This window comes from Paraburkholderia podalyriae (genome assembly GCF_014397785.1).
GTDB classification, from domain to species: Bacteria; Pseudomonadota; Gammaproteobacteria; order Burkholderiales; family Burkholderiaceae; genus Paraburkholderia; species Paraburkholderia podalyriae.
In genome coordinates this window covers 170539-285637 of sequence record NZ_VZQQ01000001.1, presented here as the reverse complement: position 1 = coordinate 285637, position 115099 = coordinate 170539, and the positions used below count along the sequence as shown (strand labels likewise).

Here is a 115099-nt window from a genome sequence, read left to right as displayed (position 1 = left end):
CGACAGCACGACGGTTGCGTCCAGGTGGCCGAAGGTCGTAGCCGGCGACGGGTCGGTCAAGTCGTCCGCAGGGACGTACACGGCCTGCACCGACGTGATCGAGCCAGTCTTGGTCGACGTAATACGCTCCTGGAGCTTACCCATTTCTTCGGCCAGCGTCGGCTGATAGCCCACTGCCGACGGCATACGACCGAGCAGTGCCGACACTTCGGTACCGGCCAGCGTGAAACGGTAGATGTTGTCGACGAAGAACAGCACGTCGAGGCCTTCGTCACGGAAGTGCTCGGCCATCGTCAGGCCGGTCAGCGCGACGCGCAGACGGTTGCCCGGCGGCTCGTTCATCTGGCCGTACACCAGCGCGACCTTGTCGAGAACGTTCGAGTCCTTCATTTCATGATAGAAGTCGTTCCCTTCGCGGGTACGCTCGCCCACACCGGCGAACACGGAGTAACCGCCGTGTTCCTTCGCGATGTTGTTGATCAGTTCCATCATGTTCACGGTCTTGCCCACGCCGGCGCCACCGAACAGACCCACCTTACCGCCCTTTGCGAACGGGCAGATCAGGTCGATAACCTTGATGCCGGTTTCGAGCAGCTCGGTCGACGGCGACAGTTGGTCGAACGCCGGAGCCTTCTGGTGGATCGCACGCGTGGTTTCGCTCGAGATCGGGCCGGCTTCGTCGATCGGACGGCCAAGCACGTCCATGATACGGCCGAGAGTCGGCTTGCCGACCGGCACGCTGATCGGGTTGCCCGTGTTCTTCACGATCGTGCCGCGGCGCAGACCGTCCGAAGCACCCAGACAGATGGTACGGACCACGCCGTCGCCCAGCTGTTGCTGGACTTCGAGCGTCAGCTCCGTACCTTCTAGAATGAGCGCGTCGTAGATCTTCGGCATGGTTTCACGCGGAAATTCCACGTCGATCACCGCGCCGATGCACTGTACGATCTTGCCTTCTACCAAAGCAGTAGTACTCATCGCTTTTCCTTTAGATACTCAATTCTTCACTCGCGCAATGGCGCAGTTTCTCCGATGGGTGCGCCGCTCGGGCGCACACGAACGACCTGCCTGACCGGGGTCAGACCGCCGCCGCTCCACCGACGATTTCCGACAGTTCTTTCGTGATCGCGGCCTGACGGCTCTTGTTGTACACGAGCTGCAGATCGTTGATGACCGTCTTCGCGTTGTCCGAAGCAGCCTTCATCGCGACCATGCGGGCCGACTGCTCCGATCCCATGTTTTCCGCGACGGCCTGATAGACCAGCGCCTCGACATAACGCACCAGCAGTTCGTCCACCACTGCCTGCGCATCCGGCTCGTAGATGTAGTCCCACTGCGTGCTCGGCGTCGTACCGTCTTCTTCCGTGCGCTCGAACTGATCCGCCGACAGCGGCAACAGCTGCTCGATCACCGGCTCCTGCTTCATTGTGTTGACGAAGCGCGTGTAGGCGAGGTACACAGCCGAAATCTTGCCTTCCGAGAACAGGTCGAGTTGCACCTTCACGGCACCGATCAGTTTTTCCAGATGCGGTGTATCGCCCAGTTGCACGACGTTCGACACGACCTTCGCGTGCAGCCGGTTCAGGAAGCCCAGACCCTTGCTGCCGATCGCGGTTGCCTCGATCGTCTTGCCCTGGCCTTCCAGTTCCTTGAACTTCTGCAGCGACGCGCGCAGCACGTTGGTGTTCATCCCGCCGCACAGACCTTTATCAGTCGTGACGAGGATGACGCCGGCCGCCTTCGCGCCTTCGTTCGACACCATGAACGGGTGACGATACTCCGGGTTCGCACGGCTCATGTGCGCAGCGATATCGCGGACCTTGTCGGCATACGGGCGAGCAGCGCGCATGCGCTCCTGAGCGCGGCGCATCTTCGATGCGGCCACCATCTCCATCGCTTTCGTGATCTTGCGCGTGTTTTGCACGCTCTTGATCTTGCCGCGAATTTCCTTCATTCCAGCCATTGCTTGCTCCTTTGTCGGCCCGAGTCAGCGCTTCAGCGCTTACCCGGGTCCCATGCAAAGCGGCTGAAGCAGCTCGGGAGCATTCGCATGCGGCCCGCGCCGCTTCAAGGTCCGTTTATGCCTTGCGGATCATTCGCGGATCAATATGCGCCGGACTTCTTGAAGTCTTTGACGGCCGTGTGCAGCAGGCCTTCGTCGTCCTTCGAGAGTTCCTTGGTATCTTCGATACGCTTGACCAGGTCAGCATGGCTCGACTTCAGGTGGTCGCGCAAGCCCTTTTCGAACGGCAGGACTTGAGCAACTTCGAGGTCGTCGAGATAGCCGTTGTTCGCCGCGAACAGCGACACAGCCAGTTCCCACACTTGCAGCGGCTGATACTGCGGCTGCTTCAGCAGTTCCGTCACGCGGCGGCCGCGCTCGAGCTGCTTGCGGGTCGCTTCGTCGAGGTCCGATGCGAACTGCGCGAACGCAGCGAGTTCACGGTACTGCGCGAGGTCGGTACGGATACCACCCGACAGTTTCTTCACGACCTTCGTCTGAGCGGCGCCACCCACACGCGACACCGACACGCCAGCGTTAATTGCCGGGCGGATACCTGCGTTGAAGAGGTCGGTTTCAAGGAAGATCTGGCCGTCGGTAATCGAGATCACGTTCGTCGGAACGAATGCGGTCACGTCGCCTGCCTGCGTTTCGATGACCGGCAGTGCCGTCAGCGAACCGCTCTTGCCCTTCACCTCACCATTGGTGAACTTCTCGACGTACTCTTCCGACACGCGAGCCGCACGCTCGAGCAGACGAGAGTGCAGATAGAACACGTCGCCCGGGTAAGCTTCACGGCCCGGCGGGCGGCGCAGCAGCAGCGAGATCTGACGATATGCCCAAGCCTGCTTGGTCAAGTCGTCGTAAACGATCAGCGCGTCCTGCCCGCGATCGCGGAAGTATTCGCCCATCGTGCAGCCGGCGTACGGCGCGAGGTATTGCATCGCGGCCGATTCCGAAGCCGAAGCGGACACGACGATCGTGTATTCCAGCGCGCCGGTTTCTTCCAGCTTGCGCACCACGTTCATGATCGACGAAGCCTTCTGGCCGATCGCGACGTAGATACAGAAGAGGTTCTTGCCCTTCTGGTTGATGATCGCGTCGACTGCGACTGCGGTCTTGCCGCACTGGCGGTCGCCGATGATCAGCTCACGCTGGCCACGGCCGATCGGCACCATCGCGTCGATCGACTTCAGACCGGTCTGGACCGGTTCCGAAACCGACTTACGCCAGATCACGCCCGGAGCAATCTTTTCGATTGCATCGGTCTTCTTCGCGTTGATCGGGCCTTTGCCGTCGATCGGGTTGCCGAGTGTGTCGACCACGCGGCCGAGCAGTTCCGGACCCACCGGCACTTCCAGAATGCGGCCCGTCGTCTTGACGATGTCGCCTTCCGAAATGTGTTCGTATTCACCCAGAATCACGGCGCCGACCGAGTCGCGCTCGAGGTTCAGCGCGAGACCGAAGGTGTTGCCCGGGAATTCGAGCATTTCGCCCTGCATCACTTCCGACAGGCCGTGGATGCGCACGATACCGTCGGTCACGGAGATCACGGTGCCTTGGTTGCGAACGTCTGCGCTCGCTTCAAGGCCCTGGATCCGGCTCTTGATCAGCTCGCTGATCTCAGAGGGATTGAGTTGCATTATTCGCTCCTGATAGTCAATTCTGTTGCGTGCCAGCCGCTAAAGCGCGAAGCGCTTCAGGCCGTCAGGGCCGTCTGCATGCTGGCGAGCCGCGCGCGGACCGAGGTATCGAGCACTTCGTCGCCGACCGTCACGCGCACGCCGCCGATCAACGACTGGTCGACTTCGACCGTCGGCTTCAGCTTGCGCTTGAACTTGCGTTCGAGGCTTGCGACGAGTTCGTTCAACTGCGCACCTTCGAGCGGGAATGCGCTGACGATCAGCACATCTGCTGCCCCTTCGCGGGCGTTCTTCAACTCTTCGAACTGCGAGGCGATTTCCGGCAGCAGCTGCAGGCGATGGTTGTCCACCAGCATCTGCACCAGATTCTTCGCTTGCGCGTTGTCCTTGAGTGGCGACTTGACCGCGGCCAGCAGCAGATCGCTTACCTGGGCACGGCTCACTTTCGGGCTCGAGGCGATCGACAGCACTTCGGGCAGACGCGCAACCTGTGCCAGCTCCTGCACGAGCGTGGACCAGGCGGCGATGTCACCAGCTTCGGCCACGCCAAACAGCGCTTCCGCGTACGGACGGGCGATGGTTGCAAGTTCGGCCATGATCAGAGCTCGGCTTTCAGTTGATTCAGCAGGTCAGCGTGAACTGCCTGGTCGACTTCGCGCTGCAGGATCTGTTCAGCGCCCTTCACAGCGAGTGCAGCGATTTCGCCACGCAGCGTTTCGCGCGCCTTCACGACTTGCTGATCCGCGTCGGCCTTCGCCTGCGCGATGATGCGGGCGGCTTCCGCCTGCGCCTGAGCCTTGATTTCGTCGGCGACTGCGACAGCGCGCTTTTCGGCGTCGGCGATTCGTTGCTGGCCGTCGTTGCGAGCCTGTGCCAGTTCCTGGTCGACGCGCTTGTGAGCGGCTTGGAGTTCCTGCTTGCCCTTTTCAGCGGCTGACAAACCGTCGGCGATCTTCTTCGCGCGCTCGTCGATGGCGTTGATCAGCGGCGGCCACACGAATTTCATCGTGAACCACGCGAGGATCAGAAACACGACCATTTGCGCAAACAGGGTTGCGTTGAGATTCACGGTGTTTCCTTAAACGTTGCTAGTTCGGAAAGTGAAACGGCAAGGCGCTCATCGATTCTGCTCGATCAGCGCCCCAGTACCCGTTCCGCCCTGCGCCTTTACCTGTTATAGCTCAGGCGCAAACCTCCGAGGAACCTCAGCCTGCCAGCTTCGAGAGCAGCGGGTTCGCGAACGCAAACAGCATTGCCACACCAACGCCAATCAGGAACGCCGCATCGATCAGACCAGCCAGCAGGAACATCTTGGTTTGCAGCGGGTTCATCAGTTCAGGTTGACGGGCGCATGCTTCGATGTACTTGCCACCCATCAGACCGATACCGATACAGGCGCCGATAGCACCCAGGCCGATGATGATGCCGATACCGATGGCGGTCAGACCCTGGATGTTGGCGATGAAAGCTTGCATGATCACTCCTTTGTGAAAAGTCTTTTAGAACTGGTTGGAACTGGGAATTAAAAAACTACGATTCTTTGCCGACAACGCAGGTTAATGCGTGTCGTGTGCCTGGCCGATGTACACCAGCGTCAGCATCATGAAAATGAACGCCTGCAGCAGAACGATCAGGATGTGGAAGATTGACCACACTGTGCCGGCGACCACGTGGCCGATGAAGCCAAGCACCGTCGTGTCCGCGCCGAAGCTCCAGAGGCTGCCGAGCAGGGCAATCAGCAGGAACAACAGTTCACCCGCGTACATGTTGCCGAACAGCCGCATGCCGAGCGAGACCGTCTTCGCGACGAACTCGATGATGTTCAGTGCCAAGTTGGGGATCCACAGCAGCGGATGCGCGCCGAACGGAGCGGACAGCAGTTCATGCACGAAGCCGCCGGCGCCCTTGATCTTGAAGTTGTAGTAAATCATCAGCACGAATACGCCGAGCGCGATGCCGATCGTGCCGTTCAGGTCGGCCGTCGGCACGATGCGGTGGTGCGGGATGGCTTCGGAGAGACCCAGCCAGCCGATCACACGGCCCGGCAGGTCGACGGGAATGAAGTCGAGCGAGTTCATCAGCGTGACCCAGACGAACACGGTCAGCGCGAGCGGCGCGATGAAGGTGCGCGAGCCGTGGATCATGGCCTTCGATTGATCCTCGACCATTTCGACCAGCATTTCGATCGCGCACTGGAAGCGACCCGGCACGCCGGACGTTGCCTTGCGGGCTGCCAGATGCAGCAAGAAGATCGTGACGAGGCCACACACGATCGACCAGAAAAGGGTGTCGAGATTCCACACATGGATGTCGAAAATCGACGTCTGGTGTGTGGTGGAAAAGTTCTGCAAGTGGTGCGCGATGTACTCGGACGGATCCATTGCGCGCGTGCCTTCGCTAGCTGCCATATCGTTAAAGCCACCCAAATTGTCGAAAATCGTTCGAGGCCGCTCCCGCCGAAAATACTGTATTGCGGGAACGCGCCGGATGCGGGCCCTGTCTCATCCGCACACCCGTACCGGCACTACGCGCCGGCCTTAAATTCTTTTTGCTGCTGTTTTTTGTGCTGCTACCTTAGCGCCACGCCAAGGCGATCCAGTAAGTCTTCAGCGCGATGAGGTAGGTCACGAGCAGCGGAATCCAGCGTACGTCGTGATACCAGAAGGCGATTGCGACAAACATCGCAATCGTTGTCCCCATCTTGAGCGCTTCACCGATCATCCAACTCATCACGGTCTCGGCGCTCTTCTTTTTCAGCCGTGCCGCGAACAACGCGCCCGGCACCCAGCAGATCGCTCCCCCCAGGAAGGCGGACAGCGCAGCACCGCCCGGCGGCTTGTAGAACAGCCACCACAACAACGTCGCAACCAGGGACAAAACCATTTGCGCCGCGACGACCCTGAACGGCGTCACGCGCGATGGACGACCCACGCCGGGACCAAACAGCTTTTCCGCTTCGGCCCGCGTGAGCGGAACGATATTGCTATCTTCCTGCGCGTCATCCCACGCTTCGGCCGGATCGAACTGCCGGCTGGCGGACGCATCGGGTGCGGAGCGTTCAGCGCGGTGTCTGTCGTCACCATTCTCCGGCGACAGATTCGACGTTTTAACCGCCATCGCAGTGTTCCGAAAGTCTCGTTCAGCCCGCGAGTTTACGCAGCGCTTACGGGGTTGCCGTGCAATTAAATCCGGGCGATTGTAAGCGATAGTTGCAGGCAATTCAAGACATTAGGCCAGCCTATAACGGCGTGAAACGTGCCTTCACGATGCGGCAAACTATGCGAACCACGTTTAGTCACGTCAAATATAAGGCGGGCGGGCGGCGGCAAAACCCATGTGGCGAATCGCATGGATCAAAGCTCGTTGACTGGTCGTTTCGACGCTGCGGCGGACGTGTCGAAAATGCAACAAAGCGCCTTTTTTTAAGGGTTGAATGGGACAGTTCATTTATTGACCTGAATCATCCCTGCCCGCAAAAATTCGATGAGGTCGAGCCGCCTTGTGATAGCCGCTCGTAACGATGATTGCGGCTGGGATGTCGAGCGCCCGAAACTAGGATTCCTGATTATTTTGCATCAGTTATTTAGGGATCCACGACAGTCACTCGCACTGCGTTAAACCGGCTCGCGGCGCTAATCCTGCGAATGCCGCCAGCCGTTCGCCACCCGTCCCTGTCGAGCGCCATCTCCGTTCAAACGTTCGCGTTCCCGCGCAGGCGAACCAGAATGCCCTCCAACGCATCCAGATCTCCGAAGTCCACCAGCACCTGGCCGCGACCACGTCGGCCAAGCTTGATTTTCACCGTCGCGGAAAGCAGGTCCGACAGTTCCTCTTCCAGCCGTCGCGTGTCACGGCCGCCATCCGGATTCGCGCGCGCCTTGAGCGCCGGCGTCACCTTCGCGGTCATCGTGACCAGCTTTTCGGTCTCGCGCACGGACAGGCGCTTGTTGACGACCTGGTTGGCCAGCGTGATCTGCGTCGCGGCATCGACGGCGAGCAGCGCGCGAGCGTGCCCCATGTCCAGATCGCCGGCGAGCAGCATCGTCTGTACCGGCGTCGCGAGGTTCAGCAGTCGCAGCAGATTGGACACCGCGCTTCGCGAACGGCCCACCGACTCCGCCGCCTGCTCGTGCGTAAAATTAAATTCGTCGAGCAGGCGCTGGATGCCCTGAGCCTCTTCGAGCGGATTCAGATCCTCGCGCTGAATATTTTCGATCAGCGCCATCGCCGCGGCGGCTTGGTCGGGCACGTCTTTCACGAGCACCGGCACCTCGTCGAGCCCCGCGATGCGCGCCGCGCGAAAACGCCGCTCCCCTGCGATGATCTCGTAGCGGTCCGCCGCGATCGGACGCACGAGAATCGGCTGCATCAAACCTTGCGCACGGATGCTCGCCGCGAGCTCCTGCAGCGCGCCCTCGTCCATACGCGTGCGCGGCTGGTATTTGCCCGCCTGCATCTTGCCGAGCGGCAGCACGCTCGGCGCGCCGTCGATCACCACCGCCTCGGTGATATCCGAGGTGCCACCAAGCAACGCCTCCAGACCACGGCCTAGTCCCTTCTTTCTTGCTACTGCGTTCATTGTGCTTCCTTGATCCGCTTAGGATGCCTGGGGCGCGTCATTCAGCGCGCGCACCCGCTCAATCATTTCGGCGCCGAACTGCACGTACGCCTGCGCGCCACGCGACGCCCTGTCGAACACCACGCCGGGCAGCCCGTAGCTGGGCGCCTCGGCCAATCGCACGTTGCGTGGAATCACCACGTCGAAGACCTTGTCGCCGAAATGCTCTTTCAATTGATCCGAGACTTGCTGTTGCAACGTGATGCGCGGATCGAACATCACGCGCAGCAGACCGATCACCTTGAGGTCACGATTCAGATTCGCATGAACCTGCTTGATCGTGTTGACAAGGTCGGACAACCCTTCGAGCGCGAAGTATTCGCACTGCATCGGAATTACGACACCGTGCGCGGCGCACAGTCCGTTGAGTGTCAGCAGCGACAAGGCCGGCGGGCAATCGATCAGCACAAAATCGTATTCGCCCTCGACCGCCGCGAGCGCCGTCTTCATCTGACGCTCGCGATTCTGCATGCTAACGAGTTCGACCTCGGCCCCCGCGAGCTCCCGGTTCGCGGGCAGTACATCGTAGCCGACTGCTTCGGGCCGCACGCGCGCATCGGCTACCGATACGTTATCCACGAGGACCTCGTAGACCGTGTTCGTACATTCGGCTTTGTCGATCCCGCTGCCCATCGTGGCGTTGCCTTGCGGGTCCAGATCGATGAGAAGGACTCGCTGTCCCTGCGCTGCCAGGCTCGCGGCCAGATTGACTGCGGTGGTCGTCTTGCCGACACCGCCCTTCTGGTTCGCAACGCAGAAGATTTTTGCCATCGTTGGTGTGTCCCTTTTGATGCTTGGATGAAGTGAAAATCGTTGACAGTGCTTCCGGCCGCGGCGGCGGTCAGCTTTCGGCGTCCATCCGCACCTTGATCAGATGTCGCTCGGCGTCGAGAGACGGAACGTCTAGCCGGATAATCTGTTCCACGTGAGCACCCGCCGGCAGACGCCCGATTTCGGCATCCGGTCGCACGCCCTTCATCGCCCAGATAGCGCCCTGTTCCGCAACCAGATGACGGGCCAGTGTAACGAAATCCGCGAGTTCTGCGAATGCGCGTGAGACGATTACGTCGAACTTTGCCGGTACTTCGGCGCCAGGCCGCAGCGTCTCCACCCGGCCGGTCACAACCGACAGGTTCGCGAGGCCCAGTTCGGCCCTTGCCTGCGCCTGAAAAGCCGTCTTTTTATGGACGATGTCGTTCGTCGTGATGTCCCAATCGGGGAGCACGATCGCGAGTACGATGCCCGGCAAACCACCGCCCGAACCGACGTCCAGCACCGACGACGGCCCGCGCGGCGCCAGATGCGGCACGATCGACAGCGAATCGAGAATATGCTGGACCAGCATCTGCCGCGGATCGCGGATCGCCGTCAGGTTGTAGACGCTGTTCCACTTTGCGAGCAGGACGACGTAATCGAGCAGCTTGCGCCGCTGTTCGTCGTTCAGCTCCAGGCCAAGCTCGCGGACACCATCCGATAGCAACAGTGCCAGAGCCTGCTGGTCAACTCCCCTCTGCGCTGCGGTCATTGCACCACCGGCGTGCTGTCGGCGCCGAGTTCGGCGGGTTTCGACGGGCGACGTCCGAGGCCGCGCTTTAAGTGGACCATCAGCAGTGAGATGGCGGCAGGTGTGATGCCCGAAATACGCGACGCCTGTCCGATGGTTTCTGGCCGGAACTGCGTCAGCTTCTGACGAGCCTCGAACGACAGCCCACGCACCTCATCGTAGTCCAGCCCTTCCGGCAGACGCGTGTTCTCGTGCGCCTCGTTGCGTTCGATCTCATCGGCCTGTCGATCGATGTACCCCTGATATTTGACGCCGATTTCAATCTGTTCCTTGATCTGCGCGAGCAACGCCGGGTCCTCCGCGAGTGCCTCGGGCGCGCTACAGGTGCCGCCACGCAGGCCGCATACACCGTCGTAGCTGACGCCCGGACGACGCAGCAGGTCCGCGAGGCTGTATTCATGGTCGATCGGCTTGCCGAGCAAGGAGGTCGCTTCATCGGCGGATAAGGTCTTAGGATTGACCCATGTCGAACGCAGCCGCTGTGTTTCACGTGAAACAGCGTCGCGTTTGCGACTGAAGGCGTCCCAGCGGGCGTCGTCGACAACACCCAACTCGCGGCCGGTCTCGGTCAGCCGCATATCGCCGTTGTCTTCGCGCAAGCTCAGACGATATTCGGCGCGGCTCGTGAACATCCGGTACGGCTCTGACACACCGCGCGTGACCAGGTCGTCGACGAGCACGCCGAGGTAAGCCTGATCGCGGCGCGGGCACCACGCTTCCTTACCTTGCACGAACAGACCGGCGTTGATACCGGCTAGAACGCCCTGCGCCGCTGCCTCTTCATAGCCAGTCGTACCGTTGATCTGCCCAGCGAAGAACAGCCCGCCGATCACCTTCGTCTCCAGCGATGCCTTCAACCCTCGCGGATCAAAATAGTCGTACTCGATCGCATAGCCGGGCCGCAAGATGTGCGCCTGTTCGAGGCCGCGCATCGAGCGCACCAGTTCGAGCTGTACGTCGAACGGCAGGCTCGTCGAGATCCCGTTCGGATAGAACTCGTTGGTCGTCAGCCCTTCCGGCTCGAGATAAATCTGATGCGATTCCTTCGATGCGAATCGATGAATCTTGTCCTCGATCGACGGGCAATAGCGCGGTCCCACTCCTTCGATCACGCCCGTGTACATCGGCGATCGATCGAGACCGCCGCGAATGATGTCGTGCGTCCGCTGATTCGTATGCGTGACCCAGCACGGCACCTGGCGCGGGTGCTGCTCGACGCGTCCGAGGAACGAGAACACTGGCACCGGATCCAGATCGCCCGGCTGCTCTGCGAGCTGCGAATAGTCGATCGTGCGGCCATCGATTCGCGGCGGCGTACCGGTCTTGAGCCGTCCTTGCGGCAGCTTCAGCTCTTTCAACCGTGCCGACAGCGAAACGGCGGCCGGATCGCCCGCGCGGCCACCGGTGTAGTTGTTCAAGCCAACGTGGATCTTGCCGTCGAGGAACGTACCGGCCGTCAGCACCACGGCGCGCGCGCGGAAACGAATGCCCACCTGCGTGACGGCGCCGACGACGCGATCACCCTCGACCATTAGGTCGTCGACCGCCTGCTGAAACAGCCAGAGGTCCGGCTGATTCTCCAGACGATGGCGGATCGCCGCCTTGTACAGCACGCGGTCGGCCTGAGCGCGAGTCGCGCGAACTGCCGGTCCTTTCGACGAATTGAGGATACGAAACTGGATGCCGCTTTCGTCGGTGGCGGCCGCCATGGCGCCGCCGAGCGCGTCGACTTCCTTGACCAGATGGCCTTTGCCAATGCCGCCGATCGACGGATTGCAGCTCATCTGCCCGAGAGTCTCGATGTTATGGGTCAAAAGCAGCGTTTTATTGCCCATGCGCGCCGAGGCCAACGCGGCTTCGGTGCCAGCATGACCGCCGCCGACGACGATTACGTCAAATTCTGTGGGAAAGAGCATCGCGGGATCTCACGCCAGATCATCGCGTGAGCCTTAAAAGGAAAATGTATCGGCGAATTATAACGGGTTCGGTTTCGGCCCGAATTTCACCCGAGCGGTGAAACAATAAAAAAGCGGCGTGTTTCACGTGAAACACGCCGCTTCCACAGACACCGATTAGCAAAAAAGTGCGGATTTACGCGGCTCTTTTGGCGAGGCCAAGATAAGTTTCAATCACCCGAGGATTCTGCGCAAGATCGGTCGCGGGCCCTTCCAGCGCGAGCTCGCCGGTTTCCAGCACATAGCCATAGTCCGAGATCTGCAATGCGGCGCGCGCATTCTGCTCGATCAGCAGCGTTGCGACGCCGGTCTGCCGTAATGCGCTGATGATGTGGAAGATTTCCTTCACGATCAGCGGCGCGAGACCGAGGCTCGGCTCGTCAAGCATCAGCAGATCGGGTTTGCCCATCAACGCCCGGCCGACCGCGAGCATTTGTCGCTCGCCGCCGGAAAGCGTGCCGGCCGCCTGCTTGCGACGCTCCTTCAGCCGCGGAAACAGCTCGAACACCGGCTCGAGTTGATCGAGATAGTCGCGCTCGCCTGCCCGTTTGCGTCGGTAAGCACCAAGCAGCAGATTGTCTTCGACCGTCATCGATGCGAACAGCTCGCGCTTCTCAGGCACCAAACACATGCCGAGCGCGACGCGCTTCTCGACCGGCACCGCGCTGACGTCGTCGCCTTGATAAGTAATCGCGCCTTTCGCATGGCCGGAAGTCGGGAGCGCGCCCATGATCGCATTGAGCAGCGTCGACTTGCCCGCGCCGTTTGGGCCGATCACGGAGACGATCTGCCCCGCCCGGACTTTCATCGCTGCATTGTGCAGCGCCTCGACCTTGCCATAGCGGACCGACAACTGGTCCACTTCGAGAATCGGCCCCGCCGCCGCGACGCCGGTCGTCATCGTGTTCTCCATCATTCCACCCCGCCCAGATACGCTTCAAGTACCGCCGGATCCTGCTGCACTTCCTGCGGCAGACCTTCGGCGATCCGCATGCCGAACTCCATCACCACGAGCCGGTCCGTCAGATTCATCACGAAATCCATATCGTGCTCGACGAGCAGCACGCTCATCCCCTCGGCCTTGAGACGGCGCAGCAGATCGGCGAGTTGCAGCTTTTCTTGATAGCGCAGTCCAGCGGCGGGTTCGTCAAGCAATAGCAGAGTCGGATCGCAGCACAACGCGCGTGCGATTTCGAGAATCCGCTGCTGACCGAGCGCGAGGCTGCCCGCTTCGTCATACATATGCTGTTCGAGGCCGACACGGCGAATCTGCCGTGCGGCTTCGGCCATCAGTCGCCCCTCTTCTGCGTTGTTAAGCCGCACGACGCTGCGCCACACGCCCGCATGGCCGCGCAGATGCGCGCCGATCGCGACGTTCTCGAGCACAGTCATGCCCGGCAGCAGCTTCACATGCTGGAACGTCCGGCCGATGCCCCGCTTGACGATTTCGCGTGAACTCAGCGCATCGATGCGCTCGCCGCGGAAAGTAATCTCGCCGCTCGTCGCCTGCAGCACGCCGGTCACCAGATTGAACGTCGTCGACTTACCTGCGCCGTTCGGCCCGATCAGCCCGATGATCTGCCCCGCTTTGACCTCGAAGCTCACGTCGTTCATCGCGACCAGACCGCCGAAGTGCTTGCGCGCCTTGTTCACCGTCAGCAGGTCCTCGCCCGTCTGTGGCTTGTTGCGCTGCGGCAGAGGCTCCGCATGATCTGCGAGATGCGCACGCGGGCCACGCGGGAAAAAGCGCGCGACGAACGGCCACACGCCCTGCCGCGCGTACTGCAGCAGCAGCACCATGATGATGCCAAACACGATTACTTCGAAGTTGCCGTTCTCGCCGAGCAGTTTCGGCAGCAGCGTCTGCAGATAGTCCTGCAGCACGGTCAGGATCGCGGCGCCGAGCACCGCGCCCCAGACGTGCGAGACGCCGCCCACCACCGCCATGAACAGAAACTCGATGCCGTGATTCAGGCCGAATGGCGTCGGATTCACGGCGCGCTGCAAGTGCGCATACAGAAAGCCCGACACCGACGCGAGCACCGCCGCATAAACGAAGATCACGACGCGCATCCAGCCGGTGTTGACGCCCATCGCCTCAGCCATCTGACCACCGCCGCGCAGCGCGCGAATCGCTCGACCCGGTCGACTATTAAGCAAATTCTGAACAGAGACGACCGCACCGAGCACGACCACCCAGATCAGGTAATAGATATGGCGGCCGGACTCCAGATTGATCCCAAAGACATTCAGCACCGGGATGCCGTTGATGCCGTCGTACTTGCCGAGCATGTCGAGATTGCCGAACAGGTAGAACAGCGCGAGCCCCCAAGCAATCGTGCCGAGCGGCAGGAAGTGGCCGGACAGACGCATCGTGACGAGACCGAGCATCAGCGCGACGAGCGCAGTCACTATCACGCCCGCGATCAGTGCGAGCCACGGCGACACGCCAAAGTTCGTCGTCAGATACGCGGTTGCATAGGCGCCAATGCCGACGAACGCGGCCTGCCCGAAGCTCGTCATTCCGCCGATACCCGTCAACAGCACGAGGCCGATCGCGACGATCGAATACAGGCCGATGTAGTTCAGCAGCGTGACCCAGTACTCGGGCACATGGATCGGATGTGGCAACACCGGCAACGCAAACAGCACCACGAGGAACAACCAGAAGAACTTCTGTTGCATGATCCGTTTCATCGCGTCACTCCTGTTCTTCTTCGGCGTGCGGGCTCGCAAGACTGCGCCACAGCAGCACCGGGATGATTAGCGTGAACACGATCACTTCCTTATAAGCACTGGCCCAGAACGACGAATACGACTCCAGCAGGCCGACGAGAATCGAGCCGGCCGCCGCGAGCGGATAGCTGACCAGACCGCCGATGATCGCGCCCACGAAGCCCTTCAAACCGATCAGGAAGCCCGAGTCGTAGTAGATCGTCGTGAGCGGCGCGACGAGGATGCCGCACAGCACGCCGAGTCCTGCCGCAAGCGTGAATGCGAGGCGTCCCGCCTGCGTCGTGCCGATGCCGACGAGCCGCGCGCCGAGCCGGTTCACCGACGTCGCGCGCAACGCCTTGCCCGAGATCGAGCGATCGAAGTACAGATACAACGCGCCAATCAGCACGACCGCGGTGCCGATCACCCACAGGCTCTGCCCGGAGATCGACAACGTGCCGATGCTGAACGTCGCATCGGAGAACGCGTTGGTGCGCGAACCTTCTGCGCCGAACATCACGAGGCCGAGACCGACCATCGCGAAATGCACGGCCACCGCGACGATCAACAGCAGCAGCGTGGTCGCCTCCGCGATCGGCTCATACGCGAGCCGATAAACGAACGGGCCCATCGGAATCACGATCAGCAGCGTCAGCGCGATCTGCACGACCATCGGCAGCGGCTGCAGGAAGATGCCGCGCGTGAGCGCGTAGACCGCAATCGGAAACAGCAGGTACTTCCCTGCCAGCACAGGCAGCGTGCGCGCCGCGTGACGGCGCCGCTCGGCGTGCCGCACCACGGTCGCCGTCTCGACGACGAAGCAGGCGGCGCCCATCGCCATCAGTAGCCAGCAGGTGGCTGGAAACTTCTGCGTTTGCAGTGCGGCGAGCGTCAACGCGCCGTACGACACGAACTCCCCTTGCGGGATGAAGATCACCCGCGTGACCGAGAACACCAGCACCAGCGCAAGCGCGAGCAGCGCGTAGATCGCGCCGGTCGTGATGCCGTCCTGCGCGAGGATCGCGGCAATTGATAGATCCATACTTCCTCGTCCTGAAGCGTCGAAATCGGAAAACCGGGAAAGAGTCATGACGGCGCGGCTCATAGCCGGCCATCGACCTGCAATGTCTGAAAAGACAACCGCCGCGCCGGGACACGGCGCGGCGGTCGATGCCATTGTCGTCGGACACAATGGCAATGCGGCGTCATGCACCGCAGATTGCGCGAGAGGCGCGTACCGCTAGTTGTCTTTGTAAATGCTCTTAATCGTTCTGCAGCTTCCACTTGCCGTCGACGATCTGCACGATCACGCGCGCGCGCTGGTCGAGGCCGTTGTGGTCGGTCGCCGTGGTGTTCATGATGCCGTGCGACACCGGCAGCTCCTTGATGTTTTCGAGCGCGTTGCGCAGCGCCGCGCGGAACTCGGGCGTGCCCGGCTGCGCGGTCTTCAGCGCGACCGGAATCGCGGCCTGCAGCATCTGGCCGGCATCCCATGCGTGACCGCCGAAGGTCGCGACCGAACCCGCGCCATACGCCTTCTCATACGCATTCTTATAGGCCTCCGACGATTTCTTCACCGGGTTCGAATCCGGCAATTGATCGACGACGAGAATCGGACCGGCCGGCAGCAACTCGCCTTCACAATCCTTGCCGCACACACGCAGGAAATCATTGTTCGCGACACCGTGCGTCTGATAGATCTTGCCCTTGTAGCCACGCTCCTTCAGCGTCTTGGCCGGCAGCGCCGACGGCGTGCCCGAGCCCGCGATCAGCACCGCGTCGGGATTCGCGCCCATCGTCTTCAGCGCCTGGCCCGTCACCGACGCATCCGTCCGGTTGAAGCGCTCGTTCGACACGATCTTCAGGTTGTGCGCTTTCGCCGCGGCGTCGAACGTCGTGTTCCAACTGTCGCCGTATGCGTCCGAAAAGCCGATGAAGCCGACCGTCTTCACGCCGTGGTGCTGCATGTAATCGGCGATCGCATCGGCCATCAAGCTGTCGTTCTGAGGCGGTTTGAACGCCCATGCACGCTTCGCATCCATCGGCTGGATGATCGCGGCCGACGCCGCGAGCGAGATCACCGGCGTCTTGCCTTCAGCGGCCGGATCGAGCATCGCGAGCGAATTCGGCGTGACGGTCGAGCCGATGATCGCGTCGACGCGGTCTTCGTCGATCAACTTATGCGTGTTCTGCACGGCCTTGCCGGTGTCCGACCCGTCGTCGAGAATGATGTACTGCACGCTCTTGCCGCCGATCTCCTTCGGCAGCAACGCGATCGTGTTCTTCTCAGGAATCCCGAGCGATGCGGCCGGCCCCGTCGTCGACAGCGTCACGCCGATCTTCACCTGCGCGAATGCCGCCCCCGTGCCGCACATCAGCGCCATCGCGATGCCGGTGCGTACCCAATGTCTTGTCATTTTCATTGCGAGTCTCCAAACGCCTTGAAAAACGCCCATCTGTAAGCCGGCTTGCTGGGCCGAGTGTCTGAATCTAGTGAGCGGATTCAGGTGTGCCAAGCATGGTTTTCCCTGTTCGGCGCGCATACCTTCCCCGCGATGTTGATTACCGCTCATCTTGCGTCGCACGAGTCGCGCATCCGCGTCATACGCCGCGGTTCTATTTCGCGGTTCTGTTCCCATCAAGCATTGATAAACCACTAATATGTTAGTAGCCTGCGTCCCGCATTATCGACGGTCAACAGAGCTGCGCTCGCGCGATGCAGATGGCTCGCCCAGGTAACAAAAAAGACGCGTCAACTGCACGCGTCTTTTTCGATGAGGTCCCGTGGCGCAGAGCCTTTCGCTCAGTCGCCGGCGAGCTTCCACTTGCCGTCGACGATCTGCACCATCACGCGCGCCCGCTGATCGAGACCGGCGTGGTCGTTCGCGCTCATGTTGAAGATGCCGTGCGACGCGGGCAGATCTTTCGTGCCTTCGAGCGCGGCGCGCAGCGCCTCGCGGAAGGCCGGCGTGCCGGGCTGGCCCTTCTTCAACGCGAGCGGGATCGCATGCTGCAGCAACAGGCCCGCGTCCCATGCGTGACCGCCAAACGTCGACACCGAACCTGCGCCATACGCGATTTCATACGCGCGCTTGTAAGCGAGCGCACTCTTCTTCACCGGATTCGAATCGGGCAGTTGCCCGGCGACCAGCAGCGGGCCGGCGGGCAGCCACGTGGCTTCGCAATCCTTGCCGCACACGCGCAGGAAGTCGTTGTTCGCGACCCCGTGCGTCTGGTAGTACTTGCCCTTGTAGCCGCGTTCCTTCAGCGCTTTCTGCGGCAGCGCGGCCGGCGTGCCCGCACCGGCGATCAGCACCGCGTCCGGATTCTGCGACATCATCTTCAGTACCTGGCCTGTGACCGATGCGTCGTTGCGCGCGAAGCGCTCGTTCGCGACGATCCTGATCTTCGCCAGGTCAGCGGCTTTGCTGAATTCCTTGAACCAGCTCTCGCCGTACGCGTCGGAAAAGCCGATGAACGCGACTGTTTTCACGCCGTGATTGGCCATCTGCTGCGCGATCGCGGTAGCCATCAGGATGTCGTTCTGCGGCGTCTTGAACACCCACGCGCGCTTCGCATCCATCGGCTCGACGATGCCCGCGGCCGCGGCGAGCGAGATCATCGGCGTGGAGGTTTCGGCGGCGACGTCGGTCATGGCGAGCGAGTTCGGCACGACGGTCGAGCCGATCAGTGCATCGACGTGGTCTTCGCTAGTGAGCTTGCGGGCGTTCTTGACCGCCTGGGTCGAATCGGTTGCGTCGTCGAGGACGATGTAGTCGATTTTCTGGCCCGCTACTTCTTTGGGCAGCAGCGCAATCGTGTTCTTTTCCGGAATGCCGAGCGAGGCGGCCGGCCCTGTTGCCGACACAGTGACGCCGATTTTCACGTCCGCGAATGCATGGCCACTCCATGCAGCCGAAACTCCGGTGGCGACCAATGCCGCGCTGATCCAACGCAATGCCGACTTCATCCTGCTCATCCATTAACCCCGTTATTCAATTGCAATTAAATCCATGGATTTAATTGCCAACCCAGTGGTCGGTGAATAGCGAGTTTAGCGGACGCAAGTGCCGTGCTGCAAGCGTTTCGCAGGCTTGTGACGCTGACATGCAGCGATTTGCGAAGATTATCAAATGGCTCGCGAAATAGCCGAAATATTGGCCCGAAGAAGGCCCAAAAATACAAAACAAAAAAGCGCTGTTGGATATCAATCCAACAGCGCTTTCTCGTGGGCACTGAGTGCCTCAATTGTCTCCTCGTTCTCCACCTGCAAATTCGTGGTGCATCAGAACTGGATGAAGATTAAACGACCCCCTTAGTAGTAACAACTAGCAATTACCCTAGTGGTGCAGTGCCGCACCGAATCGGGGCGCGTTCGACCAATTTTGTCACACGGCTTGCCACAGCTTCGCTGAACCGCTGATTCGGCGCACCCTCGGCACGAGAGGCAAGTCAATCGGATGCCGAAGCAATTGCGTATCGCACTGCATCAAGCGCGGCACCTTGCGGGCGGGATCAAGCAGACGCACTCAAGCCCGCAACGGCCGCACTCGCGCGACGATTTCACCGACGATGCCGCGCCGGAACGCCAGCACGCACGCGATAAAAATCAGCCCCGTGACGATCGTCACCGACTCGCCAAGTGAGCGGAACCAGTCGATCCCGGTCATCGACGCGAGCGCCGAGCCGATATCGCCGAGCCGGTCTTCGAGCGACACGATCAGCGCGGCCCCGACCAATGGGCCGAACAGCGTGCCCATGCCGCCCACCAGCGTCATCAGGATCACGAGGCCGGACATCGTCCAATAGGCATCGCTCAGCGTTTCGAAGCCCTGCACCAACACTTTCAGCGAACCGGCGAGACCCGCGATGCCGGCCGACAGAATGAATGCGAGCAGCTTGAAACGGTCGGTGTCATAGCCGAGCGATACCGCGCGCGGCTCGTTTTCCTTGATCGCGACGAGTACCTGCCCGAACGGCGAATGCACGATCCGCACGATCAGCAGGAACGCCGCGACGATCACCGCGAGCACGACGAAATACAGCGCGACGTCCGAAGAGAGATCGAGCACGCCGAACAGCTTGCCGCGCGGCACCCCTTGCAGGCCGTCTTCCCCGTGCGTGAACGGCGTCTGCAGGAACACGAAGTAGACCATCTGCGCGAGCGCGAGCGTCACCATCGCGAAGTAGATACCCTGACGGCGAATCGCGAAGAAGCCGACGACGAGCCCAAGCAGCGTCGCCGCCGCGGTGCCGCTCAGCACGCCGAGCTCCGGCGAAAAGCCGAGCGTCTGTATCGCATAGCCGGTCACGTAACCGGCCGACGCGAGAAACATCGCATGACCGAAGGACAGCAAGCCCGTATAGCCGATCAGCAGATTGAAGGCGCCCGCGAACAGCGCGAAGCACAGCACCTTCATCACGAAGAGCGGGTAGATGCCGAGCAGCGGCACCGCGAGCAGCGCGAGCAGCAGCAGACCGTAGAGCACTTTTCTCTGCATCATTTTTCCCTGCCGAAAAGACCCGCCGGACGCACGAGCAACACGAGCGCCATGATCACGAAGACGACGGTCGCCGACGCTTCGGGGTAGTACACCCGCGTCAGTCCTTCGACCACGCCGAGCATCAGGCCGGTCAGAATCGAGCCCATGATCGAGCCCATGCCACCGATCACGACCACCGCGAACACGGTGATGATCATCGACTGGCCCATCAGCGGCGAAACCTGAATCACCGGCGCGGCGAGCACGCCGGCAAACGCCGCGAGCGCGACGCCGAAGCCGTAGGTCAGCGTAATCATCAGCGGCACGTTGATGCCGAACGCCTCGACGAGCTTCGGGTTTTCGGTGCCCGCGCGCAGATACGCGCCAAGCCGCGTCTTCTCGATCACGAACCAGGTCGCAAAGCACACCACAAGCGACGCGACGACCACCCACGCGCGATAGTTCGGCAGATACATGAAGCCGAGATTGGTCGCGCCCGACAGCACCGACGGCACGTCGTACGGCTGGCCCGACGAGCCGTAGATCGAATGGAACACGCCCTCGATCACGAGCGTGAGGCCAAACGTCAGCAACAGGCCATACAGATGATCGAGCTTGTAAAGCCAGCGCAGCATCGAGCGCTCGATCCCGACGCCGACGAGCCCAACGATCACCGGCGCGAGCACGAGCATCACCCAGTACGGCAGATTGAAATACGACAGCCCCATCCACGCGAGCATCGCCCCGAGCATGAACAGCGCGCCATGCGCGAAGTTGATCACGTTGAGCAGGCCGAAAATAACCGCCAGCCCAAGGCTCAGAATCGCGTAGAACGAGCCGTTCACGAGCCCGAGCAGAAGCTGGCTCAGCATCGCGGGTAGCGGAACGCCAAAGATGTCCATTGAAGCCCTTAGCCCTTCAAGCCATCGTCAAGGTGAGATCGGTGACGCACGATCGGGCCGGCACGCGACAAGCGGCGACGCTGCCCATCGCGTGCGGCATCTGAAACGGTCATCCGCCAGCGCGTGCCCCTGCAGCGCCGGCGGTTCTCTCAGGTCTGCGCGGTCCTCGACCGCTCACTGCGCCCGCGCTTACTTCCACAGCGCGCAGCGGGTCTGCGCCTTGGTCGTGAAGACCTGATCGCCCGGAATCGTCGCAGTGATCTTGTAGTAATCCCACGGCTCCTTCGATTCGGCCGGCGTCTTCACCTGCATCAGGTACATGTCGTGGATCATGCTGCCGTCCTGACGGATGTAGCCCTTCGCGTAGAAGTCGTCGATCTTCGTCTTGTGCAACTGCGCCATCACCTTGTCCGGATCGGTCGAGCCCACCGCCTGCACCGCCTTCAGATAGTTCATCGCCGCCGAGTAGTCGGCAGCCTGCAGGCTCGACGGCATCTTCTTCATCTTGTCGAAGTAGCGCTGCGACCACTTACGCGTGTCGGCGTCCTTGTTCCAGTACCAGCTGTCGGTCAACACGAGACCTTGCGTCGTTTCGAGACCGAGGCTGTGCACGTCGTTGATGAACATCAGCAGCGCGGCGAGCTTCATCGTCTTGGTGATGCCGAATTCCTTCGCGGCCTTGATCGCGTTGATCGTGTCGCCGCCCGCGTTCGCGAGGCCGAGGATCTGTGCCTTCGACGCCTGCGCCTGCAGCAGGAACGACGAGAAGTCCGACGCCGACAGCGGATGACGCACCGCGCCCAGCACCTGGCCGCCGTTCGCCTTCACGACATCCGAGGTCGCTTTTTCGAGCGCCTTGCCGAATGCGTAGTCTGCCGTCAGGAAGTACCAAGTCTTGCCGCCCTGCTTCGTCACGGCCGAGCCCGTGCCGTTCGCGAGCGCGGTCGTGTCGTATGCGTAGTGGATCGTGTACGGCGTGCATTGCTCGTTAGTCAACGTATCGGCGCCGGCGCCGACGCTGATATAGACCTTGTGCTTCTCGCCCGCGACGGTGTTAGTCGACAGCGCGGTCGCCGAGTTCGTGCCGCCGATCACCATGTCCACGCCGTCTCGGTCGAACCACTCGCGAGCGCGCGATGCCGCGATGTCCGCCTTGTTCTGGTGATCCGCGTACAGCACCGTGATCGGTTTGCCGTTGACCTTGCCACCGAAGTCGGCGACCGCCATCCGGATCGCTTCAAGACCGCCCTGCCCGTCGATATCCGCGTACAGCCCCGACATATCCGTAATGAAGCCGATCTTCACGGCATCGTCGGCCGCTTGCGCGCTACCCAGCGTCAGTGCGGTGCCAGCGGCGACCGCGAAACAGAGTGAGGCAAGCCGCGCGAGTGGGTTCCTTTTCATGCGTGTCTCCTGGTTCTTCGCTTGTGGTTATCAGAGGCAGTCGGGCGCGAGTATGTCCGTGTCTATACGCCCAGTAAATCGTGCAGCACCGGCATCTTGCCTTCGAGCTCGCTGGCCCCGAAATGCTCGACGATCATGCCGTGCTCCATCACATAGAAACGATCCGCGAGCGGCGCGGCGAAGCGGAAGTTCTGCTCGACCATCACGATCGTGTAGCCGCGCGCCCTCAGCGTAACGATCATGCGCGCAAGCGCCTGCACGATCACGGGCGCGAGCCCTTCCGAGATTTCGTCGAGCAGCAGCAGATTCGCGCCGGTACGCAGAATCCGCGCGACCGCGAGCATTTGCTGTTCGCCGCCTGAGAGCCGCGTGCCCTGACTCATGCGCCGCTCCTGCAGATTCGGGAACATCGCGTAGATTTCCTCGAGCGACATCATGTGCGCCTTGTCGCCGACGGGCGGCGGCAGCAACAGATTTTCCTCGCACGACAGGCTCGAAAAAATGCCGCGCTCTTCCGGGCAGTAGCCAATGCCGCAATGCGCGATGCGATGCGTGGGCAGGCCGATCGTTTCGCGTCCGTCGATACGGATCGAGCCGGTACGGCGACCCGTGAGGCCCATGATCGCGCGCAGCGTCGTGGTGCGGCCCGCGCCGTTACGGCCGAGCAGCGTCACGACTTCGCCGCGGCCGACCGACAGATCGACGCCGTGCAGAATGTGGGATTCCCCGTACCAGGCTTGCAGTCCCGCGATTTCCAGCGCGGGTGCGCCGCTTTTCGTTTGGTTCGCTTCGAGGCCTTCGCGCTCGACCGTCGTATTCATGCGTGGGCTCCGGCGAGCGCCGCGTCGGCGCTGCCCATGTAGGCTTGCATCACGAGCGGATTCTTCGACACTTCCGCGTAGCTGCCCTCGGCGAGCACTTCACCCCGTTGCAGTACGGTGATCGTGTCGGAGATACCGGCGATCACGTTCATGTTGTGCTCGACCATCAGAATCGTGCGGCCCGCCGATACTTTTTTGATCAGCGCGGTCACGCGATCGACGTCCTCATGACCCATGCCTTGCGTCGGCTCGTCGAGCAACATCAGTTCGGGTTCCATCGCGAGCGTGGTCGCGATTTCGAGCGCGCGCTTGCGGCCGTATGCAAGCTCGACGGTCAATACATCCGCGAAATCGGTCAGGCCGACCTGGGTCAGCAGATCCATCGCGCGATCGTTCAGACGCCGCAACGTACGCTCGCTCTTCCAGAAGTGAAATGCGGTGCCGAGTGAGCGCTGCAACCCGATGCGCACGTTCTGCAATGCCGTCAGATGCGGAAATACCGCGGAAATCTGGAACGAACGGATGATGCCGCGCCGCGCGATCTGCGCGGGACGTTCGCCGGTGATATCGACACCGTTGAAAACGATCTGGCCCGCGGTGGGCTCGAGAAATTTGGTGAGCAGGTTGAAGCAGGTGGTCTTGCCCGCTCCATTGGGGCCGATCAGCGCATGGATCGAGCCACGGCGCACGCGCAGGTTCACGCCGTTCACGGCGACAAAGCCTTTGAACTCACGGGTGAGGCCCCGCGTTTCGAGAATCGTATCGCCGAGAATCATGTTCCCTTCCATACGGAGTAAGGCGAAGCATTACGACCTTTCCGCGCGAAACTCTGCGCGACTTGTTATGTTTGCGGCACCCCTTGCCGCTCCTTGGCGTGCTGCACCAATCCGTACGGTTATCCATGGCGTGGCACGCAGCATGGCTGCCATTGTCGCGCCAATGATGCAGCGCAATCATTGGGATTTGCACTTAGGGAACGAGGCCCGCGCCGTGCGTATATGACGCGCGGTTCACACGTTTCACGTACGCGGCGGAAAACCTGACCGATGCGCTCACCCAGTGATGTCACACAGCTGACATCGACGCGTCGACACCGGTATGCGCGGCCATGCTGCCGCTCACGCGCGCGCGACGATCCTCGCGGATCATGTCGCTCGCGCGCTCGGCGATCATCAACGTCGGCGAATTGGTATTGCCCGAGGTGATGTTGGGCATCACCGAAGCATCGACGACACGTAAGCCCTCGACTCCGAGAACCCGTAGCCGGTTGTCGACGACCGCGGCGGGATCGTCGTTCGTACCCATGCGACAGGTGCCGACCGGATGGAAGATCGTCGTGCCGACCGCGCCCGCGGCCTGCTGCAATTCTTCTTCACTCTGATATTGGAGACCTGGCAGAATCTCGCGCGGCTGATAGCGCGCGAGCGCGGGCGCCGCGACGATGCGACGCGTGACACGTAGCGCGTTCGCGGCTACGTGGCGGTCGTACCCGGTCGACAGATAATTCGGCGCGATCAACGGTGGTGCACAAGCGTCGGCCGACGCTATATGAATGCTGCCGCGCGATGTGGGGCGCAAATGACACACAGAAGCCGTGAACGCATTGAAGCGATGCAGCGGTTCGCCGAAGCGATCGAGCGACAAAGGCTGCACGTGATACTCGAGGTCGGGTCGCGACAGCGAGTGATCGTCGGCGTCGGACTTCGCGAACGCGCCGAGTTGCGACGGCGCCATCGACATCGGTCCGCTCTGAAACAACGCGTACTGCATGCCGATCATCAGCTTGCCCCACCAGTGCGCGGACATCGTGTTCAGCGTGCGCACGCCTTGCACCTGATACGCCATGCGCAATTGCAGATGGTCCTGCAGGTTTTCGCCGACGCCGCGCAGATCCCGAACGACCTCGATGCCGAGATTCCGCAGACGCACACCATCGCCGAGCCCGGACAATTCGAGCAGTTGCGGCGAGTTGACCGCGCCCGCGGAAAGGATCACTTCGCATCGCGCTTTGGCGAGATAGTCGACGTCGCCGCCCCGATATTCGACACCCGTGCAGCGACGGCCATCGAATACGATGCGCTGCGTGTGGGCACCGGTGATGACCGTGAGATTCGCGCGCTTCAACGCGGGCCGCAAAAAAGCCTTCGACGCGTTCCAGCGAATGCCGTGCTTCTGATTGACGTCGAAGTAGCCGACGCCGGTGTTGTCGCCGCGATTGAAATCGTCGGTGGCGGGAATGCCGGTTTGCTGCGCGGCTTGCGCGAACTCTTCGAGAATCTTCCATTTGAGGCGCTGCTTTTCGACCCGCCATGGTCCGCCCGCGCCGTGCGCTTCGTTGGCGCCGCCGTGATGATCTTCGCTGCGCTTGAAGACCGGCAGCACCGCGTTCCATGACCACGTGCTGTCGTTCGTCACGCGCGCCCATTCGTCGTAGTCTTCGCGCTGGCCGCGCATATAGATCATGCCGTTGATCGACGAACTGCCGCCGAGCACGCGCCCACGCGGATACGACAGCGCGCGGCCGTTCAAACCCGGCTCGGCCTGGGTCCGGTACAGCCAGTCCGTGCGCGGGTTGCCAATGCAGTAGAGGTAGCCGACCGGCACGTGAATCCAGTGATAGTCGTCCTTGCCGCCGGCTTCGAGCAGCAGCACCTGGATGTCGGGATCTTCGGTGAGCCGGTTCGCCAGCACGCAGCCCGCGGTGCCCGCGCCGACAATGATGTAGTCGAACTCGCCTTCGAGCCGCGGTGCGGCGCGGGACGTACTGTCGCTATGACTCATCGTTCAGTCTCCTGATCATTTTGCGGCGCGCTTTTGTTTTTTTGCTGGCGCGCGTGCCGACTTGATGTCGCGCAAAGCCCCACGCTATTTGGCGACCGGCATCGTGAATTCGGCACCCTTCGCGATGCTGTCGGGCCAACGCTGCATGATGCTCTTATAGCGCGTGTAGAACCGCACGCCTTCCTCGCCGTACGCATGATGATCGCCGAACAGCGACTTCTTCCAGCCGCCGAACGAATGCCAGGCCATCGGCACCGGAATCGGCACGTTGATGCCGACCATGCCGATCTCGATCTGCCGCGAAAACGCGCGCGCGATGCCGCCGTCGGACGTGAACAACGACACGCCGTTCGCCAACTGATTCGCGTTGATCAGCTCGACCGCAGTTGCAAAATCGGGCACGCGCACGACGCACAGCACCGGCCCGAAAATCTCCTCGCGGTAGATCTTCATGTCGGGTGACACGTCGTCGAACAGCGTACCGCCGAGGAAAAAGCCGTTCTCGTGCCCTGCGACCTGATGACCGCGCCCATCGACGACGAGCTTCGCGCCCGCGGCGACGCCAGCGTCGATATAGCCGAGCACCTTGTCGCGATGCGCGCCTGTGACGAGCGGCCCCATCTCGGCGGCCGCTTCCATGCCGTTGAGGATCTTCAGGCTCTTCACGCGCGGCGCCAGACGCTCGATCAGCTCATCGGCGATATGTCCCACCGCGACCGCCACCGAAATCGCCATGCAGCGCTCGCCGGCCGAGCCGTAGGCGGCGCCGATCAGCGCGTCGACGGCCTGGTCGAGATCGGCGTCGGGCATCACGACGAGGTGATTCTTGGCACCGCCCAATGCCTGCACGCGCTTGCCGTGCCTTGTGCCTTCGGTGTAGATGTATTCGGCGATCGGCGTCGAGCCGACGAACGACAGCGCGCTCACCTCCGGATGCACGAGCAGCGCATCGACCGCGACCTTGTCGCCGTGCACGACGTTGAACACGCCGTCCGGCAGGCCCGCCTCCTTCAGCAATTCGGCGAGCCGGTTCGACGCGGACGGATCACGTTCGGACGGCTTCAGCACGAAGGTGTTGCCGCACGCGAGTGCGACGGGGAACATCCAGCTCGGCACCATCATCGGAAAATTGAACGGCGTGATGCCCGCGACCACGCCGAGCGGCTGCCGCAGATTCCAGTTGTCGATGCCGCCGCCGATCTGATCGGTGAAATCGGTCTTCAGCAGATTCGGGATGCCGCACGCGAATTCGACGACCTCGATGCCGCGCATCACCTCGCCCTTCGCGTCGGAGAACACTTTGCCGTGCTCGCGCGTGATCAGTTCCGCGAGTTCGTCGTGGTGACGGTCGAGCAATTCCTTGAACTTGAACAGCACGCGCGCGCGTTTGATCGGCGCGGTTTCGCTCCATGCTGGAAACGCGGCTTTGGCGGCGGCGACCGCGGCGTCCACCTCGGCGACGCTCGCAAACGGCACGCGCGTGCTGACACTGCCGAGCGCCGGATTGAAGACGTCGCCGAAACGCCCACTCGTGCCTTCGACGGTCTTGCCGTTGATGAAATGGCTCAATGCGCGTGCGCTCGCCGCGCTGCGTGCTGCGTCGCCCTGCGCGGTTGCGTCGTGATATGTCTCGCTCATCTCGTTCCCCTTTGCTGTGAAATCTTCCGCCTTGCGCCTCGATGCCACGCACCCAGGCGTGCTGAACGCCAAGCGTACGGCGCCCCGAGGCGACAAATCCAATGAGAAATGCTCAACTGCCCTATAAGCCGCGCTAATATCAAGGTATGGATCTGACTCTGCTTAGGGCATTCGTCACCGTCGCACGCGAGGGCAACCTCACGCGCGCCGCGGTGCAACTGCATCTGACCCAACCTGCCGTCAGCTTGCAAATCAAGCACTTGCAGGAGACGCTCGGCGTGACGTTGTTCACCCGCGGTTCGCACGGGCTTGCGCTCACGCGCGACGGCCAGGCGCTGCTGCCGCACGCCGAACGCGCGCTCGGCGCGGCTGCCGACGTACAACGCGCGGCGCAATCGCTGTGCCAGGAAATGCGCGGGCGTCTGCGCATCGGCACGATTCTCGACCCGGCGTTTTTGCGCCTCGGCGGTTTCCTGAAGCAGCTCGTCGAAACCTGGCCGCAAATCGAAACCGCCCTGCGTCACGGCATGTCGGGATGGGTGCGCGAACAGATTCGCGCGGGCGAACTCGACGTCGGCTATTACATTGGCCTGCCGTCCGACGACGACACGCGCGACGGCGTCACCTTTCACGCGGTCACGCTGACGCATTTCCAGTACCGCGTGCTTGCACCGGCGGGCTGGAAAGATCGCGTGAAGAATGCGCGCGACTGGCGCTCGCTCGCGGCGCTGCCGTGGATCTGGACGCCGCCGGCGTCCGCGCACAACCGCCTGCTGTCGCGCTGTTTTGGCGAGGCGGGTGTGAAGCCCGTCAAGGTAGCCGAGGTGGATCAGGAGCCGTCGATGCTCGATCTCGTCAAGTCGGGCGTCGGTCTTACGCTCGCGCGCGACGCGACTGCGATCGCCGAGGCGCACGCGCACGCGCTGACGATCGTCGACGGCATTACGGTGCCGACGCAGCTGAGCTTCATCACGCTCGACGAGCGTAAGGACGAGCCGGTGATCGCGGCCGCATTGAAGCTGATCGAACAGCAGTGGGCGATCTGAGCGAGGAGGATCCGCCTCGGTTGCGATATGAGCCGCGCTAATGCCCACCCTTCACTTGCCAGTGCTAAAACCGGGCTGTCACGAAGATTTTGCTAGATTGTCGGTTTGCGCCCACACAGCGGCCTCGCGGCGCTTTCCGTTCACTTAGCCCATCACAGGAGCCTGATATGGCACGCAACATCGAAATCAAAGCCCGCGCCCAGCATTTCGAGCAACTGCGCGAGCGCGCCGCGCAGCTCGCGACGGACGCGCCGCTGATCTTCCGCCAGCAGGACTTTTTCTACGACGTGCCGCGCGGCCGCCTGAAGCTGCGCCAATTCGACGACGGCACGCCGGCCGAACTGATCTTCTACCAGCGCGACGACCGCGACGGCCCGAAGGCGTCGTACTACACGCGCAGTCCGGTCACGAATCCCGAAGCGATGCATGCGCTGCTCGCGACCGCGCTGACCACGCGCGGCATCGTCTCGAAGGAGCGGCACGTGTATCTGAGCGGGCGCACGCGGATTCATCTGGATCGCGTCGACGGTCTCGGCGATTTCGTCGAACTCGAAGTGGTACTCGCGCAGGACGACGACGAAGAAGGCGGCCACGCCGAAGCACATGCGATGTTCAAAAGCCTCGGCGTCCCGGAGGCGGATCTGGTGCCGGTCGCCTATGTCGATCTGCTGAATGCCGAAGACAAGCCGAAGCAGGCGGCGTAAAGATCGCGTCACCACAGGCGCCGCGGCACGACATGCGCGGCTTCCGTTTCCCGCCAGTCGGCATCGCCGGCAATCGCCTCAAACCCTCAACCCGCCACCGCGCCCGGCGTCAGATGCCCCAGTGGCAACGGCCCATTGCGCTTGAACGTGGCCAGCACGATGTTCGAGCGCACGCTATCGACGCCCGGCACGCGCATCAGCTTCTTCATCACGAAGCCCGACAGGTAGTTCAGATCCGGCGCGACGATGCGCAGCAGATAGTCGGCATCGCCGACGACCGCATGGCATTCGAGCACTTCGGGCAGCATGTCGATTTGCTGCTGAAACTGCTCGATGATCGAATCGCCGTGATGTTTCAGCTTCAGGCTTGTGAAAGCAGTGACGCCGAGCCCGAGCTTTTCGGGCCGAAGCACGACGCGATAGCCATCGACCACCCCGACCTGTTCGAGCCGCTGCAAGCGCCGCCCGATCTGCGACGGCGACAGCGGCACCTGCTCGGCCAACTGCTGATGCGTGGCGCGGCCAAAGCGCTGCAGCACGTCGAGCAGCGCGAGATCGAAGTGATCGAGTTCAAGCATCGTTTATTTCCCGCATAGATTGGCCAAACAATGCACGATTATTGCACGCATGTGGCATATTCGAGCGGTGTTTGCGCCCTTCCCGCCCGTCCTCCGCGCGATCTGTTCGGCCATGTGCCGCTGCTGATTCAGCCGGTGTTCGTCGACTACATGCACGCGTACGGCCGCGCCGCGCTCGCCGCCGATGGCGCGGGCGCCCCTGCCGCTGCTCGCGCGGCTCTATGGGTACATCGCGGGAAGGCCGCCGCAAGCCGACCCGGCCCAACGGGCGGCGAGGATTGCGCAACCGTGAAAAAATAACGGATGCGTCCGCCTGCCGGCGAACGCGTTCGACCAGCGAGGTAACACCATGATTCAGAAACTGACTGCCGACGAACGGCCCCAGCAACTGGCGAAACTGAATCGCTGGGAAAGCGTGGCGGAGCGTGACGCGATTCGCCGCACCTTCGAATTCGCCGACTTCAACGAGGCGTTCGGCTTTATGACGCGCGTCGCGATCAAGGCGCAGGAGATGGATCACCATCCAGAGTGGTTCAACGTGTACAACAAGGTCGACATCACGCTGTCGACCCATGAGGCGAACGGCGTGACCGAACGCGATATCGCGCTTGCCACATTCATCGACAGTATTACTGTGTAGTACAAGAATTACCGGTTTTATGCGTGTTTCTACACAACTTGCCGCGTAATTGGGCCGCAATGAAAGGGCAATGCAGGCAATTTCCTGGGCAAACCTTCAGTTCTACAGGCTATTATTAAGTTGAACGTAAGCTTCCCAGGCCTGCTTTGCAATCGGGTCCAAACGATCGAGTGGTAGCGACTGCTGACGCTGTACAATCAGCAGCGCATACGGCTTGGAGAGCGCGCTTGCCTCCTTGCACAGAACGAGTTCGTCGCCGCTCGAAGGTGAGCGGGCGCGCCAGAAGTTGATCGCGGCTTCCAGTTCGTGAATGCTGATCTCGGACATGACTTCGTGATGGCTAGCAGGGCGCTTCGAGGCGGCTCGACAGCGGCTTCGTGGCGCGTTTGCCGCCGCTTCGCACGCCGTCTGTGCAGCAGGCGCCCCGGCGAACCGCTTGCCCAAACGCCTAAACCCATTGTACTTGAGCGAAATCCATGCGACTCCTTCTGATCGAAGATGACCGCCCCATCGCACGCGGCATCCAAAGCAGTCTCGAACAAGCCGGCTTCACCGTCGACATGGTCCATGACGGCATCTTTGCCGAGCAGGCCCTCACGCAAAACCGCCACGAACTCGTGATCCTCGATCTGGGTCTGCCGGGCATCGACGGCATGACGCTGCTGTCGCGTTTCCGTCAGAGCAACCGCCATACGCCGGTGATCATCCTGACCGCGCGCGACGAACTGAACGACCGCGTGCAAGGCCTGAACTCGGGCGCCGACGACTACATGCTGAAGCCGTTCGAACCGGCCGAGCTCGAAGCGCGCATTCGCGCCGTGATGCGCCGCAGTGGCCCCCACGGCGACATGCCGCGCCCGGAAGTGTCGCTGGGTGGCGTGCGGCTGTCCGGCGTTGACCGCCGCATCTTCAACGACGACAAACCGCTCGAACTGTCGCCGCGTGAATTCGCGGTGCTCGAAATGCTGCTGCTGCGTCACGGCCGCGTCGTCAGCAAGGCGCAACTGCAGGATCACCTGACGCACTTCGGCGGCGATCTCGGCGATACCGCGATCGAAGTCTACGTGCACCGCGTGCGCAAGAAGCTCGAGAACTGCCGTGTCGAAATCGTCACCGTGCGTGGCTTTGGCTACCTGTTGCAGGAAATCCGCCAGGCCGCATGATCGTCGTGAAGGCCGCGGGTTACGTTGCGGCCTGACGACGCCGGACCGGCACCGCGCATCGGCTGCGCCCGCCGCGCGTTGTGCCGGCATCCGGACTATCTCAACGCGCTTCGCGCCGTTGCCACCGCAGTTGCCACCGCAGTTGCCATTTTCCCGCGCGTACGATCATGCACCAGCCGGCCGCCAATAGTCTGCGCCGCACGCTGCTGCGGCGCCTCGCTGCTCCCCTGTCGCTGCTCGCGCTGATGAGCGGCCTGATCGCTTACTGGCTCGCCTGGCAGTACACGCAGCACGTGGTCGACCGTTCGCTCGCGGACCTCGCGACCGCGATCTCCAAACAGATCCAGATCGCCGGCCCGGAAGCGCCGATCACGGTGCCGCCGCTCGCGCAGGCGATGTTCTCCGATCCGGTCGAACATCTGGTCTACCGGATCAGCACCGGCGATACCGAAATCGCCGGCGACAACAATCTGCCGCTGCAAGGCACCAACGTGCGCCGCATGCATTATGCGTACGTGTTCGAGACGCAGCACGAGGGCGTGACCGTGCGGGTCGCGCAGGTGCGGGTCGAACAGCCGAGCGGCAATCCGATCGTCGTCGAAGTCGGCCAGCCCGTGCATCACCGCTTCCGCATCGCCGCCGAGTTCCTCGTCGCGATCATGATGCCGCTATTGCTGTTGCTGCTGGCCGGCTGGGTGATCGTGTGGCGCGTCGTCAATCAGCAGCTCAATCCGCTGACCGCGCTCGCCGATTCGCTGAACCGGCAGACGCACACGTCGCTCGAACCCGTCGACGAAACCTATGTGCCGGTCGAAATCCGTCCGCTGACGGGCGCGCTCAACGCGCTGCTCGGTCGCCTGAAGGCCGCCCTCGATGCGCAACGTAAATTCATCGCCGATGCCGCGCATCAGCTGCGCACGCCGCTCACCGCCGTGAAGCTGCATGCGGAGCAGGCGGTCGTCGCGCGCGATCCGCAGCAGACGCTCGCCGCCGTGCGCGAACTGCGCGCCGCGGCCGATCGTGCCGTGCGGCTGTCGAATCAATTGCTGTCGCTCGCGCGCGCCGAGCCGGGCGAACAGGCGGCCCGCTTCGTCAATGTCGACATGGCCGCGCTCGCGTTCGACACCGGCGCCGAATGGGTGCCGCGCGCGCTTCGCGTACACGTCGATCTCGGCTTCCAGCGGCTCGACGATCCGTCGAACGATGACCCGCTGATGGCGCGCGGCAACCCGGTGCTGCTGCATGAAGTGATCGCCAATCTGCTCGATAACGCGCTGAAGTATGTGCCGCCCTCGCGCGCCGACGGCGGCCGTATCACGGTGACGGTCTCCCAGACCCTGATCGACGACCTGCGCATGGCCGAGATCGTCGTAGAAGACAACGGGCCGGGCGTGCCGGGTTCGCAGCAGGCGGATCTGTTCAAGCGATTCTTCCGCGGCGACGGGCAGGCCGAGGCGGGCGTCGACAGCGGCGCGGGTCTGGGCCTCGCGATCGTCCACGACATCATGGTGCTGCATCACGGCAGCGTGCATTACGAGGATGCGCCGGAGGGCGGCGCACGCTTTATCGTGCGGATTCCGTTGCTGCCGCCCGGCGCGTCCGCGGGCGTTGCCAGCGATGCCAACGCGCGGCGCGCCACGAAAAAACCGGCGCACTCGGCGCCGGTCGATTTGTAGGGATGTGAACGCTTGCCGGCTGCCGCGGCCGCGCTCGACAGGGCGCTTCGATCAGCGCAGACAGCTAACGCGGCGCGCCGGGCCGCGCCTCATTTCTAATTCTTCTTCGATTTCTTCGCCGACTTGCTCGACTTTTCCGCCTTGCCGGCGCCTTTGCCCGACTTGCCGCCGCCCTTGCCCTTCTGCGGCGGCGCCAGCATCGTGCCGCGGCACTTGCGCGCGCCGCAGCGGCATTCGTATTCCTTTTTCAGCTTCTTCGTCTGACGCGCGTCGATCACGAGCCCGTAGTCGTAAAAGACTTCCTCGCCCTCCGCGATATCGCGCAGCGCGTGCACGTAAACATGCCCGTCGATTTCCTCGGCTTCGCAGTTCGGCGCGCATGAATGGTTGATCCAGCGCGCGCTATTGCCGTTCACCTTGCCGTCGATGACCTTGCCGTTATCCAGCGCGAAATAAAACGTGTGATTCGGTTCAGCCGGATTATGCGGATGACGGCGCAATGCTTCTTTCCAGGTAATCCGCTCGCCCTTGTATTCGATCAGCCGTTCGCCCGCCGCGATCGGTTCGAGAGCAAACACGCCTTTGCCGTGCACACCCGAACGGCGCACGGCGATCCTGCGTGAATTCATTGAATGAATCCTTGTGAAGAACTGGGGAATGAAGTCTGGCAATCGTCTGGCGCGTCTTGCGCGCGGCTTTTTCTAACGCGAATAGCAAACGCGGCGCCCTGCGAGCGCCGCGTCGACTTGCGACGCGTATCGCGCCACAACCGGCATCCTACACGGTGTGGACGGCTTCCTTCAACCGTCGGCCGATGCGTTTGTTCAACGTGCGACGGGCGTCACCGTTGACCGAACGTAATGTCGCCGAACAGCGCTTTCTGCTCGCGCGGTTGCGAACGCCAGTACTGCGCCGGCGCTTCGACGGTTGCCCCGAGTTGAGCGGCGGCATGCCACGGCCAGCGCGGGTTATAGAGCAGCGCGCGAGCCAGCGCGATCAGATCGGCATCGCCCGCCTCGATCAACTGCTCCGCGTGCAGCGGATCGGTGATGAGCCCGACGCCGATCGTCGTCAGCCCGGTTGCGTGCTTGACCGCTTTCGCAAACGGAATCTGGTAGCCCGGCTCGAGCGGGATTTTCTGCAACGGCGATACACCGCCCGACGACACGTCGATCCAGTCGCAGCCGCGCTTTTCCAGCTCGTGCGCAAATGCGATCGTGTCTTCGAGCGTCCAGCCGCCTTCGACCCAGTCCGTCGCCGACACGCGCACGCCGACCGGTTTATCAGCGGGGAATGCGGCCCGCACGATGTCGAAGATTTCGAGTGGGAAACGCATGCGGTTTTCGCGTGAGCCGCCGTAGTCGTCGGGCCGCTGATTCGCGATCGGCGACAGGAACTGATGCAGCAGATAGCCATGCGCGGCATGCACTTCAAGTGCATTGATGCCGAGACGCGCGGCGCGACGCGCGGATGCGGCGAACGCCTCGCGAATCCGGTTCAGGCCGGCGACATCGAGTGCGAGCGGCGGCTCCTCCCCCGGCTTGTGCGGCAGCGCCGACGGCGCGTGCGGCAACCACCCGCGTTGCGACACCGGAATCAGCTGGCCGCCTTCCCACGGTACCTGGCTCGATGCCTTGCGGCCCGCGTGTGCCAGTTGCATCGTCACGTTGACATGCGAATGCTTGCGGATTGCGGCCAGCACCGGCACGAGCGCCTCTTCGGTCGCGTCGTCCCACAAGCCGAGATCGCCAGGCGTGATACGCCCGTCCGGCTCGACGGCGGTCGCCTCGATGCATAGCATGCCCGCGCCGGACAGTGCGAGACTGCCAAGGTGAATCATGTGCCATGCGGTCGCTTCGCCGCGTTCGGCGGAGTACTGGCACATCGGGGACACGACGATACGATTGGGAAGCGTCACGCTACGCAGCGTGAGCGGAGAGAACAGCGCGCTCATGGATTACGCCCAGTGAAAGCCCGAGAGCGATCGAGCATAGCACTGCACGCGGTTTGCTGCATGAACGTGGCACCCGGTTGGCCGCTTACGCCGCCATTGGGCTAGCCATTCAGGCTCTCGGCTGAACCTGATCGAGCCATTCGCCGAACATGCGGCACGCGGCGGCTTCGAGCGCGGGACCGAATCGAGCGGTGTCCGCGCGCAACCGACGCGCGTCGATGCCGTGGCCGGCCAGTTCGTTCGCATTCCCGATCAGCCAGGGCTCGAACCGATCGGTGCGGATCTCGGGATGACACTGCAACCCTAGCACGTGATCGCCCCATGCGAAGGCCTGATTCTGGCAAGCCGGGGTTGACGCAAGACGGGTCGCGTTGGCGGGCAAATCGAAGGTATCACCGTGCCAATGCAGCATCGACGTATGAGCGACATCGAGATGACGCAGCGGCGAGGCGCGGCCGGCATCGGTCAGCGTGAGCGGCGTCCAGCCGAGTTCGGCCTGAGCCGCGGAATAGACGCGCGCGCCGAGCGCTCGCGCGATCAGCTGTGCGCCAAGGCAGATGCCGAGCGTCGGCAAGCCGGCCGCGATGCGTTTTTCGATCAACGACAGCAGCGGCGTGAGCGTGGGGTACAGCGCGTCGTCGGTGGCGCTGATGGGGCCGCCGAGCACGACCATCAGCGACGCGCCAACCGGATCAGGTGCCTCGATACGGGCGATGCCCACATCGAGATAACGGACCGGACGCCCGCGCTCGCCGAGCACGAGCTCGAGACTGCCCAGATCCTCGAAGTGCACATGGCGGATGGCGAGTACTTCCCGATTCATCGGCCTGCCCTATCTTCAGGTTAACTAACGACGCGCCGCCAACGACTCTACCCGCTGCACGGCACCCGCCGGCAAGCAGGCGGCACATACCGCCCGCCTAAGCCGGCCAGGCCATGTTAGCGGATTGCCCCGGAAGACGCCGCGTTACTGGACGAAGATCTTCCAGGTCTTCTTCTGGGTGGCGACATCCGCGGTTTCGTGCACGGAGCAATCGAGACGCAGATCGGTGTCCGCCATGTTCAGGTCAAGCAGCGCGCAGTGATGCGGCGTCTTCTTCGGATTTTTGCTCGGCTGGAAATGCGTGCAGTTCAGGCACATGCGATGCGACGGGATCGTGTTTTGCGCTTCGAGCTGGTAAATGGTCTTGAGCAGCGTGCGATAGAACACTGCCTGTTCGTCGTCGCGAAGGGTGCCGACCGCCTTCGACAGGAAGTCCGGCCATTGCACGGCGCGTTTGGCAGCGGTGCGGCCACGCGCGGTCAGGCGTACCGCGAGCGCACGACCGTCGTCGAGTGCGCGACGCTTTTCGACGAGGCCCTTGGTCTCGAGCGTGCTGACCGCATCGCTGGTGGTCGCGGCGGTCAGCGCCGTTTCACGCGCGATTTCGCCGAGCCGCATCGGCCCCTTGCGTTGCATCAACAGCACGAGGATTTCACCCTGGGTCGGCGTAAGGCCCGCGCCTTCCGCCCATTCCCAAGCCTGGCTTCGCATCGCCGTGCTCAATCGCAAGAGGCTGTGAGTCACTCGCCCGGTTGCCTGTTCTCCGTATACGCCTTCGCTCATAATCTTCGATTCGTTCATTTACTGCTTTGGTGCGATGCCGGCGGCTGACTGCCGGGATACGCCCGTTGCGTGTGTGGGGTAGCTTCGTCTAACCGCGGATGAAGCCGTTTGTACTATCTCAAAAATATACCGCTGTGGTGGCTGAAGGCGGCGAAAACGACATTCTATGCGAGAGCGGCAAATCGTACAGCTAACCGATCCGACGCGAGCTGTGGATAAGCAGGGGAAAACGTTTGCACAGCCTGTGTACCGTTTTGCAACAAGCACTTGCAGCGTGTTGAACGTTTCCTCGGTTGTGCTTGCCGCGCATGGCCGGGGCCTGTTTGCGAGCCAGTTATCATTTCCCCAGCGCATTGACTTTGCAAGAAATTATTCAGTTGTCCACAGCCATTAGCAATGCCAGCTTACGACTACTACGCTGGTATACGTAAACTTTCGAGAAACCTGAAGGGTTGCGCGCGCGAAAAATCATAAAAATTTTCTTACGAAAAAATACCCGCACGCGGCGGGTTTCGTCGGAAGGTCGCGTGCGCAGCGCACGCGAACGGGTTTTATGGTGCCTTTGCGACTAGGCACGCCACTGCAGACACTGCTGGCGTACCGCTTCATGCAAGGACTTTTCCTGCGCAAACACGCTGCGCAGCCACGTCGCGTCATTGACCTGGCCGCGCGCGATCGCGCCGACTTCGGCCAGCGCGTTGACCGAACCGAGTGCTTTCGCATGCGGTCCGATCTGTTCGAGCGTTTCGAGAATATCTTCGGAAATCGTCTTGCGCTCACCGGTTTGCGGATTGATGCAGGTGCCGCCGAGCCCGAAGCGGCAGGCTTCGAAACGGTTGAACGTGTAGACCAGATAGTCGTCTTCCTTCGGCATGATCGGCTTGTCGAGCAGCAGATGACGCGCCAGCGTCTGGATGTAGCAGGCGATCGCCGCGGCGCGATCCACCGAAAACGGCGTATCCATCACACGGACCTCGATCGTGCCGAACCCCGGCTTCGGGCGGATATCCCAGTAGAAATCCTTCATGCTGTTGACCACGCCCGTGTGGACCATCTTCGAGAAGTACTCCTCGAAGCTGTCCCACGTCAGCACGAACGGCGCGCGGCCCGACAGCGGAAACGCGAACACGGAATTCAGTCGTGCCGAATGGAATCCGGTATCGACGCCCTGTACGAAAGGCGACGACGCGGACAGCGCAATGAAATGCGGAATGAAGCGCGACATCGAATGCAGCAGATAGAGCGCGCTGTTCGGATTCGGGCAACCAATGTGCACGTGCTGGCCGAACACGGTGAACTGCTTCGCGAGATAGCCGTACAGCTCGGAAAGATACTGAAAGCGCGGCGTATCGACGATCTGCCGCTCGCTCCATTGCTGGAAAGCATGGGTGCCGCCGCCGCACAGGCCGACGTTCAGGTGATCGGCTGCGGACACCAGCGTGTCACGAATCTTGCGCAGATCGGCGACCGCCTGTTCGTGCGACGTGCAGATGCCGGTCGACAGCTCGATCATGCTTTCGGTGATTTCCGGCGTGATGTTGCCCGGGATCTTTTCGTCCTTGATGAGGCGCAGCAAATCCGTGCCGGCTTTGGTCAGATCATAGTCGTGCGTATTGACGATCTGCATTTCGAGCTCGATACCGAACGTGAACGGTTTCGAATCGATGAAGGGTTCGAGTGACATGGCGTCCCCTGAGTCAGGTCGTTTGAGGCGAAGGTATTGAAAAGACGGTTCGCAAAACGCGCGTCGCAGCCAACGCGCGTTCCGCGCTTACGCCTCGCGCCGCTCGGCGACGAGCGCGAGGCTGCGATAAACGAGCCACGGCCCGAGAATCTGCAGCGCGAAAATCGAACACATGACGATCGCGCGCAGTTGCGGATCGAAATTCGGATACAGGTTGTACGTGTCGTCGACGAGCAGGTACGCGAGCGCGGACATCGGCGACAACGACAGGCCGAGCGCGACGCCCTGCTTCCAGTTCAGACCGCTCGGCTTCGCGAATGCAAGCACCCCGACCAGCTTCGCGACGAGGCGAGCAACGATCAGACCCAGCGCCGCGACTCCGCCCAACGCGATGTGCTTCCACTCGAACGACGTCAGCGTCAGCACGAACAGGATCACCGTCAGCAGCCAGCCCGCGGTGCCGAAATGCTGCGGCCACAGCTGCGGACGCGCTTCGTGATTCTTCACGATGATGCCCGCGGCGAGTAGCGCGAGAATCGTCGACAGCTTGAACAGATGCGCGATCGCGATCGCAAGCAGCACCAGACCGAACAGTGCCACGAACGAATGCTCGTCGTGCATGTTCAGGCGCCGATAGAAGAATGTGCAGGTGCGCGCGAGCAGATACGCGAGCACGAGCGAGCCGACCAGCAGGTACAACGGCTGCACGATCGTCGCGAACACGTTGCCGTAAAACTCCTGATGTAGCCAGCTCGACACGAGCTTTTCGATCACGACCGCGTACATGCTGTTCAGCGCGGTCAAGGTCAGAAGACGCTGCGTGACCTGGCCTTCGGCGCGCAGTTCGGTTTTGAGCTGGATCACCATCGCGGGCGATGTCGCCATCGCAATCGCGGCGAGTACGGTCGCGACCATCAGCGGCACGTGCAAAAACAACAACACGGGCAGCACCAGCACGAAAGTCAGCGTGGCTTCGGCGACGCTCGATAGGATTAGCCACGGATTACGTCGGATCCAGCGCAGATCGAGCCGGCTGCCGAGTTCGAACAGCAACAGGCCGAGCGCGACGTCGAGCAGCGGCCGGGCGGCGCTCGCGGAATCGGCATCGATCACGCCAAACCCTGCCGCGCCGGCCACGAGTCCGATCACCGCATAGCCGGAAATGCGCGGCAAACGCCACGCGCGATAGCAAAGCTCGCCGCACAGACCGGCGGCAAGCAATGCAAGACCCGCCCAGAAAATGGCGTCGGGTGAAAGCGGCCACGCTGGCAGAAACGAAAACGCCGAATTCATCGTAATGGGTTCTCCTTGGCAGCAACGGCAGACGACACGAACCGGCGCACACGCACGCCGTGGCACGAGCGAACCGGGAGCGCTCGTTGTCGCAAGCGCTTCGCGAAGTCAGCGTTGCGAGGTTTCAATGATCGGATGATCGGAATGCGCCGCGGCAGCAAAAAACCGCACGGAGTCCGGCACATTCACGGGATGCGGCTGTAGCAACAGGCACGGTGAAGGAACGCTGTCGACTTCGAATCAGATTCCGATTGACCGGCACCGTTCCATTGCTGCGCGTGCCGCCAGATGCGGTGGCACGACGCGGAAAAGAACGGGGATTGTGCCATAGCTTGTTCCGCGTTGACGGAAAAGACGTTAACTCGCAGGCAAAACGGTAAAAAAGTACGTTATTTCTAGGGCGAACGGAAAAAGCGACCTTTTTTGGGGTCATCACTTCAGTTTCGACGACGTCGCGAACGGTGAATCCGACCGCTAGGGCGACCGCCTGTGTGTGATTTCGATGTGCGGTTTCGTCTGCTTTCCGGCGTTCTTCCCGTTAGCGCCGGCGTATCGAGAGATCCGTTTACGCGAACTCGAACTGAATTTACTTAACGCGATAGGCGGGGCGTTAGCCCTCGGCTTTGCTGTTTACTGGTTTACTGTATGTATACGTAGTAACAGTTAACAAGGTGCCTCGGTTTCTGTGGATAACCGACGTTTACCGAAACAAATCATCCATTTGCGGACCGCATAACCGGACGCACAGCGTGTGCGGTGGCGGCCGGTATACGCGAGCAACTTTTCGCACTTTTTCGAGACATTCCAGTTACCCCGTTTACGTCCACAACGGTTCCACACGACTTGCGCCGGTTAACTGGGCGGTTATCCACAAGTTGCGGTGGATAAACCGGCGCGGCGGTTAACGTGGTTTACCGGGCGGACGGCGCTCACGTGCCGGGCGCAGCGGCTAACTTCGAAATAGTCGAAGCCGGTTAACCGATCGTCCCCTGCCGCAGCGAACGCAGCAGAAAACGCGCGGGGTCGATGTCTTCGGCGAGATCGCGTTCGAGCGGCCACGGCTCGCCTTCGATCTGCGAGGCGATCAACTCAGCGCCGAGCGCGGCCCACACCAGCCCGCGAGAACCATAGGCGAATGCGCCGTACAGACCGTCGACGCGCGGCAGGTCGAGCGGCCATGCGCCACGCAGGCGTGCGGCATGGCGCGTGGCCTCGGCTTCGTCGGCGAGCTGGCCGATCATCGGCATGCGGTCCGTGGTCACGCAGCGAAACGCGACGCGGCCGGGGAGCGAGCTCAGCGGCGTGACATCGCGCGCGCTTGCGAATGACGGCAGCATCCGCGCGACGCGCTCGATATTCTCGCGATGTCCGTCCGCACGCAGCGACGTGTCGAGGTCGTCGAGTTCATAGGTCGCGCCCGTCAGCGTGACGCCGTTCCCGAGCGGCACAGCGTAGCCCTCGCCGATCACCGGCAACGCGAGCGGTGCGACGGTACCTGCCGGCAGCAAGCTCAACTGACCGCGAATGCTGCGTGTCGGCGCATGATGCAAGCCAGCGATGCGCGCCGCTTCATGCGCGCCCGCGACGATCACGACTGGCGCCCGCGCGACTACCTTGCCCGTGATATCGAACACGGTCCACTGATCGCCGGAACGTTCGAGCCGCGCGACGTCGACGCCGAAGCGTCGTTCGAGCAAGCCGCCTGCCGAGGCGAATTGCGCCGCGCATAGCGAGGCCGGATCGATCCAGCCGCCGCGCGGAAAGAACCAGCCGCCCCGCGCGAGCGGCATGCCGGCGAGTTGCGCGGCATCGGACGCGCAGACCGGCGTCACATAGTCGGACGGATAGCGGAACGTGGCGATAGCCTCGCCGATTGCGCTTGCCTCGTCGTCGTCCGCGGCGATCTGGAGCAGGCCGCGATCGCCGCGCGTGAGTCGGTGCCCTGTCCGTTCGAGCGCGACCCAACGATTCAGCGCGTATAGGAAGCCCGCCCGCGTGACGCGCGACGCGACGCTGTCGTCGCGCGAAATCATCGGGTGGAATACGCCCGCTGGATTGCCGGACGCATCCCGTGCAACCGACGCATGCCGCTCGAGCGAAGTCACGCGCCAGCCGCGCGCCGCAAGCCGCTCGATCACCGCGCAGCCGGCCAGTCCCGCGCCGACCACGACCGCGTGCCGCTCGTCGTGCGCGAACGGCGCGGGCGGCTCATAACGGCGCACACGCCAGCGCGGCGCGAAGCGGCCGACCAGCATCGCGCGTTTCCAGCCGAAGCCGTCGACCTTGCGATACTCGAAGCCGCATTGCGTCAACGCGCGTTTGACATCGCCCGCGCTGCTATAGGTGGAGAAGGTCGCGCCATCGCCGGCGACGCGCGCGAGCGCCTTGAAGATCGCCGGGCTCCACAGCTCGGGATTTTTGGCGGGCGCAAAGCCATCCAGATAGAACGCGTCGGCACGCAGCCGCAACGCGGGCAGGCTGTCGAGCGCATCGGCGAAGACCAGCGTCAGCACGACGCGGCCGTCTTCGAATTCGAGCCGGTGCGTACCGGGCACGAGCATCGGCCATGCGTTCGCGAGCGTTTGCGCGAGCTCGGCGATCAGCGGATCGGAGATCGTTGCCGTGTGGACGCGGCGCAGATCGGCGGCGCTAAACGGATGCTTCTCGGTCGACACGAAATGCAGCCGCTCGCAGCGTGCTGGATCGGCGCGCCACGCAGCCCACGTAACGAGAAAGTTGATGCCGATGCCAAAACCGGTTTCGAGCACGGTGAACGTGCGACGGCTCTGCCATCGTTCGGGCAATTCGTTGCCGCGCAGAAAGACGTAGTGAGCCTGCTCGAGCGCGCCGACGGCGCTGTGATAGATGTCGTCGTAGAGCGGCGAAAAGGGGCTGCCGTTGTCGCGGAAAGCGAGGACGGCGGGGATTAGCGGATCGGTCATGCGCGACGGAAAAACACGCTCAAAAGGTCGCTCGAAAGAGCGGGTTCGATGGTCCGAGTCGGCGCGCGCAGCGCGCGAGTCGCGGTAAAAAACCTTTCAGGACGCTTTTAGACGCTTTGCTGCGTTGGCAAAAACCAACGCTAATCCCCGCCAGGACTGGGTTTCAGCCCTCGTTTAGGGGGTGCTGAGGGGCAAAATTCGATTTCCTTGCAAGAACGGCCCGAAAACCGTGCAATTCCTCGAAACCCTTATCCTGATTGGGTTTGCGCTGCGCTATCATAGCAAGCGCCGCGAAGGGAGCGGCAGCACGGCCGCCGAACGGTGTTTTGTCCGGCGCGAGAGATCTTCAGGATCGGGGCCGCAGCTGCTCGACGGCGCGGTGCGCGCACATATAATCGGCGCGGTCGCGCTGTTCGTATCAACCTAAACTCAGAAAGGAACCTTAATGAACAAACAGGAACTGATCGACGCTGTCGCAGGACAGACGGGCGCCAGCAAGGCTCAAACCGGTGAAACGCTGGACACGTTGCTTGAAGTCATCAAGAAGTCTGTGTCGAAGGGTGAGGCGGTCCAGTTGATCGGCTTCGGCAGTTTTGGTTCGGGCAAGCGCGCAGCGCGTACGGGTCGCAATCCGAAGACCGGCGAATCTATCAAGATTCCGGCTGCCAAGACCGTCAAGTTCACGGCAGGCAAGGCGTTCAAGGACTCGGTCAACAAGCGCTAAGCAGATTACTGCCGGGCAGTTGACACCCGCGAGAAACCCGCCTACGGCGGGTTTTTTTTCGTCCGTGCGTGTGATTCAAACCCGGCGCGTGCTTCGTTCAGTCGTGACGATGCGCGTTCTCATCGTGATCGTGTTCATCGAACTCCCACGCCGGGAACGGATCGGGGAACTGCTGCCAGCCTTGCGGCCCGAGCGCGTATTCGTCGTCGGTGAGCAGGCAGGCGTCGAACTTCGCGCGCCAGATGGCGGGGTCGAGGTCGAAACCGATCAGCACGAACTCCTGACGACGATCGCCGATGCTCATATCGTCCGGCGCGCCGTACCAGTCGGCGGCGATTTCGGTGGCCAGTTCGTCGTCGCCTTCGGGCCATTCGCTGCGAACCTGCGCGGCCCACCACATGCCCGCCGGACCGTGCCGGCAAGCGCCGCCGGCCTGCGATAGCGAGCCGCCGACATCGTTGCGCGTCGCGAGCCAGAAGAATCCCTTGCTACGCAGTACGCCCTTCCACTCCTGATGCAGCAGCTCCCACAGCCGCTGCGGATGAAACGGCCGGCGTGCGCGATAGACGAAATGGCCGACGCCGTATTCGTCGGCTTCGGTGTGGTGCACGTGGCCGTGATGACTGCCGTGCTGGTCCTGATGCGTGTGTTCGAGCGCCGCGAGCCAGCCCGGCGCGTTCGACGTTTCGTCGAAATCGAAGCGTCCGCTGTTCAGCACCTGGTCGAGCGGGACGTCGGCGAAGCGGCTCACGAGCTGCACCGCGCGCGGGTTCAGGCGCGCGAGGACGCGCTGCAAACGCGCGAGCGCGTCGGCGCTGACCAGATCCATCTTGTTCACGACGAGCAGGTCACAAAACTCGATCTGCTCGATCAGCAATTCGACGATCGTGCGGTCATCGTCTTCGTCGAGCGCGATGCCGCGTTCGGCGAGCGCGTCGGCCGACGCGTAGTCGCGCAGAAAGTTGGACGCATCGACGATCGTGACCATCGTATCGAGCCGCGCGACGTCCGCGATCGATCCGCCTTCGTTGTCGTCGACGAACGTGAGGGTCTCGGCAATGGACATCGGCTCGGCGACGCCGGTCGATTCGATCACGAGCGCGTCGAAGCGCTTTTCGCCGGCGAGACGACGGATTCCATTCAGCAGGTCGTCCTGCTGAGTGCAGCAGATGCAGCCGTTCGTGAGTTCGACGACCTGATCATCGACATGCGACGGCTCGGCCACCTTGCGCACGAGCGTCGGGTCGATATTGACGGCGGCGAGATCGTTGACGATCACCGCGACGCGCAAACCGGTGCGATTCGCGAGGATGTGATTCAGGAGTGTGGTCTTGCCGGCGCCCAGAAAACCGGAGAGCACGGTGATGGGCAATAGCGGCTGGTTCATCGCGGTACGGAATACGGGAAGATTGGAAGACGTGCCGGGCGCGGGGCCATAGGGTCGGCGGCGGTGCGACGGCGCATAGACGGCGCGGCGGCAGCATGAAGCCGCATTGTGCATCAAAACGGGCGCGGCCCGCGCGAGCGACAGCGCTGCAAATAGCCACTGCGGCCTACTGCGCAGGCATCAACTTCCAGCTGCGTAGAATCGCCGCGATCTGTTGCGCGTATTTGTCCCGCAACGCCGGCGTCTCCGAGTGGTATGCGCCGACCGCCTGCCAGGTATTGCCGTACTTGTTCATCTGGCGGCGCAGATGCCAGGCCGCGATATAAACGTTCTTGCACGGCTCCATCAGCGTGCCTTGTGAGATTCCGTACTGCGCGAGCACTGGCAAATGCACCGAATTGATCTGCATCACGCCGTAGTCGATCGAGCCGTTCGCGTTCTTGTGCTGCGCACCCGGCCGGTTGTGCGACTCCTGCCAGGCGATCGCCCGTAAAATCAGCGGATTGACCTTCTGGTACTTCGCCGCCTCGTCGAAGCAGTCGGCGCGCGCGGAGCCGGCTGCGGCGAGCAGCGCGAGCGTGGCGGCGACGGTGACGAGCGGACGTTTCATCGGTCAAGACGACTGAATAAACCCGAAGTAAGAATCGGTAAGGGGGTTTGACAACCGCGTTTCGGCCGCAACGGCAAGCTGGCCGGGCGTTTGTCGAGTATCGGGGAAAACCCGCGTCAGCAAACACATTTCTGTGAGTCGAACGGCTCGTATCATACCGGCAGTCCGACCTTCGTCAAGTTGGCTAACCGACATAAGACCGCACCAAAGCCGGGTAATAGCGTGCGCGTATGGTGCTGGTTAGCTTTCAATTGGATGACAACTCAGCGATTCCTTAAGGGATTCGGATGGGGCCCCTTGTTTTGTTTCAAATCCGACATGAAAAGCTGTTACTGTTCGTTTTTTTCGGACGTCGGGACGCAGCAGCTCGAAGCGACAATCGCTTTTAGGGCCGGCATGCAGACCGACCGGGCGGTGGCTTGCTGCCAGGTCCGCATCGCATGACCGTCGGTGGCAGCGGCTGCCGGCATCGATATCACATTCCATGAGAAGAAATTGTATGGGTTTGCGTCGCGTGGCAACGGCGCTGCTGGTGGCTGGACTGATCACCGCGCAGACAGCACGGGCAGAGGTGACACTCAACTTCGTCAACGCTGACATCGACCAGGTCGCCAAGGCGATCGGCGCTGCCACCGGCAAGACGATCATCGTCGATCCGCGGGTGAAGGGGCAACTGAACCTCGTGTCGGAAAACGCGGTGCCCGAGGATCAGGCACTCAAAACCTTACAGTCAGCGCTGCGCATGCAGGGCTTCGCGCTCGTGCAGGATCATGGCGTGCTGAAAGTGGTGCCCGAGGCCGACGCCAAGCTGCAAGGCGTGCCGACCTACGTCGGCAACGCGCCGACGGCGCGCGGCGACCAGATTGTCACGCAGGTCTTCACGCTGAGGAACGAATCGGCCAACAACCTGCTGCCGGTACTGCGTCCGCTGATCTCGCCGAACAACACCGTCGCCGCGTACCCCGCCAACAATACGATCGTCGTCACCGATTACGCCGACAACGTGCGGCGCATTGCCCAGATCATCGCGGGCGTCGATAGCGCGGCGGGCCAGTCGGTCGCAGTCGTGCCGCTGAAGAACGCCAATGCGATCGACATCGCGCAGCAGATGAACAAGATGCTGGACCCGGGCTCGATCGGCAGCACGGATGCGACGCTGAAGGTGTCGATCTCGTCGGATCCGCGCACCAACTCGCTGCTGATGCGCGCGTCGAACACCGCCCGTCTCGCGGCGGCAAGGGAGCTCGCGAAACAGCTCGACGTGCCGACCACGATGCCGGGCAACATTCACGTCGTGCCGCTTCGCAACGCGGACGCGACCAAGCTCGCGCGCACGCTTCGCAACATGCTCGGCAAGGGCGGCGGCGAAGGCTCGTCGGGCGGCACGAACGAGGCGAACTCGTTCAACCAGAACACCAGTGGTGGTGGTGGTGGTGGTGGCGGCGGTCTGTCGAACACCAGCAATGCGACGGGCACGTCGGGCACGCCGCCGTTGCCGTCGGGCGGCCTCGGCGGCAGCTCGATGAACTCACCGATGGGCGGTGGCGCCTCGGGCTCGTACGGTAGTAGTGGCGGCTTTCTCGGCAGCGACAAGGAAAAGAGCGAGGACCAGGGCGGCGGCATGATCACGGCCGATCCCGCCACCAACTCGCTGATCATCACGGCGCCTGAAGCGGTGTACCGCAACTTGCGCGCGGTGATCGACCAGCTCGATGCGCGTCGCGCGCAGGTGTATATCGAGGCACTGATCGTCGAGCTGAACTCGAATACGAGCGGCAACCTCGGCATTCAGTGGCAGGTCGCGAACAACTCGGTGTTTGCGGGCACGAACCTCCAGACGGGCTCGAGCAACAGTATCATCAACCTGACCGCGGCAGCCGCGGCGGCTGGCTCGACCGGCGGCCTCGCGACGGCATTGGCCAGCTCGGGCCTGCAACAGGGCCTCAACGTCGGCTGGATTCACAACATTTTCGGCGTGCAAGGTCTCGGCGCGCTGCTGCAGGCGCTGTCGCAGACCGCCGACGCGAACGTGCTGTCCACGCCGAACCTGATCACGCTCGACAACGAAGAAGCGAAGATCATCGTCGGTACCAACGTGCCGATCCAGACCGGTTCGTACTCGAACCTGACGAGCGGCACGACGAGCGCGGCGTTCAATACGTTCGACCGTGTCGACGTCGGTCTGACGCTGCACGTGAAGCCGCAGATTACCGACGGCGGCATCCTGAAGCTGCAGCTCTACACGGAAGATTCGGCGATCGTGAACGGTACGAACAACGCGGCGACGAACCCGGCGGGCCCGGAATTCACGAAGCGTTCGATCCAGTCGAGCGTGCTGTGCGATAACGGCGAGATCATCGTGCTCGGCGGCCTGATGCAGGACAACTATCAGGTCAACAACAGCAAGGTGCCGCTGCTCGGCGACATTCCGTGGCTGGGCCAGCTGTTCCGCTCCGAGCAGAAGACCCGCAACAAGACTAACCTGATGGTATTTTTGCGCCCGGTCATCCTGAGCGACCACGGCACCACGCAGGCCGTCACCGCGAACCGCTACGACTACATCCAGGGTGTGCAGGGTGCGTACCGTTCGGACAACAACATCATGAAGGATCGCGACGATCCGGTCGTGCCGCCGATGCCGCTCGGCCCGAGCCAGGGCGGGGTGCCGGCGCTGAACCTGTTCGACCTGAACCAGATGCGCCGCCAGCAGATGATGCCGCAGCAGGCGCCCCAACAGGTTCCTCAGCAGGTACCGCCGCAGGCCGTGCCGCAAGCCTCCGTGCAGCCCACGACGCAACCGGTGCCGCAGACGATGCCGCAAACCGCGCCGCAACCGGCGCTCGCAAATCCGGCAAGCGGCGCGATGCCGAGCACGGTGTCGCCGGGAGCGCGTCCGTGACGCAGACGCCCGCGCAAGCCGCGCCATCGCAACGTCTGCTGAACGGTGAGGCCGCCGCCGGAGAGCGCGCGGCGCCCTCGCCGCTCGCCGCCCGGCTCGTGCCATACGGCTTCGCGCGCAGCGGCCAGATTCTGGTCGCGCATCAGCATGCCGATAGCCTTGAAGTCTGGATCAGCGAGCGCACGAGCGAAGCTGCGCTTGCCGAAGTCGCGCGCAATTACGGCACGGTATCGGTCGTGCGGGTGCCCGCCGACGAACTCGCGCAGGCGATCAACCACGCGTATGCGCGCCAGGACGGCAGCGCCGCGCAGGTGGTCGGCGAAGTGGAAGGTGAAGTCGATCTGTCGCGTCTGATGCAGGACATCCCCGAGGTCGAGGATCTGCTCGAATCGGAAGACGACGCGCCGATTATCCGCATGATCAACGCGCTGCTCACGCAAGCGGCTCGCGAGCAGGCATCGGATATTCACATCGAGCCGTTCGAGAATGCGTCTGTGGTGCGCTTTCGCGTCGACGGCACGCTGCGCGACGTCGTGCGGCCGAAAAAAGCGCTGCACGGCGCGCTGATCTCGCGGATCAAGATCATGGCGCAGCTCGACATCGCGGAGAAACGTTTGCCGCAGGACGGCCGCATCACGCTGCGCGTCGGCGGTCGTCCGGTCGACGTGCGCGTGTCGACGCTGCCCACCGGCCACGGCGAGCGCGCGGTGCTACGGCTGCTTGAAAAAGACGCGGCGCGACTGAATCTCGAAGCGCTGGGCATGGCATCCGACACGCTCGGCAAGTTCGACAAGCTGATCGGCAAGCCGCATGGCATCGTGCTCGTGACGGGCCCGACCGGCTCCGGCAAGACCACGACGCTGTATGCGTCGATGTCGCGACTGGAGACGGCGACCACCAACATCATGACGGTGGAAGACCCGATCGAATACGACCTGTCCGGCATCGGCCAGACCCAGGTCAACGAGCGGATCGGCATGAGCTTCGCGCGCGCGTTGCGCTCGATTCTGCGTCAGGACCCGGACGTCATCATGATCGGTGAAATCCGCGACCTCGAAACCGCGCAGATCGCGGTGCAGGCGTCGCTGACCGGCCACCTGGTGCTCGCGACGCTGCACACGAACGACGCGGCATCCGCCGTTACGCGTCTGACCGACATGGGCGTCGAGCCGTATCTGCTCGCTTCGTCGCTGCTTGGCGTGCTCGCGCAGCGGCTCGTGCGGCGCCTGTGCCCGGTGTGCCGCGAAGAGCGCACCGAAGAGGACGGCAGCAAGCGCTGGCATCCGGTCGGCTGCGACCGTTGTGGCCAATCCGGTTACGCGGGACGGCGCGGCGTCTACGAGCTGCTGCTGATCGATGACACGATCCGTGCGCTGATCCACCGCAACGCGGCGGACGCCGAAATTCTCCAGGCGGGCCGCGCGCAGGGCATGCGCACGCTGCGCGACGATTCGGAGCGCTGGCTCGCATCGGGACTGACGTCGCTCGAAGAAGTGATTCGCGTGACGGGCGGAGCATAAGCGCATGCCGGCATTCCGTTTCGAAGCGATCGACGCGGCGGGCAAGGCACAAAAAGGCGTGCTCGACGCCGACAGTGCGCGCGGCGCGCGCACCAACCTGCGCTCGCAGGGACTCACCCCGCTCGTCGTCGAACCGGCGGCGTCGCGTACGCGCGGCGAGCGCAATCAGCGGCTCGCGCTCGGGCGTCGTCTGTCACAGCGCGAGCAGGCCATTCTGACGCGGCAGCTCGCGAGTCTGCTGATCGCGGGCCTGCCGCTCGACGAAGCGCTCGCGGTGCTCACCGAGCAGTCGGAGCGCGACTACATCCGCGAGCTGATGGCGGCGATTCGCGCCGAGGTGCTCGGCGGTCATTCGCTCGCGAATGCGCTGCAGCAGCATCCGAAGGATTTCCCCGAGATCTACCGCGCGCTGGTCGCGGCCGGCGAACACACGGGCAAGCTCGGACTGGTGCTGTCGCGGCTCGCGGACTACATCGAGCAGCGCAATGCGCTGAAGCAAAAGATCGTGCTCGCGTTCACGTATCCGACGATCGTCACGATCATCGCGTTGGGCATCGTCACGTTCCTGCTCAGCTATGTGGTGCCGCAGGTCGTCAACGTGTTCGCGAGCACGAAGCAGCAACTGCCGTTTCTGACGATCGTGATGATGGCGCTGTCCGGCTTCGTCCGGCATTGGTGGTGGGCGGTGCTGATCGGCGTGATCGTGGTCGCCTATCTGGTGCGTGCGACGCTCAGGCAACCGGCGCCGCGTCTCGCCTTCGACCGCTGGCTGCTTACCGCGCCGCTGATGGGCAAGCTCGTGCGCGGCTATAACACCGTGCGCTTTGCGAGCACGCTCGGCATTCTGACCGCGGCGGGCGTGCCGATTCTGCGCGCGTTGCAAGCCGCGGCCGAAACGCTCAGCAACAACGCGATGCGTGAAAACATCGACGACGCGATCGTGCGGGTGCGCGAAGGGACGTCGCTGTCGCGCGCGCTCGGTAACACGAAGACGTTTCCGCCGGTGCTCGTGCACCTGATCCGCTCGGGCGAAGCGACCGGCGACGTGACGACGATGCTCGACCGCGCGGCCGACGGCGAAGCGCGCGAACTGGAGCGTCGCACGATGTTCCTGACGAGCCTGCTCGAGCCGCTGCTGATTCTGGCGATGGGGGGCGTAGTGCTGGTGATCGTGCTCGCGGTGATGCTGCCGATCATCGAGCTGAACAACCTCGTGCAGTAGGCGTAGACGTAGCGCGAGGCGGGAACAGAAAGGATTACGCGGCGTGCGGTATCAGCCGCGCAACCGCTTCGGGTTTCAGCGCACGTAAATGGTGGGGCCGCTGGAGTTGGCGGGTAGGAAGATTTCCGAGTGGGCGCCGTTGCGGTCGATGATGATCGAGCGGGCGCGAACTTCGGAGAGCTTCGTGCCTTGCATCAGCGTGCCGCCGAGCGACACCGCATGCGGCGGCTCGCCGCCGACGCTGACGATCGCCGCGGCGCCTTCGCTCAACGCGAGGATGCCAAAGAGATGGATGTCCTGATTGACGTTGCGTGTGAGTTGCCCGCCGAACAGCGTCGCGGCCTGATCGGTCGAGACCTGCGCATGCGCGGCGGCAGCCGGCAACGGCGCGCCGGACATCGTACTCAGCGTGATGATCCAGTAGGTCAGCGTCGCGCAGAAAGCGGCGAACAGCGCGAGCGACAGGAGGCGGATTTGGATGGCGTTCATGCGCACATTGTACGGACTATTGTGAAAATTGCGGTGGGTTGAAACCCTTCAACTGCATGACATTAAAATGATCGGCCCGGCGTGTTCAATCTGACGGCCCGGACCGAAAAATTCACCTGAAAAGAGGTAGTAATCTATGCAACTGTCGACCATTCGCCGCGCTAACAACGCGGGTTCGCGAAGCCGTCGTCAACGCGGTTTCACGCTGATCGAAATCATGGTCGTGATCGCGATTCTCGGCATTCTCGCCGCGCTGATCGTGCCGAAGATCATGAGCCGTCCGGACGAAGCGCGGCGCGTCGCCGCGAAGCAGGATATCGGCACCGTGATGCAGGCGTTGAAGCTGTATCGCCTCGACAACGGCCGCTATCCGACTCAGGAGCAAGGCCTGCACGCGCTGATCGAAAAGCCGACCACCGACCCGGTGCCGGCCAACTGGAAGGACGGCGGCTATCTCGAGCGCCTGCCGAACGATCCGTGGGGCAATTCGTATCAGTACCTGAATCCGGGCGTGCACGGCGAGATCGATGTGTTCAGCTACGGCGCCGATGGCAAACCGGGCGGCGAAGGCAACGACTCCGACGTCGGGTCCTGGCAATAAACGCGTCGAAACCAGCAACGCGCCAGGCTCGATGATGTTCATGCACGCACCCTCTTTGCCGCCGGTTTGGCCGCGGGTGTCGCCGAACGGCCTGCCCGCCGCGTCGCAAGTTTCGCGGCACGGCGAAGCGTGCGTGCTTCACCGCTGCATTGAAGTTTGAATTTCCGTTGATCGTCGATGGCCGGCACTATGCGCACGTCCGTTTGCAAGTCCCGTGTGGACACTCCGTGTACGGCTTCGCGGCCGCACTCCCGGCAACGCCGCGGCCGCGCGGCCGGCTTCACGCTGCTCGAAATGATGGTCGTGCTCGTGATCGCCGGCCTGCTCGTGTCGCTGACCGCGCTCACGATGAACCGCAATCCGCGCACCGATCTGAACGAGGAAGCGCAGCGTCTCGCGCTGCTGTTCGAATCGGCTGGCGACGAAGCGCAAGTGCGCGCGCGGCCGATCGCGTGGCAGCCATTCGAGGGCGGCTTCCGTTTCGATCAGCGCACCCAGGACGGCTGGCGTCCGCTGCGCGACGATCTGCTCGGACCGCGTCAGTGGGAAGGCGGCGTGACCGGTGTCGCGATCAGTTACCCGGGCTCGGATTCGCACTCCGAGCGCATCGTGTTCGGTACCGAGGCGATCGACGTGCCGGTGCAGGTCACGCTGTTTTCGGCGGCCGGCCAGGCGACCATCGTCGGTACCGGCAATGGCCGCTACGAGGTGCGCTGAGATGCGGATGCGTCGTTATGGCAGGCCCGCCCATGCTCCTTGCGTCTTCAGGAGGCGCGATGTCGGGTGCCGCAAGGCGCGCGGTTTCACGATGATCGAAGTGCTGGTGGCGCTCGCCATCATCGCGGTCGCGCTGGCCGCGTCGCTGCGTGCGGTCGGCGCGCTGGCGAGCGGCGAAGCCGATCTGCACCGGCGTCTGCTCGCCGGCTGGAGCGCGGACAACGCGCTCGCGCAATTGCATCTGAAGCACGCATGGCCGAACATCGGCTCGACGAGCTTCGATTGCTCGCAAGGCAATTTGCAGCTGCGGTGTACTCAGCGTGTGACGGCGACGCCGAATCCGGTGTTTCGCCGCGTCGAGGTGATGGTGACGATGCCAGGGCAGTCCGGCAATCTCGCCCAGATGGTCACGGTGGTCGCGAATGAAAACAACCGCTCGCTGTAAGCGCCGCCGCCGCGACGGCGCGCGCGGCTTTACGCTGATCGAACTGCTTGTCGCGATCGCGATCCTCGCGGTGATCGCGGTGCTGTCGTGGCGCGGGCTCGATCAGATTATCCGCGGCCGCACGACGATCACCAACGCGATGGAAGACGAGCGCGTGTTCGCGCAGCTGTTCGACCAGATGCGCATCGACGCGCGGCAGGCCGCCAGCGACGACGAATCTGGCCAGGCCGCGGTCTCGGTCACCGGCAACAGGCTGCAGATCGTGCGGCATATGGTGCTGCCGGGCACCGCGCCGCGTCTGCAAGTGGTGCGCTATCAGATCTCGAACGGTCGCGTGGTGCGCTACGCGTCGCCGCCGCTTGGCAACGTCGGCGAGTTGCGGCGCGCGTTGCACGACAGCGACGAAGGCTGGAGCGCGGTGCCGCTGATGGGCGGCGTCGGCTCGATCTCGGCGCGGATGTACGTGCCGAAGCTCGGCTGGACCATACAGATGAACGAGGTACAGACCGCGATTACCGAGGCCGACAACAATCTGAAGGTGCCGCAGCTCGGTAACGCGCCAATGCCGCGCTCGGTGACGGGGCTCGAGGTCAGCATCGGTGCGACGTCGCTCGCGCGGCCGGTCACGCGTGTATTTCTGGTCGGAGAATGACATGACGTTCTCGTCGTCGTTGCCGAAAAAGTCCGCATCGGGTTCGCGCGCACGCGGACGCGAGCGCGAACGCGGCGCGGCCATCATCAGCGCGCTGCTCGTCGTCGCGCTGTCGGCGATCCTCGTGTCCGGCATGTTGTGGCGCCAGCAGGTCCAGATCCGGCGCATCGAGAATCAGCGGTTGCTGTCGCAGGCGCAATGGGTCGCGCGTGGGGCGCTCGACTGGACGCGGCTGATCCTGCGCTCCGAAGGCGATACGTCGGCGGGCATCACGTATCTGGGCGGCTTGTGGGGCGTGCCGATCGCGAAAACGCGGCTGTCGGATTTTCTCGGCCAGATCGGCGAAGTGCGCGCTGAGCAAGGCGCGGCGACGTACCTGTCGGGTTCGATCGAGGACGCGCAGTCCAGATTCAATCTGCGCAATCTGGTCGCGAGTCCGGCGCCCGGCGTGACGCAAATAAGCGCCGAGCAGATGGCCGCGTACCAGCGCCTGCTGGTGTCGCTCGGCCTGAGCGGGCAGCTCGCCAAAGTGACCGCGCTGCACATGCGCGCGGGGCTGTCGCAATCGGCGACGCGCTTTCAGACCGGCACGTCGATCAGCAGCACGCCGCAGGTGGGTGGCGGCGGCGGTATGACGGGCGGTAATTTCACGAACCGGCCCGGCATCGAGGACGGCGACGACAACGTGGCGGTCGCGCCGCTGCTGATGACGAGCGTCGATTCGTTGCTCGACATTCCGGGCTACACGCCGGAGATGGTCGCCAAGCTGCGGCCGTTCGTCACCGTGCTGCCTACGACCACCGCGATCAACATGAACACCGCGTCGGCCGAAGTGATCGCGGCGGTGGTGCCGGGCATGACCGTGTCGCAAGCGCAGGCGTTGGTCGCGCGGCGGCAGACCGTGTTTTTCCGCAACGTCGGCGACGTGCAACTCGCGCTGACCGCGGCCGGTGTGCAATCGGTGTCGATCGATCCGAACCAGTTCGACGTCAACTCGAGCTACTTTTTAGTCCACGGCAGCGTGCAGCACGAGCGCGCCGAAGTGGATCGCACGACGCTCGTTTATCGCGATCCGCTGACTCACACCACGCGTATCGTGCGGGTACAAGACCAACTGTGAACAACGCAATCCATAGAGAGAGTGGCCTTTGAGCACGCTGATCGTCCTATTGCCGCCGCGTGATCCGGCGGTGCCCTCGCAGGAATGGCAACTGCCCGAGCTGCCGTTCGTGCTGCTCGACAAGACGGGGCGCACGCAGCGCGCCGGCCGCTCGGCGCTCGCGCTGCTGCCGCGCGCCGGCACGACGGTGCTGATGCTCGCCGCGCGCGACCTGCTGCTGATGCCCGCGACGCTGCCGCCGCTGCGTGGCCCGAAGCTGCGCCAGGCGCTGCCCAATATCGTCGAGGATCAACTGATCCAGGATCCGCAGACATGCCATATCGCGGTCGATCCGCAGGGGCTTGGCGAAGGCCGGCACTTGCTCGCGATCGTCGATCGCGGCTGGTTCCGTTTCATCTACGAGGCGTTCACGGCGGCGGGTCATCGCAGCCTGCGCGCAGTGCCGGTCACGCGTTGCCTGCCGCAGACGCCGGTGGCGGACGTTGCCGCGAGCGTCGATCAAACAGCCGAAGTGCGCGAGCCGGTGATGGCCGGCTCCGCGAGCGTCGCGACGTCGCTGCCGGGCGTGGCGCCGGTGATCGCCGCCGAAGCGCCGACTATCGTGCCGATGGTGGCCGCCGTGCTCGGTGCCGTCGTGCAGACCGCGCCCGCGCTGCTCGTCGAAGGCGCGGTCGAGAACGGCGTGCCGCGCGTTGAGCTAGCCATTGCGCGCGGCGCGCAGGGCGAAGGCTTGGCGGCGCCGGCCAATGCGGTGAACGCGACGCTCGCCGCGCTAGCGGGCGCGGCGCCGGTGTCGCTGTACATGCTGACCGAGGTGCCGGGCAACGAGCCTGGCCACGCCACAACGAACCCCGGGCGGCTCGCCGCGCATATCCACGGCGCGAGTCCGCTGCCGTTCGAGCAGCTCGCGCGGCGCGCGCTCGAATGCCGCTTCGACCTGTGCCAGTTCGAATTCGCGTCGCAGCCGTGGCGCCTCGATCGCGCGACGCTGCGGCGTCTGCGTCTGCCGATCGTGCTCGCGCTCGCCGCGCTCGTCGTCGCGATCATCGGCGCGAACGTGCAGTGGCTGATGCTCGCGCGTCAGCGCGACGCGATCAATACGCAGATGACGGAACTCTTTCTCAATACCTTCCCGAAGACCACCGTCGTGCTCGACGCGCCCGATCAGATGGCGCGTCAGGTGCAACAGCTGCGGGTCGCGGCGGGCGAGCTGTCGCCGGAGGATTTTCTGTCGCTCGCCGACGGCCTGGCGCGCTCGCTGTCGCCGCTGCCGGTCAACGGGATCGCCGCACTCGACTATCACGACCACCGCCTCGACGTGACCTTCAAACCCGCGATCAAGGTCGACCCCGACTTCGCGAAGCGCCTCGCGCGCAACGGCCTTACCGGCGCGATCGACAGTAGTACCGGCAAGTGGACCATCAGGAACGGACAATGAAAGCTGAACTCGCTCAAACATGGGCTGGCTTCTGGGACCAGCGCACGGATCGCGAAAAGGCGCTGCTGACGTGGGGCGGCGCCGCGCTCGCCGTGGTGATTGCGTGGTCGGTGCTGTGGGCGCCCGCGCAGGAAGGCCGCGCGCATCTGCGGGAATCGCTGCCCAGCCTGCAGCGGCAATTCGCGCAGATGACCGCGCAGGCGAATGAGGCGCACTCGCTGTCGGCGGCCGCGCAAGGCGTCGCGCCGACCGGCGCGGCGCTGAAGGACGCGCTGAGCGCATCGCTGGGCGAACATGGCCTGGCCGCGACGCAGGTGCAGTTCGTCGGCAACGCGGTGCAGGTGCAGATGAAAAACGTGGCGTTTCCGGCCTGGACCGTGTGGGTCGATGATGTGCGGAAGCAGTTCAAGGTGCAGGTCTCCGAGGCACACATCACCGCGCTGAAAGCCGACGGCCAGGTAGACCTGACGGTCGCGCTGCAACCGTCGAGCGCGAAATAACGACGCGCCGCTCGCTACAGGATCTCGCATGAATTACTGGATGTGGCGCCTGCGTGGGGCGCTGCCGTGGCTGGTGGTCGCCATTTTGTCGGTCGCGGCCGTGACGCTCGCGTTGCTGCCGGCCGCCTGGGTTACGCCGCAGTTCGCTCGGCAAACGCATGGGCACGTCAATCTCGTCGACGCGGAAGGCTCGCTGTGGCACGGCTCGGCGACGCTGATGCTGGCAGCCGGCTCCGATATGAGCGCGGCGACGCTGCTCCCTGGGCGGATCGAATGGCGCACGGCGTTCTGGCCGCTTTTCACTGGACGCGTGCGGATGCTCATGCGCCAAAGCGAGGCGATGCCGGACCCGATTACGATCGATGCGACGCCGCGCGGCGTCACCGTCACGCCGGGCGTGCTCGCGGTGCCGGCGTCGCTGCTCGCGGGGCTTGGCGCGCCATTCAACACGCTCGATCTGCAGGGCAACGTGCAGCTGTCGTGGTCCGACTGGCGCAGCTTCAACGGTGAGGCGTTCGGACAACTGACCATGATGCTCGACGACGTCAGCTCGCGTGTGTCGCTCGTGAAGCCGCTCGGGTCGTATCGGGTCAGGCTTCAGGCGCAGGGGACCTCGTCGGCGCTCGATCTGAGCACGGTCAAGGGACCGTTGACGCTGAGCGGCAGCGGCACGGTGTCGGCCGCATCGACGTCGTTTCGTGGCACGGCGAGCGCCGCGTCAGAGCAGCACGATAACCTCGCCGGCCTGCTGAATCTGCTTGGCCGGCCGAGCGGCCCGGATACGGTGGCGCTGACGTTCGTGCACTGAGGCGCGCTTCGCGCCTCGCGGCGAGCACGGCGGCCGTTATTTGCTCTGCACCCGCGCCGGCGGTGCTTCCGCGCCTCGCGCAGTGCTTTGTGCGATGGACGTTGCGCCGAGCGAGGCAGCCGCCGCAGCCGATGCCGGCAATGGCGGGGGCGCCGCGACATCGCCGGTCTCCCGATTCATCTGCGTCACGTCCCAGCCGCCGCCGAGCGCCTTCACGAGACCCACCGACGACACCATCCGCTGCCCGCCGATACTCTCGAGCTTCTGCTCGGCCGTGAAGGCGGTGGTCTGCGCGGTCAGCACATTGACGAAGCCGACCGTACCCGCCTTGTACTCGTTCGTCACGATGGCGAGCGCCTGGCGCGCCGAGTCGACCGCCTGGCGCTGCACGACGATTTCCTGCTCGAGGATGCGAAGCGACGCGAGGTTGTCCTCGACGTCCTGGAACGCGGCGAGCACCGTCTGCCGATAGGTCGCGACATCGGCGTCATACGTGGCGCGCGCGGCGTCGGTTTGCGCCTTGCGCAGGCCGGCGTCGAAGATCGTCCCGGCCAGTTGCGGGCCGAGCGTCCAGAAGCGCGACGGCAAGGTCAACAGCTGCGAGAACACCGAGTTCTCGAAGCCCCCGGTCGCCGACAGCGTCAGCGACGGGAAGAACGCGGCGATCGCCACGCCGATCTGCTCGTTCGCTGCGGCGGCCTTGCGTTCCGCTGACGCGATATCCGGCCTGCGTTCGAGCAGCGCGGACGGCATCTGCGCGGGCACGGCGGGCGGCGTCGCGGTGAGCGGCATCGGCGGCAGAGAGAACATCGACGCGGGCACGCCGACCAGCACCGCGATCGCGTGCTCGTCCTGCGCGCGCTGGATGCCGTTGTCGATCGCGGCGGCCTGGGCCGATTGCAGCTGCGTTTGCGCCTGGATCACGTCCGAGCGCGCGGCGGCACCGGCCGCATACTGATTCTGAGTGAGCTGCAGTGAGCGCTGATAGGCGATGACGGTGTCGTCGAGCAGCTTCTGCGTAGAGTCCAGCGCACGCAGCAGGAAGTACGTCTGCGCGAGCGTGGCCTGGGCGGACAGGCGCGCGTTCGCGAGCTCGGCGGCCGCGCCCTGCTGGCCGGCTTTCTGCGCGTTGACCGAGCGCGTGACCGAGCCCCACAAGTCCGGCTCCCAGCTCGCCTGCATCTGGACGTTGAAGCTGTTGCTGATGCCTTCGCGGCTCGTCGCCGTCGTCGCATTGCCGCTGGATTGATTGCCGTTACCCGAGCGCGTCGCGCCCGCCGACGCGCCGATCGTCGGAAAGTACGCGGCCCGCGCTTCGCCGACGAGCGCACGCGCCTGCCGGTAGCTCGCGGCGAATTGCGCGATGGTCTGGTTCGCGGCGTTGAGCTTATCTTCGAGTTCGTTGAGCTTGGGGTCTTCGTAGATCGCCCACCAGTCGCCGCGGTCATGTTGATCGGCGGGTTCGGCGACCTTCCAGCCGGGCGCGGCTTCCTTGAAGGAGGCGGGGATCTCGGTGGCCGGCCGCTGATAGTTCGGGCCGACCGCGCAGGCGGCGACGAGTGTCGCGCAGGCCGCGCTGACGGCGAGGGTCAGGGCGCGCGGCGCAAGCGCCCGCGCGCGCGCGATTCGATCAGACTGCATGCAATGAATTCCTTCTGGACGCCGCGGTGCGGGCGGCAGCGGCGGCACCGGCCGGGCGAGATCGTAGTCTGCCGGAATGTTAGCGTATGAGCCCGCGCGAGCGCGGGAAACTGAAAGCTGAAAGGTTAATGCGAGGCGGTGCGCAGGTGTGTTACTTGCCGTGACGCGATGGTTACGCGTTGTTACCGGCAGGCGCGACGGGCTACGGGTTGGCGGCGATCCCGGTGGCGAGAGGAAACGAAACGGGTGCCTCGAACGCGCGTGGCGAACTGGTGTGCCGTCAAAGCCGCGGTTCCGTGGGTTGGGTCTGCTGGCGTTGATGCTGACGTTTGCACGCGGGTTTGCCAGCCGAGGCTCGGCACGACGCACCGCCGGTCGAAAGACAAGCGGTGCCGCTGTTGGCCGCAACGGCGACCACGTTTCCCGCCTCTATCGCGAAGCTTTCCTTTGGCAGCACACTCTGACTGGCATCCGCGTGCGCGGCGCTGCCCTTCATCGCTCGCTTCGTCCCCCGTCGATGCTCGGCCCACGCGAGCAGTGCGACGCCCAGCGATCCACCCGGCAGCACGAAGAGTCCCGCGAACAGCGCGAGCTTCCACCAGCGGTGCCGGCCCTGGAAGTTATGCAGTGCGGAATCGGTCAGTGAGCGGCTGAGGCCGCCAAGCGTGTCTTTGAGGTACTGCATCGGGGAAATCCTTTGGCGCGCGTCGCGAGCAGGCGATGTGCGGTCGACAGGTCAGAACATGGTCTCGAATGGCGCAGAATGCGCGAAACTGATTGCTTATCATAATATTGACTATGCAATCAAATTTCAAGATACTGTGCGGCGCAAATCGCTCGACTGTTGTTTTATTGATGGCTGATTGCGCACCGCAAAATGTGATTTGACTTGTCTGCTTAGGCAGCTAAACTTCGTCTTGCTTGCGGATGTTGCGGATACCCCATGACTGATGGCCCCTACAAAGCGGACGAGGTCGAGCTGACAAGCAGTCTCGGCTACTACCTGACGAAGGCGCGCAACGTGTTGGTCGAGCGCACGGACCGAGCGGTCAAGCCGCTTGGGCTCACGGCGCAGCAAATCGGCGTGATTCTGATGCTGTCGTCGCGGCGCGCTAGCACGCCATTCGAGCTGTCGCGCGCGATGTCGTACGACAGCGGCTCGATGACGCGTCTGCTCGATCGACTGGAAAAGAAGGGCTTCGTCGTGCGCACGCGCAGCAGCGACGACCGGCGCATGGTGAAGCTGGAGTTGACACCGCAGGGCCAGGAGGCCGCGCGCCAATTGCCGAACCTCGGCGCGACGGTGCTGAACGACCAGTTGCGCGGCTTTACCGCCGAGGAACACGCGACGCTGATTCACCTGCTCGCGCGCTTCATCGCGAACGGTCCCGAGGGTGAAACCGACGTGAATTGCGGACCGGCGCCACCGCCGGACGAGCCGCGGGGATGAGTCGAAGCATCGGCCGAAGCGCGGTCGTCGTCGGATGGCGGCGGCGCTTTATCACGAAGTACTAGCAGGACAATCACGAGGCGCTTTTCCAAGGCGCCATTGTCATAAGATATCTGTCTGGGCAGAGGGTGATCCGGCATGCAAGCATCGTGTCCCAAACGCCCGATAAAGCTGTCGCGACAAGCTTTTGCCGCCTAAGGAGAACACTATGGATGCCACGGCCTCCACCGCTGCGCTGCCCGCAGCCGAACTCGCCCCGCTCAGGGGCGGCACGCTCGCACTGCTGACCGTCGGCCTTGCGCTCGGCACCTTTATGGAGGTGCTCGACACCTCGATTGCGAACGTCGCGGTTCCGACCATTTCGGGCAGCCTCGGCGTCGCGGCAAGCCAAGGCACCTGGGTGATCTCGTCGTACTCCGTCGCCTCGGCGATCGCCGTGCCGCTGACTGGCTGGCTCGCGCGACGCGTCGGCGAGGTGCGACTCTTCACGCTGTCGGTGCTGCTGTTCACGATTGCGTCGGCGGCCTGTGGTTTCGCGCACAACTTCGAATCGCTGATCGGCTTCCGGCTCGCGCAGGGGCTTGTGTCCGGGCCGATGGTGCCGCTGTCGCAGACAATCCTGATGCGCTCCTACCCGCCCGCGAAACGTGGTCTCGCGCTCGGCTTATGGGCGATGACCGTGATCTGCGCGCCGATCTTCGGGCCGGTGATGGGCGGCTATATCACCGATAACTTCACGTGGCCGTGGATCTTCTACATTAACGTGCCGATCGGCCTGTTCTCGGCTTTCTGCGCGTATCTGCTGCTGCGCGGCCGGGAGACGCAGACGACGCGCCAGCGTATCGACGCGGTGGGCCTCGTGCTGCTCGTGACCGGCGTGTCGTGTCTGCAGATGATGCTCGACCTCGGTAAGGACCGCGACTGGTTCAACTCGACGTTCATTGTGACGCTCGCGGTGATCGCGCTAGTGTCGATCGCGTTCCTGCTCGTGTGGGAGTTTACCGAGAAGGAGCCGATCGTCGACCTGTCGCTGTTCAAGGATCGCAACTTCGCGCTCGGCGTCGTGATCGTCTCGTTCGGCTTCATGGCGTTCTTCGGCTCTGTGGTGATCTTCCCGCTGTGGCTGCAAACGGTGATGGGCTACACGGCCGGCCTCGCGGGTCTCGCCACGGCGCCGGTCGGGCTGCTCGCGCTGTTTCTGTCGCCGATGATCGGCACGAACATGCATCGGCTGAATCTGCGCATGGTCGCGAGTTTCGCGTTCATCGTGTTCGCGATCGTATCGTTCTGGAACTCGACGTTCACGCTCGACGTGCCGTTCGGCCACGTGATCCTGCCGCGGCTCGTGCAGGGCATCGGCGTCGCGTGCTTCTTCGTGCCGATGACGACGATCACGCTGTCCAGCGTGTCCGACGAGCGTCTTGCGAGCGCGTCGGGTCTGTCGAACTTTTTCCGCACGTTGTCGGGCGCGATCGGCACCGCGATCAGCACGACGTTCTGGGAAAACGACACGATCTATCACCACGCGATGCTCGCCGATACGGTCAACACGTATTCGGCGAACACTAATGCCTATACGAATGCGCTCGCGGGCGCCGGGCTGTCCGGCGACAGCCTGACCGCGCAGCTGAACCAGGTGGTGACGAGCCAGGCGTACATGATGGCCACCAACGACTTCTTCCGCATCTCGTGCGCGGCGTTTGTCGTGCTGGCCATGCTGGTCTGGATCACGAAGCCGCGCAAGGGTACCGGACCGTCGTTAGGACACTGAAGCACGTGCGCAGCAGCGGCAAGGGCAGCGCCGCTGCCGCCACTGCTTCAGCTATTTCGACATCGCCTCGCCGTTCGGCAGCGTAGTCGTCTTTCCGGGCATCGTCTCCGGATGCGTCGCATCGGGCGCGTTCTGCGACGGCGTCGCGCTGTCTTGCGGCGCTCCGGCGGCTGCGCCGGTGGTGCCTCTCACATACTGCTTGAAATCCGCACCCGCTTGCCACGGATTCGGCTTGCAGCCAAGCGCACTGTCGCAATGCGCGGAAAAGCCGATCGTAACGGTGCGATCGGGACCCGCGGCACGCGTGATCTGAAACGCGAGGGCGCGCTTGCCGCCGTCGGGGCCGGCGGTCTGGATCAGCGAGTCGTTAGCCGTTTCGATGTTGTACTTCGAATGACTGGCGACCCACGTTTGCGCCCGTTGCCACCAGAGGTCGCATTCCGCCTTGCTCGAACACGTCAACGGTGTGGTCGCAATTTGCATGACGTCCGGATCGACCTGACCTTGGGTCGAGCATGCCGCCGTCGCCGCGAGACACAGCGCGGCCACCAGAGCCTTGTTCTTCACGTCGATACCTCCCGTGTGGAGCGTGTCATAACTTTTTGGACCAGCCCACCGGGGCGGTGTTTCATCCAGATCGGAGAATCGCGACAACGCGCGGATAATTTGCCGATTCCCCACGCGCCTGAAGCGCGCAATCCGTAGAGCTTACTTGCGCGTACGCGTGGCCAAGAAAAAGGCGGCACGCAGGCCGCCTGGTTGCTTCTCGAGATGCTGTGACCCAAACGCTCACACGCTGTAGCGATTAAGGGTATAGGCCCGATACGCAGCGACGAACGCGTCGAACGAACCAACTTCTTCACGTTCGAGCTTCGTCTGTTCGTCGAGCGATTGCATCGCGAGGTCCGCAAACGCCTTGGACTGCGCGGCATCGAGCGGACGCGCACGGAAGTACGCTGCGTGCGCTTCGCTTTGCGCGAGGCCAAACGCGAGAAAGCTCTGCTGCTGGTCGCGCATCGTTTGCAGCACGCGCGCCGACGGCGTCAGCGACACATCCGCGAGCTTCGCGCGTTGCGCGGTGACCGCGCGCGCGTGTTCGTCGCCGCCCTTCAGGTTGTCGAGCATGGCGGCCGCGGCGTCGATTTTCACGAGTAATTCGTTGGCCCAGTCGATCATTGCGACCGGTTTGCCGTCGCGAACCAGTTCGAGGCCTGGCTTGCGGCCTTCCATCGTCACGCGGCCGAAGTTCTGGTTCGCTTCGGTGTACGCGAGCGGGGGCAACGGCGCGCTGTCGTCGAGCGCGCACACGAGCAGGTACGCGTCGAGAAAGCGCGATGTTTCGAGCGAAATGCCCGTCGGCTCGAACGGATCGATGTCCATGCAACGCACTTCGACGTATTGCACGCCGCGCGCGGCGAGCGCATGCAGCGGCCGCTCGCCCGGATAGGTGACGCGCTTCGGACGAATCGTCGAATAGAACTCGTTTTCGATCTGCAGCACGTTGGTGTTGATCTGTACCCACTCGCCGTCGCGTTGCGTGCCGATCTGCTCGTAGGCCGGATACGGCTGGCTCACGGCTTTCGTGAGCGCGTCGAGATAGCCGGGCAGCGTGTCGTAGTCGGCGTGCAGCCCGGCTTGCGCGGTCGTGTTCGAATAGCCGAGGTCACTCATGCGCAGGCTCGTCGCGTACGGGCGATACAGCGTGTCGGCGTCGAACGTATCGAGCGAGTGCTTGCGATCGCGGAGGAATCGACGATCGAGCGCCGGCGACGCGCCGAACAGATACATCAGCAGCCAGTTGGTGCGGCGGAAATTGCGGATCAGCGCGAGGTAGCGGGCGGACTGGAAGTCGACGGCGTTCGCGGTGGATTGCTGATCAGCGTGCAGCAGTCGCCACACTTCTTCGCTCAGCGAATAGTTGTAGTGGACGCCCGCGATGCACTGCATCGTGCGGCCGTAGCGCAGCGCGAGGCCGATCCGGTACACGTACTTCAGCTTGCCGATGTTCGACGTGCCGTAGTGCGCGATCGGAATGCCCTCGTCGGTGGCAGGCAACAGGCCCGGCATCGAGTTGTTCCACAGGATCTCGTCACCGAGTTGAGCGTAGACGAAGCGATGCAGCACGTCGAGCTGCGCGAGGGTTTCGGCGGCGTCCTGCTCGGCCGGCGTAATCAGTTCGAGCAGCGCCTCGGAGTAGTCGGTCGTCAGCGACGGATGCGTGAGCGCCGAGCCGAGCGCGCGCGGATGCGGCGTCGTCGCGAGCTGGCCGTCGCGCGTCACGCGCAGGCTTTCCTTTTCGATGCCGCGCAGGCCGCGTATCAGTGCGTCGCGCTGCGGGCTCGAGTCGAGCACGGACAGGCGGTGCGAAAACGCGTCGGTCGTGCAGGAGGGTGTCGTGTTTGGCATTGATGCAAGTCGCGCGTTGCCGGTCGCCGTGTATCGCCAGATGATTCGCAGACGCTACAGCGGCCGACAACGTTCGGCGGAATTTTCGGTAGCGGGCACTTTAACACCTCGCCAGAACGGCTGCTTGCGGCCGCTTCGGGAGGGTTTGGCGCCCAGCTACGGGCGTCGCGCCGAACTACGCGATTCCCTATCGCTACGTCACGACGACGCTTAGCCCCCGCGCGCCGCGCCCGCCCGATCCGCCACCTCGTTCCACAGATGCATCGCGGCATACGCGCGATACGGCCGCCACGCGTCCGTGCGGCTGCGCTGCTGCGCGGGCCGTACGAGCGAAGGATCGCGCGCGCAGATCGATTGCATCAGCACGAGGTCCGACGCGGGCCATGCATCGGCATCGCGCCATGCGCGCATCGCGACGTATTCGACGGTCCATGGGCCGATGCCCGCGAGCGCGAGCAACTCGGCGCGCAGGCTCGCGGCGTCGACGGTATCGCTGCTGTCGAGCGGCACGTCGCCGCTCGCGACCGCGCGCGCGAAGCCCTGCAACGCGGCGACGCGTTTGCCCGGCATGCCGATCCGCGCGAGATCGACCTCGGCGAGCGCGGCCGGCGTCGGAAAACGCCATGCGGTGTTTTCATGCGGATGCCCGTCGATGCGTTCGCCCGCGCGTTGCACGAGCCGTCCGATGATCGTCGTCGCGGCCTTCACGCTGACCTGTTGGCCGACGATCGCGCGCACCACCAGCTCGAAACCGGACCATGCGCCCGGCACGCGCAGACCGGGCACCGCGGCGACGAGCGGCGCGAGCCAGGGGTCCGCGGCGAGCCCGGCGGCGATCTTCTTTGGATCGGCCCGCAGATCGAACATCCTCGCGACTGGCGCGGCGAGCGCATCGGCGTGACGGCTCGCGGGCCCTTCGATGCTCGCGACGATGCAGCGCTTGCGCGGATGCAACCGCACGCTGAGCGTGCCGCTGTCGCCGTTCCAGTCGATCGCGCGACGATACGCGCCGTCCTCGACGGCCTCGACGCCAGGCGTCGCGCGGCCGCTGAAAAAGCGCAGCAGCCGCGGCCAGTCGAACGGTGCCTTGAACGGTAATTCGAGCGTTGCGACGTCGTTAAGCGTGCTCAAGCGGCGTGATCCAGTTGGGAGTCGTGGGAGTCGGCATCGGTGCGGCTTGCGTTGCGGCGCGGCGCGTCGCCGTCTGAAGCGCCGTCTGCGTGCTGTGCCTCATTGTCGAGCAACGCGGCCTTGCGCGGCAGCCCCCAGCGATAGCCGGCGAGCGCCCCGCCTTTCTGCACGACGCGATGACATGGGATCGCGAGCGCGACCGGGTTGGTCGCGCACGCGCTCGCGACGGCCCTGACCGCGCGCGGCGAGCCGACCGCCTCGGCGATCTGGGAATAGCTGCGCGTCTCGCCGTACGGAATGCGTCGCAGCGCATCCCACACGCGCTGCTTGAACGCGGTCGACGCGATGTCGAGCGGTAGGTCGAAGCGTTGGCGTGTGCCGTTCAGATACGCGTCGATCTGCGCGATGAAGGGCTCAAGCCGTCCGGCGTCTTCGCGCAGTTCGGCATTCGCGAACTCGCCGCGTAACTCGTCGATCAGCAGCGCGGTGTCATCGCCGAAACCGATCTTGCAGATGCCCTTGTCGGTTGCGGCGACCAGCACGAAGCCGAGCGAGGTCGGCGCACTCGCATAGCGCACCGTGAGCCCGGCACCCTTGCGACGATAGGCGGACGGCGCCATGCCGAGCTCGGCCGGCGCGCTGTCGTACATTCGCGACGGCGAGCCGAAACCGGCGTCGAGCGTCGCGCGCGTGACGTCGGCGCCGCCCTGCAGCGCGTCACGCAACGCGGCGCCGCGCTGCGCGGCCTGGTACTGACGCGGCGACACGCCGACCACGCGCTTGAACAGACGTTGCAAATGGAACGGGCTCACGTGCACGGCATCGCTTAGTTGCGCGAGCGTGAGACGCTGCTGCGGATCGGCGTCGAGCGCGGCGCACGCCCTGGCGACGATGTCGAGCTCGCGCGGCAGGCCGCCGGGCTGGCAGCGCTTGCAATCGCGATAGCCCGCGGCGCGGGCAGCGGCGGCATCGGTGAAAAAAGCGACGTTTTCGCGGCGCGGCTGACGCGACGCGCACGACGGCCGGCAGAACACGCCGGTCGTCCTGACCGCGTAGAAGAATGCGCCGTCGGCGTCGCGGTCGCGGTGGGTGACGGCGTCCCAGCGTTCGTCGTCGGTGCGCCACCGGGAGGTGTCGATGTCGGCGGCGGCACGCACGGTGGCGGAGTGGTGAGTGATGGCGTTCATGATGTCCTCGGGCCCGATGGGCAGGCAAATGTCGATGCTCATCAATCTAGGCCCGATCGCTATACAGTACGCGCCGGTTCTTGCTCTGTCATTCGGCCGCGCTTGGGTCTTGCCCCAAGTGGGGTCATAAACCGGTGAATCACGGTCTGAAGCGGCTCCCGAACGCGCTGCGGACGGGCGTTTCGCGTCAAAGACGCGACAATTTCGCCCGATATCGGGTTTTCCCCTAAAAAGTTATTGCGTCGCACCAACTCGATGTGTATATTAGTACCTGTCTCCTCCATGTCTCCTCCTGATATGGATTCAGCCCGCTCCACTTGAGCGGGCTTTTTTTTTGTCCGCGTTTTTTGTCCGCACTTGTCCGCGTCGCCGGCGACTTCCCGCCGATCCGCCCGCCGCCCTTTCTCCTACACTTCGCTAATCGGTTCTCTGATAGCCAAAGGGCGTTCCACATGAAAATCCACATTCGCGAGATCGACCACGTCGTGATTCGGGCCAGGCACGTCGAAACCCTCGCGCGCTTTTACTGCGACGTGCTCGGTTGCAGCGTTGAAAAGGAGCAGCGCGAACTCGGCCTCACGCAACTGCGCGCGGGCCGATCGCTGATCGATCTGCTGCAGGTCGGCGCGAAGCTCGATCGCGCGGAAAACGGCGCGGCGGGCACGGGACGCAACATGGATCACCTGTGTCTACGCGTCGAGTCGTTCGACGTCGACGCGCTGAAGGCGCATTTGAGCGCGCATGGCGCGCGGCTCGGCGAACAGGGATTGCGTTATGGCGCGGACGGTTTCGGGCCGTCGCTGTATCTGTTCGACCCGGAGGGCAACATGGTCGAACTGAAGGGGCCGCCGGAAGCGGCGCGGGTCACGTCGCTCTGAAGTCGACGACGAAGCAACGCAGCCCGGTTCGGAATTGAGCGATCACGCGTCGGCGGGCGCTTTCAGTACGGTCCAGTCGATCTTCACCGCATCGGCTTCGGCGCTGCCGAGCCATGCTTCGCCGTCCTGCACCGTGCATTGCAGCCGCATCGTGCGTTCGGCGAGCGAGCCGAGCGATGCCGCGACGTCTTCGCCGAGCGTCCACACCGTCACGTTGCGCAGGCGTTCGACCTTGTTTCGCACGCCCTGCCACCAGATCTCCGAGGTACGCCCGCCATACGCGATCACGATCACGCGATTCGCGCGTCCGCTCGCCTTCGCGATGCGTCGCTCGTCCGGCTGTCCGACCTCGATCCACGTATCGATCGCGCCGGTCAGGTCCTTGGCCCACAGGTCCGGTTCGTCGACATCCGACAAACCTTTGCAAAACTCCAGCCGTTCATGCGCGAACAGCGCGAATGCGGCGACGCGGACCATCATGCGTTCGTCGGTTTCGGAGGGGTGACGGGCGATCGTCAGCGAATGGTCGGCGTAATAGTGCCGGTCCATGTCCGCGATCTGCAGTTCCGCCTTGTATATCGTCGATTTGAGAGCCATGCCGTTGCTGAACCAGGCGCTCGCTCCACCGGAGCGCAGCGAAAATGAATCGTCGACGGCGCGTTGCCGTTTCTTGTGTTTGCTATACATCGCATCTTCCTCCCGCGCCGTCAGCCGGTGCCTACGACAGGAAGGAAGCATTTACCGGGCCACGGCGGGTTCCGTAGCCGTGCTGTACACGTCGCGAGCCGCGTCCCGCAACGCCTCGAGCACGACGGCGGCGGCCGGGGATAACAGATGTGACTGGCGCGTGATGATACCGAATGTATCCATCCTGCACGGTAAATCGATGGGTACGCGTTTCAGCACGCCGTACTGTTGGTACTGACGCGCCACTTCGTCCGGCAACACCGCCAACATGTCGCTTTGCAGCAGCAGGCTCGAAATCGCGAGGAAGTTGTTCGTATTGACGACGTTCTGCGGCGGGTTCAGGCCGATCTGGGAAAACATCAGATCGAAGCGATGGCGCAGCACGCTGCCCGGCGGATGCAGCACCCAGCTTGCGTTGACGATGCCGCGCAGCGTCAAACCCGTTTCGTTTTCGAGCGGATGACCGGGACGCGCGACCACGCACAGCGGTTCGTCGGCCAGCGGTTCGTAGCGCACGTCGGTTTTGAACTGGTTCTGCCGTTCGAGCACGCGGCCGATCATGATGTCGAGGTCGCCTTCGGCGAGCCGCGGCAACATCACGTCGGAGGTCTCGACCTCGGCCCAGATCTGCAGCTGTGGACAGCGCTCCTTCACGCTCGCGATCGCACGCGGCACCATCGTCGCGGCCGCCGCGGCGATCACGCCGATACGCACCTGACCCGCGAGCCCCGAGCGCAGCGCCGAGATTTCGTCGTGCGCCTGACTGAGGTTCGACAGCACCATGCGCGCATGGCGGATCATCACCTCGCCGTACAGCGTCGCGTGCATGCCGTGCGGCGTGCGGTCGAACAGGCTCACGCCGAGCATGTCTTCGAGTTCCTTCAGCAGGCGCGACGCGGCCGGCTGCGTCATGCCGAGCACGTCGGCCGCGCGGCGCACGTTGCCCTCCTCCTCCATCGCCGCAAGCAGCAGCAACTGGCGCGTCTTCAGCCGCGCGCGCACGAACCAGTTTGAATAGCTACGCGTCATCGTTTGGTCTCCAGGTCTTGGCGAGCGATGTTTTTACATTCTTCCGCCGAAGTTCCCATGATGCCATATCGAAACTGATATCGGAGAAGCCTAAAAAGGGATTGGAAAGTTATTGGGCCGGCTCATACCATTCGTGGACTTTTCTGAACTTCCGGTGCGCCTTTTTTCCGCCGATGAACCGCGACCAGCTCGTCCCCCTCGTTGCCAGCCCGTTTCGCCATTACATCAATGGCGGATGGGAGACTGGCGCGACCACGGGCGTGTCGCTCAATCCGTCGGATCTCGACGAGCCGGTCGGCGAATACGTGCGCGCCGACGTGCGGCAGACCGACAGCGCGATCGAGGCCGCGCACGCGGCGTTTCGCGACTGGTCGCTCGCCTCCGCGCAGCGCCGCGCCGACGCGCTCGATGCGATCGGCAGCGAAGTGCTCGCGCGCCGCGAGGAACTGGCCCGGCTGCTCGCGCGTGAAGTCGGCAAGGTGCTGCCCGAGGCGCTTGCCGAAGCGACGCGCGCAGGGCAACTGTTCAAGCTGTTCGCGGCCGAGGCGCTGCGCGCGTTCGTCGAGCCGCTCGCGTCGGCGCGTGCCGGCGTCGAAATCGACGTGACGCGCGAGCCGCTCGGGGTGGTCGGCATCATCGCGCCGTGGAGCGCGCCGCTCGCGATCGCCGCAGCGAAGATCGGCGCCGCGCTCGCGCACGGCAACTGCGTCGTCTACAAGCCGGCTGAATCGGCACCGGCGTGCGCGGCGGCGCTCGCGTCGATCATCAGTCGCGCGGGCTTGCCGGCCGGCGTGTTCAACCTCGTGATGGGCAGCGGGCGCAAGGTCGGCGCGCGCATCGTCGCGCATCCGCTCGTCGCCGCGATCAGCTTCACCGGTTCGTCCGACACCGGCACGCGCGTGCTGCAGGCCGCCGCCACGCGCCAGGCGCGCGTGCAGCTCGAGATGGGTGGCAAGAATCCGTTCGTCGTGCTGGCCGACGCCGATCTCGACGGCGCGGTCGACGCGGCGCTCACCGGTGCCTTCAGCGCGACCGGTCAGCGCAGCACGGCTGCCGCGCGGCTGATCGTCGAACGCGCGGTGTTCGCGCCGTTCATCGACGCGTTGCAGGCGAAGCTCGCGAAACTCACCGTCGATCACGCGTTGAAGCACGGCACCGATATCGGCCCGGTGGCGAACGCCGCGCAGCTCGAACGCAACCTCGACTACGTGCGCGTCGGCGAGCAGGAAGGCGCGCAGTTGCTGCGCGGCGGGAGGCAACTGGAGCGTGCGACGCGCGGCTATTTTTTCGAGCCGGCGTTGTTTATCGGCGAATCGGAGCATCGCATCGCGCGTGAAGAGATTTTCGGGCCGCTCGCGGTCGTGCTGCGCGCGGACGATTACGAACACGCGCTACATCTCGCGAACGACACCGCCTATGGACTATGCGCCGGTATCTGCACGCGCTCGCTCGAACGCGCGCGGCATTTTCGCCGCCACGTGCAGAGCGGGCTCGTCACGATCAATCTGCCGACCACGGCCGTCGAGCATCATGGACCCGGCGGCGGGCGCAAGGCATCGGCCTATGGCGCGAGCGATGCCGCGTTCTGGACCGCCGCGAAAACGGCGTACCTGGCGAGCTACAAGCAATGAGCCGCGCCACCGTTTTCACCGCGACCTGCGCGAACCGCTCGGCGTGCCGCGCGCAGATCCGCCCCGATTCGCGCGACGGCTGACGCCGCCCGCGTTACCCCGCTGCAACTACATGACATCAATGCAGCTTTTCACCCTCAGGAGACAGTAGATGACCAGCAAGCTTCGCCGTTTGACCCTGACCGCGATGGCCGCCGCCGCCCTCGCCGCCCCGTTCGCCGCGCAACTGTCCGCCCGCGCGGATCAGCCCCTCAAAGTCGGCTTCCTCGTGAAGATGCCGGAACAGGCGTGGTTCATCAACGAACAGAAAGCCGCGACCGCGCTCGGTCAGAAGGACGGCTTCTCGGTCGTCAACATCGGCACGCCCGACGGCGAAAAGGTGCTGGCCGCGATCGACAACCTCGGCGCGCAAGGCGCGAAAGGCTTCGTGATCTGCGCGCCCGACGTGCGTCTCGGACCGGCGATTCAGGCACGCGCGAAGCGCTACAACATGAAGTTCGTGACCGTCGACGACCAACTGGTCGACTCGACCGGCAAGCCGCTGGCGAACGTGCCGCACCTCGGCATGTCGGCGTTCAAGATCGGCAATCAGGTGGGCCAGGCGATCACCGACGAAATGAAGCGCCGCGGCTGGAAGCCTGAGGAAGTCGGCGCGCTGCGGATCACGGACTATGAGCTGCCGACCGCGAAGCTGCGCACCGACGGCGCGACGCAGTCGCTGCTCGCCGGCGGCTTCAAGAAGGAAAACGTCTTCGACGCGCCGCAGAAAACCACCGACGACGAAGGCGGCTTCAACGCGGTGTCGCCGGTGCTCGCGCAGCATCCGAACATCAAGAAGTGGGTGATCTTCGCGCTTAACGAGGAAAGCGTGCTCGGCGGCGTGCGCGCGACCGAACAGCTGCATATTCCGGGCGCGGACGTGATCGGCGTCGGCATCAACGGCGCGGGCGAGGCGTTCGCCGAGTTCCAGAAGAAGGAACCGACGGGCTTCTACGGCACGATCGCGGTCAGCTCGACGAACCACGGCAAGGAAAGCACTGAAAACCTTATCGGGTGGATCAAGGACGGCAAGCAGCCGCCCGCCGACACGCAGACCACCGGCAAGCTGATGGTGCGCGGCAACTGGCAGGACGTGCGCAAGGAACTGGGTATTTAAGCGAGCTTCTCGCAGCAGACGGCGGGCCGCCCCGTGCCTCGCGTTTAGCGCGAGCGCGGCCCGCTCAGGTTTCATCCGTTCGAGGTTTTTCGATGACGTCCTTAATCACCGGGTCTGATGCCAGCGGCGCGGCGCTCGCGCCCTCGCCTGCATCGACGCCCGCATCCGACGCCCCCTATCTCCGGCTCGCCGGCATCACCGTGCGCTTTCCGGGCGTGCTCGCGCTCGACCAGGTCTCGCTCGAAGTGCGCCGCGGCGAGGTGCACGGCCTGATGGGCGAAAACGGCGCTGGCAAGTCCACGCTGCTGAAGGTGCTGTCCGGGGTCAATCATCCTGTGTCGGGCACGCTGTCGCTCGACGGCGTCGAGCAGCAGTTCGCGACGACCAAGGCGGCGATCGCCGCGGGCATCGCGATCATCTATCAGGAACTGCATCTGGTGCCGGAGCTGACCGTCGCCGAGAACCTGATGCTCGGCACGCTGCCGAATCGCTTCGGGGTACTGGACGAAAAGGCCCTGGTCGCGCGTGCAATGCGCGAGCTCGAACGGCTCGGTGAGAAGCTCGATCCGTCACAGCAGGTCAAGCAACTGTCGATCGGTCAGCGGCAGATGATCGAAATCGGCAAGGCGCTGATGCGCGACGCGCGCGTGATCGCATTCGACGAACCGACCAGCTCGCTGTCGTCGCGTGAAACGACGCAACTGTTCCGCATCATCCGTGCGCTGAAGGCCGAAGGCCGCGCGATCATCTACGTCACGCACCGGATGGATGAAGTCTACGAACTGTGCGATCGCGTCACCGTGTTTCGCGACGGCCGCCGCATCGACACCTTCGAGGCCGGCGCGGGACTCGATCGCGATCGGCTGATCAGCTGCATGGTCGGCCGCTCTATCACCGACGTGTACGGCTATCGCGCGCGCGAGCTCGGCGGCGTGCAGCTTCAGGTCAATGGCGTGATGGGACCGGGCCTGCGCGAACCGGCCACCTTTTCGGCACGCAAGGGCGAGATCGTCGGCTTTTTCGGGCTCGTCGGCGCGGGCCGCTCCGAGCTGATGAAACTGATCTACGGCGCGGTCAAACCGAGCGCCGGCGAGGTCGCGCTAAGGGGCAAGCGCGTGCAGTTCGCGACGCCGCGCGACGCGGTGCGCGCCGGTGTTGCGCTGTGTCCCGAGGATCGCAAGCAGGAAGGCATCGTGTCGATCGCGTCGGTGTCGGACAACCTGAACATCAGCTGCCGCCGCCACTTCAGCCGCTTCAACGTGCTCAACGGCCGCAAGGAAGCGCAGACCACGCGCGAGTTCATCGGCAAGCTCGCGATCAAGACACGCAATGGCGACACGCCGATCGGCACGCTGTCCGGCGGCAATCAGCAAAAGGTGATCCTGTCGCGCTGGCTCGCCGAAGAGATCGACGTGTTCCTGATGGACGAGCCGACGCGCGGCATCGACGTCGGTGCGCGCAGCGAGATCTACGGGCTGCTGTATGGGCTCGCCGAGGCGGGCCGCACGGTCATCGTCGTCTCGAGCGATCTCGCCGAGGTGATCGGCGTAACCGATCGCGTGATCGTGATGAAGGAAGGCCATATCGTCGGCGATCTGCCGAAGGCGCAGGCCACGCCGGATGCGCTGATCAAGCTGGCATTGCCGCGCTGATCGCGCAACGGATCGCGCCACCAGACCTCTTACCGAATACCGCAACGAAAATGGCATTGAATGGAACAGACATCATGAACACACCTTCGACCGATTCCTCGACCCCCGCCGTCGCCTCCGCGGGCTTGACTGCGCGCGCCGCGCGCACCTGGGACCTGATCAACAAATCCGGCATCGTGATGGTGTTCGTCATCCTGTTCGCGGTGCTGTCGTTCACGGTCCCTGACTTTCTGAGCACGCGCAATATCCAGGGCCTGCTGCTGTCGGTCACGCTGATCGGCTCGATCTCCGTCACGATGATGTTCGTGCTCGCGCTCGGCGAGGTGGACCTGTCGGTGGCGTCGATCGTTGCGTTTTCGGGCGTGGTGGCTTCCGTGCTGATCACCGCGACGCATAGTGTGTTAGTCGGCGTCGCGGCCGGCGTGCTCGCGGGCGGCGCGGTCGGGCTCGTCAACGGCACACTGGTGGCGCGCTACAAGATCAACTCGCTGATCGTCACGCTCGCGATGATGGAGGTCGTGCGCGGCCTCGCGTACATCACGTCGAACGGCGACGCGGTGATGATCTCCGAGGAGCGCTTTTTCGATCTCGGCGGCGGCTCGTTCCTCGGCATTTCGTATCCGATCTGGAGCAACATCGTCGGCTTCGTGCTGTTCGGCTTTCTGCTGAAAAAGACCGTGTTCGGCAAGAACGTGCTGGCGGTCGGCGGCAATAGCGAAGCGGCTGTGCTCGCTGGACTGCCCGTCACGCGCATCAAGATCACCGTGTTCGTGCTGCAAGGCCTCGTCACCGGCTTTGCGGGCGTGATGCTCGCGTCGCGCATGAGCCTCGGCGATCCGAAAACGTCGGTTGGACTGGAACTCGGCGTGATTTCCGCGTGCGTGCTCGGCGGCGTGTCGCTGACGGGCGGTGTCGCGACGATCTCCGGCGTGCTGGTCGGCGTGCTGATCATGGGCTCGGTGCAGGACGCCATGAGCCTGCTGAACGTGCCCACGTTCTATCAATACCTGATTCGCGGCGGCATCCTGCTGCTCGCGGTGCTGTTCGACCAGTTCCGCCGCAGCAAGCGCGTGCACTGACGCGCGATTGCTTATGGCCGGATTTCCTGCGCTTTGTGAGAAGGCGTGCTGCCGATGCGGGTCGATAAAGTCCGCATCGGCTTTTTTTATTGCACGCGAAGCGTGGCCGGCATGGAAAGCAATAAAAAAACGGCCTGGCATTTGAATGCCCAAGCCGTCTTCTAACTCACGTGTTCGTGCCTGCGGCTTTAAAGCCGCAGCGGATACGCGTGCGACCGCATTCCGGCTTTTGCCGGAATACCGGTGTTGTGCTTATTGCTTGATAAATCGGTCGTTCGCCCAGAGCCCCTCGGTGTCGCTATTGCCTGAATTCACGAACTCGACGTCGTGGCCGACCACGCGCACCACGCGGAAACTTGAATCGGTCGGTGTCGACACGCATTGATATCCGGAGAAGAATTCCTGCATCTGCTGCTGTTCACCGGCCTGCGCGTGGTGATCGGCGGCATCGAGCTTGTCCTTTGATACGCAGCCATACGCATTGGCCTTGAACTGGATCGTTTGCTGCGGCTTGATCATGACGTCTTGCGCATGAACGCTAGCGGCAGCCAAACCCGCAATGGCGAAAACAGCGGCAATACGAGTTCTCATTTTCTTCCTCCGGTGCGGACCGAAAAATACTTGGGTTAGCTATGTATTTAACTTTAACGGTGGACGCGCAACTCACACTTTAGAAGAACCAAGGAGAACGACAAGCACATCTTGTGTGCAGTCGCAACAGTGGCGAATTGTCGCAGCAAGTGCCGTAGCTGATTAAAGCTTGAGCAGACGCTTGGTCGACCCGCAATGAAATGGATAACTAAAAAGCCCGTCGTACGCACGCCTCTAACTGGTAAAGCTTTGCACGAGAATTCGCGTAAACGCGTAGCGGCAATTAAGCAATCTAATACAATTTAATCAATGACTTTGTGCACCGCACACCAAGTCATGCACCAGGCAAAGGCGGTTATGCGCAATAACGAGGCAGGTGCAGAAAATAAACAGTGCCAGCTGTGTGTCACGGGCTTTCTCGAAAGGTGGGGATCGCCGTCGCGCAAGCATGCGGGTACAGGCGGTGCTCTACAATAAAAACAAATCTCCTGCGCCTGGAGGCTATCGTGAACGAGCACGTGATACTCGGGATTTTTCTGGTCGTTCCGCTGCTGATCGTCATGTTTCTTTTTTCTGACGAATTGTGGCAGGAGCATCGAGACCTGCATGACGGACGGCCGTTGCCACCGCGTCCGCGACGCATCGACTGGCGACATCCGCTGCGCCGTTCGCGCGAGCGGCTATAAACCGAGAAGCGGATCGCCAAAGAAAAAAGCCTGCCACAGGGGCAGGCTGAAAAAAGAGATCCACACTCAATGCCTTGAATACAAGGCAACAGCAGTCTAGTCGCGCGGCGCCCATCGGTGGTTTCAACGGCTTTTACAGTTGTTACCGAGCGTGACCGTGACGTGCAGTGGGTTGCATTGGCGTGCGATGCGTCGCGCTTTCAATGGGCGCGCCAGTGCGCGCGAATCCGTTTGGCCAGCGCTTCGAGTGTGTCCGCATCGGCGGGCTCGCGCGCATGCAGCTTCAGCGGTTGACCTTCCCAGCGCGGAATCACGTGGAAATGCACGTGCGGCACCGTCTGTCCGGCCGCCGCACCGTTGAACTGGCCGATGAACACGCCGTCCGGGCGCAGTGCTGCACGCACCGCAATCGCCAGCTTTTGCGCCATGCGCGTCGACTCGACGAGCGCCGCATCGGACAGATCGAAAATTTCCGCGACCGCCTCCTTCGGCACGACGAGCAAATGGCCGTCAGCTTGCGGCATCAAGTCCATGAAAGCCAGCGCCTGGTCATTTTCGGCCACCTTGATGCAGGGTAATTCGCCGCGCAAAATTTTTGCGAACGGGTTGCTGTCGTTGTATTCCATCGCGTTTCCTTTCATTTGGGCTGGGTTCATTCACGGCTCGTGCGGAACAGGGCTTTTTCGCGCAGCTTCGCACCGCGGTTTCCTATTCTCTACCGAACGCTTACGGCACGCGTGCGGCGCGCCGGATTGCTTGCGGCGGCTGGCCGAACGCGCGCAGAAACGCGCGCCGCATCCGCTCGGGGTCGATGAAGCCAGTGTCGGCCGCGACCGTTTCGATCGAGTGACGGCCGGTTTCAAGCATCGTGCGTGCCACTTCGACACGCAGCGCCTCGATCGCGCGAGCCGGCGACTGGCGCGTCTCGTCGCGAAACGCGCGGCTGAACTGGCGTGGACTCAGACGCGCGACGTCGGCGAGCTGTTCGACGGTCAGCGGCTCGCGCAGATGGTTTTTCGCATACGACAGCGCGTTCTGGATTCGATCGGATTTCGGTTCGAGATCGAGCATCGCGGAGTACTGCGATTGCCCGCTGGTGCGCCGGTGATAGACGACGAGCTTCTTCGCGATCGCGCGCGACACCGCGACGCCGAGGTCGTTTTCGACGAGCGCGAGGCACAGATCGATGCACGCGGTCATGCCGGCCGACGTCCACACCGAGCCGTCGACGATGAAGATGCGGTCCTCGTCGACCCGCGCGCGCGGAAAGCGCCGCTGCAGATCGCGCGCATGCGCCCAGTGCGTGGTCGCGTGGCGGCCGTCGAGAATGCCCGCTTCGGCGAGCACGAACGCACCGGTACAGATGCTCGCGGTGCGGCGCGAGGCGGCGAGCGCGTCGTTCAGAAACGCGAGCAGCCCCGGCGACGACGGTGCAATCTGCATCGCGCCGGTGACGATCACCGTGTCATAGGCCGGATCGCCGAACGGCCGCGTCGCGAGCTCGACGCCCGCCGAGCTGCGCACCATGCCGCCGTGCTCGGAGATCACCGCGACGTCGTACGCCGGCTCGCCGCTGTCCTGATTGGCGAGTTCGAAAATCGATACCGCGACCATGTCGAGGATCTGGAAGCCTGGAAACACCACCACGCCGATGCGTTTCATTGCGATGTCCTGAAACGAGGGAAATATGACATTTGAGACGGAACGGTACGCGCCTAGACTCAACTCGTCAACACCGTCGCATCAGCGCGAATGCCGCGCGGCGGCGAGTTCACGGATGTTCCCATTTACCGGATACGGCGGATGCGTCACGCGCAGCCCGCAAGGAGAGCTTCAATGACAACCCAGGCAGACAACGTCGTACAAGGCAACTCGAACGAAGGCAAGGGCACGGCGGTGGTCACGGGCGCCTCGTCGGGTATCGGCGCGGTGTACGCCGACCGACTCGCGCGGCGCGGCTACGACCTGCTGCTGATCGCGCGCGACGGTGCGCGCCTCACCAGTCTCGCCGACCGGCTGACGAAGGAGACCGGTCGCCGCGTGCGCACGGTGAGCGCCGATCTGACCGACAAGGCCGACGTGCGCCGCATCGAGAACCAGCTGCGCGCCGAACGCGGCATCACGATGCTGGTCAACAACGCGGGTGTCGGCGCGACCGCGACGCTGATCGACTCGGACATCGATCAGCTCGAGCAGATGATCGACCTGAACGTGACCTCGCTGACGCGCCTGACGGCGGCGGTGTTGCCGGGGTTCGTCGCGCGTGGCGCGGGCACGGTGATCAATATCTCGTCGATCGTCGCGTTGGCGCCGGAATTGTTGAACGGCACTTACAGCGGCACCAAGGCGTACGTGTTGAACCTCACGCAGTCGCTGCATCACGAGGTGGGCGGCAAGGGCGTGCGGCTGCAGGCGGTGCTGCCGGGCGCGACGAGCACCGCGTTCTGGGATCGCGCGGGTCTCGCGGTCGAAAACCTGCCTTCGCAGATCGTGATGAGCGCCGAGCACATGGTCGACGCGGCGCTTGCCGGTCTCGATCAGGGTGAGCTGGTGACGATCCCGTCGTTACCCGATGCCGCCGACTGGGAGCGTCTGAACAGCGCGCGTCTGCATCTGCAGCCGAATCTGTCGCGCAGCGCGCCGGCCGAGCGCTATACGCGCGCCGTGGTGTGAAACAGAACGCGGGGAAGGGCGGCTCCCGACTCAGCCGCTGACCGCCACCTGATTCTTCCCATTGGGTGTCGCGCGATACAGGCCGACGTGGGCGGCCTCGATCAGCGTCGTGACGGGCGACACATGCGCCGTTATGCACCTGTTACAGAGTTAATGTCCGGTTACCAACTGCAGCATCTATTTCCGCGCGCGTCGGCGACAATGCGTCCATGCCTGAACGGCGGGAGCTTAATATGAAAAAGATCGCAGTGGCGTTGGTTATGGCTGGGAGTCTGACGGTGGCGAGCCAGGCGTCCGCGCACGGAAACGGCGGTGACGTGGTGGGCGCGCTGATCGGTGGCGCGGTGCTGGGCGCAGTGGTCAGCTCGGTGTTGACACCAGCGCCGGTGGTCGCGTATCCGCAGCCGGTCTATGCGCAACCCGCATATCAGCCCGCGCCGGCCTATGCGACACCTCCGCCCGCCTATTGCTACGACCAGTATCAGCGCGCCTACGTCGCGTGCGGCGCACCGCCGCCTGGACAGTACGGGTATGCACAGCCGCAATCCGAGCCCCAGTGGTGACTGCGTGAAGGTTGTGATGCGCGGACGATTCGGACTAACAGCGCGCAGACAAAAAGGCCGTCGCCCAATGCGACGGCCTTTTGCATGTGAGGCACGGCTTAATGCTTGTGATGAAGCCACTCCGCGTAATGCGTGTCGAGCCAGCGCTCGAGCCTGGGCGGCCTGGATGCGTCGCGGTGACGCGACATCATCCAGATGGCAATGCCGACCACCAGCATGACGGCGGGCCCCATCAGGTAGGCGAGCATCGATTCAGACATCGGAACCTCCGTTTCGGCTTGCATCCATCTGTCAGTGTAGGCGATGGAAGCGGGGAAAGAACGACGAAGTGAAACGGTCAATTGAAGCGGAAAAAGGCGCATTTGCGCCGGGAATGGAAACCTGATTTCTTAATGACATTACCTTTATTTGCCTAGGTTTGTGGCAAGGCCGCATCGGCCTGTGTACCAACCCATTGCCGGCATGACGGCAAACGTCGGATGGCGCCAAAACCCATGACAATGCCGTCAGGCGATCCCGTTCGCCGTCTGCCGTGCGACTTCCATCTGGCTATCGACAAAGTCCGCCCAACTCTGAAGCATGCGACGTCCCCGCGCTGCTTCGCCAGTTGCTTCGCGCTTCGTGATGTCGCCCCCCGCGCCTGATTGGCGCTCCATGTCGCGCAGATGCGTCGACGCAGTCCGCCGAAAGTCATGCAGCACGAAATGCTCCACGTCGAGCCCCAATGCCTTGACCGCCTGGTTCAGCGTGCTCTTCGCGATCGGCCTATCGTCGCCCCTGATGCTCGGGAATACGAACCTCTCGCTGGTGCGCGCGCGCTGCAGCTCGCGCAGCAGCGCAACCGCCTGACGCGGCAGGCAGACGATGCGATCCTCGCGCGCGTTCAGGCGCGCGGCGGGAATCGTCCATAGCGCGTTGTCGAGATCGAACTCGGCCCATGTCGATTCGACGAGGTCCGATTTGCGCGCCATCGTCAGCACCAGCAGATGCAGCGCGAGTTTCAGCGGGCGGCGGATATTCGACGTGTCGATCGTGTGCAACATGACGCCGATCTCGGCGCCGGACAGCACGCGGGTGCGACTGTCGAAGGTCGCGATCGAGCGCGCCGGCACGACTTCCGCGGGGTTGCCGACCGCGAGCTGCCGCGCGATCAGGTAGGCGTACAGGCGCTTCACGACGTTGCGTGTGTGCAGCGCCATTTTCGGCGAGCCGCGGCCTTTGATTCGCTCGCAAATCGCGACGATGTCGTCGGCGCTCACCGCGCCGATCGGCTTGTTGCCGATCGCGGGCAGCACGTCCTTGTCGAGCGCGCGCCGCGTGGTGCGGCGATATTCGTCCGACTTGCCGGCCAGTGCGGTCGCGAGATAAAGGTCGGCCGCTTCACGCAGCACGTCGGCCTTGCTCTCGGCGCCGCGATCGCGCCGCGCGGTCGCGACCGGCGAGATGCCCTGCGCGACGAGCGCTGCGTACTTCTGCGCTTTCGCGCGCGCGACGCGCAGTGAAATCATCCGGTAATCGCCGATGGTCGCGAGCGGCTGACGCTTGCCGTTCAACGTATAGCGGAAGCGCCAGACCTTGGTGCCGGTCGTCATGACCTCGATCACGAGGCCGTTGCCGTCGGCGACACAGTAGCGGGTCGCGCGCGGTTCGAGCGCGCGGATCTCGGATTCGGTGAGCGGGGTGGCGAGGCGGGGCATGCTTTCAGGACACTGTACGTGGTGGCTCAGACAGCGGCGATTTTAAACCTTTGCGTTAGCTGTGTACCAATAATTCAGTGGATTTTGGGTCGACGGAGTGTCATTTGCACCTGCGCCGCAGCGGTGCCTATTTGACCTTGATGGTTGGTATGACGGCCGTGTTGCACGGATCCGCCAGTCCGGCGTTACTTGCCGATGCAGAATCGGCTGAAAATCACTCCGAGCAGATCGTCCGAACTGAACTCACCGGTGATCGAGTTCAACTGACCCTGCGCGAGCCGCAATTCCTCGGCGAACAGATCGAGCGCCTGCGCGTTCTGCTCCGCATGCGCGGCGGCGCTCGCCAGATGCTCGTCGGCCGCGCGCAATGCAATCAGATGCCGCTCGCGCGCGAGATAGACGCTTTCCGCGCCCGCCTGCCAACCGGCGATGCGTAGCAGTTCGCCGCGGAGCAATGCGACGCCTTCGCCTTTCTTCGCCGACAGCCACACCTCGCTGAGCTCGAGATCGGCGTCGAGTGCCTGCGTCGCCGGCGCGAGCCCGGTCAAGTCCGTTTTGTTCAGCACGCGCACGATCGGCACGCCGCGCGGAAAGCGTCCGGCGATCGTCTCGTCGTCGGCCGTCATGCCGGTGCGCGCGTCGAGCAGATGCAGCACCACGTCCGCCCGTTCGATCTCGCCCCACGTGCGCTCGATGCCGATCTTCTCGACCTCGTCCTCGGTCTCGCGCAAGCCGGCGGTGTCGATCACGTGCAGCGGGATGCCTTCGATCTGGATCGTCTGCGCGACCTTGTCGCGCGTCGTGCCGGCGATCGGCGTGACGATCGCGAGTTCGGCACCGGCGAGCGCGTTCAGCAGCGAAGACTTGCCGACGTTCGGCTGCCCCGCCAGCACGACCGACAAACCCTCGCGCAGCAGCGCACCTTGGCGCGCCTCGCTCAGCACGTGCGCGAGACGCTCGCGTATGCGCGCGAGCTTGCCGCCCGCGTCGGCAGCTTCGAGAAAGTCGATTTCCTCTTCGGGGAAGTCGAGCGTCGCTTCGACCAGCATCCGCAGCGTAATCACTTCTTCGACTAGTGCGTGGATGTCGCGCGAGAACGCGCCGTCGAGCGAGCGGCCGGCCGAACGCGCGGCGGCCTCGGTGCTCGCCTCGATCAGATCGGCGACGGCTTCGGCCTGCGCAAGATCGAGCTTGTCGTTCAGAAACGCGCGACGTGTGAATTCGCCGGGCTCGGCGAGCCGCAGACCGAACGCGCGGCCGGCGTCGACGCAGCGCTGCAGGACCAACTGCAACACGACCGGCCCGCCGTGGCCTTGCAGTTCCAGCACGTGCTCGCCGGTGTACGAATGCGGCGCCGGAAAGTACAGCGCGATGCCGCGGTCGAGCGGATTGCCGCTCGCGTCGAGAAACGGCACGTAGCTCGCGTGGCGCGCGGCGAGCGTCTGGCCGGTGAGCGCGTGCATCAACGGCTGGGCGGCCGCCGCGCCAGCGCGGCCGAACGAAATCCGCACGACGCCGATGCCTCCGCGGCCGGGCGCGGTAGCAATGGCAACGATGGGATCGGAGTCGGTCGTGAGCATGGGAAGTCGGGCGAAAACACGAGGGGAGGGCGGGCCGCGTCGTTCGAGTCGGCGCGAGGCATTGTAACGCGCGCGCCTCGGACGGAAGGGCTCGCGGCAAAGGCGCGAAGAAGGCGCGCTTTCGTTCTATTGGCTGCGTAGTTCAGATTTATCTTAAGTAAGCTAGGATCATTACTGCGTTACTTAAGAATAATTAAGATTCGGCTGGTCCTGCAATTCCGGAAAAGGCAAGCCAGGTAATAGAAAGATGAAAAAATCGATTTCGTGCAACGCATTACGGGGCGTGCGCTGCAAGCTAAAACTATCTCAAATAGGGGAAAACTAAACTTGGTCGGTTGTCAACTGGTTGAACGCTGAATTGCACAATCTGGCCCATGCCGACCGACAAAGAAAAAGCCGCCTTCGCGAAGAGACTGAAGGATCTGCTCGAGCCGCTGAAAATTCGCGGCGGGACCAAACTCGCCGAGCAGTTCAATCTTCGCTATCACGGCGAGCGTTCCGTGACACCGCAGACCGCGCACAAATGGCTGACGGGTACGACGATTCCAAAGCCGGATAAGTTGCGCACGCTCGCCGAATGGCTGAACGTCAACGAGCATTGGCTCCATTACGGACCGCCGCCCGGCACTAGCGCGAGACCGATGGCTCGCGGGGAAAAATATCCGCCGACTCCCGAAACGATCGAGCTCGCCTCCAAGATCGCATCGTTGACGCCGAAGGACCGAAATCTGGTCGAGGAAATGATCGTGCGCTTCTACGGCGAAGATTCCGACGACGAGTGAGCGACGAATAATGAGCATGCGGCCGCCTGCCGCATTTTGTTCAACTGCCATAAAAAAACCGCCCGGTTCGCACCGGGCGGCTTTTCGTTTTTCGGCTTGCGTCGCGGCGGCCATGCGGGCCGCCGCTGAGCAGAACATCAGGCCGGCTTCGCCTTCGAGCTGCCCATCATCCGCGTGATGTAGTACTGCTGTGCGATCGACAGCACGTTGTTCACGACGTAGTACAGCACGAGACCCGCCGGGAAGAAGAAGAACATGACCGAGAACGCGATCGGCATGAACATCATCATCTTTGCCTGAACCGGATCTGGCGGCGTCGGGTTCAAGCGGGTCTGCAGGAACATCGACACGGCCATCAGGACCGGCAGGATGAAATACGGGTCCTGCTGCGACAGATCCTGAATCCACAGAATCCACGGCGCACCGCGCATTTCCACCGATGACAGCAGCACCCAGTACAGCGAGATGAACACCGGAATCTGGATCACGACCGGCAGACAGCCGCCGAACGGATTGACCTTCTCGGTCTTGTACAGCTCCATCAGCGCCGCATTCATCTTCTGCGGATCGCCCTTGAAGCGCTCGCGTAACGCCTGCATGCGCGGCGTGATCGCCTTCATGCGCGCCATCGATTTGTAGCTCGCGGCCGACAGCGGGAAGAACACCGCCTTGATCAGCACCGTGAGCAGCACGATCGACCAGCCCCAGTTGCCGACATAACTGTGGATCTTCGACAGCAGCCAGAACAGCGGCTTCGCGATGATCGTGACCCAGCCGTAGTCCTTCACCAGATCGAGGCCCGGCGCGATGCCTGCGAGCATCTTCTCTTCTTCCGGACCGGCGAACAGACGCGCGTTCACGCTGATGGTCTGACCCGGCTGGATGGTCGGCATCGCCTGCTTGATGCCGACGCGATACAGCGACGGATCGATCTTCTCGGCGTAGAAGTCACGCTTTGCGCCCTCCTGCGGAATCCAGGCCGACGCGAAGTAGTGCTGGACCATCGCGACCCAGCCGTTGTCGGCCGACGTTGCGAAGTTCTCCTTGTTCTTGTCGAGATCGCCGAACGTCATCTTCTGGAAGTGATGCTCGTTCGTGTAGACAGCCGGTCCGATGAACGTGTGCGAGAAGCGCGGCGTTTCGACTGGCTGGTCGTCGCGCACGAGCTCCATATAGACCTGCGGCGTCACCGGCGTGGTGCCGACGTTCTGGACCTTCGTCTCGACGCCGATCACGTAGCTGCCGCGCGTGAACGTATAAGTCTTGATGACCCTGAGGCCGCCTTTTTCCGGCGACTCGAAGCTCATCTGGAACGAGTTCTGACCATTAGCCAGTTCGGTCGGCTGATTCGGCATCAGCGTGAATACGTCGTTGTGATTCGGGAAATCGCCACCTAGCAGGCCGGTGCGCGCCAGATACGTGTGATTTTTCGTTTTGTCGAACAGAGTGATAACGAGATCCGGCTGCTTGCCGTCGCCCTGCTTGACGAGCGATAGGCGCGACAAGGTGCCGCCGCGGGTGTCGATTTCGCCGCTATAGACGTCGGTGCCGAACTTCACGAGTTGCGATTGCTCGGCCGCCGGCGCGTTGCCGGGCGCGGTGGCGTTGGTGGCCGGCAGATCGGCCGGCTGGGTGCCCGGCGTCGTGGTGCCCGGCGCGGCGCTGCCGGCGGTCTGGGTCGGCGTCGTGCTCGGGAAGAACATCGACGGGCGTCCGTGGTCGCGTTGCCAGTTGTCGAACAGCATGACAGCTGACATGAAAAAGATGACCCATAGGACGGTGCGTTTGATATCCATGCGTTGTCTCAGTGTCGATGGAGCGGCGCGTCAGCGCTTTTCAGAAGTGGGTGGCGGGACGAGATCGATACCGCCCGCGGAAAACGGATGGCAGCGGCAAACACGCCTCACGGCGAGATAAGTCCCGCGCGCGGCGCCATGATACTGGATTGCCTCGCGCGCGTAATCAGAGCAGGAAGGGTAAAAACGGCACCGGTTGCCGAGCATGGGGCTGACGGCAAGCTTGTAAAAGCGCAATAAAGCGATGAGTACCGTTTGCATGGCAGGTGCGGCCGGATGGCGCCGCGCAACGTTGAGTACCGGGCGACGCCCGCGCCCTGAAGCTGCCGGCGCCACGTCAGTGGCGGCGACGGAGGTGCGGGCGGTCACTGCGTCATTCCGTCCTGGGCGCCTCCGCGGGCGGCGCCTGACGACGAGTAATTTCGCGCGCTGCCTTGTCGAGCAACGCTTCGATTTCGCTGCGGCACAACGCCTTCAATGGCGACGACGACGCGCTCGGCAAAGTCTTTTTGTCGAAACGCGTATGTAGACGCAGCAGCACATCCCAACCGCCGAATTCTGCACGACGCAGCCGGAAAGCTTCGCGTGCGATGCGGCGCACCAGATTCCGCGTGGCCGCGCGCGACGCATACTTCTTACCGATCACGAGACCAAGACGCGCCTCGTTGCCGGTGGGCCTGCCGTACATGACGAAATGCGCGGTACGGCGCCATGGCCGCAAACGAAAAACGGATGAAAACTCATCCGTTTTTAGCAGCCTTGCGGCTTTGGGGAAGGCGGCTTGCGCTCGCAACGGAACCGAGCCCGGTTGCTGCGCCCCGGCTGCTCCCGCTTCGCTGCGGGCTTCAGTCACAGCGCGCAATCCGCTTGCCTTAGATCGCGAGGCGCTTGCGGCCCTTCGCGCGACGTGCGTTGATGACCTTGCGGCCGCCAGCGGTCTTCATGCGAACGCGGAAGCCGTGGGTGCGCTTGCGACGGGTAACGGAAGGTTGATAGGTACGTTTCATGTTGCTCTCACTCGATCGAAAAAAACCGCGCGATCATCGCTGAAAGCGCAATGGCCGGTGGTTTGCTGAAATTGGTTTTCGCGGAACCCGCTATTTAAACCGGTTTTCCGTTGGCCGTCAATAGTTTAGCCATCTTCCCGCGTAATTGGTGCTTGCCGAAGCAGCTGATCCGTCCCTGTGGATAACTCACTTGCGGGTCCGTTTTGGCGTTAGAATCTCGCCTTACTTCCCAAAAATGTTGCACGTCGCTCCGGCACGTTTGTCCCGCAGACCCTTGTGGCACAAGCGCCTGGGGCCGTTACGCCTGGCTGCTCAGGGCCTTGTTGCGCGTGCGCGATAGGGGCAGCGGCGACCGCCGTGCACACCATAACGATAGCAACTTGATGAACGAATTCTGGCAACACTGTTCCGCATTGCTGGAGCGTGAGCTCACGCCCCAGCAGTACGTGACGTGGATCAAACCCTTGGCCCCGGTCGCCTTCGACGCCGATGCGAACACGTTGAGCATTGCCGCGCCGAACCGATTCAAGCTCGACTGGGTCAAGAGCCAGTTCTCTGGCCGCATCGCGGATATGGCCCGCGATTTCTGGCACACGCCAGTGGACGTGCAATTCGTACTGGATCCGAAGGTTGGCATGCGCGGCCCGGCGGCGGGCGCGCCGACTCCGTCGTTCGCACGCCCGGCTTCGGCGGCGCCGCAGGGCGGCCATGCCGGTGGCGTCGCAGCTGTGGATGCGGCTGTCGGCGCCGTGCAGGCCGCGCATGCCGCACGCCCGAATCCCGCAGCTGCAGCAGCGGCGCTCGCCGCGCAAAACGCGAACTCGCGCAGCACCGCCGAAGACGCAGCCGACCTCGATCTGCCGAGCCTCGACGCGAACGAAGCCGCCGCCGGGCGCCGCACTTGGCGTCCGGGCCAAGGCGCGGGTGCCGCGGCGAGTAGCGAGAGCGACTCGATGTATGAGCGTTCGAAGCTGAACCCCGTGCTGACCTTCGACAACTTCGTCACCGGTAAGGCGAATCAGCTTGCGCGCGCTGCGGCGATCCAGGTGGCCGACAACCCCGGCATCTCGTATAACCCGCTGTTCCTGTACGGCGGCGTGGGCCTCGGCAAGACGCACCTGATCCACGCGATCGGCAATCAGTTGCTGATGGACAAACCCGGTGCGCGGATTCGCTACATCCACGCTGAACAGTATGTGTCCGACGTCGTGAAGGCATACCAGCGCAAGGCATTCGACGACTTCAAGCGCTACTACCACTCGCTCGACCTGCTGCTGATCGACGATATTCAGTTCTTTTCGGGCAAGTCGCGCACGCAAGAGGAATTCTTCTACGCGTTCGAGGCGCTGGTCGCGAACAAGGCGCAGGTCATCATCACGAGCGACACGTATCCGAAGGAAATCTCGGGTATCGACGATCGCCTGATCTCGCGCTTCGATTCTGGCCTGACCGTGGCCATCGAACCGCCCGAACTCGAAATGCGCGTCGCGATTCTGATGCGCAAGGCGCAATCGGAGTTCGTGAGTCTGAACGAAGACGTCGCGTTCTTCGTCGCGAAGCACCTGCGCTCGAACGTGCGCGAGCTCGAAGGCGCGCTGCGCAAGATCCTTGCGTACTCGAGGTTCCACGGCCGCGAAATCACGATCGAACTGACCAAGGAAGCGCTGAAAGACTTGCTGACGGTGCAGAACCGGCAGATCTCGGTGGAAAATATCCAGAAAACGGTCGCCGACTTTTACAGCATCAAGGTCGCGGACATGTATTCGAAGAAGCGTCCGGCGAACATCGCGCGACCGCGGCAGATCGCGATGTACCTGGCTAAGGAGCTGACGCAGAAGAGTCTGCCGGAAATCGGCGAGCTGTTCGGCGGGCGCGACCACACGACGGTGCTGCACGCGGTGCGCAAGATCGCCGATGAGCGCAGCAAGGACGCGCAGCTGAATCACGAACTGCACGTCCTGGAGCAGACGCTGAAAGGCTAAACGCGCTGGCCGCACGCGACGGTGAAACCGACGCGGGCGGCAGGAAATGCTGGAACTGGCTGCGCAGAGAAGCGGGCAGGGGATGAACAAGCCGGCGAGGCTGCCGGGTCCGGACGGGGAATGACAAGGAACGCGACGGCAAACGGGGCACAAGTGATGCAGAGGCGCGGCAAGCGCGCGACGAATTTGCGGCGCAACCGACCCGTAGCGACTGAAAAACCCGCCCGCGAACAGGCGGCGCAGCGCAGCAGCGCGACAAACCGGCGGCAACCCGGATCACGCTCCGCAAATCGACCTGTTTATTCCCGAACTCGCCCCCATTTTAGTGAGGCGGTCCCGTTTTCAGGCACAATACAGGTTTAACCGCCCGGCGGCCGCGGGCGGATTTCACGCCGTGACGGGCGCTGTTCATGGCGCCGGCGGGGAGTCGCGACTGCACGCTGAAAAGCTTGTCCCGTAAGGCGTGCAGGCCGTTTATCAACGAAGGAAATCTATGCAACTGGTCAAGACCGAACGCGATAACCTCCTCAGGCCGCTGCAAACCGTGAGCGGCATCGTCGAACGCCGCCATACGTTGCCGATCCTCGCCAATTTGCTGATCACCAAGAACGGTCCGGACGTATCGTTCCTGTCGACCGACCTCGAGTTGCAGATCACCACCCGCGCCGATTTCGGCGTGGGCGGCGATTCGGTCGCGACCACGGTGGCAGCGCGCAAGCTCCTCGACATTCTGCGCGCGATGCCCGACGGCCAGGTCACGCTGACGCTGAATGACAAGCGCCTGACCGTGCAATCCGGCAAGAGCCGCTTTGCGCTGCAAACGCTCGCCGCAGACGAATTCCCGACCGTCGCTCAGGCTAAAGACTACGGCGCGAGCCTCGTGGTTCCGCAAAAGACGTTCCGCCAGCTGCTCGGCATGGTCCATTTCTCGATGGCCCAGCAGGACATCCGCTACTACCTGAACGGCATGCTGCTGGTGGTAGACGGCGATCAGCTGATGGCGGTCGCGACGGACGGCCACCGTCTCGCGTTCTCGTCGATGAAGATCGAGGGCTCGTTCGCGCGTCAGGAAGTGATCATTCCGCGCAAGACGATTCTCGAATTGCAGCGCCTGCTCGAAGACATCGACGACACGCTCAAGATCGACATTGCGCAGACGCAGGTCAAATTCACGTTCGGCCAGGTCGAACTGGTGTCGAAGCTCGTGGAAGGCAAGTTCCCCGACTTCCAGCGCGTGATTCCGAAGTCGCACAAGAACAAATTCCAGATTGGCCGCGAAGAACTGCAGCGCTCGCTGCAACGCGCGGCGATTCTGACGTCGGACAAGTTCAAGGGTGTGCGCTGCATGGTCGAGCCGGGCCAGTTGAAGATCATGTCGACCAACGCCGATCAGGAAGAGGCGCAGGAAGAACTGGAAATCGCATATGACGGCGACAGCGTCGATATTGGGTTCAACGTCACGTATCTGCTCGACGTGCTCGCGAACCTGAAGGTCGACATGCTGCAGGTGAGCCTGGGTGATGCCAGCTCCAGCGCGTTGATCACGATTCCCGAGAACGACGAATTCAAATACGTGGTGATGCCGATGCGCATCTGACGCGTCCAGCATAAAGAAGAACACCAAGGGGCGCAGCGCCCCTTTGGCGTTTTTATGGCGTTTTGAAAAGTCCAGAGCAGCAACCTTGCAGTAACGCAGAACCGGAAAAAATCCATGACTGAAACGAACAATACACAGCCCGATAACAGCTACGGCGCCTCGTCCATCCAGATCCTCGAAGGTCTGGAAGCCGTGCGCAAGCGGCCTGGGATGTACATCGGGGATACATCGGATGGCACCGGTTTGCACCACCTCGTGTTCGAAGTGCTCGACAACTCGATTGACGAAGCGCTCGCCGGGCATTGCAACGACATCCAGGTGATCATTCACGCGGACAACTCGATCTCGATCACCGACAACGGCCGTGGCGTGCCGACCGGCCTGAAGATGGACGACAAGCATGATCCGAAGCGCAGCGCCGCCGAAATCGTGATGACCGAGCTGCACGCAGGCGGCAAGTTCGACCAGAACAGCTACAAGGTGTCGGGCGGCCTGCACGGGGTGGGCGTGTCGTGCGTGAACGCACTGTCGGGATGGCTGCGCCTCACCGTGCGCCGCGACGGCAAAAAGCACTTCATGGAATTCCACCGTGGGGTGCCGCAGAACCGCGTGCTCGAAAAAATCGACGGCGTGACCGTCTCGCCGATGCCAGTGATCGGCGACACCGAAAACCGCGGCACCGAAGTGCATTTCATGGCCGATGAAAAGATTTTCGGCAACGTCGAATATCACTACGACATTCTCGCGAAGCGGATTCGCGAACTGTCGTTCCTCAATAACGGCGTGCGTATTCGTTTGACGGATCAGCGTTCGGGTAAGGAAGAGGATTTTGCATTCGTCGGCGGCGTAAGGGGTTTTGTCGAGTACATCAACAAGAACAAGTCCGTGCTGCACCCGAACATCTTCCACATCATGGGCGAGAAGGAAGGTGTGGGCGTCGAAGTGGCGATGCAGTGGAACGACAGCTACAACGAAAACGTGCTGTGCTTCACGAACAACATTCCGCAGCGCGACGGCGGCACGCACCTCACGGGTCTGCGCGCGGCGATGACGCGCGTGCTGAACAAGTACATCGCCGATCACGAAGTCGCGAAGAAGGCGAAGGTTGAAACGTCTGGCGACGACATGCGTGAAGGGCTGTCGTGCGTGCTGTCGGTGAAGGTGCCGGAGCCGAAGTTCAGCTCGCAGACGAAGGACAAGCTGGTGTCGTCGGAAGTGCGCGCGCCGGTGGAAGAAGTGGTTGCGAAGGCGCTCGAGGAGTTCCTGCTCGAAACGCCGGGCGACGCGAAGATCATCTGCGGCAAGATCGTCGACGCGGCGCGTGCGCGCGATGCGGCGCGCAAGGCGCGTGAGATGACCCGGCGCAAGGGCGTGCTCGATGGCGTCGGCCTGCCAGGGAAGCTTGCGGATTGCCAGGAGAAGGATCCGGCGAAGTCGGAGATTTATATCGTCGAGGGTGACTCGGCGGGCGGGTCGGCGAAGCAGGGGCGTGATCGGAAGTTTCAAGCCATCCTGCCGCTGCGCGGCAAGGTGCTGAACGTCGAGAAGGCGCGCTACGACAAGCTGCTTTCTTCTGAGCAGATCGTTACGCTGATTACCGCGCTTGGCTGCGGGATCGGCAAGGAAGACTACAACCTCGACAAGCTGCGCTATCACCGCATCATCATCATGACCGATGCTGACGTCGATGGCGCGCATATCCGGACACTGTTGCTGACGTTCTTCTATCGGCAGATGCCGGAGATGATCGAGCGCGGGTATATCTATATCGCGCAGCCGCCGCTTTACAAGATCAAGGCGGGGAAGGACGAGCGGTATCTGAAGGATGAGTCGGAAGTGAACGCTCATATTCTTCGGCTCGCGTTGCAGGGGTCCGAGTTGTTGGCTTCTGAAGGTGCGACTCCGATTACCGGGGATGCGTTGGGTGAGTTGGCGCGGGCTTATCTGCTGGCGCAGGCGGTGGTTGATCGTTTGAGCCGCTTGTATGACGCTGGCGCGCTCGAGGCGGTGATGGATAGTGTCGTTATCGACCTCTCCAGCGAGCAGGCGGCCGAGTCTTCGGCTCGCGCGCTTGAGGCGAAGCTGCGGGATGACGCGCTGAAGCCGGAAGTGCGCGTTACGACGATGTATGACCCGGTGCGGGAGCTGCGCTCGCTGCGCGTCGCGCGGACGCATCATGGGAATCAGAAGATCTCTGTGATCGATGAAGAGTTTCAGCTGACCGCGGATTATCAGCAGCTTGTGAATACTGCTAATACGTTTAAGGGGTTGATCGGCTCTGGCGCTGTTATCAAGCGTGGGGAGCGGAGTATGGCGGTTAGCGACTTCAAGAATGCGATGAAGTGGTTGCTGGCGGATGCGGAGCGGAATGTTTCCAAGCAGCGCTATAAGGGGCTCGGGGAGATGAATCCGGGGCAGCTTTGGGAGACGACTATGGATCCTGCGGTGCGGCGTCTTCTGAGGGTGCAGATCGAGGATGCTATTGCTGCCGACGGTATCTTTACTACGCTCATGGGGGATGATGTGGAGCCGCGGAGAGCTTTCATTGAGTCCAATGCGTTGAGGGCGGGGAATATTGATGTTTGAGGGTGGGTGTAGAAGATAAACGCTTAACCTGAAAGACGGACCCATAAGTCGAGAAACTTATGGGTCTTTTTTCATTTTGCTGTATGAGGCGCAACGGAGATGCGTGGTCCGACACGGACCTATCCGTCATTTCGTGGACGAGGCATATCATGAGGTAAAAGATCATGATTGCCTCACTTCGAACCCGCATCCTGCTGATTTCATCAGCAACCGTGATCGGTGCGCTCGCGCTCTCGGGAGCCGCCGCCTACATCACCGTGCGCGCCAACACGATGGAGACCATTGCGCAGAACCTGAGCGCCATCGCCGGCGCCAATGCGTTGGCCATCGACAAGTGGGTGGCAGCCAAAGCGCTGGCCGTCAAGGTGACCGCCGAAGAGGTCGAGCATGGCGATCCGCAAGGCTTCGTCAAGCATATGAGCAGCGCGGACGGTTTCCCGATCACCACAGTCGGCTGGACCGACAAGACCTATTTCTCCACCAGCAACACCACGCCGAAGGACTACGATCCGACCGCGCGGCCCTGGTACAAGGCGGCTGTCGCAGCCGGCACGTTGATTGTCACAAAGCCGTATGGCGACGCGTCGACGGGCGTGCCCTACGTGTCGTTTTCCGCGCCGATGATCCGCAACGGCGAGGCGACCGGTGCGTTAAGCGGCGCGGTACCGGTCGACGGAGTGCGCGAAGTGGTTGCAGCCGTGCACCCGACGCCATCGAGCCTGGCCTTCGTCGTGACGCGCGACGGCCAGGTGATCGCGCATCTCCGTTCTGCTGGAAGTGCGTGCCGGCGTGGAAAACATGAAGACCGCGACCAGCGAAATCGAAACGGGCAACCGCGATCTGTCGCAACGCACGGAAACGTCCGCCAGCAATCTGCAGCACACTTCGGCAGCGCTCACGCAATTGACCGCCAGCGTCAAGCAGTCGGCCGAGGCCGCAATGGAGGCCACGCGGCTGGCGACCACCGCGAGCCAGGCGGCGGCGCGCGGCGGCGAAGTCGTGACGAGCGCAGTCAGCACGATGGATGACATCGCCAGGTCGTCCGCGCGCATTACCGAAATCATCAGCGTGATCGACAGCATTGCGTTTCAGACCAATATCCTTGCGCTGAACGCCGCCGTCGAAGCGGCGCGTGCCGGCGAAAACGGCCGCGGATTCGCCGTGGTGGCGGGCGAAGTGCGCACGCTGGCGCAGCGCTGTGCGACTGCGGCGCGCGAGATCAAGGACCTGATTCAAGCATCGGAAGCCAGCGTCGGCAAGGGCGCGCAGCGTGTATAGGCCGCCGGTGCAGCGATGCACGAAATCGTCGAAGGAATTGATCGCGTGAATCGCGTCATCGGCGAAATCGACGGTGCAATGAACGAGCAGAGCGCCGGCATCAGCCAGATCGACCGCAGCGTTGCCGAGATGGATCAGGCGACACAGCAAAACGCTGCTCTCGTCGAGCAATCGACGGCAGCCTCCGCGATGCTGAACGAACAGGCCCACGGCCTGTCCGGCATCGTGGGGCTTTTCAAGCTGCGCCACGCTGACCCTCGCGTGTAACGGGTAGCGGTTGAGGGGCTACGTAGACGTTGGTGTGCACGATTGGAAAGCGCCATGCCCCCAAACTTGTCCACAGCCCCCTTTGGACAACTTTTGTAAAAGCAACCGAACACGTTGTGGGCGAAACCTTGATAAAACCGCGGCGTTAACCTGCCGAGGAAAACTTCTCCCGAGCTCCGTTAACCTGTCCGCCGGCGTTCCAAAGGGTTATCGATTCCACAGCGCGTTGATCCGTAAACGAACTTCCCGGTTATCCACAGCCAGACGCGCCACTTGTTAACTATTACTACGTATACGTATACAAAGACATATAAAAACCAGACAAGCACGGCAGCGAACAACAACTCAGCCACGTCACCTCATGCCAAGGGCAAACAAATCTCCGTAACCAGCTCCGCAGGCGCAGTCTCCTTGGGACTATTCAAATACTCCTCAAACACGGGCGCATCTGCCGCCTCTCTCCCGGACTGCACGAGCCAAGTCCCATACAACCACGCATAAGCCGCGCGCATATCGCTATACGGCCCAACATGCCGCAGCACCGCGTACTCTCCACCGCGTATTCTCTTCACAGAAACCGCCCCGTTCATCCCAACAGCCGCTCCAACCTCATCCATCACCGGCCCAGGCAACAACACCCCCGCCTTCGACCGCAAAGCCTGCTCTTCAACCACTCCCGGATCGTCGAAGTAGACCCCAATCATCCGCATCTGTCCCGCAAGCAGACGATGTTTCGCAAGCCACCCGAACAAAGCATCAAAAGCCTTGCCGATCTGCATATAAGGCCCGACATGATCGACCGACACAATCTCCATCGGCTCAACATTGCGAATCACGACCTCACGCATCATCGTCATCTGATCGTCTCCTGAAAGCGCCGGCCGGAACCGGCTATGCGTGCCTTGCCTGCGATACTGCGCCGGCGGCACACCGAACACCGCGCGAAACGTCCGCGAAAAAGACTGCAAACTGCTATAGCCCGAACGTTCGGCGATCTGAGCAATCGGCATCGAACTGTTCGCGAGAAAGCCGGCCGCGCGATGCAAACGTAAACGCCGCACCGTTGTCGCGACCGTCTCGCCATACATCGCCTGATAAATCCGGTGCCAGTGATACGGCGACAGACACGCAATCTCCGCAAGCCGCCCGATATCGAGTGGTTCGTCGAGGTGATCGTAGACGTGGTCGAGCACGCGTGCGAGTCGCGTTGCGTATCGAGTCTGACGGTCTGATTCGTTCATGTCTGGACGGAAGAATTTTGTCGCGAGAGCATGCGAACAAAGTATCACGTCGGCGCTTGCCGGCCGTTTACCCAATCCTGCGGAATTAAAGCGGGCCGCGCAAAGCGGATTAAGCGTCCGCTAACCTCGCCACATGCTCGATAGCGGAAGCGGCAAACGCAGCACCAACAAACGCAGCACCAACAAACGCAGCACCATCAAACAGGCCCAATCCACACGGCGTGACGCCGCGGCCATTTGGCGCTATCGTGTGATGCGCACCACCCGCAGCAAGCAGCATCCAGCAGTCACCGCCGTTCCCATTCCCGTCCGCGTCCGCGCGAAGCGATGGAGCCGCAAACATGAGCTACACCGAGTCGATCGGCAGTCGCACGTACCGCTTCGCCGACCTGAAGACCCTGCTCGCAAAAGCGAGCCCGCAACGCTCCGGCGACCAGCTCGCAGGTATCGCGGCAGCGAGCGAAGAAGAGCGGGTCGCCGCCAAAATGGCGCTGGCACAGGTGCCGCTGCGCACGTTCCTGGACGAACCGCTGATCCCCTACGAGATCGACGAAGTGACACGCCTGATCATCGACGATCACTCGGCACAAGCTTTCGCCGAAATCGCGCATCTGACAGTAGGCGACTTCCGAAACTGGCTGCTCGGCACCTCAACCGACACCGACGCACTCACCCGCATCACCCAGGGCCTCACACCAGAAATGGTCGCCGCGGTCTCGAAGCTGATGCGCAACCAGGACCTGATCACCGCCGCGCGCAAACGCCCGGTCGTCACACGCTTTCGCAACACCGTCGGTTTACCGGGCCACCTATCCGTCCGCCTGCAACCGAACCACCCAACCGACGACGTCAAAGGCATCGCCGCCTCGATGCTCGACGGCCTGATGTACGGCTGCGGCGACGCGCTGATCGGCATCAATCCGGCGAGCGACAACCTCGCCGCGATCACGAAGCTGCTGCTGATGATCGACGAATTCCGTCAGCGCTACCAGGTGCCGACGCAATCGTGCGTGCTTACGCACGTCACGAGCACGATCGCCGCAATCGAAAAAGGCGCGCCGGTCGATCTGGTGTTCCAGTCGATCGCGGGCACCGAGAAAGCAAACGCGAGCTTCGGCATTTCGCTCGCGCTGCTGCAGGAAGCGTACGAGGCGGGGTTGTCGCTGCAACGCGGCACGGTCGGCAGCAATCTGATGTACTTCGAAACGGGGCAGGGCAGCGCGTTGTCGGCCGATGCGCATTTCGGCGTCGACCAGCAGACCTGCGAGGCGCGCGCCTATGCGGTCGCGCGCAAGTTCAAGCCGTTTCTGGTCAACACGGTAGTCGGTTTCATCGGCCCCGAGTATCTGTACGACGGCAAGCAGATCACGCGCGCGGGTCTCGAGGATCACTTCTGCGGCAAGCTGCTCGGCGTGCCGATGGGTTGCGACATCTGCTACACGAACCACGCCGAAGCGGATCAGGACGACATGGACAACCTGCTGACGCTGCTCGGCGTCGCGGGCATCAATTTCATCATGGGCGTGCCGGGCGCCGACGACGTGATGCTCAACTATCAGAGTACGTCGTTTCATGACGCGCTGTATGTGCGCGACGTGCTCGGCTTACGGCGCGCGCCTGAATTCGAGGCATGGTTGGAGTCGATGCAGATCATCGACGCACGCGGCGCATTGATCGGCGCATCGACGCGGCAACCGCTGCTCGAAGGCGCTCGTGACTGGATGGGCATCGCATGAGCGGGAACGACGCACTCGACGAGGATCCGTGGAACGCGCTGCGCCAGTTTACGCAGGCACGCATCGCGTTGGGCCGCGCGGGTAACAGCTTGCCGACCGCACCGCTGCTCGCGTTCAACCTCGCGCATGCGCAGGCGCGCGACGCCGTGCACCATCCGCTCGACGTGGACGCGCTGCACGCACAACTGCGCACGCTAGGTTTCAACACACTCGACGTGCATAGCGCCGCGCCGGATCGCGAGCATTATTTGAGGCGTCCTGACCTTGGGCGGCGTCTGTCGGATGAAAGTCGCGCGGCGCTCGCGCAACTGCCGACACAATCAAGCGATGTGCTGTTCGTCATCGGCGATGGTCTATCGGCATTCGCCGCGTCGAAGCAGGCTGTACCACTGCTGCAAGCCGTACGTGCGAAGCTCACGGATTGGACCATCGGTCCCGTGGTGGTCGCGCGTCAGGCTCGCGTCGCGCTCGGAGATGAGATCGGCGAATTGCTCGACGCGAAGATCGTCGTGATGCTGATCGGCGAGCGGCCCGGTTTGAGTTCACCGGATAGTCTCGGCGTTTACATCACGTATGCGCCGAAAGCGGGTTGCAGCGACGCGCAGCGCAACTGCATTTCGAACGTGCGACCCGAAGGACTCGACTATCCGCAGGCCGCGCACAAGCTGCATTATCTGCTCGCGCAGGCAAGGAAGCTCGGCGTTACTGGCGTCGGCTTGAAAGACGACAGCGATGAACTGCTGGCGAGCGCGCCGACCCAGGTTGCCGTGAGCGACGGTTCAGCGTAGGACGCAACGAGCGTCAACCTCACACGCCCACTCACTTCCGCAATGACCTCAACCCGTTACCCACCACCAGCAAACTCGCACCGACGTCGGCGAACACCGCCATCCACATCGTGCCGAGACCCATCAACGTCAGCACGAGAAACACGCTCTTGATGCCGAGTGCGAGCGCGATGTTCTGCACCAGCACCGCATGCGTCGCCTTCGACAGCCGGATAAACGTCGGAATCTTGCGCAGATCGTCGTCCATCAGCGCGACGTCGGCGGTTTCGATCGCGGTGTCCGTACCCATCGCACCCATCGCGAAGCCGATGTCAGCGCGCGCGAGCGCGGGCGCATCGTTGATGCCGTCGCCGACCATGCCGACCGGCGCGCCATCGGCCGACCATTGCGCGACCGCGTCGAGCTTGTCCTTGGGCAACTGGTCGCCGCGCGCTTCATCGACGCCGACCTGCCGCGCAATCGCGTCGGCGGTGTGGCGGTTGTCGCCGGTCAGCATCGCGGTGCCGACACCGAGCCGCCGCAATTCGGCGACCGCGGCGCGGCTCGTCTCCTTCACCGTATCGGCGACCGCGAACAACGCCAGTACGCGCTGCGCGTCGGCGAGCATGACGACGGTTTTGCCCTGCTGTTCGAGCGCATCGAGACGCGCTTCGAGTTGCGGCGAGCAGCGGCCCAGCTCTTCGATCAGGCGATGATTGCCGAGCCAGTACGCGATGCCATCGATATCGCCGCGCACGCCGCGTCCGGCGATCGCTTCGAACCCAACGACGTGCAGATGTTCGACGCCGTCGTCATTGGCGGCAGCGGCAATCGCCACCGAAACAGGATGATCGGAGCGGCCCGCGAGGCTCGCCGCGAGTGAGCGATAGCGGAGGGCGTCGGCCTCGTCACCGACGATCTTGAACTCCGTCTGCACCGGTTTGCCGTGCGTGATCGTCCCGGTCTTATCCAGCGCCAACCAGCGTAGTTTTCGTCCCTGTTCAAGGTACACGCCCCCCTTGATCAGAATCCCCTTGCGCGCCGCGGCCGCGAGCCCGCTGACGATCGTTACCGGCGTCGAGATCACGAGCGCGCACGGACACGCGATCACGAGCAGCACCAGCGCCTTGTAGACCCACTCGTGCCACGCTTCACCGAACACCAGCGGCGGCACCAGAGCGACGGCAAGCGCGATCGCGAACACGATCGGCGTATAAGCGCGCGCAAATTCATCGACGAAGCGCTGCGTCGGCGCCTTCGTGCCCTGCGCCTCCTCGACCGCATGGATGATGCGCGCGAGCGTCGTGTTGCCGGCCGCGGCCGTCACGCGATAGTCGAACGAGCCCGCCTGGTTGATCGTGCCGGCGAACACGGCATCGCCGGTGGTTTTGTCGACCGGCAGGCTCTCGCCAGTGATCGGCGCCTGATCGACGCTCGAGCGGCCCGCGACGATCGCGCCGTCGAGCGCGATCCGCTCGCCCGGCTTCACGCGCACCAGCGCGCCGGGCGCGATCGTGTCGACGCGGACCAGTTGCCAGGCGCCGTCGGGCTGCCGCACGCTCGCCTCGTCGGGCGTTAGGCGCAGCAGTCCTTCGATCGCGTTTCGCGCGCGCTCGAGCGAACGCGCTTCGATCAGCTCGGCGATCGTGAACAGCACCATCACCATCGCGGCTTCGGGCCACTGGCCGAGCAGCGCCGCGCCGGTGACGGCAATGCTCATCAGCGCATTGATGTTCAGGTTGCCGTTGCGCAGCGCGAGCCAGCCTTTGCGATACGTCGTGATGCCGCAGGAGGCGATCGCGACGATCGCGAGACTCGCTACCACCCAGGTGGGCGCGACGAGCCAGCTAGCGACCTCTGAGGTCGCCGCGACGACGCCCGCGAAGATCAGGGGCCACCACGGCTTGCCCGCGGCGCTGATGGCCGCTTGGGATGCCGCGTTGGCATTGGCATTGCCGGCGGCGCTCGCCAGTTCGGGCGTGAAGTCGAGCGAGCGCAGCGCAGCGAGGACCGTGTCGAGCGCGCCCGGCGCGTGCACGACGGTCAGCACGCGCTGCATCAGATTGAAGTCCATGCTGCGCACGGCTGGCGTACGGCCGAGCTTCTTGCGGATCAGCGCTTCCTCGGTTGGGCAGTCCATCTGCAGGATGCGGATTGCGGTGCGCAGGTCGTCGCCGACGGCTTCAGAAGGCGGCAGGCGCAGTGACGTCGGCGCGAACGCGGCGCAGGTGCAGCAAGCACCGGCAGCGTGATCATGCACGTGGCCGTGAGCGTGGTCATGGTCATGGTGTTGGTCATCGTCGCGCCGCGCGTCAACCTCCCCGCAAGCCCCGTGCGCACCGTTTTCATTCACTTGTGGACGGTCGGCGGCAATGCGGTCGGTTTCAGGCATAAGTGGCTTCCTCGTGCGATTTGTGGTCTAGTAAACACCTTGAAGCCACTACAAGGTCAAGGCCGTGTGGAGGAAGGGGCCATGAAAATCGGCGAACTGGCGAAAATCGCCCATTGCACGACGGAAACCATCCGTTTCTACGAAAAAGAGCGCCTGCTGCCCGAGGCGGAGCGCACCGAAGCCAATTACCGCAGTTACACGGCAAAGCACGTCGAGCGTCTACGCTTCATCCGCAATTGCCGCGCGCTCGACATGACCCACGACGAAATCCGCGCCTTGCTGCGTCTGACCGACGCGCCGGCGAACGGCTGTGGCGGCATGCATACGCTGGTCGACGAGCACATCGCGCACGTCGACACGCGTATTGAAGAGCTGCAGCAACTGAAGGTGCAACTGACGATGCTGCGCGACCAATGTAACGGCGAGCATCCGGTCGAAGACTGCGGCATCGTGCACGGCCTGACGGACATGGATGTGGCCGTTCCACGCCCGCGGCATACGCATCTCGGCTGAGGCTCGTGCCGGCCGTCACGAGCCATGGCCGCACCTCGCCGAAGCAGTCATCCCATACACGGCAAGGCCGCGCATGCGACCTTGCCGATCGATCATCGAATCCAGTTGGAGAATCAACGTGTTCACCTGTAGAAACCAGTCCTGCGGCGCGCGGTGGGAGCAGTCCGACGTCGTCATCAAGAACGAAGGCCAAGGGCTGCTGTTCCGCTGCCCGCTGTGCGGCGCGCGAAATTACGTCGAGCGTTTCGACAGCGACGACGGCGAGGTGTTGTACGAGCAACTGCCGGGCCGCCCCGACCAGGGCCCGATGGCCGAGTAACCGCGATTCCCATAGACGACCTCATGAATAGTCCCACCCCCTCCGGCGCCGCCTTCAGCGAGCTGCCGTTACCGCCCGCCACGCTCGCGAACCTGACGCAACTCGGCTACGTCGAGATGACGCCGATCCAGGCCGCGAGCCTGCCGATCGCGCTCGCCGGCCACGATCTGATCGCCCAGGCGAAAACCGGCAGCGGCAAGACCGCGGCATTTTCGCTGGCGTTGCTCGCGCGCCTCGACACGCGCAAATTCGACACGCAGGCAATGGTGCTGTGCCCGACGCGCGAACTCGCCGATCAGGTCACGCAGGAAATTCGCCGTCTTGCGCGCGCGGAAGAAAACATCAAGGTGCTGACCTTGTGCGGCGGCACGCCGATGCGTCCGCAGACGGCGAGCCTCGAACACGGCGCGCACGTCGTGGTCGGCACGCCGGGCCGCATCATGGATCACCTCGAACGCGGCAGCCTCGATCTGCAATCGCTGAACACGCTTGTGCTCGACGAAGCCGACCGCATGCTCGACATGGGTTTCTTCGACGACATCGCGAAGGTCGCGAGGCAATGCCCGAAAGAGCGCCAAACGCTGCTGTTTTCAGCGACGTACCCCGAGGGCATCGCGAAGCTGAGCCAGCAATTCCTGCGAAATCCGAAGGAAGTCAAACTCGCCGAGCGGCACGACGACAGCAAGATCCGTCAGCGCTTCTACGAAGTGACCGAAGACCAGCGGCTGCATGCGGTCGGTCTGCTGCTGAATCACTATCGTCCGGTCAGCACGATCGCGTTCTGCAACACGAAGCAGCAGTGCCGCGATCTGCTCGACGTGCTGCGCGCGCAGGGCTTCCACGCGCTCGCGCTGCACGGCGAACTCGATCAGCGCGAGCGCGATCAGGTGCTGATCCAGTTCGCGAACCGCAGCTGCTCGGTGCTCGTCGCGACCGACGTCGCCGCGCGCGGCCTCGACATCGCGCAACTCGAAGCGGTCATCAACGTCGACGTGACGCCGGACCCGGAAGTGCACACGCACCGCATCGGCCGCACGGGCCGCGCCGATCAGGAAGGCTGGGCGCTGAGTCTCGCGAGCATGGACGAGATGGGGCGCGTCGGCGGGATCGAGCAGGCGCACAAGCGCGACGTCGAATGGCACAAGCTGGCCGAGCTGAACGCGGGCAGCAACGAACCGCTGCTGCCACCGATGGAAACGCTGCAGATCCTCGGCGGCCGCAAGGACAAGATCCGTCCCGGCGACGTGCTCGGCGCGCTGACCGGCGACGCTGGTTTCGCGGGCTCGCAGATCGGCAAGATCAACGTGACCGACATGTCGACCTATGTCGCGGTCGAGCGCAGCATCGCGCGCGAAGCGGTGCGCCGGCTCAGCGCGGGCAAGCTGAAGGGGCGCAAGGTCAAGGTCCGCTTGATGGACGAAGCCTGATTCACCCGAAGCACCGACTTTCCCTGAAAGTCCGATAACTAGAAAAAACGGCCGCATTCGCGGCCGTTTCCGCAAGCGGGCCGCTCAGCATCACATTCCTTCATACCTACGCGGTTTCCCGCATTCCCCGATCTCCGCGCCGCGTCCCCGCAAACCGTGATCCCGTCGGCTTTGCCCGGCGTCCAGCGGCTGCGCGCGAGCCATGACGAAAACGCATGCCGCGCATGACAAAGTTTCGATTGTGAGCGTTGTTCGGCTGATGCCTAATCACCTCACCGGAAGGAACGCGCACCGCCGCCGCCGTTGGCTCGGCCGCCGGCGGCTGAAGAAAGGGAGAAAGTCTTATGCAGAGCGCCACGCAAGCCCGCTCGAAACTGCCGGACGTCGGCACCACCATTTTTACCGTGATCGGCCAGTTGGCCGCGCAACACGATGCATTGAATCTGTCGCAGGGGGCGCCGAATTTCGCGCCGGACGCGAAGCTCGTCGACGGCGTCGCGCAAGCGATGCGCGCCGGCCACAACCAGTACGCGCCGATGGCCGGCATCGGTGCGCTGCGCGAAGCGCTCGCGGCGAAGGTCGAAACGCTGTATGGCGTGCGCTACGATCCGGCCAGCGAAGTCACCGTGCTCGCGAGCGCGAGCGAAGGGCTCTATTCGACGATCAGCGCGCTCGTGCATCCGGGCGACGAAGTGATCTATTTCGAGCCTTCGTTCGACAGCTACGGTCCGATCGTACGCCTGCAGGGCGCGAAGCCGGTCGCGATCAAGCTGTCGCTCGACCACTTTCGCGTGAACTGGGACGAAGTCGCCGCCGCGATCACGCCGAAGACGCGCATGATCATCGTCAACACGCCGCACAATCCGACCGCCACGATTTTTAGCGACGCCGATATCGACCGGCTGAAGGCACTGACGCGCAACACCGACATCGTGATTTTGTCCGACGAGGTCTACGAACACGTCGTATTCGACGGCGCGAAGCATCAGAGCATGGCGCGCCATCGCGAGCTCGCCGAGCGCAGCGTGATCGTGTCGTCGTTCGGCAAGTCGTATCACGTGACCGGCTGGCGCGTCGGCTACTGTCTCGCGCCCGCCGCGCTGATGGAGGAGATCCGCAAGGTCCATCAGTTCATGGTGTTCTCCGCCGACACGCCGATGCAACACGCGTTCGTCGACGCGCTCGCCAATCGTGACAGCTATCTCGGCCTGTCCGACTTTTATCAGAAGAAGCGCGATCTGCTCGCGCATGCGCTGCGCGAATCGCGCTTCGAGCTGTTGCCGAGCGAAGGCAGTTTCTTTATGCTCGCGCGGTTTCGCGGTTTCTCCGATGAAAGCGACAGCGATTTCGTGCTGCGCCTGATCCGCGATGCGCGCGTCGCGACGATTCCGTTGTCGGCGTTCTATACCGACGGCACGGATTGCGGCCTCATTCGCCTCAGTTTTTCGAAGGACGACGCGACGTTGCTCGAAGGCGCGCGGCGTTTGTGCGAGATCTGAGCGAGCGACGGCAAACTCGACGTATCGAAGTCATCAAGGTATTCGAAGACAGAAGGGAGATGTTATGAAGTTGCTCAAGTGCTTGTTGGCGCTGGCCTGCGCAGGCGCGTCGCTCGCAATGTGGTCGGCCGCAAGCGCCGCCGATACCGCGACGCTGCGCTTCGGCCTCGAAGCGCAGTACCCGCCGTTCGAATCGAAAGGGCCGGGCGGCGAGCTGCAAGGGCTCGATATCGACGTCGGCAACGCGGTCTGCGCGGCCGCGCATATGACGTGCAAGTGGGTCGAAACCTCGTTCGACGGCCTGATCCCAGCGCTGCAAGGCCGCAAGTTCGACGCGATCAACTCGGCGATGAACGCGACGGAGCAGCGCCGCCAGGCGATCGATTTCACGACGGTGGTCTATCGCGTGCCGACGCAGCTGATCGCGCGACGCGATAGCGGTCTGCTGCCGACGCCCGCGTCCCTGAAGGGCAAGCGCATCGGTGTGCTGCAAGGCTCGATTCAGGAGACCTTCGCGAAGGCGCATTGGGAGCCGGCCGGCGTGATCGTGCTGCCGTACCAGGATCAGAACCAGGTCTATACAGATCTGACCGCTGGGCGTCTCGATGGCACGCTGGTGCTCGCGCCCGCCGGACAAACGGGCTTTCTGTCGAAGCCCGAAGGCAAGGGCTACGCGTTCGTCGGTCAGCCGGTGCGCGACGACAAGATTCTCGGCAGCGGCATCGCATACGGTATTCGCAAGGGCGACACCGCGCTGCGCGATCAGTTGAACGCCGCGATCGCAAAGGTGCAAGCCGATGGCACCGTGAAGACGCTTGCTGCGAAATACCTCGGCAATATCGACGTCAGCGCGAAGTAGTCGCGTCGCGCTGGGCAGGCGGCGCCGTTGGCGAGCGGCGCCGCGCGTTCGCTTGTTGGCCATGCGTTTGACGGCTACGATACGTAGGCTTCGCGAAGACGATGGCGAAGTCGACGGATCAACCGGAGAGCGTGCATGGGCGAGACGACCGAAGCGGCAAGCGCTGCGAACACCGCACGCGCAACCGGCGCAGCCGCGCCGCGCTTCTGGCGCAGCAACGCGCTACCGTTCATCGAGGCGCGCTCCATCGACGATGGCCGCAAGGTTTGCTACGCCAGGCATTCACACGAAACGTTCTCGATCGGCGCGGTGACGGGCGGCCGCAGCGTGTACCTGAACCATCACGCGCGGGAATGGATTGGCGCGGGCGCCGTCGTGGTGATGAACCCCGACGATGTGCACGCGTGTAACCCCGTTGCCGGAGAGCGCTGGTCGTATCGGATGCTGCACGTCGACGTCGCGTGGTTCACGAAACTGCAGCACGAGCTTGGCTTCAACGAGAACCATGCGTTCCGCGCTTTTTCGCAGATCATGACGCTCGACGCCGCGTTGTTCGACGGCCTGAACCGGCTGTGCGCGATTCTCGCCAGCACCGACAACGACAAGGACACGCTGCGCAAGGAAAGCGCGGCCATCACCTTCTTCTCCCACGTGCAGCAAACGCTCAATCCGGCGAGCTTGCCCGAGCGTGCCGCGAGCGGCCAGCTCGCGCGTGCCGCGGCGTACATCACCGACAACTGCACACGCGCGCTGAAACTCGGCGACGTGTGCGAGGCGGCCGGGCTGTCAGCGTCGCATCTGATACGCGCGTTCAAGCTGCGCTACGGCATGACGCCGCACGCGTATCTGATCAACCGACGGATCCAGTACAGTCGCGCGCAACTGCGGCGCGGGGCGCTGATCGCCGATGTCGCGCTCGACGCCGGCTTCGCCGATCAGGCGCATTTGCAGCGCACCTTCAAGCGGCTGGTGGCGGCGACGCCGGGGCAATATCGCAGTTGAGCGCCGCGCGGCGTGAGGCCACTTCAGGAAGGAGGCGCGATCCGCGTCACTCCACGAGCAGATACAACGCACTGAGCGCGAGCAGCGCCGCCATCACGCGATTGAACACCTTGACCCGCTTCGCTTCACGCAGATGCCTGCGCAAAAACGTGCCGGCGTACGCCCAGCTCGCGATCGACAGATAGCAGATCACGAAGTACAGCGCCGTGAATTGCCAGACGAGCTTGCCGTCGCCGCCGGCCGCATATGCGCTCATGCCGGCCAGCGACGCGAGCCACGCCTTAGGATTGAGCCATTGCATCGCCGCGCCGTGCGCGAACGACGGCCCGCGCGCCGGCTTTTCCGCGCCGAGCTGGCCGTTATCGACGGTGAGCTTGTAGGCCATGTAGAGCAGAAAGCCCACGCCCGCCCATTTGACGATCTCGATCAGATTGGGAAAGCGCGCGAGCAATTCGTGCAGACCGAGGCCGATCAACAGAAGCAGCAACGTGAAACCGACCGTCGCGCCAGTGACGTGCCGCAGACTCGCGGCGAGCCCGTGCTGCGCGCCGGCGCTCAGCGCGACGACGTTGACCGGCCCGGGAGAAATGGAACTGGCGAGCGCGAACGCGGCCATCGAAAGTAATGCGGTCATCGGATACCTCGAAACGTGAGTGTGCGAATGGATTGCGACGCTCAACGGTAACGAGACGGCGAGAGCATGTATTGAAGGAAATTGCCCACCCGAAAGGCGGGGAAAAACCGCATGCCACTTCAGCGGAACAAAAAATAACGTGATGATGGAATAACAAACGCGCGTTTTAATTTTGAAAAGCGATAGGCGCAAACGTTATCGAGAAAAAGCAGATTTTTCAGATTATCTGTAAATTCTACTTCATAAACCTGAGATATGTCCCTATGAAGCGCAAGATCATTCCGTCCGATAAATGGTCCGAGGCCTCTAAAAAGCGAATGCATTCGGCGCGCGATGAATGCCTGACGTCAGTATTAATAGACCGGTCCGTTTCTTTTGGAAACGAGCAATCGAATGGATTAAACGAAATGATCCACAAAAGAAGGGGCCGGTTTCGCGTGCTGATCGCGCGGGCGCGCAGATGGCGGATGCCGCGCGATGGCGTTATCTACGCGGGATGCGGCGTGGTGCTGGCAATGCTCGCGCTGTGTGGCTATGCGCTGTATCAGAGCCGCGAGGATGCGATCGCACGCGCGCTCGATTCAACGCGCGATGTCGCGACGATCACCGAGCGAGACATCGCGCGCAATTTCGAACTGTACGCGCTGTCGCTGCAAGCCGTCGCCGATGGCCTCGGGCGTCCGGGCGTGCTCGATTCGCCGCGTTTGCGGCGCGAGATCCTGTTCGATCGCGCGGCCACCGGGCAATACGTCGGCGCGATGGTGGTGATCGACGCGCTGGGCAACGTCGTGATGGATTCGGAAAGCGACGTGCCGCGCGGAGGCAACCTCTCCGATCGTCCGTACTTCAGGATTCATCGCGACGACCCGGGCTTCGGGCTCGACGTCAGCGCCCCATACGGTTCGAGACTCAGACCCGGTTCGCGCAGCATCGCGCTGAGCCGGCGACTGTCGCGGCCGGACGGATCGTTTGCCGGGATCGTCGCGCTTGGTATCGATCAAGCGTACTTTGCGAGCTTGTTTGCGGATCTGAGGATCGGGCAGCATGGCTCGATGTCGATCCTTAGAACGGACGGCACGATCATCGTGCGACGGCCCGACGATCGACACGTGAGCGGTAGCGACATCAGCAGGACGGCGTTCTTCCAGCACGTGCTCGCGAAAGACGAGGGCAGCTTTATCACGTCTTCGCCATTCGATGGCGCCGAGCGGCTCTACTCGTTCAGACGGATTCCGCAATTGCCGCTGATCGTGCTGGTCGCCGAGTCGACCGCCGATATCTATGCGGGCTGGTGGGAGCGCGCGCTGACGATCGGTTCGCTGATGCTGATCTTCGGAATCGGCGTGATCGTGTTGTCGGCATGGCTGAGCGCCGAGTTGCGGCGACGGCAGCGGGTGGAGCACGAACTCGAACGGCTTGCCGGCACGGACGGACTCACCGGCCTGCCCAATCGCCGCGCGCTGTGCGAAACGCTCGACCGCGAATGGCTGCGCGCGCGCCGCACGGGCAGCGTGTTGTCGCTGCTGTTCGTCGATATCGATCACTTCAAGGCCTACAACGACACGTACGGGCACCAGGCCGGCGACGTTGCGTTGACCGCGGTCGCGCGCTGCATCCGCCGGGTGATCCAGCGGCCGGGCGATTGCGTCGGCCGATACGGCGGCGAGGAGTTCATCGTGGTGCTGCCGGATACCGATGTGGCCGGTGCCGGGGTGGTCGGCGAGAACATCCGCGTGGCGCTGGGCGAGTTGGGCATCGCGCACGTGGGCTGCGAGTTTGGTCGCGTGACGGTCAGCATCGGCGCGACCACGTCGCGGCCGGATCTGGTGACGGATGTCAGCGTTGTGATTCGTGCTGCGGACGAGGCGTTGTATACGGCAAAGGCCGGGGGTAGGAATAGGGTCGCGCAGATGGGAGTGGGTTGAGCGTTCGCTCGCGATTTTCTGCGCTGGAAATGAAAAAAGGTTGCGACGCATTCGCGCGCAACCCTTTGAATTTTTTTTGGTGGCCTACTACGCCTATACGGCGATCAATTCACCTGCAAAGCTCCGCCGGCACCGAGGCCACCCTTCACGCTTTGCGCTTTGTATTGCTTCACGGATGCGACGAGATTATTTAGCGAATCCGTAAAGGCGGCCACAACGACCTTGCCCTGCGCGGTATTCGCATATGCACCTCCAGCGCCGCCACCTGCACCGCCAAAGCCTCCGGCAACGATGCCGGCGAGCATGCCATAGTCGACGTTCTTGGCCGACCCTTCTGCGGCGGCCAGTTGGACGCTCGAACGGTTGTCGACCAGCGTGAGCAATGTCGATGCTTCCTGAGTCTTCATCGTGCCGGCGACACCCGCGAGCGCTCCGCCGACGACCGGCACAAACGCGAGCAGTCCCGCTGCACCGCCACCTGCGTTGTTGTTGCTAAACGTAATACTGGGACTGATGGTGTAGTCGGCGGCGACCATCTGGCCTTTGTGCATTTTTGAAGTCTTGCGAAGCTCGCCAGTTGCATTGAGCTGCCGCTCATCCATGGCGGCAGCCAGTGCACGGCCACGATCGACAATCACGAAGCAGTTGGATTGCTGCACCAGCAGCTTTAGAACAGGGACAGTACTGCCAAGCTGATATTGCCCGGTCAGCAGGCCATACCAGGGGGCAGTGGTGTCTTCGACAATCGAAACGGTCCCGAGGGGCGCGGTGCAATGCGGCAGGCTGGCATTGGCGTTCTGGGATGTCGCGCCAGCCGCCGAGCCGGTCGCGGTCGTTTTCGCCGACGTTGCGCCCATCTGCATGTCGGAGCATGCAGCCAGCAAAAGCAGCGACAAGGCTGCAGCCCCCATCAATTTGACTTCCATGGTTCCTCGCTCGTTGTTCTTTAGTTTTTAAGTCGTTGAGTCTTCTGCCTAACGGGAATTGGGCAAGTAGCGTCCGGTGTTCTCCATTGACGCCACCCGAATAACGGCAATTCGGCATGAATCTTTACAGTTGGCATTTAATTTTTTAATGCCAGAAGGAAAACTCAGGATGGCTATATGGTCTGGGCCTTCTTGACGCGAGCACTAGTTGACTCGTGCATATTAGCTAGCGCGAGCAATTAGCCGAAACGTGACAGTTGACCGAGCGTGAGGCTGTTGTGATAGAGGTGCAGATAATCCGGGCGGCACTTGAACGTGGAACTGGCACGTTCAGGGGCAGGCCCATCGTCAACGCCAACACCCGATCGTGGCGGAATGCCTTGCAGGAAGTTGGAATCGGGAATTTCCGCTGGCATGACAGGCGGCATTGCTGGGCGTCCTGGCTGGTGCAGAACGGGGCGCCGTTGTATGCCGTGCGGGGGCTGGGTGGCTGGCAAACAGGGCAGATGGTGCAGCGATATGCGCATCTGAGCCCGGCCATTCTGGTAGACCATGCCAAAACGATCGATGCCATGATGATCCGTCATGGCACGTTTGCGGCACAAAGCCACAAATGAAAAAGGCTCCCGATTGCTCTGGAGCCTTTGAATTCTTTGGTGGGGCGTGAGTGACTCGAACACTCGACCTACGGATTAAGAGTCCGCAAGAATCGATATTTATCGATGTTGATCTGAATCCATGTAACCGCCAGAATCTAAGCCCGTAAAGGATTCTGGCGTATAACCTACGGATTTGTTGGTTGCCTTAGGTTGATCGAATACCCCATAATCGGGTTACATGGCGGTTACATGGATCGAGCCCGAATTCCGGGTCGGCGGAGCCGTGATGCGAGCAACTGACCTGACATGGCAAAAATCAACTTCACCGCAGCGCGTGTGGCCGCGCATAAGTGCCCTGACGGCAAAGCGCAATCCTTCTTGTGGGACAGCAAAGCGCCCGGCCTCGGCTTACGTGCGACGGGGGCCGGGGCGAAAGCCTACATCTTTCAGGGCAAGCTCAATGGCGCCACCGTGCGCATTACGATCGGCGACGCGCTGAATTGGACGATCGAGCAGGCGCAGGAGCGAGCCCGGGAACTGCAAACCTCTTTCATTGATAAAGGCATCGATCCCCGCGAGCATGCCGAGAAGGAACGCGCCGCCGCCGTAGCTCGTAAGGCGGAAGCGCGCCGCCAAGACGCGCTGTTCGGTGAGGCGTGGGAAGCCTATTTGAACGCGCGCAAAGTGCGCTGGAGCGACCGGCACTATCAAGACCATATCCAGCACGCCGACGAAGGTGGCAAGCCCAAGAAGCGCGGGCAAGGGGTGACCGTGGCCGGCCCTCTCGCGTCGCTTCGTCCGCTGAAACTTTCGGCGCTGACGAGCGAGCACATTGCACAGTGGCTCGACGGTGAGGCGCGTGAGCGGCCGACCATGACGGCGCTCTCGTTCCGGTTGCTGCGGGGGTTTATCCGTTGGGCCGACGACACGCCGACCTATCGCGGTGTCATCCCGGCCGATTCATACAGGTCGCGCGGCGTTAAGGACGCGGTGCCGCGCACGAAGGCAAAGGAGGGCGACAGCTTGCAGCGCGAGCAATTGCCCGCGTGGTTCGCGTCGGTACGCAACATCGGCAATCCGGTTATATCGGCCTACCTGCAAGCGTTGCTTATCACGGGCGCGCGGCGCGAGGAGATGCTCGCGCTGCGTTGGGTGGACGTAGATTTTCAGTGGCGCAGCCTGTCGATCGCCGATAAGGTCGAGCAGGACACGGGCCGCACGATTCCGCTCACGCCGTATCTTGCCGCTTTGCTCGCGGCGCTGCCGCGTCGCAACGAATGGGTGTTTTCGAGCACAGGGTCGGAGAGCGGACACGTCGAGGAGCCGCGCGTCGCGCACAATCAGGCGCTCGACGTTGCAGGTCTGCCGCACGTCTCACTGCACGGCTTGCGGCGTTCGTTTGGCACGCTGGCTGAATGGTGCGAGGTGCCGGTCGGCGTGGTGGCGCAGATTCAAGGCCACAAGCCGAGCGCGATCGCCGAGAAACATTATCGCCGCCGCCCACTCGACCTGTTACGCAAGTGGCACGACAACATCGAGGCATGGATGCTCGAACAGGCGGGCATCGATTTTAGGGCCAATGTTACTGCGCCCGGACTGCGTGTTGTTTCGAACGGGTAGGCGCCGTGCAATTTGCGACGCGGGTGCGCCTGAGCTTCGCGGACGCATTCGAGCTATCGCGGTGCGCGATCGGCGGCCCCCGATGCCGACGATTGCGAGAAAAGCTCGACGGGGGTAGCAGACCCTTAGCCGCGCCGATTTGCGCGTCGGCTGGCGGCGGCAAAGCGGCGCGAGACCCCCCCGGCCCCGGGGTCCTGACGGGGCGGCTTCCAATGCGCTCCCCTATACCTACCGGGCCCCGGCTGAAAAAATTTGGTGAGTTGTGCAGGGATGTCCGTCGTCCTAAATAAAAACTGATAGACTCCGCTCCAAGTCGCGCCTCGCATGATCGGAACACGAATCCTCCCCACGTGTCGTCCGGCGAGATGCGCAGTTCCAGTCAAACAGTCGGCTAGCGTGCCACGGCAGTAGTTGGGCCATTCGGGGCATCCCTAGCTGAGGTTTGAAATGAAGGAACAACAACCGGAAGTACTCCCCACCCCGACTCACGTTCGTCAGTTCCTGACAACCGATGAGCTGGCCGAACGTCTAAACGTCCGTCCGCGCTCGATTCACAAGCGCTACAGCCAGACCGGCGCTTATTTTAGCGTTCGCCCCATCAAGCTACCGAATCGCCGCCTTTGGTGGCCGATTGATACTGTCGAGCAACTGACCGGAGCCGCAGCATGAGCGCGGCCGAACGGACGGCGGATATGGAGCACGCAAGCCGCGTGCGGGACAGACTTCAGTATGCGACATCGGAGGAGCTGGCGCGCTTTACCGACGAAGAGATCGGCATCGTAATCGCTCACGTCGAAGCCGAGTACCCTCAGCTAACCCATGCGGGTTGGATCGAAAGCGGTCTTCCTCGTCCTGCTTCTGCTGCCTCGCATCCTGCGTACCAGAAATATGTGCGGACCGCCTTGCTTTTCGTGAGGGCGCATGCGATGCCGCAGGAGGCAGTCAATAGCGCGGCGAACTCCGTACAACTGGCGCGCATCGCCTCGTCGTGGGGCGCGCGCAATGTGGGGAAGGGCCGCGTCCCGAACGGCGCATTCATCGTCGCCGCCATTATCGCCGGGTATACGCCCGTCCGTTACCCGGGTAGTGGCCCGTCTTGCTCGTTCAACATGCGCTTTGACGTGGGTGCTTGGCTCTACGACATGGCCGTACGCGAGCTCGTGGCAGAGCTAGCCGAAGCGTTCGCGCTCTCCCGCTAGAGTCCCAATAAGAAAGCCCCGGCCATAAGCGCCGGGGCGTTCATTCTTCTATCGGAACGAAGATGATTAGTAATGCAAATGATAGCGGCGAGACGGCGCGCCCGCAACCCGAATCCGCAACCATGCTCGACCATGCGCTCGCCTACGCCGCACGAGGCATGCGCGTGCTTCCACTGGAACCGAAGGGCAAAGCGCCGCTTGGCCGGCTTGTGCCGAACGGCAAGAACGATGCGACGTGCGCCCCCGAAATTATCAAACGGTGGTGGGGTGCCGTGCCGGACGCGAACATCGGCATCAACTGTGCGGCATCGGGCATCGTCATCGTCGACATCGACTGCCACGAAGGAAAATCGAACGGTTACGAGACGCTCGCCACGCTCGAACTGGAACACGGCCCGCTTCCATCGACCGCCGTCGCGAAGTCGGGTAGCGGGGGTGAGCATCGCTATTACCGCGTGTCTGATGGTGGGCAACTGCCGGGCAAGCTCGGGCCGGGGGTCGACCTGAAACATAACGGCCATATTGTCGCGTCTCCGAGCATTCACGCGAATGGGACGCCCTATAGTTGGATGCCGGGCTGTAGCGTTTTTGATGCGCTGGACATGCCGGTGTTGCCGGTATGGGTGTACGCACGCCGCCCCGAGCGAAAAAGCGCCCCTATGTCCGATTCTGACCGGCTGCCGGTCGAAGTGGCGCGCGCATGCTCTGCGCTGTTCGCGCTGAATGCCGGCTGCGATCGCGACACATGGATTCGGCTCGGCATGGCCGCGAAGGATGCCGGCGTTCCGTTTGAAGTGTTCGACGCGTGGAGCGCAACGGGCGCGAACTACACGAGGGAAGACGATTGTCGGGCGGCGTGGGATTCGTTCAAAGACGATAGGGCGGTTCGGGTCACGGCGGCGACGCTGTTTCACGAAGCGAAGAAAGCTGGATGGATTGACTCGGCCAAAGCGCCAGACGCTCACGAAACGGACGTGGAGCGGTATCGGGTGCTATCGGCCGATGATTTGGCGAACGCGCCGCCGCTTCGCTGGCTTGTGCGCGGCGTGCTACCGGCGTCCGGATTGGCCTCGATCTACGGCCCTTCGGGCTCGGGCAAATCATTTCTCGCGCTCGATCTGTGCGCGGCGATTGCGGGCGGTGAGGATTGGTTCGGGCGGCGCGTCGACGCCGCGCCTGTGTTGTATGTGTGCCTTGAAGGTGAGGCCGGTTTGTCAAAGCGCGTCAGCGCATGGCGCGAGCACCACGGCCGCGTGCTGCCTGAGCGGATGGGGTTCATTACGCAATCATTCGACCTGCGCAGCCCGGCCGATGTTGACGCCCTGTGCGCGGCCGTTTCGGCGGCTGGCTTGCGTGACGGCTTGCTCGTGATCGACACATTGAACCGGGCTGCGCCCGGAGCCGATGAAAACGCGAGCACCGATATGGGCGCGCTGATCGAGGCGTGTAAGGAAATTCAGCGCGTAATCGGCGGCGTGGTGCTGGCGGTGCATCACACCGGCAAAGATGCGGCGAAGGGCTTACGCGGTCACAGCAGCCTGTTTGCGGCACTCGATGCGGCTATCGAAGTGAAGCGGGACGGCGACCGCCGCGAATTTCACGTAGCAAAGAGCAAGGACGATGTGGACGGCGCCCGCAATCCGTTCCGGCTTCAGCCCGTCGAGCTAGGCGACGACGCGGAAGGCGAGCCCGTTACGTCATGCGTAGTCGAACC

104 protein-coding genes, 1 tRNA gene and 2 pseudogenes (2 of these 107 running past the window's edge) are annotated in these 115099 nt (G+C 63.2%); 48 read left to right on the top strand and 59 right to left on the bottom strand.

The features are described from left to right. The 24 genes from atpD to F6X42_RS01185 all read right to left on the bottom strand — a co-directional run. Nucleotides 1-978, bottom strand: the 5' portion of a protein-coding gene (gene atpD / locus F6X42_RS01300) for a F0F1 ATP synthase subunit beta (protein WP_187632462.1). It extends 417 nt beyond the left edge of the window; 978 of the gene's 1395 nt are visible here — the first part of the coding sequence; it begins with the start codon at nt 976-978; the stop codon falls past the left edge of the window. Nucleotides 979-1078: 100 nt separating this feature from the next. Beyond that, nucleotides 1079-1963 (bottom strand): F0F1 ATP synthase subunit gamma, encoded by an 885-nt coding sequence (atpG, locus tag F6X42_RS01295; RefSeq protein WP_187632461.1) that lies wholly within the window; start codon nt 1961-1963, stop codon nt 1079-1081. Nucleotides 1964-2103: 140 nt separating this feature from the next. Continuing rightward, on the bottom strand, nt 2104-3645 hold the full coding sequence (gene atpA / locus F6X42_RS01290; protein WP_187632460.1) for a F0F1 ATP synthase subunit alpha: 1542 nt from the start codon (nt 3643-3645) through the stop codon (nt 2104-2106). 56 nt (nt 3646-3701) lie between these two features. Further along, on the bottom strand, nt 3702-4241 hold the full coding sequence (locus tag F6X42_RS01285; RefSeq protein ID WP_187632459.1) for a F0F1 ATP synthase subunit delta: 540 nt from the start codon (nt 4239-4241) through the stop codon (nt 3702-3704). Nucleotides 4242-4243: 2 nt separating this feature from the next. Beyond that, on the bottom strand, nt 4244-4714 hold the full coding sequence (locus tag F6X42_RS01280; RefSeq protein ID WP_187632458.1) for a F0F1 ATP synthase subunit B: 471 nt from the start codon (nt 4712-4714) through the stop codon (nt 4244-4246). Between the two features lie 136 nt (nt 4715-4850). Then, nucleotides 4851-5120: a F0F1 ATP synthase subunit C gene (gene atpE / locus F6X42_RS01275; protein WP_007180033.1), complete on the bottom strand. Its 270-nt coding sequence runs from the start codon at nt 5118-5120 to the stop codon at nt 4851-4853. An 81-nt stretch (nt 5121-5201) separates the two neighbouring features. Further along, complete coding sequence (gene atpB / locus F6X42_RS01270) at nt 5202-6053, bottom strand: F0F1 ATP synthase subunit A (protein WP_187632457.1); 852 nt, start codon at nt 6051-6053, stop codon at nt 5202-5204. A gap of 166 nt (nt 6054-6219) precedes the next feature. After that, entirely contained in the window at nt 6220-6762 is a 543-nt protein-coding gene (locus F6X42_RS01265; protein WP_187632655.1) for an ATP synthase subunit I, read from the bottom strand. A 574-nt stretch (nt 6763-7336) separates the two neighbouring features. Then, complete coding sequence (locus tag F6X42_RS01260; protein ID WP_187632456.1) at nt 7337-8224, bottom strand: ParB/RepB/Spo0J family partition protein; 888 nt, start codon at nt 8222-8224, stop codon at nt 7337-7339. Nucleotides 8225-8242: 18 nt separating this feature from the next. Continuing rightward, nucleotides 8243-9034, bottom strand: coding sequence for a ParA family protein (locus F6X42_RS01255; protein ID WP_187632455.1), 792 nt, complete (start codon nt 9032-9034; stop codon nt 8243-8245). A gap of 70 nt (nt 9035-9104) precedes the next feature. Then, nucleotides 9105-9788 carry a 16S rRNA (guanine(527)-N(7))-methyltransferase RsmG gene (gene rsmG / locus F6X42_RS01250; RefSeq protein ID WP_187632454.1) on the bottom strand — a complete coding sequence of 228 codons (684 nt, stop codon included), beginning with the start codon at nt 9786-9788 and terminating at the stop codon, nt 9105-9107. Further along, complete coding sequence (gene mnmG / locus F6X42_RS01245; RefSeq protein WP_187632453.1) at nt 9785-11743, bottom strand: tRNA uridine-5-carboxymethylaminomethyl(34) synthesis enzyme MnmG; 1959 nt, start codon at nt 11741-11743, stop codon at nt 9785-9787. The genes rsmG and mnmG overlap by 4 nt, the downstream gene beginning before the upstream one ends. Nucleotides 11744-11918: 175 nt before the next feature. Next, nucleotides 11919-12695, bottom strand: a complete 777-nt coding sequence (locus F6X42_RS01240; protein ID WP_187632654.1) for an ABC transporter ATP-binding protein — start codon at nt 12693-12695, stop codon at nt 11919-11921. Continuing rightward, on the bottom strand, nt 12695-14479 hold the full coding sequence (locus F6X42_RS01235; RefSeq protein WP_187632452.1) for a branched-chain amino acid ABC transporter ATP-binding protein/permease: 1785 nt from the start codon (nt 14477-14479) through the stop codon (nt 12695-12697). Before F6X42_RS01235 ends, F6X42_RS01240 begins: the two co-directional genes overlap by 1 nt. Before the next feature lie 4 nt (nt 14480-14483). Continuing rightward, on the bottom strand, nt 14484-15539 hold the full coding sequence (locus F6X42_RS01230; protein ID WP_187632451.1) for a branched-chain amino acid ABC transporter permease: 1056 nt from the start codon (nt 15537-15539) through the stop codon (nt 14484-14486). A 220-nt stretch (nt 15540-15759) separates the two neighbouring features. After that, a complete protein-coding gene (locus F6X42_RS01225; protein ID WP_187632450.1) occupies nt 15760-16920 on the bottom strand; it encodes an ABC transporter substrate-binding protein in 1161 nt (386 codons plus the stop codon). A 380-nt stretch (nt 16921-17300) separates the two neighbouring features. Then, nucleotides 17301-18467: an ABC transporter substrate-binding protein gene (locus tag F6X42_RS01220; RefSeq protein WP_187632653.1), complete on the bottom strand. Its 1167-nt coding sequence runs from the start codon at nt 18465-18467 to the stop codon at nt 17301-17303. A gap of 559 nt (nt 18468-19026) precedes the next feature. After that, on the bottom strand, nt 19027-19998 hold the full coding sequence (locus tag F6X42_RS01215; RefSeq protein WP_187632652.1) for a branched-chain amino acid ABC transporter permease: 972 nt from the start codon (nt 19996-19998) through the stop codon (nt 19027-19029). Beyond that, nucleotides 19998-20882: a branched-chain amino acid ABC transporter permease gene (locus F6X42_RS01210; protein ID WP_187632449.1), complete on the bottom strand. Its 885-nt coding sequence runs from the start codon at nt 20880-20882 to the stop codon at nt 19998-20000. Before F6X42_RS01210 ends, F6X42_RS01215 begins: the two co-directional genes overlap by 1 nt. Before the next feature lie 189 nt (nt 20883-21071). Beyond that, on the bottom strand, nt 21072-22286 hold the full coding sequence (locus F6X42_RS01205; protein WP_187632448.1) for an ABC transporter substrate-binding protein: 1215 nt from the start codon (nt 22284-22286) through the stop codon (nt 21072-21074). Nucleotides 22287-22348: 62 nt separating this feature from the next. Next, nucleotides 22349-23107: an ABC transporter ATP-binding protein gene (locus F6X42_RS01200; protein WP_187632447.1), complete on the bottom strand. Its 759-nt coding sequence runs from the start codon at nt 23105-23107 to the stop codon at nt 22349-22351. Next, complete coding sequence (locus tag F6X42_RS01195) at nt 23104-23883, bottom strand: ABC transporter ATP-binding protein (RefSeq protein ID WP_018418872.1); 780 nt, start codon at nt 23881-23883, stop codon at nt 23104-23106. The genes F6X42_RS01200 and F6X42_RS01195 overlap by 4 nt, the downstream gene beginning before the upstream one ends. Nucleotides 23884-24172: 289 nt before the next feature. Next, on the bottom strand, nt 24173-25888 hold the full coding sequence (locus tag F6X42_RS01190) for a GMC family oxidoreductase (protein WP_187632446.1): 1716 nt from the start codon (nt 25886-25888) through the stop codon (nt 24173-24175). A gap of 84 nt (nt 25889-25972) precedes the next feature. After that, a complete protein-coding gene (locus F6X42_RS01185) occupies nt 25973-27526 on the bottom strand; it encodes a CoA-acylating methylmalonate-semialdehyde dehydrogenase (RefSeq protein WP_246529906.1) in 1554 nt (517 codons plus the stop codon). Nucleotides 27527-27672: 146 nt separating this feature from the next. Between F6X42_RS01185 and F6X42_RS01180 the strand changes: the two genes are divergently transcribed. Together F6X42_RS01180 and F6X42_RS01175 are read left to right on the top strand one after the other, a co-directional pair. Then, the gene (locus F6X42_RS01180; RefSeq protein ID WP_187632445.1) at nt 27673-28572 is read left to right on the top strand and encodes a LysR family transcriptional regulator; all 900 of its coding nucleotides are present in this window, start codon (nt 27673-27675) and stop codon (nt 28570-28572) included. 167 nt (nt 28573-28739) lie between these two features. After that, on the top strand, nt 28740-29276 hold the full coding sequence (locus tag F6X42_RS01175; protein ID WP_187632444.1) for a class IV adenylate cyclase: 537 nt from the start codon (nt 28740-28742) through the stop codon (nt 29274-29276). Between the two features lie 86 nt (nt 29277-29362). On the opposite strand, the gene F6X42_RS01170 is transcribed toward F6X42_RS01175, so the two are convergent. Next, complete coding sequence (locus F6X42_RS01170) at nt 29363-29854, bottom strand: Lrp/AsnC family transcriptional regulator (RefSeq protein WP_187632443.1); 492 nt, start codon at nt 29852-29854, stop codon at nt 29363-29365. Nucleotides 29855-29953: 99 nt separating this feature from the next. Between F6X42_RS01170 and F6X42_RS01165 the strand changes: the two are divergent. Continuing rightward, nucleotides 29954-30083, top strand: a pseudogene (locus tag F6X42_RS01165) (phenylalanine 4-monooxygenase); the annotation flags it as partial. An 84-nt stretch (nt 30084-30167) separates the two neighbouring features. Next, nucleotides 30168-30494, top strand: coding sequence for a 4a-hydroxytetrahydrobiopterin dehydratase (locus tag F6X42_RS01160; protein WP_187632650.1), 327 nt, complete (start codon nt 30168-30170; stop codon nt 30492-30494). A gap of 102 nt (nt 30495-30596) precedes the next feature. On the opposite strand, the gene F6X42_RS01155 is transcribed toward F6X42_RS01160, so the two are convergent. Then, nucleotides 30597-30821 (bottom strand): DUF3717 domain-containing protein, encoded by a 225-nt coding sequence (locus tag F6X42_RS01155; protein ID WP_187632442.1) that lies wholly within the window; start codon nt 30819-30821, stop codon nt 30597-30599. Between the two features lie 149 nt (nt 30822-30970). Here F6X42_RS01155 and F6X42_RS01150 point away from each other — a divergent pair, with 149 nt between their 5' ends. Then, complete coding sequence (locus F6X42_RS01150) at nt 30971-31657, top strand: response regulator (RefSeq protein ID WP_013090980.1); 687 nt, start codon at nt 30971-30973, stop codon at nt 31655-31657. A 167-nt stretch (nt 31658-31824) separates the two neighbouring features. After that, the gene (locus F6X42_RS01145) at nt 31825-33333 is read left to right on the top strand and encodes a sensor histidine kinase (protein ID WP_187632441.1); all 1509 of its coding nucleotides are present in this window, start codon (nt 31825-31827) and stop codon (nt 33331-33333) included. Between the two features lie 95 nt (nt 33334-33428). Here the strand turns inward: F6X42_RS01145 and F6X42_RS01140 are convergent, their stop codons facing one another. From F6X42_RS01140 to mnmC, 7 genes are all read right to left on the bottom strand, one after another. Next, nucleotides 33429-33962 carry an SET domain-containing protein gene (locus F6X42_RS01140; RefSeq protein WP_187632440.1) on the bottom strand — a complete coding sequence of 178 codons (534 nt, stop codon included), beginning with the start codon at nt 33960-33962 and terminating at the stop codon, nt 33429-33431. Between the two features lie 212 nt (nt 33963-34174). Continuing rightward, nucleotides 34175-35287 carry an NADH:flavin oxidoreductase/NADH oxidase gene (locus F6X42_RS01135; RefSeq protein WP_187632439.1) on the bottom strand — a complete coding sequence of 371 codons (1113 nt, stop codon included), beginning with the start codon at nt 35285-35287 and terminating at the stop codon, nt 34175-34177. A 109-nt stretch (nt 35288-35396) separates the two neighbouring features. After that, nucleotides 35397-36110, bottom strand: coding sequence for a glutamine amidotransferase (locus tag F6X42_RS01130; RefSeq protein WP_187632438.1), 714 nt, complete (start codon nt 36108-36110; stop codon nt 35397-35399). Between the two features lie 144 nt (nt 36111-36254). After that, nucleotides 36255-36893 carry a MarR family winged helix-turn-helix transcriptional regulator gene (locus tag F6X42_RS01125; protein WP_187632437.1) on the bottom strand — a complete coding sequence of 213 codons (639 nt, stop codon included), beginning with the start codon at nt 36891-36893 and terminating at the stop codon, nt 36255-36257. A gap of 568 nt (nt 36894-37461) precedes the next feature. Next, on the bottom strand, nt 37462-38577 hold the full coding sequence (locus F6X42_RS01120) for a YbdK family carboxylate-amine ligase (protein ID WP_187632436.1): 1116 nt from the start codon (nt 38575-38577) through the stop codon (nt 37462-37464). Nucleotides 38578-38664: 87 nt separating this feature from the next. Beyond that, nucleotides 38665-39870, bottom strand: a complete 1206-nt coding sequence (locus tag F6X42_RS01115) for a cation:proton antiporter (RefSeq protein WP_187632435.1) — start codon at nt 39868-39870, stop codon at nt 38665-38667. A gap of 974 nt (nt 39871-40844) precedes the next feature. Further along, nucleotides 40845-42812, bottom strand: a complete 1968-nt coding sequence (gene mnmC, locus F6X42_RS01110; protein WP_187632434.1) for a bifunctional tRNA (5-methylaminomethyl-2-thiouridine)(34)-methyltransferase MnmC2/FAD-dependent 5-carboxymethylaminomethyl-2-thiouridine(34) oxidoreductase MnmC1 — start codon at nt 42810-42812, stop codon at nt 40845-40847. Between the two features lie 229 nt (nt 42813-43041). On the opposite strand from mnmC, the gene F6X42_RS01105 reads away from it, so the two are divergent. Continuing rightward, the gene (locus tag F6X42_RS01105; RefSeq protein WP_187632433.1) at nt 43042-43239 is read left to right on the top strand and encodes a hypothetical protein; all 198 of its coding nucleotides are present in this window, start codon (nt 43042-43044) and stop codon (nt 43237-43239) included. A gap of 18 nt (nt 43240-43257) precedes the next feature. Continuing rightward, a complete protein-coding gene (locus tag F6X42_RS01100) occupies nt 43258-43536 on the top strand; it encodes an HU family DNA-binding protein (protein WP_187632432.1) in 279 nt (92 codons plus the stop codon). 97 nt (nt 43537-43633) lie between these two features. Here F6X42_RS01100 and F6X42_RS01095 read toward each other — a convergent pair whose 3' ends face one another. Together F6X42_RS01095 and F6X42_RS01090 are read right to left on the bottom strand one after the other, a co-directional pair. Next, complete coding sequence (locus tag F6X42_RS01095) at nt 43634-44923, bottom strand: GTP-binding protein (protein WP_187632431.1); 1290 nt, start codon at nt 44921-44923, stop codon at nt 43634-43636. 166 nt (nt 44924-45089) lie between these two features. Beyond that, nucleotides 45090-45533, bottom strand: coding sequence for a lytic transglycosylase domain-containing protein (locus F6X42_RS01090; RefSeq protein ID WP_187632430.1), 444 nt, complete (start codon nt 45531-45533; stop codon nt 45090-45092). 499 nt (nt 45534-46032) lie between these two features. Between F6X42_RS01090 and gspD the strand changes: the two genes are divergently transcribed. Genes gspD through gspF form a run of 3 tightly spaced genes read left to right on the top strand, consistent with a single transcriptional unit; the run spans nt 46033 to nt 51174 of the window. Beyond that, nucleotides 46033-48432 carry a type II secretion system secretin GspD gene (gene gspD, locus F6X42_RS01085; protein ID WP_187632429.1) on the top strand — a complete coding sequence of 800 codons (2400 nt, stop codon included), beginning with the start codon at nt 46033-46035 and terminating at the stop codon, nt 48430-48432. Nucleotides 48433-48467: 35 nt separating this feature from the next. Further along, the gene (gspE, locus tag F6X42_RS01080) at nt 48468-49952 is read left to right on the top strand and encodes a type II secretion system ATPase GspE (RefSeq protein ID WP_281393904.1); all 1485 of its coding nucleotides are present in this window, start codon (nt 48468-48470) and stop codon (nt 49950-49952) included. A 4-nt stretch (nt 49953-49956) separates the two neighbouring features. Further along, nucleotides 49957-51174, top strand: coding sequence for a type II secretion system inner membrane protein GspF (gene gspF, locus F6X42_RS01075; protein WP_187632428.1), 1218 nt, complete (start codon nt 49957-49959; stop codon nt 51172-51174). Between the two features lie 75 nt (nt 51175-51249). Here the strand turns inward: gspF and F6X42_RS01070 are convergent, their stop codons facing one another. Further along, on the bottom strand, nt 51250-51663 hold the full coding sequence (locus F6X42_RS01070) for a general secretion pathway protein GspC (protein WP_187632427.1): 414 nt from the start codon (nt 51661-51663) through the stop codon (nt 51250-51252). Between the two features lie 136 nt (nt 51664-51799). Between F6X42_RS01070 and gspG the strand changes: the two genes are divergently transcribed. The 8 genes from gspG (at nt 51800) to F6X42_RS01030 (ending at nt 57944) form a co-directional block, all read left to right on the top strand. Beyond that, nucleotides 51800-52264, top strand: coding sequence for a type II secretion system major pseudopilin GspG (gspG, locus tag F6X42_RS01065; RefSeq protein WP_187632426.1), 465 nt, complete (start codon nt 51800-51802; stop codon nt 52262-52264). A 177-nt stretch (nt 52265-52441) separates the two neighbouring features. Beyond that, the gene (locus F6X42_RS01060; RefSeq protein ID WP_187632425.1) at nt 52442-52981 is read left to right on the top strand and encodes a GspH/FimT family pseudopilin; all 540 of its coding nucleotides are present in this window, start codon (nt 52442-52444) and stop codon (nt 52979-52981) included. 1 nt (nt 52982) lies between these two features. Beyond that, nucleotides 52983-53426 carry a type II secretion system minor pseudopilin GspI gene (gene gspI / locus F6X42_RS01055; protein WP_187632424.1) on the top strand — a complete coding sequence of 148 codons (444 nt, stop codon included), beginning with the start codon at nt 52983-52985 and terminating at the stop codon, nt 53424-53426. After that, nucleotides 53404-54078, top strand: a complete 675-nt coding sequence (locus F6X42_RS01050) for a PulJ/GspJ family protein (RefSeq protein ID WP_187632423.1) — start codon at nt 53404-53406, stop codon at nt 54076-54078. Before gspI ends, F6X42_RS01050 begins: the two co-directional genes overlap by 23 nt. A 1-nt stretch (nt 54079) precedes the next feature. After that, entirely contained in the window at nt 54080-55198 is a 1119-nt protein-coding gene (gene gspK / locus F6X42_RS01045; RefSeq protein ID WP_187632422.1) for a type II secretion system minor pseudopilin GspK, read from the top strand. A 28-nt stretch (nt 55199-55226) separates the two neighbouring features. Further along, nucleotides 55227-56636 carry a type II secretion system protein GspL gene (gspL, locus tag F6X42_RS01040; protein ID WP_187632421.1) on the top strand — a complete coding sequence of 470 codons (1410 nt, stop codon included), beginning with the start codon at nt 55227-55229 and terminating at the stop codon, nt 56634-56636. Continuing rightward, nucleotides 56633-57136: a type II secretion system protein M gene (locus F6X42_RS01035; protein WP_187632420.1), complete on the top strand. Its 504-nt coding sequence runs from the start codon at nt 56633-56635 to the stop codon at nt 57134-57136. Before gspL ends, F6X42_RS01035 begins: the two co-directional genes overlap by 4 nt. 28 nt (nt 57137-57164) lie before the next feature. Next, on the top strand, nt 57165-57944 hold the full coding sequence (locus F6X42_RS01030; RefSeq protein WP_187632419.1) for a type II secretion system protein N: 780 nt from the start codon (nt 57165-57167) through the stop codon (nt 57942-57944). Between the two features lie 36 nt (nt 57945-57980). Here F6X42_RS01030 and F6X42_RS01025 read toward each other — a convergent pair whose 3' ends face one another. Beyond that, a complete protein-coding gene (locus F6X42_RS01025) occupies nt 57981-59585 on the bottom strand; it encodes an efflux transporter outer membrane subunit (protein ID WP_187632418.1) in 1605 nt (534 codons plus the stop codon). A gap of 280 nt (nt 59586-59865) precedes the next feature. Beyond that, nucleotides 59866-60270: a hypothetical protein gene (locus tag F6X42_RS01020; RefSeq protein ID WP_187632417.1), complete on the bottom strand. Its 405-nt coding sequence runs from the start codon at nt 60268-60270 to the stop codon at nt 59866-59868. A 258-nt stretch (nt 60271-60528) separates the two neighbouring features. Between F6X42_RS01020 and F6X42_RS01015 the strand changes: the two genes are divergently transcribed. Both F6X42_RS01015 and F6X42_RS01010 read left to right on the top strand, forming a co-directional pair. Further along, a complete protein-coding gene (locus F6X42_RS01015; RefSeq protein ID WP_187632416.1) occupies nt 60529-61035 on the top strand; it encodes a MarR family winged helix-turn-helix transcriptional regulator in 507 nt (168 codons plus the stop codon). A gap of 208 nt (nt 61036-61243) precedes the next feature. Further along, entirely contained in the window at nt 61244-62806 is a 1563-nt protein-coding gene (locus F6X42_RS01010) for a DHA2 family efflux MFS transporter permease subunit (RefSeq protein ID WP_187632415.1), read from the top strand. Nucleotides 62807-62857: 51 nt separating this feature from the next. Here the strand turns inward: F6X42_RS01010 and F6X42_RS01005 are convergent, their stop codons facing one another. From F6X42_RS01005 to ada, 4 genes are all read right to left on the bottom strand, one after another. Next, the gene (locus tag F6X42_RS01005; RefSeq protein WP_187632414.1) at nt 62858-63373 is read right to left on the bottom strand and encodes a hypothetical protein; all 516 of its coding nucleotides are present in this window, start codon (nt 63371-63373) and stop codon (nt 62858-62860) included. A 222-nt stretch (nt 63374-63595) separates the two neighbouring features. Beyond that, complete coding sequence (gshA, locus tag F6X42_RS01000) at nt 63596-65212, bottom strand: glutamate--cysteine ligase (protein WP_187632413.1); 1617 nt, start codon at nt 65210-65212, stop codon at nt 63596-63598. A gap of 210 nt (nt 65213-65422) precedes the next feature. Beyond that, nucleotides 65423-66343, bottom strand: a complete 921-nt coding sequence (locus F6X42_RS00995; protein ID WP_187632412.1) for a DNA-3-methyladenine glycosylase family protein — start codon at nt 66341-66343, stop codon at nt 65423-65425. Beyond that, entirely contained in the window at nt 66340-67530 is a 1191-nt protein-coding gene (gene ada, locus F6X42_RS00990; protein ID WP_187632411.1) for a bifunctional DNA-binding transcriptional regulator/O6-methylguanine-DNA methyltransferase Ada, read from the bottom strand. The genes F6X42_RS00995 and ada overlap by 4 nt, the downstream gene beginning before the upstream one ends. 452 nt (nt 67531-67982) lie before the next feature. Between ada and F6X42_RS00985 the strand changes: the two genes are divergently transcribed. Continuing rightward, nucleotides 67983-68408: a VOC family protein gene (locus F6X42_RS00985; RefSeq protein ID WP_187632410.1), complete on the top strand. Its 426-nt coding sequence runs from the start codon at nt 67983-67985 to the stop codon at nt 68406-68408. A 42-nt stretch (nt 68409-68450) separates the two neighbouring features. On the opposite strand, the gene F6X42_RS00980 is transcribed toward F6X42_RS00985, so the two are convergent. Next, a complete protein-coding gene (locus F6X42_RS00980) occupies nt 68451-69005 on the bottom strand; it encodes a YaeQ family protein (protein WP_187632648.1) in 555 nt (184 codons plus the stop codon). A gap of 141 nt (nt 69006-69146) precedes the next feature. Further along, a complete protein-coding gene (locus F6X42_RS00975) occupies nt 69147-70124 on the bottom strand; it encodes a LysR family transcriptional regulator (protein WP_187632409.1) in 978 nt (325 codons plus the stop codon). Between the two features lie 173 nt (nt 70125-70297). Here F6X42_RS00975 and F6X42_RS00970 point away from each other — a divergent pair, with 173 nt between their 5' ends. The 4 genes from F6X42_RS00970 to araH all read left to right on the top strand — a co-directional run bounded on the left by F6X42_RS00970 (nt 70298) and on the right by araH (nt 75642). Continuing rightward, entirely contained in the window at nt 70298-71755 is a 1458-nt protein-coding gene (locus tag F6X42_RS00970; RefSeq protein WP_187632408.1) for an aldehyde dehydrogenase family protein, read from the top strand. Nucleotides 71756-71906: 151 nt separating this feature from the next. Continuing rightward, complete coding sequence (locus F6X42_RS00965; RefSeq protein WP_187632407.1) at nt 71907-72911, top strand: arabinose ABC transporter substrate-binding protein; 1005 nt, start codon at nt 71907-71909, stop codon at nt 72909-72911. 92 nt (nt 72912-73003) lie between these two features. Then, nucleotides 73004-74563, top strand: a complete 1560-nt coding sequence (gene araG, locus F6X42_RS00960; protein WP_187632406.1) for an L-arabinose ABC transporter ATP-binding protein AraG — start codon at nt 73004-73006, stop codon at nt 74561-74563. Between the two features lie 74 nt (nt 74564-74637). After that, on the top strand, nt 74638-75642 hold the full coding sequence (gene araH, locus F6X42_RS00955) for an L-arabinose ABC transporter permease AraH (RefSeq protein ID WP_187632405.1): 1005 nt from the start codon (nt 74638-74640) through the stop codon (nt 75640-75642). Nucleotides 75643-75894: 252 nt separating this feature from the next. Here araH and sap1 read toward each other — a convergent pair whose 3' ends face one another. Next, nucleotides 75895-76233, bottom strand: a complete 339-nt coding sequence (sap1, locus tag F6X42_RS00950; protein WP_187632404.1) for a surface attachment protein Sap1 — start codon at nt 76231-76233, stop codon at nt 75895-75897. Between the two features lie 506 nt (nt 76234-76739). Here sap1 and F6X42_RS00945 point away from each other — a divergent pair. Then, nucleotides 76740-76919, top strand: coding sequence for a hypothetical protein (locus F6X42_RS00945; protein ID WP_187632403.1), 180 nt, complete (start codon nt 76740-76742; stop codon nt 76917-76919). 200 nt (nt 76920-77119) lie between these two features. On the opposite strand, the gene F6X42_RS00940 is transcribed toward F6X42_RS00945, so the two are convergent. Further along, nucleotides 77120-77545, bottom strand: coding sequence for an HIT family protein (locus F6X42_RS00940; protein ID WP_187632647.1), 426 nt, complete (start codon nt 77543-77545; stop codon nt 77120-77122). Between the two features lie 100 nt (nt 77546-77645). After that, complete coding sequence (locus tag F6X42_RS00935) at nt 77646-78581, bottom strand: GlxA family transcriptional regulator (RefSeq protein WP_187632402.1); 936 nt, start codon at nt 78579-78581, stop codon at nt 77646-77648. A gap of 174 nt (nt 78582-78755) precedes the next feature. On the opposite strand from F6X42_RS00935, the gene F6X42_RS00930 reads away from it, so the two are divergent. Continuing rightward, complete coding sequence (locus F6X42_RS00930) at nt 78756-79592, top strand: SDR family NAD(P)-dependent oxidoreductase (RefSeq protein ID WP_187632401.1); 837 nt, start codon at nt 78756-78758, stop codon at nt 79590-79592. 233 nt (nt 79593-79825) lie between these two features. Next, a complete protein-coding gene (locus tag F6X42_RS00925; RefSeq protein WP_187632400.1) occupies nt 79826-80155 on the top strand; it encodes an ecotin precursor in 330 nt (109 codons plus the stop codon). Between the two features lie 98 nt (nt 80156-80253). Here F6X42_RS00925 and F6X42_RS00920 read toward each other — a convergent pair whose 3' ends face one another. From F6X42_RS00920 to mnmE, 3 genes are all read right to left on the bottom strand, one after another. Further along, entirely contained in the window at nt 80254-80415 is a 162-nt protein-coding gene (locus tag F6X42_RS00920) for a hypothetical protein (protein ID WP_187632399.1), read from the bottom strand. Nucleotides 80416-80661: 246 nt separating this feature from the next. Further along, nucleotides 80662-81852: a tyrosine-type recombinase/integrase gene (locus tag F6X42_RS00915; protein ID WP_187632398.1), complete on the bottom strand. Its 1191-nt coding sequence runs from the start codon at nt 81850-81852 to the stop codon at nt 80662-80664. A gap of 185 nt (nt 81853-82037) precedes the next feature. Then, nucleotides 82038-83432, bottom strand: coding sequence for a tRNA uridine-5-carboxymethylaminomethyl(34) synthesis GTPase MnmE (mnmE, locus tag F6X42_RS00910; RefSeq protein ID WP_187632397.1), 1395 nt, complete (start codon nt 83430-83432; stop codon nt 82038-82040). Between the two features lie 374 nt (nt 83433-83806). Here mnmE and F6X42_RS00905 point away from each other — a divergent pair, with 374 nt between their 5' ends. After that, nucleotides 83807-84214 (top strand): XRE family transcriptional regulator, encoded by a 408-nt coding sequence (locus F6X42_RS00905; protein WP_187632396.1) that lies wholly within the window; start codon nt 83807-83809, stop codon nt 84212-84214. A 137-nt stretch (nt 84215-84351) separates the two neighbouring features. Here the strand turns inward: F6X42_RS00905 and yidC are convergent, their stop codons facing one another. The 4 genes from yidC to rpmH all read right to left on the bottom strand — a co-directional run bounded on the left by yidC (nt 84352) and on the right by rpmH (nt 87017). Then, nucleotides 84352-86010, bottom strand: coding sequence for a membrane protein insertase YidC (yidC, locus tag F6X42_RS00900; protein ID WP_187632395.1), 1659 nt, complete (start codon nt 86008-86010; stop codon nt 84352-84354). Between the two features lie 30 nt (nt 86011-86040). Beyond that, entirely contained in the window at nt 86041-86271 is a 231-nt protein-coding gene (yidD, locus tag F6X42_RS00895; protein WP_187632646.1) for a membrane protein insertion efficiency factor YidD, read from the bottom strand. A gap of 112 nt (nt 86272-86383) precedes the next feature. After that, a complete protein-coding gene (rnpA, locus tag F6X42_RS00890) occupies nt 86384-86863 on the bottom strand; it encodes a ribonuclease P protein component (protein WP_376776297.1) in 480 nt (159 codons plus the stop codon). A gap of 19 nt (nt 86864-86882) precedes the next feature. Next, complete coding sequence (rpmH, locus tag F6X42_RS00885) at nt 86883-87017, bottom strand: 50S ribosomal protein L34 (protein ID WP_004198824.1); 135 nt, start codon at nt 87015-87017, stop codon at nt 86883-86885. A gap of 383 nt (nt 87018-87400) precedes the next feature. Between rpmH and dnaA the strand changes: the two genes are divergently transcribed. From dnaA to F6X42_RS45230, 4 genes and pseudogenes are all read left to right on the top strand, one after another. Next, nucleotides 87401-88999 carry a chromosomal replication initiator protein DnaA gene (dnaA, locus tag F6X42_RS00880; RefSeq protein ID WP_222945435.1) on the top strand — a complete coding sequence of 533 codons (1599 nt, stop codon included), beginning with the start codon at nt 87401-87403 and terminating at the stop codon, nt 88997-88999. Nucleotides 89000-89492: 493 nt separating this feature from the next. Further along, nucleotides 89493-90596: a DNA polymerase III subunit beta gene (gene dnaN / locus F6X42_RS00875; protein ID WP_187632392.1), complete on the top strand. Its 1104-nt coding sequence runs from the start codon at nt 89493-89495 to the stop codon at nt 90594-90596. Nucleotides 90597-90710: 114 nt separating this feature from the next. Further along, nucleotides 90711-93182: a DNA topoisomerase (ATP-hydrolyzing) subunit B gene (gene gyrB / locus F6X42_RS00870; protein ID WP_187632391.1), complete on the top strand. Its 2472-nt coding sequence runs from the start codon at nt 90711-90713 to the stop codon at nt 93180-93182. Between the two features lie 167 nt (nt 93183-93349). After that, nucleotides 93350-94727: pseudogene (locus F6X42_RS45230) on the top strand (methyl-accepting chemotaxis protein). A 359-nt stretch (nt 94728-95086) separates the two neighbouring features. Here F6X42_RS45230 and F6X42_RS00860 read toward each other — a convergent pair. Continuing rightward, nucleotides 95087-95968 (bottom strand): AraC family transcriptional regulator, encoded by an 882-nt coding sequence (locus tag F6X42_RS00860; protein ID WP_187632390.1) that lies wholly within the window; start codon nt 95966-95968, stop codon nt 95087-95089. A 341-nt stretch (nt 95969-96309) separates the two neighbouring features. On the opposite strand from F6X42_RS00860, the gene F6X42_RS00855 reads away from it, so the two are divergent. After that, complete coding sequence (locus F6X42_RS00855) at nt 96310-97704, top strand: ethanolamine ammonia-lyase subunit EutB (protein ID WP_187632389.1); 1395 nt, start codon at nt 96310-96312, stop codon at nt 97702-97704. Further along, a complete protein-coding gene (eutC, locus tag F6X42_RS00850; RefSeq protein WP_187632388.1) occupies nt 97701-98492 on the top strand; it encodes an ethanolamine ammonia-lyase subunit EutC in 792 nt (263 codons plus the stop codon). Before F6X42_RS00855 ends, eutC begins: the two co-directional genes overlap by 4 nt. A gap of 31 nt (nt 98493-98523) precedes the next feature. Here eutC and F6X42_RS00845 read toward each other — a convergent pair whose 3' ends face one another. Beyond that, on the bottom strand, nt 98524-100863 hold the full coding sequence (locus tag F6X42_RS00845) for a heavy metal translocating P-type ATPase (protein WP_187632387.1): 2340 nt from the start codon (nt 100861-100863) through the stop codon (nt 98524-98526). A gap of 81 nt (nt 100864-100944) precedes the next feature. Between F6X42_RS00845 and cadR the strand changes: the two genes are divergently transcribed. The 6 genes from cadR (at nt 100945) to F6X42_RS00815 (ending at nt 106482) form a co-directional block, all read left to right on the top strand. After that, nucleotides 100945-101376, top strand: a complete 432-nt coding sequence (gene cadR, locus F6X42_RS00840; RefSeq protein ID WP_187632386.1) for a Cd(II)/Pb(II)-responsive transcriptional regulator — start codon at nt 100945-100947, stop codon at nt 101374-101376. Between the two features lie 118 nt (nt 101377-101494). After that, on the top strand, nt 101495-101695 hold the full coding sequence (locus F6X42_RS00835; protein WP_187632385.1) for a hypothetical protein: 201 nt from the start codon (nt 101495-101497) through the stop codon (nt 101693-101695). A 23-nt stretch (nt 101696-101718) separates the two neighbouring features. Beyond that, on the top strand, nt 101719-103122 hold the full coding sequence (gene dbpA / locus F6X42_RS00830; RefSeq protein WP_187632384.1) for an ATP-dependent RNA helicase DbpA: 1404 nt from the start codon (nt 101719-101721) through the stop codon (nt 103120-103122). A 344-nt stretch (nt 103123-103466) separates the two neighbouring features. After that, nucleotides 103467-104621 carry a pyridoxal phosphate-dependent aminotransferase gene (locus F6X42_RS00825; RefSeq protein WP_187632383.1) on the top strand — a complete coding sequence of 385 codons (1155 nt, stop codon included), beginning with the start codon at nt 103467-103469 and terminating at the stop codon, nt 104619-104621. Nucleotides 104622-104685: 64 nt separating this feature from the next. After that, complete coding sequence (locus F6X42_RS00820) at nt 104686-105480, top strand: ABC transporter substrate-binding protein (RefSeq protein WP_187632382.1); 795 nt, start codon at nt 104686-104688, stop codon at nt 105478-105480. A 135-nt stretch (nt 105481-105615) separates the two neighbouring features. Beyond that, nucleotides 105616-106482 (top strand): AraC family transcriptional regulator, encoded by an 867-nt coding sequence (locus F6X42_RS00815; protein ID WP_187632381.1) that lies wholly within the window; start codon nt 105616-105618, stop codon nt 106480-106482. Nucleotides 106483-106528: 46 nt separating this feature from the next. Here the strand turns inward: F6X42_RS00815 and F6X42_RS00810 are convergent, their stop codons facing one another. Further along, entirely contained in the window at nt 106529-107116 is a 588-nt protein-coding gene (locus F6X42_RS00810) for a LysE family translocator (RefSeq protein ID WP_187632380.1), read from the bottom strand. Between the two features lie 407 nt (nt 107117-107523). On the opposite strand from F6X42_RS00810, the gene F6X42_RS00805 reads away from it, so the two are divergent. Then, the gene (locus F6X42_RS00805; protein ID WP_187632379.1) at nt 107524-109041 is read left to right on the top strand and encodes a sensor domain-containing diguanylate cyclase; all 1518 of its coding nucleotides are present in this window, start codon (nt 107524-107526) and stop codon (nt 109039-109041) included. Between the two features lie 104 nt (nt 109042-109145). Here F6X42_RS00805 and F6X42_RS00800 read toward each other — a convergent pair whose 3' ends face one another. Further along, nucleotides 109146-109967, bottom strand: coding sequence for a CsgG/HfaB family protein (locus F6X42_RS00800; protein ID WP_187632378.1), 822 nt, complete (start codon nt 109965-109967; stop codon nt 109146-109148). 257 nt (nt 109968-110224) lie between these two features. Between F6X42_RS00800 and F6X42_RS00795 the strand changes: the two genes are divergently transcribed. Continuing rightward, a complete protein-coding gene (locus tag F6X42_RS00795) occupies nt 110225-110584 on the top strand; it encodes a tyrosine-type recombinase/integrase (RefSeq protein ID WP_187632377.1) in 360 nt (119 codons plus the stop codon). Between the two features lie 37 nt (nt 110585-110621). On the opposite strand, the gene F6X42_RS00790 is transcribed toward F6X42_RS00795, so the two are convergent. Continuing rightward, nucleotides 110622-110729, bottom strand: a tRNA-Ser gene (locus F6X42_RS00790). A gap of 143 nt (nt 110730-110872) precedes the next feature. Here F6X42_RS00790 and F6X42_RS00785 point away from each other — a divergent pair. From F6X42_RS00785 to F6X42_RS00770, 4 genes are all read left to right on the top strand, one after another. Further along, the gene (locus F6X42_RS00785) at nt 110873-112186 is read left to right on the top strand and encodes a tyrosine-type recombinase/integrase (RefSeq protein ID WP_187632376.1); all 1314 of its coding nucleotides are present in this window, start codon (nt 110873-110875) and stop codon (nt 112184-112186) included. Nucleotides 112187-112633: 447 nt separating this feature from the next. After that, nucleotides 112634-112855 carry a DNA-binding protein gene (locus F6X42_RS00780; protein ID WP_187632375.1) on the top strand — a complete coding sequence of 74 codons (222 nt, stop codon included), beginning with the start codon at nt 112634-112636 and terminating at the stop codon, nt 112853-112855. Then, nucleotides 112852-113385 carry a hypothetical protein gene (locus F6X42_RS00775; protein ID WP_187632374.1) on the top strand — a complete coding sequence of 178 codons (534 nt, stop codon included), beginning with the start codon at nt 112852-112854 and terminating at the stop codon, nt 113383-113385. The genes F6X42_RS00780 and F6X42_RS00775 overlap by 4 nt, the downstream gene beginning before the upstream one ends. A gap of 62 nt (nt 113386-113447) precedes the next feature. Then, nucleotides 113448-115099, top strand: partial view of an AAA family ATPase gene (locus F6X42_RS00770; protein WP_246529902.1) — the 5' portion only. Its footprint extends 280 nt past the window's final position; the window shows 1652 of its 1932 coding nt (coding positions 1-1652); its start codon is at nt 113448-113450; the stop codon falls past the right edge of the window.

Bases quoted from the DNA above. Each gene is read 5' to 3' on its own strand.
- atpG (WP_187632461.1), bottom strand. From the start codon at position 1,963: ATGGCTGGAATGAAGGAAATTCGCGGCAAGATCAAGAGCGTGCAAAAC.
- atpA (WP_187632460.1), bottom strand. From the start codon at position 3,645: ATGCAACTCAATCCCTCTGAGATCAGCGAGCTGATCAAGAGCCGGATC.
- F6X42_RS01285 (WP_187632459.1), bottom strand. From the start codon at position 4,241: ATGGCCGAACTTGCAACCATCGCCCGTCCGTACGCGGAAGCGCTGTTT.
- atpE (WP_007180033.1), bottom strand. From the start codon at position 5,120: ATGCAAGCTTTCATCGCCAACATCCAGGGTCTGACCGCCATCGGTATC.
- atpB (WP_187632457.1), bottom strand. From the start codon at position 6,053: ATGGCAGCTAGCGAAGGCACGCGCGCAATGGATCCGTCCGAGTACATC.
- F6X42_RS01265 (WP_187632655.1), bottom strand. From the start codon at position 6,762: ATGGCGGTTAAAACGTCGAATCTGTCGCCGGAGAATGGTGACGACAGA.
- F6X42_RS01260 (WP_187632456.1), bottom strand. From the start codon at position 8,224: ATGAACGCAGTAGCAAGAAAGAAGGGACTAGGCCGTGGTCTGGAGGCG.
- F6X42_RS01255 (WP_187632455.1), bottom strand. From the start codon at position 9,034: ATGGCAAAAATCTTCTGCGTTGCGAACCAGAAGGGCGGTGTCGGCAAG.
- rsmG (WP_187632454.1), bottom strand. From the start codon at position 9,788: ATGACCGCAGCGCAGAGGGGAGTTGACCAGCAGGCTCTGGCACTGTTG.
- mnmG (WP_187632453.1), bottom strand. From the start codon at position 11,743: ATGCTCTTTCCCACAGAATTTGACGTAATCGTCGTCGGCGGCGGTCAT.
- F6X42_RS01240 (WP_187632654.1), bottom strand. From the start codon at position 12,695: ATGGAGAACACGATGACGACCGGCGTCGCGGCGGCGGGGCCGATTCTC.
- F6X42_RS01235 (WP_187632452.1), bottom strand. From the start codon at position 14,479: ATGAAACGGATCATGCAACAGAAGTTCTTCTGGTTGTTCCTCGTGGTG.
- F6X42_RS01230 (WP_187632451.1), bottom strand. From the start codon at position 15,539: ATGGATCTATCAATTGCCGCGATCCTCGCGCAGGACGGCATCACGACC.
- F6X42_RS01225 (WP_187632450.1), bottom strand. From the start codon at position 16,920: ATGAAAATGACAAGACATTGGGTACGCACCGGCATCGCGATGGCGCTG.
- F6X42_RS01220 (WP_187632653.1), bottom strand. From the start codon at position 18,467: ATGAAGTCGGCATTGCGTTGGATCAGCGCGGCATTGGTCGCCACCGGA.
- F6X42_RS01215 (WP_187632652.1), bottom strand. From the start codon at position 19,998: ATGCAGAGAAAAGTGCTCTACGGTCTGCTGCTGCTCGCGCTGCTCGCG.
- F6X42_RS01210 (WP_187632449.1), bottom strand. From the start codon at position 20,882: ATGGACATCTTTGGCGTTCCGCTACCCGCGATGCTGAGCCAGCTTCTG.
- F6X42_RS01205 (WP_187632448.1), bottom strand. From the start codon at position 22,286: ATGAAAAGGAACCCACTCGCGCGGCTTGCCTCACTCTGTTTCGCGGTC.
- F6X42_RS01200 (WP_187632447.1), bottom strand. From the start codon at position 23,107: ATGAATACGACGGTCGAGCGCGAAGGCCTCGAAGCGAACCAAACGAAA.
- F6X42_RS01195 (WP_018418872.1), bottom strand. From the start codon at position 23,883: ATGATTCTCGGCGATACGATTCTCGAAACGCGGGGCCTCACCCGTGAG.
- F6X42_RS01190 (WP_187632446.1), bottom strand. From the start codon at position 25,888: ATGAGTCATAGCGACAGTACGTCCCGCGCCGCACCGCGGCTCGAAGGC.
- F6X42_RS01185 (WP_246529906.1), bottom strand. From the start codon at position 27,526: ATGAGCGAGACATATCACGACGCAACCGCGCAGGGCGACGCAGCACGC.
- F6X42_RS01180 (WP_187632445.1), top strand. From the start codon at position 27,673: ATGGATCTGACTCTGCTTAGGGCATTCGTCACCGTCGCACGCGAGGGC.
- F6X42_RS01175 (WP_187632444.1), top strand. From the start codon at position 28,740: ATGGCACGCAACATCGAAATCAAAGCCCGCGCCCAGCATTTCGAGCAA.
- F6X42_RS01170 (WP_187632443.1), bottom strand. From the start codon at position 29,854: ATGCTTGAACTCGATCACTTCGATCTCGCGCTGCTCGACGTGCTGCAG.
- F6X42_RS01155 (WP_187632442.1), bottom strand. From the start codon at position 30,821: ATGTCCGAGATCAGCATTCACGAACTGGAAGCCGCGATCAACTTCTGG.
- F6X42_RS01150 (WP_013090980.1), top strand. From the start codon at position 30,971: ATGCGACTCCTTCTGATCGAAGATGACCGCCCCATCGCACGCGGCATC.
- F6X42_RS01145 (WP_187632441.1), top strand. From the start codon at position 31,825: ATGCACCAGCCGGCCGCCAATAGTCTGCGCCGCACGCTGCTGCGGCGC.
- F6X42_RS01140 (WP_187632440.1), bottom strand. From the start codon at position 33,962: ATGAATTCACGCAGGATCGCCGTGCGCCGTTCGGGTGTGCACGGCAAA.
- F6X42_RS01135 (WP_187632439.1), bottom strand. From the start codon at position 35,287: ATGAGCGCGCTGTTCTCTCCGCTCACGCTGCGTAGCGTGACGCTTCCC.
- F6X42_RS01130 (WP_187632438.1), bottom strand. From the start codon at position 36,110: ATGAATCGGGAAGTACTCGCCATCCGCCATGTGCACTTCGAGGATCTG.
- F6X42_RS01125 (WP_187632437.1), bottom strand. From the start codon at position 36,893: ATGAGCGAAGGCGTATACGGAGAACAGGCAACCGGGCGAGTGACTCAC.
- F6X42_RS01120 (WP_187632436.1), bottom strand. From the start codon at position 38,577: ATGTCACTCGAACCCTTCATCGATTCGAAACCGTTCACGTTCGGTATC.
- F6X42_RS01115 (WP_187632435.1), bottom strand. From the start codon at position 39,870: ATGAATTCGGCGTTTTCGTTTCTGCCAGCGTGGCCGCTTTCACCCGAC.
- mnmC (WP_187632434.1), bottom strand. From the start codon at position 42,812: ATGACCGATCCGCTAATCCCCGCCGTCCTCGCTTTCCGCGACAACGGC.
- F6X42_RS01100 (WP_187632432.1), top strand. From the start codon at position 43,258: ATGAACAAACAGGAACTGATCGACGCTGTCGCAGGACAGACGGGCGCC.
- F6X42_RS01095 (WP_187632431.1), bottom strand. From the start codon at position 44,923: ATGAACCAGCCGCTATTGCCCATCACCGTGCTCTCCGGTTTTCTGGGC.
- F6X42_RS01090 (WP_187632430.1), bottom strand. From the start codon at position 45,533: ATGAAACGTCCGCTCGTCACCGTCGCCGCCACGCTCGCGCTGCTCGCC.
- gspD (WP_187632429.1), top strand. From the start codon at position 46,033: ATGGGTTTGCGTCGCGTGGCAACGGCGCTGCTGGTGGCTGGACTGATC.
- gspF (WP_187632428.1), top strand. From the start codon at position 49,957: ATGCCGGCATTCCGTTTCGAAGCGATCGACGCGGCGGGCAAGGCACAA.
- F6X42_RS01070 (WP_187632427.1), bottom strand. From the start codon at position 51,663: ATGAACGCCATCCAAATCCGCCTCCTGTCGCTCGCGCTGTTCGCCGCT.
- gspG (WP_187632426.1), top strand. From the start codon at position 51,800: ATGCAACTGTCGACCATTCGCCGCGCTAACAACGCGGGTTCGCGAAGC.
- F6X42_RS01060 (WP_187632425.1), top strand. From the start codon at position 52,442: ATGGCCGGCACTATGCGCACGTCCGTTTGCAAGTCCCGTGTGGACACT.
- gspI (WP_187632424.1), top strand. From the start codon at position 52,983: ATGCGGATGCGTCGTTATGGCAGGCCCGCCCATGCTCCTTGCGTCTTC.
- F6X42_RS01050 (WP_187632423.1), top strand. From the start codon at position 53,404: ATGAAAACAACCGCTCGCTGTAAGCGCCGCCGCCGCGACGGCGCGCGC.
- gspK (WP_187632422.1), top strand. From the start codon at position 54,080: ATGACGTTCTCGTCGTCGTTGCCGAAAAAGTCCGCATCGGGTTCGCGC.
- F6X42_RS01035 (WP_187632420.1), top strand. From the start codon at position 56,633: ATGAAAGCTGAACTCGCTCAAACATGGGCTGGCTTCTGGGACCAGCGC.
- F6X42_RS01030 (WP_187632419.1), top strand. From the start codon at position 57,165: ATGAATTACTGGATGTGGCGCCTGCGTGGGGCGCTGCCGTGGCTGGTG.
- F6X42_RS01025 (WP_187632418.1), bottom strand. From the start codon at position 59,585: ATGCAGTCTGATCGAATCGCGCGCGCGCGGGCGCTTGCGCCGCGCGCC.
- F6X42_RS01020 (WP_187632417.1), bottom strand. From the start codon at position 60,270: ATGCAGTACCTCAAAGACACGCTTGGCGGCCTCAGCCGCTCACTGACC.
- F6X42_RS01015 (WP_187632416.1), top strand. From the start codon at position 60,529: ATGACTGATGGCCCCTACAAAGCGGACGAGGTCGAGCTGACAAGCAGT.
- F6X42_RS01010 (WP_187632415.1), top strand. From the start codon at position 61,244: ATGGATGCCACGGCCTCCACCGCTGCGCTGCCCGCAGCCGAACTCGCC.
- gshA (WP_187632413.1), bottom strand. From the start codon at position 65,212: ATGCCAAACACGACACCCTCCTGCACGACCGACGCGTTTTCGCACCGC.
- ada (WP_187632411.1), bottom strand. From the start codon at position 67,530: ATGAACGCCATCACTCACCACTCCGCCACCGTGCGTGCCGCCGCCGAC.
- F6X42_RS00985 (WP_187632410.1), top strand. From the start codon at position 67,983: ATGAAAATCCACATTCGCGAGATCGACCACGTCGTGATTCGGGCCAGG.
- F6X42_RS00980 (WP_187632648.1), bottom strand. From the start codon at position 69,005: ATGGCTCTCAAATCGACGATATACAAGGCGGAACTGCAGATCGCGGAC.
- F6X42_RS00975 (WP_187632409.1), bottom strand. From the start codon at position 70,124: ATGACGCGTAGCTATTCAAACTGGTTCGTGCGCGCGCGGCTGAAGACG.
- F6X42_RS00970 (WP_187632408.1), top strand. From the start codon at position 70,298: ATGAACCGCGACCAGCTCGTCCCCCTCGTTGCCAGCCCGTTTCGCCAT.
- F6X42_RS00965 (WP_187632407.1), top strand. From the start codon at position 71,907: ATGACCAGCAAGCTTCGCCGTTTGACCCTGACCGCGATGGCCGCCGCC.
- araG (WP_187632406.1), top strand. From the start codon at position 73,004: ATGACGTCCTTAATCACCGGGTCTGATGCCAGCGGCGCGGCGCTCGCG.
- araH (WP_187632405.1), top strand. From the start codon at position 74,638: ATGAACACACCTTCGACCGATTCCTCGACCCCCGCCGTCGCCTCCGCG.
- sap1 (WP_187632404.1), bottom strand. From the start codon at position 76,233: ATGAGAACTCGTATTGCCGCTGTTTTCGCCATTGCGGGTTTGGCTGCC.
- F6X42_RS00940 (WP_187632647.1), bottom strand. From the start codon at position 77,545: ATGGAATACAACGACAGCAACCCGTTCGCAAAAATTTTGCGCGGCGAA.
- F6X42_RS00935 (WP_187632402.1), bottom strand. From the start codon at position 78,581: ATGAAACGCATCGGCGTGGTGGTGTTTCCAGGCTTCCAGATCCTCGAC.
- F6X42_RS00930 (WP_187632401.1), top strand. From the start codon at position 78,756: ATGACAACCCAGGCAGACAACGTCGTACAAGGCAACTCGAACGAAGGC.
- F6X42_RS00925 (WP_187632400.1), top strand. From the start codon at position 79,826: ATGAAAAAGATCGCAGTGGCGTTGGTTATGGCTGGGAGTCTGACGGTG.
- F6X42_RS00920 (WP_187632399.1), bottom strand. From the start codon at position 80,415: ATGTCTGAATCGATGCTCGCCTACCTGATGGGGCCCGCCGTCATGCTG.
- F6X42_RS00915 (WP_187632398.1), bottom strand. From the start codon at position 81,852: ATGCCCCGCCTCGCCACCCCGCTCACCGAATCCGAGATCCGCGCGCTC.
- mnmE (WP_187632397.1), bottom strand. From the start codon at position 83,432: ATGCTCACGACCGACTCCGATCCCATCGTTGCCATTGCTACCGCGCCC.
- F6X42_RS00905 (WP_187632396.1), top strand. From the start codon at position 83,807: ATGCCGACCGACAAAGAAAAAGCCGCCTTCGCGAAGAGACTGAAGGAT.
- yidC (WP_187632395.1), bottom strand. From the start codon at position 86,010: ATGGATATCAAACGCACCGTCCTATGGGTCATCTTTTTCATGTCAGCT.
- yidD (WP_187632646.1), bottom strand. From the start codon at position 86,271: ATGCAAACGGTACTCATCGCTTTATTGCGCTTTTACAAGCTTGCCGTC.
- rpmH (WP_004198824.1), bottom strand. From the start codon at position 87,017: ATGAAACGTACCTATCAACCTTCCGTTACCCGTCGCAAGCGCACCCAC.
- dnaA (WP_222945435.1), top strand. From the start codon at position 87,401: ATGAACGAATTCTGGCAACACTGTTCCGCATTGCTGGAGCGTGAGCTC.
- dnaN (WP_187632392.1), top strand. From the start codon at position 89,493: ATGCAACTGGTCAAGACCGAACGCGATAACCTCCTCAGGCCGCTGCAA.
- gyrB (WP_187632391.1), top strand. From the start codon at position 90,711: ATGACTGAAACGAACAATACACAGCCCGATAACAGCTACGGCGCCTCG.
- F6X42_RS00860 (WP_187632390.1), bottom strand. From the start codon at position 95,968: ATGAACGAATCAGACCGTCAGACTCGATACGCAACGCGACTCGCACGC.
- F6X42_RS00855 (WP_187632389.1), top strand. From the start codon at position 96,310: ATGAGCTACACCGAGTCGATCGGCAGTCGCACGTACCGCTTCGCCGAC.
- eutC (WP_187632388.1), top strand. From the start codon at position 97,701: ATGAGCGGGAACGACGCACTCGACGAGGATCCGTGGAACGCGCTGCGC.
- F6X42_RS00845 (WP_187632387.1), bottom strand. From the start codon at position 100,863: ATGCCTGAAACCGACCGCATTGCCGCCGACCGTCCACAAGTGAATGAA.
- cadR (WP_187632386.1), top strand. From the start codon at position 100,945: ATGAAAATCGGCGAACTGGCGAAAATCGCCCATTGCACGACGGAAACC.
- dbpA (WP_187632384.1), top strand. From the start codon at position 101,719: ATGAATAGTCCCACCCCCTCCGGCGCCGCCTTCAGCGAGCTGCCGTTA.
- F6X42_RS00825 (WP_187632383.1), top strand. From the start codon at position 103,467: ATGCAGAGCGCCACGCAAGCCCGCTCGAAACTGCCGGACGTCGGCACC.
- F6X42_RS00820 (WP_187632382.1), top strand. From the start codon at position 104,686: ATGAAGTTGCTCAAGTGCTTGTTGGCGCTGGCCTGCGCAGGCGCGTCG.
- F6X42_RS00815 (WP_187632381.1), top strand. From the start codon at position 105,616: ATGGGCGAGACGACCGAAGCGGCAAGCGCTGCGAACACCGCACGCGCA.
- F6X42_RS00810 (WP_187632380.1), bottom strand. From the start codon at position 107,116: ATGACCGCATTACTTTCGATGGCCGCGTTCGCGCTCGCCAGTTCCATT.
- F6X42_RS00805 (WP_187632379.1), top strand. From the start codon at position 107,524: ATGATCCACAAAAGAAGGGGCCGGTTTCGCGTGCTGATCGCGCGGGCG.
- F6X42_RS00800 (WP_187632378.1), bottom strand. From the start codon at position 109,967: ATGGAAGTCAAATTGATGGGGGCTGCAGCCTTGTCGCTGCTTTTGCTG.
- F6X42_RS00785 (WP_187632376.1), top strand. From the start codon at position 110,873: ATGGCAAAAATCAACTTCACCGCAGCGCGTGTGGCCGCGCATAAGTGC.
- F6X42_RS00780 (WP_187632375.1), top strand. From the start codon at position 112,634: ATGAAGGAACAACAACCGGAAGTACTCCCCACCCCGACTCACGTTCGT.
- F6X42_RS00775 (WP_187632374.1), top strand. From the start codon at position 112,852: ATGAGCGCGGCCGAACGGACGGCGGATATGGAGCACGCAAGCCGCGTG.